General features: G+C 61.5%; 92 protein-coding genes, 1 tRNA gene and 3 pseudogenes (1 of these 96 only partly in view). 47 read left to right on the forward strand and 49 right to left on the reverse strand.

The genetic code is table 11. From position 1 onward, the window contains the following. The 7 genes from NKH80_RS10875 to NKH80_RS10905 all read right to left on the reverse strand — a co-directional run. A protein-coding gene (locus tag NKH80_RS10875; RefSeq protein ID WP_352508440.1) for an ABC transporter permease crosses the window boundary here: on the reverse strand, nucleotides 1–692 show its 5' portion. The gene continues 229 nt to the left of window position 1, outside the view; the window shows 692 of its 921 coding nt (coding positions 1–692); its start codon is at nucleotides 690–692; its stop codon lies off the left edge, out of view. Then, on the reverse strand, nucleotides 692–1,804 hold the full coding sequence (locus tag NKH80_RS10880) for an ABC transporter permease (protein WP_352478850.1): 1,113 nt from the start codon (nucleotides 1,802–1,804) through the stop codon (nucleotides 692–694). The genes NKH80_RS10875 and NKH80_RS10880 overlap by 1 nt, the downstream gene beginning before the upstream one ends. Next, entirely contained in the window at nucleotides 1,801–3,393 is a 1,593-nt protein-coding gene (locus tag NKH80_RS10885) for an ABC transporter ATP-binding protein (RefSeq protein WP_502896087.1), read from the reverse strand. The genes NKH80_RS10880 and NKH80_RS10885 overlap by 4 nt, the downstream gene beginning before the upstream one ends. Nucleotides 3,394–3,545: 152 nt before the next feature. Then, nucleotides 3,546–4,523, reverse strand: a complete 978-nt coding sequence (locus NKH80_RS10890; protein ID WP_352508438.1) for a quinone oxidoreductase family protein — start codon at nucleotides 4,521–4,523, stop codon at nucleotides 3,546–3,548. Between the two features lie 18 nt (nucleotides 4,524–4,541). Further along, on the reverse strand, nucleotides 4,542–5,318 hold the full coding sequence (pcsA, locus tag NKH80_RS10895) for a phosphatidylcholine synthase (RefSeq protein WP_502893794.1): 777 nt from the start codon (nucleotides 5,316–5,318) through the stop codon (nucleotides 4,542–4,544). Nucleotides 5,319–5,353: 35 nt separating this feature from the next. Then, nucleotides 5,354–5,968 (reverse strand): DUF1326 domain-containing protein, encoded by a 615-nt coding sequence (locus NKH80_RS10900; RefSeq protein WP_352703944.1) that lies wholly within the window; start codon nucleotides 5,966–5,968, stop codon nucleotides 5,354–5,356. Between the two features lie 13 nt (nucleotides 5,969–5,981). Beyond that, entirely contained in the window at nucleotides 5,982–6,920 is a 939-nt protein-coding gene (locus NKH80_RS10905) for a DUF2182 domain-containing protein (protein WP_352689320.1), read from the reverse strand. Between the two features lie 61 nt (nucleotides 6,921–6,981). On the opposite strand from NKH80_RS10905, the gene NKH80_RS10910 reads away from it, so the two are divergent. Both NKH80_RS10910 and hspQ read left to right on the forward strand, forming a co-directional pair. After that, nucleotides 6,982–8,190: a UbiH/UbiF family hydroxylase gene (locus NKH80_RS10910; RefSeq protein ID WP_352508435.1), complete on the forward strand. Its 1,209-nt coding sequence runs from the start codon at nucleotides 6,982–6,984 to the stop codon at nucleotides 8,188–8,190. A gap of 220 nt (nucleotides 8,191–8,410) precedes the next feature. Continuing rightward, nucleotides 8,411–8,734 carry a heat shock protein HspQ gene (hspQ, locus tag NKH80_RS10915; RefSeq protein ID WP_023675043.1) on the forward strand — a complete coding sequence of 108 codons (324 nt, stop codon included), beginning with the start codon at nucleotides 8,411–8,413 and terminating at the stop codon, nucleotides 8,732–8,734. Nucleotides 8,735–8,855: 121 nt separating this feature from the next. Here the strand turns inward: hspQ and NKH80_RS10920 are convergent, their stop codons facing one another. Further along, a complete protein-coding gene (locus NKH80_RS10920; protein ID WP_352478856.1) occupies nucleotides 8,856–9,485 on the reverse strand; it encodes an invasion associated locus B family protein in 630 nt (209 codons plus the stop codon). 231 nt (nucleotides 9,486–9,716) lie between these two features. On the opposite strand from NKH80_RS10920, the gene NKH80_RS10925 reads away from it, so the two are divergent. The 4 genes from NKH80_RS10925 (at nucleotide 9,717) to mgtE (ending at nucleotide 16,473) form a co-directional block, all read left to right on the forward strand. Beyond that, the gene (locus NKH80_RS10925) at nucleotides 9,717–11,537 is read left to right on the forward strand and encodes an extracellular solute-binding protein (protein ID WP_352508434.1); all 1,821 of its coding nucleotides are present in this window, start codon (nucleotides 9,717–9,719) and stop codon (nucleotides 11,535–11,537) included. 23 nt (nucleotides 11,538–11,560) lie between these two features. After that, nucleotides 11,561–12,238 (forward strand): DsbA family oxidoreductase, encoded by a 678-nt coding sequence (locus tag NKH80_RS10930; RefSeq protein WP_254817233.1) that lies wholly within the window; start codon nucleotides 11,561–11,563, stop codon nucleotides 12,236–12,238. Between the two features lie 709 nt (nucleotides 12,239–12,947). Next, nucleotides 12,948–14,837: an ABC transporter ATP-binding protein/permease gene (locus NKH80_RS10935; protein ID WP_352478859.1), complete on the forward strand. Its 1,890-nt coding sequence runs from the start codon at nucleotides 12,948–12,950 to the stop codon at nucleotides 14,835–14,837. A gap of 271 nt (nucleotides 14,838–15,108) precedes the next feature. Next, on the forward strand, nucleotides 15,109–16,473 hold the full coding sequence (gene mgtE, locus NKH80_RS10940; protein WP_352991502.1) for a magnesium transporter: 1,365 nt from the start codon (nucleotides 15,109–15,111) through the stop codon (nucleotides 16,471–16,473). Nucleotides 16,474–16,525: 52 nt separating this feature from the next. On the opposite strand, the gene gor is transcribed toward mgtE, so the two are convergent. The 3 genes from gor to rpiA all read right to left on the reverse strand — a co-directional run bounded on the left by gor (nucleotide 16,526) and on the right by rpiA (nucleotide 19,329). Continuing rightward, nucleotides 16,526–17,914: a glutathione-disulfide reductase gene (gene gor / locus NKH80_RS10945; protein WP_352991505.1), complete on the reverse strand. Its 1,389-nt coding sequence runs from the start codon at nucleotides 17,912–17,914 to the stop codon at nucleotides 16,526–16,528. Nucleotides 17,915–18,032: 118 nt separating this feature from the next. After that, complete coding sequence (locus NKH80_RS10950) at nucleotides 18,033–18,611, reverse strand: DUF2059 domain-containing protein (protein WP_352991508.1); 579 nt, start codon at nucleotides 18,609–18,611, stop codon at nucleotides 18,033–18,035. After that, a complete protein-coding gene (rpiA, locus tag NKH80_RS10955) occupies nucleotides 18,598–19,329 on the reverse strand; it encodes a ribose-5-phosphate isomerase RpiA (protein WP_352806752.1) in 732 nt (243 codons plus the stop codon). Before rpiA ends, NKH80_RS10950 begins: the two co-directional genes overlap by 14 nt. A 144-nt stretch (nucleotides 19,330–19,473) precedes the next feature. Between rpiA and NKH80_RS10960 the strand changes: the two genes are divergently transcribed. From NKH80_RS10960 to NKH80_RS10975, 4 genes are all read left to right on the forward strand, one after another. Next, entirely contained in the window at nucleotides 19,474–20,157 is a 684-nt protein-coding gene (locus NKH80_RS10960) for a phosphoglycolate phosphatase (protein WP_352689325.1), read from the forward strand. 102 nt (nucleotides 20,158–20,259) lie between these two features. Further along, nucleotides 20,260–20,334: transfer RNA gene (locus NKH80_RS10965), tRNA-Val, on the forward strand. A gap of 219 nt (nucleotides 20,335–20,553) precedes the next feature. After that, a complete protein-coding gene (locus NKH80_RS10970; RefSeq protein WP_352801578.1) occupies nucleotides 20,554–20,805 on the forward strand; it encodes a PepSY domain-containing protein in 252 nt (83 codons plus the stop codon). A 127-nt stretch (nucleotides 20,806–20,932) separates the two neighbouring features. Continuing rightward, nucleotides 20,933–21,409, forward strand: coding sequence for a hypothetical protein (locus NKH80_RS10975; protein WP_352991607.1), 477 nt, complete (start codon nucleotides 20,933–20,935; stop codon nucleotides 21,407–21,409). A gap of 11 nt (nucleotides 21,410–21,420) precedes the next feature. Here the strand turns inward: NKH80_RS10975 and NKH80_RS10980 are convergent, their stop codons facing one another. Then, nucleotides 21,421–23,313 carry a L,D-transpeptidase family protein gene (locus NKH80_RS10980; RefSeq protein ID WP_352991512.1) on the reverse strand — a complete coding sequence of 631 codons (1,893 nt, stop codon included), beginning with the start codon at nucleotides 23,311–23,313 and terminating at the stop codon, nucleotides 21,421–21,423. Between the two features lie 223 nt (nucleotides 23,314–23,536). Beyond that, nucleotides 23,537–24,283, reverse strand: a complete 747-nt coding sequence (locus NKH80_RS10985; protein ID WP_352991515.1) for a 3-oxoacyl-ACP reductase family protein — start codon at nucleotides 24,281–24,283, stop codon at nucleotides 23,537–23,539. Nucleotides 24,284–24,381: 98 nt separating this feature from the next. Here NKH80_RS10985 and NKH80_RS10990 point away from each other — a divergent pair, with 98 nt between their 5' ends. Further along, nucleotides 24,382–24,999, forward strand: a complete 618-nt coding sequence (locus NKH80_RS10990; RefSeq protein WP_352876758.1) for a TetR/AcrR family transcriptional regulator — start codon at nucleotides 24,382–24,384, stop codon at nucleotides 24,997–24,999. 35 nt (nucleotides 25,000–25,034) lie between these two features. Here NKH80_RS10990 and NKH80_RS10995 read toward each other — a convergent pair whose 3' ends face one another. Then, nucleotides 25,035–25,943, reverse strand: a complete 909-nt coding sequence (locus NKH80_RS10995; protein WP_352991518.1) for an alpha/beta hydrolase — start codon at nucleotides 25,941–25,943, stop codon at nucleotides 25,035–25,037. A gap of 47 nt (nucleotides 25,944–25,990) precedes the next feature. Between NKH80_RS10995 and NKH80_RS11000 the strand changes: the two genes are divergently transcribed. Continuing rightward, nucleotides 25,991–26,443, forward strand: coding sequence for a MarR family winged helix-turn-helix transcriptional regulator (locus NKH80_RS11000; RefSeq protein ID WP_352689332.1), 453 nt, complete (start codon nucleotides 25,991–25,993; stop codon nucleotides 26,441–26,443). Between the two features lie 27 nt (nucleotides 26,444–26,470). On the opposite strand, the gene NKH80_RS11005 is transcribed toward NKH80_RS11000, so the two are convergent. Then, entirely contained in the window at nucleotides 26,471–27,082 is a 612-nt protein-coding gene (locus NKH80_RS11005; protein ID WP_352689333.1) for a pyridoxamine 5'-phosphate oxidase family protein, read from the reverse strand. 161 nt (nucleotides 27,083–27,243) lie between these two features. Here NKH80_RS11005 and NKH80_RS11010 point away from each other — a divergent pair, with 161 nt between their 5' ends. Further along, the gene (locus NKH80_RS11010; RefSeq protein WP_352991521.1) at nucleotides 27,244–27,672 is read left to right on the forward strand and encodes a nuclear transport factor 2 family protein; all 429 of its coding nucleotides are present in this window, start codon (nucleotides 27,244–27,246) and stop codon (nucleotides 27,670–27,672) included. Between the two features lie 17 nt (nucleotides 27,673–27,689). On the opposite strand, the gene NKH80_RS11015 is transcribed toward NKH80_RS11010, so the two are convergent. Next, nucleotides 27,690–28,043: a gamma-butyrobetaine hydroxylase family protein gene (locus tag NKH80_RS11015; RefSeq protein ID WP_023717628.1), complete on the reverse strand. Its 354-nt coding sequence runs from the start codon at nucleotides 28,041–28,043 to the stop codon at nucleotides 27,690–27,692. Nucleotides 28,044–28,245: 202 nt separating this feature from the next. Here NKH80_RS11015 and moaA point away from each other — a divergent pair, with 202 nt between their 5' ends. Beyond that, complete coding sequence (gene moaA / locus NKH80_RS11020; protein WP_352991524.1) at nucleotides 28,246–29,241, forward strand: GTP 3',8-cyclase MoaA; 996 nt, start codon at nucleotides 28,246–28,248, stop codon at nucleotides 29,239–29,241. Between the two features lie 94 nt (nucleotides 29,242–29,335). Then, nucleotides 29,336–29,770, forward strand: a complete 435-nt coding sequence (locus NKH80_RS11025; RefSeq protein WP_352991527.1) for a hypothetical protein — start codon at nucleotides 29,336–29,338, stop codon at nucleotides 29,768–29,770. A gap of 52 nt (nucleotides 29,771–29,822) precedes the next feature. Here NKH80_RS11025 and NKH80_RS11030 read toward each other — a convergent pair whose 3' ends face one another. Beyond that, on the reverse strand, nucleotides 29,823–30,368 hold the full coding sequence (locus NKH80_RS11030) for a hypothetical protein (RefSeq protein ID WP_352991530.1): 546 nt from the start codon (nucleotides 30,366–30,368) through the stop codon (nucleotides 29,823–29,825). Nucleotides 30,369–30,384: 16 nt separating this feature from the next. Here NKH80_RS11030 and NKH80_RS11035 point away from each other — a divergent pair, with 16 nt between their 5' ends. The 12 genes and pseudogenes from NKH80_RS11035 to NKH80_RS11090 all read left to right on the forward strand — a co-directional run bounded on the left by NKH80_RS11035 (nucleotide 30,385) and on the right by NKH80_RS11090 (nucleotide 38,826). Continuing rightward, nucleotides 30,385–30,588 carry a hypothetical protein gene (locus NKH80_RS11035; RefSeq protein WP_352991533.1) on the forward strand — a complete coding sequence of 68 codons (204 nt, stop codon included), beginning with the start codon at nucleotides 30,385–30,387 and terminating at the stop codon, nucleotides 30,586–30,588. A 155-nt stretch (nucleotides 30,589–30,743) separates the two neighbouring features. Continuing rightward, complete coding sequence (locus NKH80_RS11040; RefSeq protein WP_352991536.1) at nucleotides 30,744–31,100, forward strand: hypothetical protein; 357 nt, start codon at nucleotides 30,744–30,746, stop codon at nucleotides 31,098–31,100. A gap of 123 nt (nucleotides 31,101–31,223) precedes the next feature. Next, nucleotides 31,224–32,144 (forward strand): DMT family transporter, encoded by a 921-nt coding sequence (locus NKH80_RS11045; protein WP_352991539.1) that lies wholly within the window; start codon nucleotides 31,224–31,226, stop codon nucleotides 32,142–32,144. A gap of 65 nt (nucleotides 32,145–32,209) precedes the next feature. Continuing rightward, on the forward strand, nucleotides 32,210–32,839 hold the full coding sequence (gene mobA, locus NKH80_RS11050) for a molybdenum cofactor guanylyltransferase MobA (RefSeq protein ID WP_352478875.1): 630 nt from the start codon (nucleotides 32,210–32,212) through the stop codon (nucleotides 32,837–32,839). Beyond that, on the forward strand, nucleotides 32,836–33,345 hold the full coding sequence (gene mobB / locus NKH80_RS11055; protein ID WP_352645712.1) for a molybdopterin-guanine dinucleotide biosynthesis protein B: 510 nt from the start codon (nucleotides 32,836–32,838) through the stop codon (nucleotides 33,343–33,345). The genes mobA and mobB overlap by 4 nt, the downstream gene beginning before the upstream one ends. A 212-nt stretch (nucleotides 33,346–33,557) precedes the next feature. Then, complete coding sequence (locus tag NKH80_RS11060) at nucleotides 33,558–34,340, forward strand: ABC transporter substrate-binding protein (protein WP_352898892.1); 783 nt, start codon at nucleotides 33,558–33,560, stop codon at nucleotides 34,338–34,340. A gap of 118 nt (nucleotides 34,341–34,458) precedes the next feature. Continuing rightward, complete coding sequence (locus tag NKH80_RS11065) at nucleotides 34,459–35,172, forward strand: ABC transporter permease (RefSeq protein WP_254817256.1); 714 nt, start codon at nucleotides 34,459–34,461, stop codon at nucleotides 35,170–35,172. Then, nucleotides 35,169–35,996, forward strand: a complete 828-nt coding sequence (locus NKH80_RS11070; protein ID WP_254817257.1) for an ABC transporter permease — start codon at nucleotides 35,169–35,171, stop codon at nucleotides 35,994–35,996. Before NKH80_RS11065 ends, NKH80_RS11070 begins: the two co-directional genes overlap by 4 nt. A 58-nt stretch (nucleotides 35,997–36,054) precedes the next feature. Beyond that, a pseudogene (locus NKH80_RS11075) lies at nucleotides 36,055–36,930 on the forward strand (NAD(P)-dependent oxidoreductase); the annotation flags it as partial. A 9-nt stretch (nucleotides 36,931–36,939) separates the two neighbouring features. Beyond that, the gene (locus NKH80_RS11080) at nucleotides 36,940–37,644 is read left to right on the forward strand and encodes a DNA alkylation repair protein (protein WP_352898895.1); all 705 of its coding nucleotides are present in this window, start codon (nucleotides 36,940–36,942) and stop codon (nucleotides 37,642–37,644) included. Beyond that, nucleotides 37,604–38,185 (forward strand): GNAT family N-acetyltransferase, encoded by a 582-nt coding sequence (locus NKH80_RS11085; RefSeq protein WP_352898898.1) that lies wholly within the window; start codon nucleotides 37,604–37,606, stop codon nucleotides 38,183–38,185. The genes NKH80_RS11080 and NKH80_RS11085 overlap by 41 nt, the downstream gene beginning before the upstream one ends. A gap of 68 nt (nucleotides 38,186–38,253) precedes the next feature. Continuing rightward, nucleotides 38,254–38,826 (forward strand): DUF3299 domain-containing protein, encoded by a 573-nt coding sequence (locus NKH80_RS11090; RefSeq protein WP_352645704.1) that lies wholly within the window; start codon nucleotides 38,254–38,256, stop codon nucleotides 38,824–38,826. 11 nt (nucleotides 38,827–38,837) lie between these two features. Here the strand turns inward: NKH80_RS11090 and NKH80_RS11095 are convergent, their stop codons facing one another. The 4 genes and pseudogenes from NKH80_RS11095 to NKH80_RS11110 form a co-directional block, all read right to left on the reverse strand. Beyond that, on the reverse strand, nucleotides 38,838–39,329 hold the full coding sequence (locus tag NKH80_RS11095) for an Lrp/AsnC family transcriptional regulator (protein WP_006333679.1): 492 nt from the start codon (nucleotides 39,327–39,329) through the stop codon (nucleotides 38,838–38,840). Between the two features lie 196 nt (nucleotides 39,330–39,525). After that, nucleotides 39,526–40,134: pseudogene (locus NKH80_RS11100) on the reverse strand (uracil-DNA glycosylase family protein); the annotation flags it as partial. Between the two features lie 22 nt (nucleotides 40,135–40,156). Further along, on the reverse strand, nucleotides 40,157–40,768 hold the full coding sequence (locus tag NKH80_RS11105; protein WP_352991546.1) for a glutathione S-transferase: 612 nt from the start codon (nucleotides 40,766–40,768) through the stop codon (nucleotides 40,157–40,159). A gap of 41 nt (nucleotides 40,769–40,809) precedes the next feature. After that, on the reverse strand, nucleotides 40,810–41,433 hold the full coding sequence (locus NKH80_RS11110; RefSeq protein WP_352801605.1) for a thermonuclease family protein: 624 nt from the start codon (nucleotides 41,431–41,433) through the stop codon (nucleotides 40,810–40,812). Nucleotides 41,434–41,508: 75 nt separating this feature from the next. Between NKH80_RS11110 and NKH80_RS11115 the strand changes: the two genes are divergently transcribed. After that, a complete protein-coding gene (locus NKH80_RS11115; RefSeq protein ID WP_352991549.1) occupies nucleotides 41,509–43,023 on the forward strand; it encodes a sensor histidine kinase in 1,515 nt (504 codons plus the stop codon). 4 nt (nucleotides 43,024–43,027) lie between these two features. Here NKH80_RS11115 and NKH80_RS11120 read toward each other — a convergent pair whose 3' ends face one another. Then, on the reverse strand, nucleotides 43,028–44,026 hold the full coding sequence (locus tag NKH80_RS11120) for a nicotinate-nucleotide--dimethylbenzimidazole phosphoribosyltransferase (protein WP_352991552.1): 999 nt from the start codon (nucleotides 44,024–44,026) through the stop codon (nucleotides 43,028–43,030). Nucleotides 44,027–44,200: 174 nt separating this feature from the next. On the opposite strand from NKH80_RS11120, the gene NKH80_RS11125 reads away from it, so the two are divergent. Both NKH80_RS11125 and NKH80_RS11130 read left to right on the forward strand, forming a co-directional pair. Next, nucleotides 44,201–44,434, forward strand: a complete 234-nt coding sequence (locus NKH80_RS11125) for a DUF1289 domain-containing protein (RefSeq protein ID WP_031193575.1) — start codon at nucleotides 44,201–44,203, stop codon at nucleotides 44,432–44,434. A gap of 13 nt (nucleotides 44,435–44,447) precedes the next feature. Beyond that, nucleotides 44,448–45,152 (forward strand): TIGR02281 family clan AA aspartic protease, encoded by a 705-nt coding sequence (locus NKH80_RS11130; RefSeq protein WP_352991555.1) that lies wholly within the window; start codon nucleotides 44,448–44,450, stop codon nucleotides 45,150–45,152. A 6-nt stretch (nucleotides 45,153–45,158) separates the two neighbouring features. On the opposite strand, the gene dusA is transcribed toward NKH80_RS11130, so the two are convergent. After that, the gene (gene dusA, locus NKH80_RS11135; protein WP_352991558.1) at nucleotides 45,159–46,145 is read right to left on the reverse strand and encodes a tRNA dihydrouridine(20/20a) synthase DusA; all 987 of its coding nucleotides are present in this window, start codon (nucleotides 46,143–46,145) and stop codon (nucleotides 45,159–45,161) included. A gap of 320 nt (nucleotides 46,146–46,465) precedes the next feature. Here dusA and NKH80_RS11145 point away from each other — a divergent pair. Beyond that, nucleotides 46,466–47,396 (forward strand): annotated as a pseudogene (locus NKH80_RS11145) (ABC transporter ATP-binding protein); the annotation flags it as partial. Between the two features lie 591 nt (nucleotides 47,397–47,987). On the opposite strand, the gene NKH80_RS11150 reads toward NKH80_RS11145, so the two are convergent. The 4 genes from NKH80_RS11150 to NKH80_RS11165 form a co-directional block, all read right to left on the reverse strand. Beyond that, nucleotides 47,988–49,025, reverse strand: coding sequence for a phosphatidylglycerol lysyltransferase domain-containing protein (locus tag NKH80_RS11150; protein ID WP_352705930.1), 1,038 nt, complete (start codon nucleotides 49,023–49,025; stop codon nucleotides 47,988–47,990). Nucleotides 49,026–49,255: 230 nt separating this feature from the next. Continuing rightward, nucleotides 49,256–49,978 carry a glycosyltransferase gene (locus NKH80_RS11155; protein ID WP_352705933.1) on the reverse strand — a complete coding sequence of 241 codons (723 nt, stop codon included), beginning with the start codon at nucleotides 49,976–49,978 and terminating at the stop codon, nucleotides 49,256–49,258. Between the two features lie 108 nt (nucleotides 49,979–50,086). Continuing rightward, nucleotides 50,087–50,860 (reverse strand): glycosyltransferase family 2 protein, encoded by a 774-nt coding sequence (locus NKH80_RS11160; protein ID WP_352688364.1) that lies wholly within the window; start codon nucleotides 50,858–50,860, stop codon nucleotides 50,087–50,089. Nucleotides 50,861–50,968: 108 nt separating this feature from the next. After that, nucleotides 50,969–52,132: a glycosyltransferase family 4 protein gene (locus NKH80_RS11165; protein ID WP_352688362.1), complete on the reverse strand. Its 1,164-nt coding sequence runs from the start codon at nucleotides 52,130–52,132 to the stop codon at nucleotides 50,969–50,971. Between the two features lie 225 nt (nucleotides 52,133–52,357). On the opposite strand from NKH80_RS11165, the gene NKH80_RS11170 reads away from it, so the two are divergent. Continuing rightward, on the forward strand, nucleotides 52,358–53,338 hold the full coding sequence (locus NKH80_RS11170; protein ID WP_352736503.1) for a glycosyltransferase family 2 protein: 981 nt from the start codon (nucleotides 52,358–52,360) through the stop codon (nucleotides 53,336–53,338). A 29-nt stretch (nucleotides 53,339–53,367) separates the two neighbouring features. Here the strand turns inward: NKH80_RS11170 and NKH80_RS11175 are convergent, their stop codons facing one another. The 11 genes from NKH80_RS11175 to NKH80_RS11220 all read right to left on the reverse strand — a co-directional run bounded on the left by NKH80_RS11175 (nucleotide 53,368) and on the right by NKH80_RS11220 (nucleotide 64,290). Then, nucleotides 53,368–54,063: a sulfotransferase family protein gene (locus NKH80_RS11175; RefSeq protein WP_352991565.1), complete on the reverse strand. Its 696-nt coding sequence runs from the start codon at nucleotides 54,061–54,063 to the stop codon at nucleotides 53,368–53,370. Between the two features lie 14 nt (nucleotides 54,064–54,077). Then, nucleotides 54,078–54,857 carry a sulfotransferase domain-containing protein gene (locus NKH80_RS11180; RefSeq protein ID WP_352991568.1) on the reverse strand — a complete coding sequence of 260 codons (780 nt, stop codon included), beginning with the start codon at nucleotides 54,855–54,857 and terminating at the stop codon, nucleotides 54,078–54,080. Nucleotides 54,858–55,158: 301 nt separating this feature from the next. Then, nucleotides 55,159–56,337, reverse strand: coding sequence for a glycosyltransferase family 9 protein (locus tag NKH80_RS11185; RefSeq protein WP_352991571.1), 1,179 nt, complete (start codon nucleotides 56,335–56,337; stop codon nucleotides 55,159–55,161). Then, nucleotides 56,327–57,511 carry a glycosyltransferase family 9 protein gene (locus NKH80_RS11190; RefSeq protein ID WP_352991573.1) on the reverse strand — a complete coding sequence of 395 codons (1,185 nt, stop codon included), beginning with the start codon at nucleotides 57,509–57,511 and terminating at the stop codon, nucleotides 56,327–56,329. The genes NKH80_RS11185 and NKH80_RS11190 overlap by 11 nt, the downstream gene beginning before the upstream one ends. A gap of 9 nt (nucleotides 57,512–57,520) precedes the next feature. Beyond that, nucleotides 57,521–58,702: a glycosyltransferase family 9 protein gene (locus tag NKH80_RS11195; protein ID WP_352991575.1), complete on the reverse strand. Its 1,182-nt coding sequence runs from the start codon at nucleotides 58,700–58,702 to the stop codon at nucleotides 57,521–57,523. A 6-nt stretch (nucleotides 58,703–58,708) separates the two neighbouring features. Continuing rightward, on the reverse strand, nucleotides 58,709–60,496 hold the full coding sequence (locus NKH80_RS11200) for an ABC transporter ATP-binding protein (RefSeq protein WP_352688353.1): 1,788 nt from the start codon (nucleotides 60,494–60,496) through the stop codon (nucleotides 58,709–58,711). 236 nt (nucleotides 60,497–60,732) lie between these two features. After that, nucleotides 60,733–61,275 (reverse strand): class I SAM-dependent methyltransferase, encoded by a 543-nt coding sequence (locus tag NKH80_RS11205; RefSeq protein WP_352991577.1) that lies wholly within the window; start codon nucleotides 61,273–61,275, stop codon nucleotides 60,733–60,735. A gap of 329 nt (nucleotides 61,276–61,604) precedes the next feature. Next, nucleotides 61,605–61,916, reverse strand: a complete 312-nt coding sequence (locus NKH80_RS30100) for a DUF6894 family protein (protein WP_502896086.1) — start codon at nucleotides 61,914–61,916, stop codon at nucleotides 61,605–61,607. 954 nt (nucleotides 61,917–62,870) lie between these two features. Further along, a complete protein-coding gene (locus NKH80_RS11210) occupies nucleotides 62,871–63,095 on the reverse strand; it encodes a hypothetical protein (protein WP_352507298.1) in 225 nt (74 codons plus the stop codon). A gap of 247 nt (nucleotides 63,096–63,342) precedes the next feature. After that, nucleotides 63,343–63,504: a hypothetical protein gene (locus NKH80_RS11215; RefSeq protein ID WP_352507299.1), complete on the reverse strand. Its 162-nt coding sequence runs from the start codon at nucleotides 63,502–63,504 to the stop codon at nucleotides 63,343–63,345. A 450-nt stretch (nucleotides 63,505–63,954) separates the two neighbouring features. Further along, the gene (locus NKH80_RS11220; RefSeq protein ID WP_352991579.1) at nucleotides 63,955–64,290 is read right to left on the reverse strand and encodes a hypothetical protein; all 336 of its coding nucleotides are present in this window, start codon (nucleotides 64,288–64,290) and stop codon (nucleotides 63,955–63,957) included. Between the two features lie 58 nt (nucleotides 64,291–64,348). Here NKH80_RS11220 and NKH80_RS11225 point away from each other — a divergent pair, with 58 nt between their 5' ends. After that, nucleotides 64,349–64,579 carry a hypothetical protein gene (locus NKH80_RS11225; RefSeq protein ID WP_352507301.1) on the forward strand — a complete coding sequence of 77 codons (231 nt, stop codon included), beginning with the start codon at nucleotides 64,349–64,351 and terminating at the stop codon, nucleotides 64,577–64,579. Here NKH80_RS11225 and NKH80_RS11230 read toward each other — a convergent pair. Then, nucleotides 64,561–64,863 carry a DUF982 domain-containing protein gene (locus tag NKH80_RS11230; RefSeq protein ID WP_352507302.1) on the reverse strand — a complete coding sequence of 101 codons (303 nt, stop codon included), beginning with the start codon at nucleotides 64,861–64,863 and terminating at the stop codon, nucleotides 64,561–64,563. The genes NKH80_RS11225 and NKH80_RS11230 overlap by 19 nt on opposite strands. 254 nt (nucleotides 64,864–65,117) lie before the next feature. Between NKH80_RS11230 and NKH80_RS11235 the strand changes: the two genes are divergently transcribed. The 5 genes from NKH80_RS11235 to NKH80_RS11255 all read left to right on the forward strand — a co-directional run bounded on the left by NKH80_RS11235 (nucleotide 65,118) and on the right by NKH80_RS11255 (nucleotide 72,771). Continuing rightward, nucleotides 65,118–66,179 carry a glycosyltransferase family 4 protein gene (locus NKH80_RS11235; protein WP_352507303.1) on the forward strand — a complete coding sequence of 354 codons (1,062 nt, stop codon included), beginning with the start codon at nucleotides 65,118–65,120 and terminating at the stop codon, nucleotides 66,177–66,179. Between the two features lie 48 nt (nucleotides 66,180–66,227). Continuing rightward, nucleotides 66,228–68,390, forward strand: a complete 2,163-nt coding sequence (locus NKH80_RS11240; protein ID WP_352478897.1) for an amylo-alpha-1,6-glucosidase — start codon at nucleotides 66,228–66,230, stop codon at nucleotides 68,388–68,390. A gap of 175 nt (nucleotides 68,391–68,565) precedes the next feature. After that, nucleotides 68,566–70,347, forward strand: a complete 1,782-nt coding sequence (locus tag NKH80_RS11245; protein WP_254817288.1) for an alpha,alpha-trehalose-phosphate synthase (UDP-forming) — start codon at nucleotides 68,566–68,568, stop codon at nucleotides 70,345–70,347. Beyond that, entirely contained in the window at nucleotides 70,344–71,186 is an 843-nt protein-coding gene (gene otsB / locus NKH80_RS11250; protein ID WP_352507304.1) for a trehalose-phosphatase, read from the forward strand. Before NKH80_RS11245 ends, otsB begins: the two co-directional genes overlap by 4 nt. Nucleotides 71,187–71,313: 127 nt before the next feature. Beyond that, complete coding sequence (locus NKH80_RS11255) at nucleotides 71,314–72,771, forward strand: NCS1 family nucleobase:cation symporter-1 (RefSeq protein WP_254817290.1); 1,458 nt, start codon at nucleotides 71,314–71,316, stop codon at nucleotides 72,769–72,771. 29 nt (nucleotides 72,772–72,800) lie between these two features. On the opposite strand, the gene NKH80_RS11260 is transcribed toward NKH80_RS11255, so the two are convergent. The 5 genes from NKH80_RS11260 to tpiA form a co-directional block, all read right to left on the reverse strand. Beyond that, nucleotides 72,801–73,340, reverse strand: a complete 540-nt coding sequence (locus tag NKH80_RS11260; protein WP_352507306.1) for a DUF1697 domain-containing protein — start codon at nucleotides 73,338–73,340, stop codon at nucleotides 72,801–72,803. Nucleotides 73,341–73,350: 10 nt separating this feature from the next. After that, entirely contained in the window at nucleotides 73,351–74,979 is a 1,629-nt protein-coding gene (gene pyrG, locus NKH80_RS11265; RefSeq protein ID WP_352478901.1) for a CTP synthase, read from the reverse strand. A 147-nt stretch (nucleotides 74,980–75,126) separates the two neighbouring features. Next, the gene (locus tag NKH80_RS11270) at nucleotides 75,127–76,242 is read right to left on the reverse strand and encodes a L,D-transpeptidase (RefSeq protein WP_352507307.1); all 1,116 of its coding nucleotides are present in this window, start codon (nucleotides 76,240–76,242) and stop codon (nucleotides 75,127–75,129) included. A gap of 199 nt (nucleotides 76,243–76,441) precedes the next feature. Next, the gene (gene secG / locus NKH80_RS11275) at nucleotides 76,442–76,894 is read right to left on the reverse strand and encodes a preprotein translocase subunit SecG (protein WP_254817294.1); all 453 of its coding nucleotides are present in this window, start codon (nucleotides 76,892–76,894) and stop codon (nucleotides 76,442–76,444) included. Nucleotides 76,895–77,056: 162 nt separating this feature from the next. Beyond that, the gene (tpiA, locus tag NKH80_RS11280; protein ID WP_352507308.1) at nucleotides 77,057–77,824 is read right to left on the reverse strand and encodes a triose-phosphate isomerase; all 768 of its coding nucleotides are present in this window, start codon (nucleotides 77,822–77,824) and stop codon (nucleotides 77,057–77,059) included. Nucleotides 77,825–77,965: 141 nt separating this feature from the next. Between tpiA and NKH80_RS11285 the strand changes: the two genes are divergently transcribed. From NKH80_RS11285 to NKH80_RS11305, 5 genes are read left to right on the forward strand one after another with little or no spacing between them, the layout of a single operon-like run. Next, nucleotides 77,966–79,858 (forward strand): peptidyl-prolyl cis-trans isomerase, encoded by a 1,893-nt coding sequence (locus tag NKH80_RS11285; protein WP_352991582.1) that lies wholly within the window; start codon nucleotides 77,966–77,968, stop codon nucleotides 79,856–79,858. Further along, nucleotides 79,855–80,865: an anthranilate phosphoribosyltransferase gene (gene trpD, locus NKH80_RS11290; protein ID WP_352507310.1), complete on the forward strand. Its 1,011-nt coding sequence runs from the start codon at nucleotides 79,855–79,857 to the stop codon at nucleotides 80,863–80,865. The genes NKH80_RS11285 and trpD overlap by 4 nt, the downstream gene beginning before the upstream one ends. Nucleotides 80,866–80,869: 4 nt before the next feature. Further along, a complete protein-coding gene (trpC, locus tag NKH80_RS11295) occupies nucleotides 80,870–81,682 on the forward strand; it encodes an indole-3-glycerol phosphate synthase TrpC (protein ID WP_352991584.1) in 813 nt (270 codons plus the stop codon). Nucleotide 81,683: 1 nt separating this feature from the next. Continuing rightward, the gene (moaC, locus tag NKH80_RS11300; RefSeq protein WP_352876699.1) at nucleotides 81,684–82,184 is read left to right on the forward strand and encodes a cyclic pyranopterin monophosphate synthase MoaC; all 501 of its coding nucleotides are present in this window, start codon (nucleotides 81,684–81,686) and stop codon (nucleotides 82,182–82,184) included. Next, on the forward strand, nucleotides 82,184–83,389 hold the full coding sequence (locus tag NKH80_RS11305; RefSeq protein ID WP_352991587.1) for a molybdopterin molybdotransferase MoeA: 1,206 nt from the start codon (nucleotides 82,184–82,186) through the stop codon (nucleotides 83,387–83,389). Before moaC ends, NKH80_RS11305 begins: the two co-directional genes overlap by 1 nt. Before the next feature lie 7 nt (nucleotides 83,390–83,396). Here NKH80_RS11305 and NKH80_RS11310 read toward each other — a convergent pair whose 3' ends face one another. Together NKH80_RS11310 and kynU are read right to left on the reverse strand one after the other, a co-directional pair. Beyond that, entirely contained in the window at nucleotides 83,397–84,227 is an 831-nt protein-coding gene (locus NKH80_RS11310) for a hormone-sensitive lipase (RefSeq protein ID WP_352991589.1), read from the reverse strand. A 96-nt stretch (nucleotides 84,228–84,323) separates the two neighbouring features. Further along, nucleotides 84,324–85,571: a kynureninase gene (gene kynU / locus NKH80_RS11315; protein ID WP_352991591.1), complete on the reverse strand. Its 1,248-nt coding sequence runs from the start codon at nucleotides 85,569–85,571 to the stop codon at nucleotides 84,324–84,326. Between the two features lie 456 nt (nucleotides 85,572–86,027). On the opposite strand from kynU, the gene lexA reads away from it, so the two are divergent. Beyond that, nucleotides 86,028–86,762, forward strand: coding sequence for a transcriptional repressor LexA (gene lexA / locus NKH80_RS11320; RefSeq protein WP_023674949.1), 735 nt, complete (start codon nucleotides 86,028–86,030; stop codon nucleotides 86,760–86,762). On the opposite strand, the gene NKH80_RS11325 is transcribed toward lexA, so the two are convergent. Then, complete coding sequence (locus NKH80_RS11325) at nucleotides 86,756–89,218, reverse strand: ComEC/Rec2 family competence protein (protein ID WP_352991593.1); 2,463 nt, start codon at nucleotides 89,216–89,218, stop codon at nucleotides 86,756–86,758. The genes lexA and NKH80_RS11325 overlap by 7 nt on opposite strands. Nucleotides 89,219–89,748: 530 nt before the next feature. Here NKH80_RS11325 and NKH80_RS11330 point away from each other — a divergent pair. Next, entirely contained in the window at nucleotides 89,749–90,552 is an 804-nt protein-coding gene (locus NKH80_RS11330; RefSeq protein ID WP_352688328.1) for a hypothetical protein, read from the forward strand. A gap of 66 nt (nucleotides 90,553–90,618) precedes the next feature. On the opposite strand, the gene NKH80_RS11335 is transcribed toward NKH80_RS11330, so the two are convergent. Beyond that, complete coding sequence (locus NKH80_RS11335; RefSeq protein WP_352688326.1) at nucleotides 90,619–91,380, reverse strand: MltR family transcriptional regulator; 762 nt, start codon at nucleotides 91,378–91,380, stop codon at nucleotides 90,619–90,621. Between the two features lie 411 nt (nucleotides 91,381–91,791). Here NKH80_RS11335 and gltX point away from each other — a divergent pair, with 411 nt between their 5' ends. Both gltX and gltA read left to right on the forward strand, forming a co-directional pair. After that, nucleotides 91,792–93,213 (forward strand): glutamate--tRNA ligase, encoded by a 1,422-nt coding sequence (gltX, locus tag NKH80_RS11340; protein WP_352991596.1) that lies wholly within the window; start codon nucleotides 91,792–91,794, stop codon nucleotides 93,211–93,213. A 179-nt stretch (nucleotides 93,214–93,392) separates the two neighbouring features. Next, nucleotides 93,393–94,721: a citrate synthase gene (gene gltA / locus NKH80_RS11345; RefSeq protein ID WP_254817305.1), complete on the forward strand. Its 1,329-nt coding sequence runs from the start codon at nucleotides 93,393–93,395 to the stop codon at nucleotides 94,719–94,721. A 115-nt stretch (nucleotides 94,722–94,836) separates the two neighbouring features. Here gltA and NKH80_RS11350 read toward each other — a convergent pair. Then, nucleotides 94,837–95,753, reverse strand: a 917-nt coding sequence (locus NKH80_RS11350; protein ID WP_352991598.1) for a lipid-A-disaccharide synthase, incomplete at its 5' end; no start/stop codon positions are given.

Raw genomic sequence — 95,753 nt, forward strand, 5'->3', positions numbered from 1 at the left:
AAGACGACCAGAGCCAGCGCGATCCAGCCGCGGCCGGCGGTCATGTTCTCCACCCATTGCGGCGTGTAGACCAGCGATAGGTGGCCGCCGGCTAGGCCGGCACAAGCGCCGCCGAAAATCACTGAGAGATAACGATAGCGGATGACATGGATACCAAGCGCATGGGCCGATGCGTGGCTGTCGCCGATCGAGCGCAGCGTGAGCCCGGTGCGGGTTCTGAACAGGAACCACATCACGGCAGCGGTCAGCGCGATCGAGATGTAGAAGATTGGATCCTGGCCGAACAGCAGCCTGCCGACGACCGGGATTGCGGTCAGGCCGGGAATGTCGAGGTTTGGCAGCCTCTCGCCAGGCTGGCCGACAAAATTCGTCCCCATCATGCCGGAAAGCCCGAGGCCGAGCAGTGTCAGCGACAGGCCGGTTGCCACCTGGTTGGTGGCCAGCGACAGCGTCATGACGGCGAACAGAAGCGAGAACACTGCCCCCATGGTGATTGCCGCCAACAGCCCTATCCAAGGCGAGCCGGTGAGATAGCCGGCGCCGAAACCGCCGACGGCACCCATGATCATCATTCCTTCGACGCCGAGATTGAGCACACCCGAACGTTCGACCACCAGTTCGCCGATCGCCGCGATCAGCAGCGGCGTCGCCGCCGTCGCGATCGTCAAGAGGATGTTGACGGTGACGTCCATCAGCGGGCTCCCTCCAGCTTCGGCGCTGCCTCGAGCTTCGGCGCGGAAAAGCCGATCAGGCGAATGCGGTAATGGATGAGCGTGTCGCAGCCGAGCACGAAGAACAAAAGCATGCCCTGGAACACGCGCGCCACCTTGTCGGAGATGCCGAGCGCGCTTTGCACTGCCTCGCCGCCCAGATAAGTCAGCGCCAGCACAAGGCCTGCGGCGACGATGCCGAGCGGATTGAGCCGGCCGAGGAATGCCACGATGATAGCGGTAAATCCGTAGCCGGGCGAAATCACCGGCTGCAATTGTCCGATGGCTCCCGAGACCTCCGAAATCCCGGCAAGTCCGGCCAGTGCGCCCGACAGCAGGAAGGCAAAGAAGACCATACGGTTAAGGCCAAACCCGGCGAAGCGCCCTGCCCTCGGGCTTGAGCCGAGCACGCGGACCTCGAAGCCTTTCAGCATACGGCTCATCAGGATCCAGATCAGTATCGCCGCGACCAACGCGAAGACAAATCCCCAGTTTGCCCGGCCGGATTCCGGGAGGAGTTCCGGCAGTATGGCCGAGTCGTTGAACTGGATGGTTTGCGGGAAACCGTGGCCCTGCGGATCGCGCCACGGCCCGCGTACGAGCCAATCCAGGAAGAGCTGGGCGACATAGACCAGCATCAGGCTGGTCAGGATCTCGTTGGTGTTGAAGCGCGTCTTCAGCAGTGCCGGGATTGCAGCATAGGCAGCCCCACCGACCATGCCGAAAAGAAGCATCAGCGGCAGCACCAATGGGCCTTCGAACTGCGGAAACAGCACAGGGAAGATCGAGCCGACAATGCCGCCCAGGATGAACTGACCTTCGGCGCCGATGTTCCAGATGTTGGCCTTGTAGCAGACCGACAGTCCGACCGCGATCAGGATCAGGGGGGCGGCCTTGATCGCCAGCTCATGCAACTGCCAGACCTGGCTGATCGGTTCGATGAAGTAGATGCGGAACGCAGTCAACGGGTTGACGCCGAGCAGCGCGAACATGATGGCACCGGCTATGATCGTCAAAACGAAAGCGATGAAAGGCGAGAGTGCCGAAAACAGCATCGAGCGCTGCGGGCGTTTTACAAGTTCGAGGCGCATCAAGCCGTCTCCAGCGTATGTTCGGCATGACCGGGTTCGGCGCCGCCCATCAGCAGCCCGATTTTCTCGAATGTCGCTTCAGCTATCGGCAGCGGCTTCGACAGTTCGCCATTGTGCATGACCGTGATCGCATCGGAAATCTCGAACAGCTCGTCGAGGTCCTGGCTGATCACCAGCACCGCCGAGCCGCTGCGCGCCAGTTCGATCAGCGCCTGGCGGATGTGGGCCGCCGCACCCGCATCGACCCCCCAGGTCGGCTGATTGACCACCAAGACGCTTGGCCGGCGGTCGAGTTCGCGGCCGACGATGAATTTCTGCAGATTGCCGCCCGAAAGGGCCGCAGCCTCTGGGTCCGGCGCGCTCTTGCGCACGTCCATTGCCTTTATGATGCGTTGAGCAGCGGTATAGATCGCATCGCTCTTGACCATTCCACCGGCGCCGACAAACATCTTGCCGTCGGTGGCGTGGCGCGACAGAAGCAGGTTTTCCGAAAGCTTCATGCGCGGTGCTGCGCCGTGGCCGAGCCGCTCTTCCGGAACGAAGGCAGCGCCCATCAGGCGCCTGCCGGTGATGGCGAGGCCGCCGGCATCCTTGCCGCGGATGCGGACCGAGCCGGTATCCTCCTGCAGCACCTCGCCGGAAACGGATTCGAAGAATTCACCCTGGCCGTTGCCGGCCACACCGGCAATGCCGATCACCTCGCCGGCCCGGACTTCAAGATTGATGTTCCTGAGCGGGATCGAGAACGGGGTCGCCGGCTTGCGGGTGAGTTCGCGGATTTGAAGCAGCACCGGCGCGGTCTCGATACCCTCGGCCGGCGCCCGCACCACGGCCTGGACCTCGTTGCCGACCATCATCCGCGCCAACGAAGACGCGGTTTCCTGGCGCGGATTGCAATGGCCGACCACCTTGCCGTGACGCAGCACGGTGGCGCGGTCGCAGATGCGTTTGACTTCTTCCAGCCGGTGCGAAATGTAGAGGATGGACTTTCCTTCCGAACGCAACCGTTCGAGCGTTTCGAACAGCTTATCGGCTTCCTGCGGCGTCAGCACCGAAGTCGGCTCGTCGAGGATGATGAGTTGCGGCGTCTGCAGCAGGCAGCGGATGATTTCGATCCGCTGACGCTCGCCGACCGACAGATCACCGACCAGCGATAGCGGGTCGAGAGGCAGGCCGTAACTGTAGGAGAGCGCCCTCGCCTTGGCCGCGATCGTGCTGATCGGCGAGCCGTCATCCAGCGACAGCGCGATGTTCTCCGCCGCCGTCAGCGCTTCGAACAGGGAAAAATGCTGGAAAACCATGCCGATGCCGAGCTTTTTTGCGGTGCCTGGGCTGGTGATCCTGACCGCCTGGCCATTCCAGAAAATCTCGCCAGAATTCGGTTCCAGCGATCCAAAAAGCATTTTCACCAGCGTCGACTTGCCGGCGCCGTTCTCGCCAAGCAACGCATGGATCTCGCCCTTGGCGATGTTGAGATCGACATGGTCGCAGGCTGTCAGCGTGCCGAATATCTTTGTGAGGCCGCGAACCTCAAGCAGGTTTGCGCCGTCCTGATCTGCACTCACGGTGCCTCCATCTGGTTTGCCAGACATGTTCTGTGTTCCCGCAAGCATCGTATGCGCGCCCTGCTCTCTACGGTAAGCGCCTCACGACTTGAAAGAGCTTCAAGAATTTCAGCGGAAACTCAAGCGGTAAAGAGCAGTTCGCAAGAACGGCGGCGTCGGCGGGCCGAAACTGCGGGCGCTCAAGGGATAAGTATCGTTGTCCCGGTGGTCCTGCGCCCTTCGAGATCGGAATGCGCCTTGCCGGCCTCGCTGAGCGCGTAACGCTGGTTGATCTTGATCTTGACGGCGCCGCTGAGCACCACGTCGAACAATGCGGCGGCGGAAGCCTCGAGGTCTTCGCGCCTGGCATTGTAGACGAACAGCGTCGGCCGCGTTGCGAACAGCGAGCCCTTCTGCGCCAGCAACGAGATGCTGAAGGGCGGGATCGGCCCAGACGATTGACCGAAGCTGACGAACGTGCCGAGCGGCCGCAGGCAATCGAGCGAGGCTGGAAACGTGTCGTTGCCGACCGAATCATAGACGACGTCGCATTTCTTGCCACTGGTGATAGCCGCGACGCCGGCAACGAAATCCTGTTCGCGATAGTTGATCACGTGGTCGAAGCCATGCGCCTTCGCGAGTTCGATCTTGTCGGTCGAGCTCGCGGTGCCGATCACCGTCGCGCCGAGATGCTTGGCCCATTGACCGAGGATCAGCCCGACACCGCCGGCCGCCGCATGAAACAGGATCGTGTCGCCGGCTTTCACCTTGAATGTACGGCGCAACAGATATTGGGCCGTCATGCCCTTTAGCATCATCGCCGCGGCCTGTTCGTCGCTGATGCCGTCCGGCACCTTCACCACTCGGTCGGCAGCGATCACGCGCTGCTCGGCATAGGCGCCGGTGGTCACGGCATAGGCGACGCGATCGCCGGGTTTGAGCCAGTCGACATCCGAGCCGACCTTCAAGACCACGCCGGCCGCCTCGCCGCCGGGGATCAGCGGAAATCCGCCCTGCGGCGGATAGAGGCCCGAGCGATAATAGACGTCGATGAAATTGAGACCGATCGCGCTGTGCTTGACCAGGATCTGTCCCGAGCCTGGCTGCCCGGGATCGGCGTCCTCATAGGTCAGGACCTCCGGACCGCCATGGGCATGGATGCGGATCGTTTTGGACATTTTCAGGCTCTCTTGGGATCAGGCTTTCTTGTCCGGCTTGGCGCCGAGATTTGGAAAGAACTGCATGATAGCGCCGATGCAGGCGAGGTAAAGCCCGGTGACCGTAATCCCGATCTTGATGAAATCGCTGACCTGCTCGCCCAGCACGCCGATCTGGTCGTAGAAGGAGGCAAGTGCCGCCTGCGCCAGCGCCAGCGCGCCGAAAGCGCACCAAAGCAGCGTCATGCCGAGATTGATTGGCCGCAGCCGCTTCACCCGCACCGGATGGATGAAATTGATCGGCACGAAGGTGAGAATGCCGGCCACCACGACCACGGCGAAGGAAACCCATTGTCCTGGTTCGATGACGAACAGCGTGAACACCACCATGTTCCAGACGACCGGAAAGCCTTTGAAGAAATTCTCCTTCGTCTTCATGCCGGTATCGGCATAGTAGATCGCGCTCGACACCACGATTATCGCCGCAGACAGGAACGACAGGCGCTCGCCCATGAAGCCGCGCTGATAGAGCGCGAAGGCCGGAATCAACACGTAGGTCACGTAGTCGATGATGTTGTCGAGCAGTTCGCCCGACCATGTCGGCAGGATTTCCTTGACGTCGAGCTTCCTGGCGATCGGCCCGTCGATGCCGTCGACGAAAAGCGCCAGGCCCAGCCACCAGAACATCGCCGTCCAGCGCTGCTCGCTTGCCGCCACCAGCGACAGAAACGCCAGGAATGAGCCCGACGCGGTCAAGAGATGGACCGAGAACGCCCGCGCCTGAGGCCATGTGACTTTCTTCTTCGGCCGCGGAATCCGGTCGGCGATTTTCCTGGCCGTCGTCTTCTTGCTCACGGGCCCCGCCAATCCAGCTTGCAGATTTCGGCCGAGCGGCCAGCAAAGTTCCAGTTGCGGCCAAAGGCCCGCATCTTGCTCTTGTCGGATTTGGCGACGATGATTTCCGGCGCAATCCAGTATTCCGAATTGCTGATGACCGTATCCTTGTCGCGATCCTTGCCGGTGATCGGCGTCACCGCACCATCGATAATCTTCGGTATCTGGAAGATACGTGTTTTCTCACGCGTCTCGTAGGTGATCGGCACCTGCTCGACGCCGAGGAACTGTCCGACCAGGATGGAGAGCAGCGATGTGGTTCCACCGGCCTTGCCGGTGAATATCTTCGTCAGTCCCTTCACAGCGTAAACCGAGGCGCGCTTGTCGATGAAAAGGCCGGCCGTCCAGTTGCCGCGGCTCATATAGCCGGGGATTTCCATGATCAGCCCAAGATTGAGACCGGACAGGTCGACCTCGCCGAAATGGCCGGCATCGATGCGGAACCCCGCCCAGGTTTGGCAATAGCCTTCCGTAGGCGGATGGTTGCCGAGCGACAGAACGCAAGGGCAAAAAACCGTGCAATTGCAGGAGAGGACGAGTTCTCCCTTCATTGCCCAGTTTTGGTCTGTCATCGAATTGTCCCCCTCATGTCGAGACTACTAGTAGCGCTGCTGCCCAGACAAGCAGTATCGCACCGGCCAGCCGCGTCGGCAGATTGCCTGCCGTCTGTTTTTCGACCAGGCTGAACAAGCCGATCAGCGCCATCCAGAACACGTTCATCACACCGACGGCAAACATTACCAGCATTAGAGCCCAGCAGCATCCAAGGCACCACAGGCCCTGCTTCATGCCGAGCCGCAAAATACGAATGGGCCTGGCGCTCCAGTTGGCGAACAGGACCGAGAACGGATTTCTGCACTTGTCCAGACAGACTCCCTTCAGCCAGCTGAACTGATAGAGACCAGCGATCGACAGCGCGGCTGCCCCGGCAATTCCAACCAGCGGATCGAGCATCTGCCCGGATGAGGCGAATGCATGGATTGCGAGCGTCAGGGCAGCGAACATTGCCGAGGCGACAAGCCAGACGCTCAAATATCCAGCGACCAGGATCAGCGGATGGACGGCCGGCTCCCTCTTGATCCGGGCGGTATCCGCGATCTCGCAATAGGTGCGGATCATCGGCGCCGCGGAGGGCAGCATGGTCGCGATGGCCATCAACAGCCACATCGCGGTGAGTGCCCCGCCTTGCGCGCCTAGGCTTGCGCGAAGCGGCGCCGGCGCAAGGCAGAGGGCGAAGAAACGCGCAAGGAAATCCGGCAACGGCAGTAGCTGCAGGTATTCCAGCACGGCGTCGCCGGGTACGTCGGCGCCCGGGAGCCGGCTCACCGCCCCCCGAACTGCCATTGCGCCGAGAAAGAGCCAGGCAAGGGCAACGCCCATGCCGGCAACAACGCTCACGGTCAGTCGAGGGCTGCGCGCAACGCTCGCCATCGCGCGGCCGGTACCGTCGAGGTGGCTGAAATCGTCTTGTTGGCCGGTCATGGCAACCGAATGGGCCGAATCGCCGCGTTGATCAAGCGGCATCACCTGACCTATATGGACCAGCAGGTCGGACAGGCCTCACCTCGCAATCCGGAAGCCGAATTTGAACCACCGGGAAACAGCACGGATACTGGTCGCCGGCAGCGGCCCTGCGGGGCTGATCGCGGCGCTTGGCTTTGCCGAGGCGGGCTTTCCCGTGACGCTCGTCGGACCCGACGCTGCCGGCCCCGACGGCCGGACGACAGCCTTGATGAACCCTGCCCTAAAGATGTTCGAACGGCTAGGGATCTTCGACGGAATCAGGCCGCACGCAGCGCCGCTCAAGGTGATGCGTATCGTTGACGCAACCAACCGGCTGATCCGCAGCCCGACAGTGACCTTTCGCGCCAGCGAGATCAACGAAGAGCAATTCGGGCTGAACTTGCCCAACAGCGTTCTCAACCGCACGCTAGCCGAGGCTGTCGCGCATTCGGGCATCGAATGGCGAAAGTCGATGGTGGAGGCATGGCGCCTCGATGCCGACCATGCACATGCCGTTCTCGCCGACGGTAGCGAGATCGAGGCATCGTTGGCAGTTGCCGCCGATGGCCGTCAATCGCCGGCCCGCGAGGCAGCCGGCATCCGGACCTCGGTCCGATCCTTTCCGCAGGCGGCGCTGGTGCTCAATTTCGGTCACCGCAGCGACCATGCATTCACCTCGACCGAATTCCACACCGAGACCGGTCCGTTCACACAGGTTCCCCTGCCCGGCAACCGGTCCAGCCTTGTCTGGGTGCTCGAACCCGAAATCGCCAAGGATCTTGCAGCACTCGACGAGGCGGAGCTTTCGACGCGGGTCGAACAGCGGATGCAATCGATGCTGGGCCGCGTGTCGGTTGAGCCCGGCCGGCAGGTCTACCCACTTTCAGCGGTGAGCCCGTGGCGGTTTGCGCATCGCCGCGTGGCACTTGTCGGTGAAGCCGCCCACGTGTTTCCCCCAATCGGCGCGCAAGGGCTTAATCTCGGCATCCGGGACATTGACGACCTGATTGGTACCGCAAGCAGAAACCGCTCGGACCCGGGCGCCGCCCAGGCGCTTGCAGCCTATGATTTCAAGCGGCGGCCGGACATTCTGGCGCGCAGCAGCGCGGTCAACCTACTGAACATGTCGTTGCTTTCCGACATGCTGCCGGCCCAGCTGATGCGCAGCGCTGGTCTTGGCGCGCTTGAGGGGTTTGCGCCGTTGCGGGCGTTTTTCATGCGCGAGGGTCTTCGACCCGGCAGCGGTTTTGCGGCGTTTTTTGGCGGATTGCGAAAAGCGGCCGCGCGATAGCGATCGTGGCGCCGCCCTTGATCCGCATCTTGTGATGCTCAAACCGGCATCAGTTGATCGGGATTGAATTGACGCGGCGTCTGCGCCAAATAATGACGATGTCGACCGTAAGGTCTGGGCCGATCTTTGCCTGACCGGTGCGTAAGAATCTAAAGTCCTGGAGCGTTTCCTTGCGTGTTCCAGGATGCGTGGCGTTCAAGAAGTTCAAGTGGTGAGTGCGATGAAGACAGCCAAATTCTCGATCGGACAGGTGGTTCGCCACCGGCTGTTTCCGTTCCGCGGCGTCATTTTCGACGTCGATCCGCAATTCGCCAATACCGACGAATGGTACGAGGCGATCCCCGCTGACGTGCGGCCGCGCAAGGACCAGCCCTTTTATCATCTGCTCGCCGAGAATTCGGAGACGGAATACATCGCCTATGTGTCCGAGCAGAATTTACTCGAGGACCGGTCGGGCGAACCGGTCCGGCATCCGCAGATTGGTGAAATGTTCGACAAGAAGCCCGACGGGCGCTACGAGCCGAAGCACCAATTGAGACATTGACTTAGTCGGGATCTGGCTGGGCTCGGACAGGCTTGAGACAAGTCTGGACCCGATAATCAGCCGATTCAATAAAAAAGCGGGGCATGAACCCCGCTTTTTGTTTTGTTCGAAAACCCGTCGATCAGTTGGCGGCCTTCGCCTTTTCCTGTTCTTCCTTGAGCTTCTTGGCAAAATCCTGATTGTTCTTGGCGACGAACTCCTGGAGCTTCTTCTGTCGGTCCTCGATGTCCGACTGCTGCAGCGGCGGGCCGTCGAAGGCGCCGCTGAAGCCGGTCAGCGCGATCTTGATCGGGTTCGGCTGGTTCTGGAAATTGACCGAGGTCAGCGTCAGGTTCGAACCTTTCTTGAAGGACGCGACGAGCTGATCGGTCAGCGGCACTTCCGCCACGCAGCGATCCGGGAAACAGATCACGTACTCGAGCTTCTGCGCCTTGCCGGCGTCGATCTGGAGGCCGATGCCGGGAGGAACCAAACGGCCGGTCGGAACCGTCACCTGGAACACCTTGCGGTTCACCTTGCCCTTCAATTCGATCAGGCTGACGCCGGTGATGAGCTGACCATTGCCGGCGGTGGTGATGTTCTGGACATTGCAAATGTCGACATCTTCCTGCTTGGTGCAGGCCTTGAACCAGCCTTGCGGAATCTGCTGTTGCTGCTGCGCGACAGCAGCGGGAATCCCGGCGCCCAGAATGCCGACCACGCCAGCGGCCATGACCGACAGGCGGTACGCGTTGCTGTTCAGGCTCGTCATGTCGTGCATTCCTCTCAAATGATCCCGGGACCGGCTTTTTTCATGCCGTGTGGTCCAGCTACCTGTTGCCGAAATGAGGCAACAGAATGACTTCGGACGGCGTGTTACACTGCAAGCGACGCCGAATCCAGCCCGGGCCACGCGAATCTTGGCCGAGGGACTGGGTTGAGGGATTGGCCGGTGCACGACCGGCTCATGTATGCTGCGCATCGAATCGGGAAGGAGACGGTCATGGGCCGCGTTGTCGTTTGGCTGATCGCCACAATCTTGTTTGTCGGCCTTTCCCTGCAGCCGGCCCTGTCGGAACCGAAGCACGCGCTTGCCATGCAGGGCGAGCCGGCGCTGCCGGCCGACTATGATCATTTCAACTACGTCAATCCCGACGCGCCGAAAGGCGGCAGCATTACCTATTGTGTCGTCGGCAGCTTCGACAATCTCAATCCGTTCATCCTGAGAAGTCTGCGCACCACCGCGCGCGGCATGATGGATCAAGCTTTTGGCAATCTTGTCTTCGAGCCGTTGATGCAGCGCAACTACGACGAGGCCTTCAGTCTCTACGGCCTGCTCGCCGATACCGCCGACATGGATCCCGAGCGCAAGAGCATCGAATTCCACCTCGATCCCAGGGCCAAATGGTCGGACGGCGAGCCGGTGACGCCGGAAGACGTGTTGTTCACCTATGATGTCTTCACCGAGAAGGGCCGGCCACCTTACAGCCAGCGAATGAAAGCGATCGCCAAGCTCGAAAAGACCGGCGACCGCAGTGTGCGCTTCACCTTCAACGAAAAGGCGGACCGCGAATTTCCCCTAATCATTGCGCTGACGCCGATCATCCCGAAACACGCGTTCAACAAGGACACTTTCGACAGGACGACGCTGAAGCCGGTGATCGGCAGCGGGCCTTACACGGTGGCGCAAGTCGTGCCCGGCCAGCGCATCGTGTTCAAGCGCAATCCGGACTATTGGGGCAAGGACGTGCCGTCCAAGCGCGGCTTCGACAATTACGACCAGATCACCATCGAGTATTTCCTCAACGCCAACGCCAAGCAGGAAGCGTTCAAGAAAGGCATCTGCGCCATCGACGACGACAGCGACCCGGTCAAACGCGAGCGCGATCTCGACTTTCCGGCCTTCCACAGGGGCGAGGTCATCGCCGAAACTTTCGATACCGGCATTCCGCCGGTGTTCAACGGTTTCCTGTTCAACACGCGGCTGCCGAAATTTTCCAATCCGATCGTGCGGCGCGCGCTCGGCATGCTCTACGACTTCGAATGGGCCAACAAGAATCTGTTCGGCGGCAAATACACGCGCACGATGAGTTTTTGGCAGAATTCCGAGCTGTCCGCGCTCGGCCACCCGGCCAGCGAAAAGGAAAAGGCCCTGCTGGCCCCCTACCCCGGCCGCGTGCCCGCAGATGTCATGGACGGCACCTACAGGCCGCCCGTTACCGATGGCTCCGGCCAGGACCGCAAGGTGCTGAAGGCGGCATTCGAGCTGCTGAAGAGCGCGGGCTATACGGTGCAGGACGGCGCGATGCTCGATCCCCAGGGAAAGCCGTTCGGTTTCGAGATCCTGACCGCCTCGCAGGACGAAGAGCGACTTGCCGCTATCTATCAGCGCACGCTTGAGAAGCTCGGCATCGATGTCAGCATTCGCAGCCTCGACGGCGATCAGATCCAGTCGCGCAAGCAGCGTTTCGATTTCGAGGTGCTGGTCGGCTCGACCGGTTTCAACAACTCGCTGTCGCCCGGTATCGAGCAAGCCGGGCGCTGGGGATCCGCTGCCGCCAAGGCCGAAGGCTCGTTCAACCTAGCGGGTGTCGCCGACCCAGCAGTGGACGCGGCGATCGAGGCGATGTTGAGAGCTCGCTCGAAGGAGGACTATGTCGCTGCTGTCCGGGTCCTCGACCGGCTGCTGATCTCAGGCAATTACATGGTGCCGACCCAGCACAACAACCAGCAATGGCTCGCTTATTGGAACTATCTGGAACATCCGCAAAAGACGCCCATATACGGTTATCAGTTGCCGACCTGGTGGCGCAAACCGAAGTGACCTCTTCAGAACAGGAGATCAAGATGAACGACGAGAACTCGATTACCGTCGATGTGGTCTCCGACGTCGTGTGCCCCTGGTGCTTTATCGGCCAGAAACGGCTCGACAAGGCGATTGCCGCCGTCGACATCGACGTTCACATACGTTGGCGGCCCTTCCAGCTCGACCCGACGATTCCGCCCGAAGGCAAGAACCGCCGCGACTACATGGTAGCGAAATTCGGCAGCGAGCAACGCATCCGCGAGATCCATGCCCGGATCGAGCCGTTGGGCGAGGCTGAGGGGATTTCCTTTGCCTTCGACGCCATCAAGGTCGCGCCCAATACGCTGGATGCGCACCGGCTCATTCGCTGGGCCGGGACGGCCGGCGAGGCCGTTCAGAACCGGCTGGTGCGCCGGCTGTTCCAGCTGAATTTCGAAGAAGGCGCCAATCTCGGCGATCATGCCGTGCTGATCGAAGCCGCCCGCGAGGCCGGCATGGATGCCTCCGTCGTCGAAACGCTTCTGTCGACGGACGCCGATGTAGAGGCGGTGCGCACCGAAATCGCCACTGCTTCGCGCATGGGCATATCGGGCGTGCCGTGCTTTCTGCTTGAAGGCAAATATGCGGTGATGGGCGCCCAGGACGCCGATACGCTTGCCGATGCGCTGCGCCAGGTGGCTGCGGCCAAGGCACGCGGCGAACTGGAGACGGCGAACTGAGCCGGACTATTTTCGACTATTTCACCGTCACCTTGGCCTTGCTGACGAAAAAGCCATGGCCATGCTTGCCGGTTCAGGTCAATCCCTTGGTGGAGGACTGGCAGGAAAACAGCCCCTTGCTCCAGCTGTTGCCGTAGGCCTTGCTCGCCCGGGTTCGTGATCTGTGTCGGAATCGATGTCGGTCCGCATCCTGGACGTAGGGGCAACGTCGTTGCTTGGCTGATTACGGGCTCTCCCGACAAGGCGGCTTCACCCACGAATCATACAGGTCGCGTTCTGGCCGCCAACGAGGTCGGACCTGGCCGTAAGGGCGCGCTGAAGATCGGTTCAGGCTGTGAAGATCGACCGCTGGACGGCGCTTCTACGTTCACAAAGCTGTGTGAGGGCCTTCCCCAAGGGAAGGTCCCTACTTTCTCCGGCGTAGGCAAGTAACGTATTGAAATTGCATTGATATCAAGCGCCTAGAATTCCGACGGCACAGCCCCGTGATCATCCACTCTGTTGCTCCACTGCAACGGCCGGCGAGTTAAGCCGCCCGCGGCTGGTGAAAAGCTAATGGAAAATGATCAATTGGTGTTACTGTCCGTAATAAAAGAAAAATCGTTTGGGCGGGATAGTGATTCGGGTCGATAGACCAACGCGACATTCAATATCGGAAAAATGGCTCCGCGGTGCCGCAAGGCAGTCGCCCCTTACGCCCGTATCGTCGATGCGCAGCTTCTGGGGCCTGATGCGGGCCTACTGGTTTTCGGACAAGTGGGTGGAAGCCTGGACCTTGACGCTGGTGATCGCCCTGCTCACCGCGCTCTCCAGCAAGTCAGGCGTGTGGTTTGCCGTAGCATCCGGAGAGCTGGTCAACTCGATCGCCTTTTTCCATGATGCCGCGAACACCACCCCGCTTCAGACACTGCTGGCCAATGCCGGGATACTTGTCCTCCTGGTCTTGCTCAAGGATGCGGGTTTTACCGGTATCCGCAGCCTGGTGTCCGCAACGTTGCATCGCAAGTGGCGCGGCTGGCTGGACAGCCAGTTCAACGAAGCCCTGCTTGATTCCAATCACACCCATTTCCACGCTCAGCATGGCTCGTCAGGTGCCGCCGCTCCCGACAATATCGACCAGCGCATCCAGGAATCGATCAAGGATATGACGGGCGGCGCCATCGGCCTCGCGATGGGGGTTTTGGCCGTTGCTACTTCATTGTATTTCGTCGGCCAGCAACTGCTTGCACACTCGGCGGAGGTCAAAGGGCTGGAGTTCCTCGGCAGCTATGGCAGCGCCGTCCTCGCCTTTCTGGCAGTCGCCACCTACGTGCCGTTGAACACCTGGATCGCCGTCAAGCTGGGCAGGCTGCTGGAACGGCTCAATGTCAGGATGCAGCAGGCCGAAGGCAGCTATCGCGGCGAGCTGATCACCTTTCTGCGCCGCAGTTTTCATGTCGCCGCATCGCAAGGGGAGAACGTGCAGAAGGCAGTGCACAGCCAGCGCTATGTCGACATCGACCGCACCTGGGCGCGGCTGAACATCGTCAACACAGGCTACAATTCGTTCGAGCTGATCTACAATTTCATCGGTGCCCGCATTGTCGCCTACGGGCCAGGCTTGGTTCCCTTCATCCATAACGGGTTCGATCTCAAGGGCTACATAACCGGCTCCGAGATGGTCAACTCGCTGATCAGTCAATGCTCGTGGTTCATCCATGTCATGCCTGCCATCGCCGCGCTGCGGGCCAACAGCCAGCGCGTCACCGAACTCGCAAACGCGATCGAAAACGTTCAGCACCCGCAGGAATTTTATCAGCAGACCGGCCGCTCCGATTTTCGCTACGACCGCCAAAACCCTGTTTTCGGCCTGACCATCCAGAAACTAGAGCTGGCGCATCAGGGCGAGGACGCAACGCCCTTCCTGAGTGCCGCGAACTTGCGCTTCCGGCGTGGCGAATGGACTTTCCTGAAGGGCGAATCCGGTTGCGGCAAGACCTCGCTGATCAAGGCGATCAACGGCCTTTGGCCCTATGGCCGCGGCACCATCGTCTTCCCGGAAGGGGTCAGGAGTTTCTACGCCGCCCAGGAGGTGAAGCTGCAGCAGGTTTCGCTGAAGCAATTGGTCTGCCTGCCGGGTTCCGAGCATGATTATCCCGACGTGCAGGTCGCATCCGCCCTGCACAAGGCCGGCCTCGGCGATTTCATCGAGCATTTGGCCGATGAGAGCCGTGAAGGAAAGATCTGGGATCAGGTTCTCTCGGGTGGGCAGAAACAGAAGCTGGTTGTCGCCCGTATCGTGCTGCAGCAGCCGGGATTGCTGTTCCTCGATGAAGCCACTGGCGCTCTCGATCCCGATGGACGGATCGCCTTCCACCAGGCGATCAAGGACAATTGCCCTGATGCAACTGTGATCTCGATCATGCATGAGGCGACGCCGCCGAGATCGCTCGCGGGCACCGAATTCTACCACAGCGTCGTTGCGATCGCCGACGGCGTCGCCACCAAGAAGCCGCTGGTTCCGAGCTTGCCGGTCGAGCTCACCACCATCCTCACGCAGCCGACGCGGCCGGCCGAGGACAAGTGGCTGCGCTTTCCCCGCCGGCTTAAGCAGAGATAGCTGCGGCACCGTTGCCAGCATCCAGCCAGCCTGCCACGTAGCCCGATCACAGTCTCGCGATCCAGTCGGTTTGCCGCCGTTTTAACCCGCTCTCGCGATTGACTTGGCAAGGCGCGCTCCTATGTTGCGCCGGCTTGCAGAATCTCAATCCGAACTCGCGAGCAGAAAGGTCACCGCGCCATGCCTGGCGACAGTCACAGTCGAACGCAACCGCCGTCCGCTTGACGTGATCTGACAGGCTCACGTCCTGCCGGACGGCAAGGAGTGAGCCATGAACGAGTTTTCCCCCGTTGCGGGCGGCGACGCCGTCGCCATCGCCCGCGTACTTGCCAACGAACACGTCGCCGACATGGTCGAGGCGCTGAACCAGGAGCCCCGCGAGACGGCATCGGAGCTGCTTTGCGAAGTGCCGTTCGAGCGGCTGGTCGAGATCTTCGACCAGCCGAAGCTCAACGGCGCATCCGAACTCGTCGAGGCACTACCCCGCATCAAGGCAGGCAGACTGCTTGCCGCCATGTCGGTCGACCGCGCCGCCCACATACTGCGCGATCTGAACGAACCGGCTCGTTCCGAGCTGCTCGGCGGCCTGGCGCCACCGCTGCGCGCGACGCTGCTTGCTATTCTCGGCTACCCCGAGGGCAGCGCCGCCTCGCTCATGACGACTGAATATGTCAGCGTGCCGCCGGACTGGAGCGTTGCCCGCACGCTGGATTACATTCGCAAGGTCGAGCGGACGCGCGAAACCGTCTACGCGATCTACATCGTCGATCCGCAAACGCAGGTCCTGTTGCGCTCGACCAGCCTGCGTCGACTGATCGCTGGCGAACCCGACGAGCTGATCATGGCAATAGCGCCGGATCGTGCGCCTATCACTGTTTCACCGCTGACCGATAGTGAAAAGGTTGCTCAGTTGATCTCCAAATATGATCTGCTCGCCGTCCCGGTCGTGGACAACGGCAAGCTCCTCGGCATCGTCACCATCGACGACATTATCGATACGATGATCTCGGAAACGACCGAGGACGTGCATCGTTTCGGCGGCATGGAGGCTCTCGACGAGCCCTATATGAAGATGGGTTTTCTGGCGATGATCCAGAAGCGCGCCGGGTGGCTGTGTGCGCTGTTTATCAGCGAGATGCTGACCGCCAACGCGATGCAGAGCTACGAGGGCGAGCTGGAAAAGGCGATCGTGCTGACCCTGTTCATTCCATTGATCATGAGCTCCGGCGGCAATTCCGGCTCGCAGGCGACCTCGCTCGTCATCCGAGCCCTGGCGCTGCGCGAGATCGGCCTTGGCGACTGGTGGCGGGTGGCCCTGCGCGAGCTGCCCACCGGCCTGGTGCTTGGCTCGATCCTTGGCGTAGTCGGCGTCTGCCGCATCGCGCTCTGGCAATATTTCGGCTTCTACGACTACGGCCCGCACTGGCCGTTGATCGCAATGACGATCGGCGCCACGCTGGTTGGCATCGTCGCCTTCGGCTCGCTGTCTGGATCAATGCTGCCGTTCGCCCTGAAGCGCGTCGGCTTCGACCCGGCCAGCGCATCAGCCCCGTTCGTCGCCACGCTGGTCGACGTCACCGGGCTGGTGATCTATTTTTCTGTGGCGCTTGTGATCCTGCGCGGAACGTTGCTGTAAGATCACGCACTTCCATCGCGGCAATCTCGTTGCCGCGATGGTCGTCGTCGCGTCAGACGCGCTCACCATCCCTCACCCGGTAAGTCGGTTTGTACATGGTGACGAGTTCTTCCGCCGCGGTCGGATGCACCGCCATGGTGCGATCGAAATCATCTTTGGTCAGCCCGGCCTTCAGCGGTATGCCGAGAAGCTGCGCCATTTCGCCGGCGTCCGGCCCGAGGATATGGGCGCCGAGGACTCTTTTCGAGGCGCCGTCGACGACCAGCTTCGTCAGCATCTTTTCATCGCGGCCGGAAAGCGTGTGCCGCATCGGTCGGAAGGTGGCGCGGTAGATTTCAAGATCCGAAAAGTGCTTTGCCGCCTCATCCTCCGACAGGCCGACTGTGCCGATCTCGGGCTGTGAAAAGACTGCGGTAGCGATCGTGTCATGGTCGGGCGCCATCGGATTGTCCTTGAAGGCGGTCTCGACGAAGCACATCGCCTCGTGGATCGCCACCGGCGTCAATTGCACGCGGTGGGTGACGTCACCGATCGCCCAGATGTTGTCGATGTTCGTGCGGGAGTATTCGTCGACCTGGATTGCCCCGGTTTTGGTCATCTCGATGCCGACGCCTTCCAGGCCCATGTTCTCGGTGTTGGGAATGCGGCCGATGGCGAGCATGACCTGATCGACCGTCAACACGGTGCCGCCGGTGACAAGCGCGTCGAGCCGGCCGTCAGGGCGCTTCCTGACCCACTCGGACACGGCGTGGCAGAGGATTTTTATCCCCTTCTTTTCCATCGTCTCGTGCAGCATGCGTCTGAGGTCCATGTCGAAACGGCTGAGGATCTCCTTGCCGCGATAGACCAGAGTCGTGTCGACGCCCAGCCCATGAAAGATATTGGCGAATTCGACGGCGATATAGCCGCCGCCCTCGATCATGATTGCCTTCGGCAGCTCCTTGAGGTCGAAGGCTTCGTTGGAAAAGATGCAGTGCTCATGGCCGGGCAATGCCGGATGCGGCGCCGGGCGCCCGCCGGTAGCGATCAGGATCTGGTCGGCGGTAACGGTGCGATCCTCACCGAGAAGATGCACCACATGCGGATCGACCAGGGTGGCGCGCGAATGAAAGACCTCACCGCCGGCGCCCTGCACGTTCTTCTTGTAGACGGCCTCCAGCCGGCTGATTTCGCGGTCCTTGTTGGCGACCAGCTTCTGCCAGTCGAAATGCGCCTCAGGCACCGTCCAGCCAAAACCGGCAGCGTCGGCGAAATGCTCGGGGAATTGCGAGGCGTAGACATAAAGCTTCTTCGGCACGCAGCCGCGGATCACGCAGGTGCCGCCGTAGCGAAATTCCTCGGCAATGCCGACACGCTTGCCGAGTAGAGCAGCGACGCGCGCCGCCCTCACCCCGCCGGAGCCGCCGCCGATGACGAAAAGATCGTAGTCGTAACCGGCCATGGCTGAACTCCTTGCCCCTCAAACATCGAGACAAGTAGGCTGCCGACTATCAAAAGAAAAGCCCGGACTTGCCGGGCTTTCTGGTCCAGTGGCGGTCAGGCCGCTCGGAAGTCCGCAATCAATTCGGTGTAGCGTCCGCGGGAGCTGCGCCATCGGCCGGAGCGGTACCGTCGGCGGGTGCAGCCGGCGCCTTGGCATTCGCCGCTGCACCCAGGGTCTCGCCGACCTGCTGGGCGAGATCGCGAGCCAGGCCGTTCTGCCAGATGTCGGCAGCCTTCACCAGTTCGCGCGTCACGATCGGGCCGTTGTCGAGCAGCTTCTTGCCGGAATCGGAATTGTAGAAGGCGGCGATTTCATTGAGTTCCTTTTCCGAGAACACCTTTGCGTAGGCAAGCGCTGCTTCCTTTTCCAGGTCGGCGCGGCGCGATGCCAAGGCCATCGCCTTCTCGTTGATCGTCTTGGCGATCAGTTCCTGCATGTCCGGGTTCTTCTGGATAAGCTGCTGCTCGAGCGCTGCGGCCGCTTGCGGCAGGATGTTGTCGAACGCATCCGTCGCATGGATCGCCGCGACCGCGGCACGCGCCGCCTTCAGATGCGCATCAGTGACGTCCTGCGAAAACGCCGGCGACGAAAACGCGAAAACGGCCGAGGCCGCCAGAATGGCAAAAAAGCAGCCAACCCGGTTATGCAACATCATGATCGGTAAAACTCCTTGGTTTTCGGGCGGCATGGACGGTTTGGATGCCGTCGCCGCCGGCTATGATGGCCGTTGTCGCCAGCCCGATGAAAAGACCATGCTCGACCACGCCGGGAATGGAGTGGAGAGCATTCGAAAGCGCTCTTGTATCCGGAATGCGGCCAAAAGATGCATCGAGGATAAAATGGCCGCCGTCTGTAACAAATGGCTGGGTCCCCGTCATCCTCAATGTAACAGGGCCGGAAAGGCCCAGGTTTGCAGCCGCCACGCCAACCGCAATTTCGGTGGCGCGCAGGCCAAACCGGTTGACTTCGATGGGCAGCGGAAAGCGGCCGATCATCTCGACCATCTTGGAGCTGTCGGCGATGACGATCATGCGGGCGGAGGCCGCCGCGACAATCTTCTCGCGCAGCAGCGCGCCACCGCCGCCCTTGACCAATGTCAGCGCCGGATCGATCTCGTCGGCGCCGTCGATGGTGAGGTCGAGCTCCGGTGTTTCCTCGAGGGTCGACAGCGGCACACCAAGCTGGGTGCAAAGGACGGCGGTGCGCTCCGAGGTCGGCACGCCGATGACAGTCAGGCCGGTGGCGACCTTGTCGGCGAGCAGCCGCACGAACTCATCCGCTGTCGTGCCGGTGCCGATGCCGAGCCGCATGCCATCCGTCACATGGGCCAGCGCTGTCCGCGCGGCCTCAACCTTCAATTGCCTCGCATCCATGCCGGGCCCCAAGATTTGTTTAGGCGCTCGTAGCATTTTTGCCGAGCTGGTCAAAGGACCTTGCCCGCGGTGGATAAGCCGGCTTGCCTGAACGGGCGGCAGCGGTTATCGCCTGCCGGCAATCGAATCGTCACAGGACAGGCCATGACCCGACCGACCATCGTGTTCGACCTCGACGGGACGCTGATCGACACGGCGCCGGACCTGCTCGACAGTCTCAACCACAGCCTTGCCGCCAGCCAGCTCGCGGCCGTCGACGAAGTCGGCTTCAAGCGTTTCGTCGGCCATGGCGGCCGCGTGATGATCGAGCGCGCCCATGCAGCGCAACACAGGTCGCTGGCCGTGGAGGAGCACGATCGCCTGCTAAAGCTGTTTCTGGACCATTACACCGTTAACATTCCCGGCAAATCGCGCCCCTACCCGGGCGTTCCCGAGGCGATCGCACGGTTCGAGGCAGCCGGTTACCTGCTGGCCATCTGCACCAATAAATATGAGGCCAATTCGGTGGCGCTGATCGAGGCGCTCGGTATGACCAGGCATTTCGCGGCGATCTGCGGCCAGGACAGTTTTCCGTTCCGCAAGCCCGACCCGCGCCATCTCACGCAGACCATCGCGCGTGCCGGCGGCGATCCGCACCGTGCACTGATGGTCGGTGATTCGCAGACCGACATCGACACGGCAAAGGCCGCCGGCATTCCGGTAGTGGCAGTCGATTTCGGCTACACCGATCGTCATGTGCGGGAGTTCGAACCATCGGCGGTGATCTCGCATTTCGATTCGTTAACGCTCGATCTGGTACAAGGGCTGATGGCCGCGGCAGAAGGCTGAAGCCGGTCATAGTCCAGACGGCCAGATGACGGCCGACAAGTGGTTGACTTCGCAGGCCGGCCTCCCTTATATCGCGGCGCGCTTGGCCTTCGGGCAACGAGCGGGCGATTAGCTCAGCGGGAGAGCACACCCTTCACACGGGTGGGGTCGCAGGTTCAATCCCTGCATCGCCCACCATCTTTTCGGCACTTAGCCATCACCGACGGGGAAGGCTGCCGTGATCGAGAACCAGCGCATGATCGCATTGGTTTTCCGTGCGCTTTTTCCGCAAGCTATAAGACTGACAGGCACACTTACGCTTGGCACAATTGCCGGTCTGGACGATCCGCAAGCCCGAGTCCGGGAACAAACCCGTATGTAGATGAGTTTCTGCTCATCGAAATGTGAGGGAAAGCCATGTCCAGACTTGTTTTGGCGGCCGCCGTGCTGCTTGTCGGCGGATCGGCCTTTGCCGCGGACGAAAATCCGGTGCCGCCGCAGAATGCCAAGAAGCTGTCGGAAATCATCGCCAAGGTCGAGCAGCGCGACGACTTCCGCTACATCAAGGAAATCGATTGGGACAGCGGCGCCTACACCGTCATTTATTTCACGAACGACAAGGCGAAAGTTGAAATCACCTATGATCCGGTGACAGCCGCGCCGAAATGAGGCTGGCCGCCAACGGTCCAGATTCTAAAAAATGGCGCTCCTCGAAGGCCCGCGGCCTTCGGCACACCCTTGCGTAGATATGACTTTGATGGCTGACTGGGTGCTATCATTGCGCGCGGGGGTGGGCATGGCGACGGTAAAGCATGTATTGAAACGCTTTCTGATGATGCTCGCGGGTTATTTCATAGCGGTATTGGTTGGGCTGATCGCGGTGGCGGCGATCTATGGCGGGCTGAGTTCGCTGCCAAACGCGCCGAATTATTTCGACGTCATGGGTGTCACCCCCGTTGCGGTGCTGCTGTTGCCGCCGCTCGGGATGTTCATCTATTTTCTGACGATCGTGATGACCGGCCTGCAGACGCTGATCTTCGCACTGATTGCCGAGTTTTTCTCGCTGCGCAGTTTTTGGCTGCACATGGTCTTCGGCGCGGCGGCCGCGGTTGGCGGCTTCGCCTTGATCCGGCCCAGTGTACCGGACGACACGAACCCGGAGCGCTGGGCCGATATCGGCATCATTGCCGCGGCAGGCGTTGTCGCGGGCTTGGTCTACTGGCTCATCGCCGGACGCGATGCGGGTTTCCGGCGTCCACTGTTTCAGCGCTAGAACCGCATTCGTCAGCTTGCCGGCGAACGCACCGCTTCCGTGCTGTCGAGCGCCTGCTGCAGCCTTGTATCGCGGCCGTAGACGTCGTTGAAGTATTCGACCTTGCCGGACAGGTCCGGCCATGCGGTGAAATAGGCGACATAGACCGGGATCTTGCGTGTCACGTCCTCGGTCGAATGTCCGTGTTTCAGTCTGTCCTCGATGTAGTCGACCGAGGTGCCGAGCACGGCAGCCGCCATGCCGCGCGGATCCTGCAAGCGAACGCAGCCATGGCTGAGCGCGCGCATGTCGCGCTGGAAAAATGACTTCTGCGGTGTGTCGTGCATGTAGATGGCGTGCTTGTTGGGAAACAGTATCTTCAGCTCGCCCAGCGCATTGGCCTCGCTCGGCAACTGGCGCACGCCGTAGGGTATCTTTGCGCCATAGGCACCCCAATTGACCGAGGATGAGGGAATGCGCTTGCCGCGGGCATTGACCACCTCATAGCCGGCGCGGTCGAGATAGCCAGGATCCCGCCGCAGCCGCGGCAACATCTCGTTGACCAGGATCGACTGCGGCACGCCCCAATAGGGATGAAAGTCGACCTGCTCGATCTGATCATAGAAGAAAGCAGTCTGGTTGGTGGGCCTGCCGACCACGGCGCGGGTCTTCAGCTTCTCCTCGCCGTCGTCGATATAGCTCGCGGTGAAAGCCGGCTGGTTGATGAAGACGCGCGGGCTGCCGAGGTCGGAAGGCAGCCAGCGCAATTCTTCGAGCGCAACCCGAACCTTCTGAATTTTGTCGGCCTTGGACGTTCCGGCCAACGATGCGACGGTACGCGGGCCGATGACGCCGTCGCCTTTCATGCCGGCCCGTTTCTGCACCGCCTTGATCACCGGCACCAGCTCCGGATCGTAGACCTCGCTGGTGGCGAGCCTCGCCAGCACCTCGCCATAGGCACCGCCCATCTCGTCATCGAGATTGCGCGCGATCCTTGTCAAAAGCTTCGGCAGCTCGGGGCTGGTCTGCCCCGGTTTCAACAGAAGATTGGGATCGACGACGATCTCGTCCTCGGCGCTGGCCTGTAGCGATTCCAGTTCGACGCGCAGCGCCTGATACTCGGAATTCTGTGGATGCCGTGATTCGAGATAAGTGCGCACTTGCTGGGTATGGGCCAGCGTCTTCAGTACCCCTTCCATGTCGAGCGGCTTCGGCGGAAAATCGTAGTAGCCGGTGATGCGGTTGGGATCGACGCGGCCGCTTTGTGCGTCACGGGCGTAGCGCAGGACACGCGCCGACATCGCCATCTCGAAGCGAAGCAGCTCTTTCAGGCGCTCATCGGCATTGCCCGCCGATGCGCCTGCTGCCGGAACTTCGACGGTGTAGTCGGCGGGCGTCAGGCCGTAGCTCGCGGCCTCGCCCAGCACCCGCACCGCATCCTCGGCACGGCTGTTGGGACTGGTTCCCGTCACCCAGATGAAATCCGGATTGGCTGAGTAGTACGCGATCAGCGCCTTGGCGATGTCCTTCTCGGCGTAGAGATCATAGCCGTCGAGCCCGGCAATGGCTTCGCGGAATGCAGCCCCGGTGGCCGTCGGCTCGAATGCAGCATCCTGAGGCGTTGCCGGTTCAGGCGCTGCCGACAGTGGCGAAAAATCGACGCGCACCAGCGGATCGCTCTTGTAGGTGTAATAGGACGGGCTGCTGATTTGCGCACCACCACCCCCACCGGAAGCGGCTGGCGCCTTGGGCTTGTATTTTGAGGGTGGCGGCGGAAAGTTACCTTTCGGCGGTGCGTGTTTGACGCCGCCGCCGAAAAGCATGTCGAAGAACCCTTGCGCTTCAACCTGCGGCGTCCCGAAGGCCAGCATTGCCGCGGCCACCGCGAACGGCAGCACGGTTGCTTTGTTTCCAAGGAGTTTCATGGATCACCCGCTCCGGTTGAACCGGATCCCGTTCCGCACCGCTTTCACGGTCTCGCCCACCCCATGGCGGATGTAAGGCGTGACTACACTGATTCATACTGATTTCGTTAAGCTTCCATAAATTTCGGAGCGTCTGTTGCAGAACGGTTTCACAACATCGTGACGGGTCAAGCGAATCCGCCGCCGTGCTCGGCCAGAACGGCGACCGTCCAGTGACCAAGTCTCACGCGTTTGCGCCGCCGTCGATGGTCAATGCCGCGCCTGTCACGAAGCGTCCTTCGGGACCGGCAAGCCAGGCGACCATGCCGGCGATCTCGTCGGCCGTTCCGAAGCGGGGCATCGCCATCTTCTGGCGCTGATGCTCGGCGTGCGGGCCGGCTGCCGGATTCATGTCGGTATCGGTCGACCCCGGATGGACGACATTGGCGGTGATGCCGCGCGGACCGAGATCGCGGGCAAAGGCCTTGGTCAGGCCAACCAAGGCAGCCTTGCTGGCCGAATAAGCGCTCAGGCCAGCGTCGGTGGCACGCTCGGCCAGATTGCTGCCAATCGAGATGATCCGGCCACCCTCGCCCATATGCGCTGCTGCCGCCTTGACGGCGACGAACGGGGCTCTGAGGTTGACCGCCATCGTCTCATCGAAGTCGGCAAGCGACAGAGCATCGATCGGCGCAGCGCGCCAGATGCCGGCGCTGTTGACGAGGATGTCGAGCCGTCCGAAGGCTTTTGCTGCCTCATCGACTGCCGCCTCGATCGCCGCAGCATCGCGATTGTCGGCCTTGATGACAATGCCCCGGCCGCCGGCCGCCTCGATTTCTCTGACCACCGCGAGTGCCCTTTCCTCGCCATTCACATAGGTGATCGCCACGCCTGCGCCGTCGGCCGCGAGCCTTCTTGCGATCGCCGCACCAATGCCGCGGCTGCCGCCGGTGACGAGGGCGGCCTTGCCGTTCAAGCTTCTGGATGACATCTGCTTCTCCATTTTGTAGTGATTGATACATAAATGTCTGCCAGCCTTGCTGGACCACGTCAACTGAATTATGTATCGATCAATACAGAAAGGATGCCATGCCGGAACGAGGCCGCCCCCGCACCTTCGATCGAGCCGCCGCCTTGCGGCGCGCAATGGAAGTGTTTTGGCTCAAGGGTTATGAGGGCGCGTCGATAAGCGATCTGACCGCTGCAATGGGCATCAACTCACCCAGCCTCTATGCCGCCTTCGGCAGCAAGGAAGCGCTGTTTCTCGAGGCAACCGAGCTTTACACGCGGGTCGAGGGAACCGAGATCTGGTCCGCGCTGGAAAAGGCGCCGACCGCGCGCCAGGCCGTCGAGCGGTTCCTGCGGCAGACTGCCAGGGCCTATTCACAGACCGGTCGTCCGCAAGGCTGCCTTATCGCGCTCGGCGCATTGCACCAGGACTCAAGCCGCGGCGCTATCTGTGATGATCTGCGCCGTCGCCGCGCCGAAAACCGCGAAGCCTTGCTGAGACGCTTCGAGCGTGGCGTAGCCGAAGGAGAGTTGCCGGCCGATTTCGACTGCGGTACGGCCGCGACCTTCTACGCCACCGTGCAGCACGGCATGTCGATCCAGGCGCGCGACGGCGCGTCGCGCTCGGCCCTTCTGGCGACGGTGGCCGGGGCAATGGCGGCTTGGATAGCGATGGCCGGCACCGGGGTGGCGGCGTGACGATCGAACCCGGCAGACAAGACCAGACATTCAGATCACTGCAGAGACGGCTCCAGCCTGCCGGCAACGAAGCCAACGGCACGCTCCACCACACCCCTGTCGGCGAGAATGCGGCGGTGGCCGAGCCCGTCGGCCCAGTACAGCCGCACATGGTCTCCGGCGCGCGCGTAGAGCCTTGCATGATCGGCGGACACTTCGCGGTCGTCCAGCGCGTGGATCACCAGCGTCGGCAGCAGCGTGCTTGCCAGCTGGCGATCACCGGTAAACTCGTGCAACGGCCGGCCGGCGATACGCTCGACCCGGTCGGCCATGGCGACCTGCGAGCGCGAGCCGACATTCAGCATGCGACTGAAATCAGCAAAGATTGCCGGCAGTGAGCTCGGCGCAGCGATAAGCACCAGTCGCCCGGCCGCCAATCGCGGGATGTTCCTGATTGAACCGGCAACTGCATTGGCGGCAACGGCACCACCAAAGGAATGGCCGACGATCGCGGCAAACGGCCCGAACCATTCGCCGGCAACCCGTGCCGCGTCGACCGCACTGACCAGGGTAAGCCGGCGGCCCTGCGACTGGCCGTGGCCCGGCAGGTCGAGCGAGACGACCTTATAGCCAGCATCGCGATAGGCTTCGATCAGCGTGCGCATGTATTCGGTGCGCGAACGCCAACCATGGATGACGAGCACGGTGCCGGCAGTGGCCCTGCCCGGCTCGGGCCGGAATTCATGCACCATGACGCAGCCGGTTCTGGTCTTTAGCCGGTGATGTCGTGCCTGGGTCATGAAATCGGCGGCGCGATCGATTGCGCGGCGCTCGCCTTCACTCAAGCTCTTCTCATGCGGCGTGCGGCAGAACAGCTCGAATGCAGCGCGCCCGGTGAGTCGCGGTGCCACATGCTCAGCCACTCCGAACGTGCCGCGGATGACCTTCAGTCCAAATGATGCCATAGTGGCGATCCATTCATTGGTTCAAGCATGAACATAATAGTTCAAACATGAACATTAAGCAAGACCTGCCCTGGGACAACCCGCGCTTTCGCAACTGGGTGGCAGTGGCGCGCGCATGCCACGTGCTGGAACGCACCCTGGCGGTGAAGCTGGCGCCGCTCGACCTGAAGCCGGCGCAGCTCGACGTGCTGATGAACCTCTACCGTCATCCCGGCATGTCGCAGCACGACCTCGCTCGCCGGCTGCTGGTCGGTCGCTCCAACATCACCATGCTTTTGCCGCAGCTGGAGACTCGTGGCCTGCTGCGCCGCGAGGGCGACGAGAAGGACAAGCGCGTGCTGCGGCTGACGTTGACCGAGACCGGCGAGGCACTGCTGATGCAGGCGCTGAAGGTCCATATGGCGCTGATCGAGAAGGCGATGAGCCAGTCGACGCCGGAGCAATGCGACATGATCGGCGAACAGATGCGTAGGGTTGCCGAGGTTTTGAAGACCGCCTGACAGCCCAGCGCTCCACCAACAAGTGCTTCACCACATCGATTTTTTCGCGCGCTCCGGCCATTCCTTGTCGTAGACCTCGCCGTCGATGTTCTTGCGGCTGGTGATTTCCAGGATTTGGCCGGGAGTCGGCAGCGATCTCGGGTCGACATGCCTTGCCGGATTCCACAACTCCGACCGGTGGATGGCGCGGGCGCACTGGAAATAGACCGCATCGACCTCGATGACCGTCACCGAGCGCGCCGGCTTGCCTTCGACTGCGAACGAGTCGCAGAGCGCGGCATCGGTGGTGATGTGGGCGCGGCCATTGACGCGCAGCGTCGTGCCGGAACCCGGCACCAGGAACAGGAGCGCGACGCGCGGATCGCGAAGGATGTTCCTTAGCGAATCGGCACGGTTGTTGCCGCGCCGGTCTGGCATCATCACCGTTTTCGGATCGTGGATGCGGACGAAGCCGGCGAGATCGCCGCGCGGCGAGCAGTCCAGCCCTTCAGGCCCGCAGGTTGCGAGCACGGCGAACGGCGAAGCCTCGATGATAGCTGCGTATTCGGGAATCAGCTGATCGAGTTCTTTGACCACCGACGCCTCGCCAGGCAGGCCATAGAGCGTTTCGAGCTGTTCGACGCTGGTGATCATGGACATGTTTTCGTCTCCAAAGCTTTGCCGGCGCTACTCCAGATGCATGACGTTTTCACGACATCGTGCCCGCTTGCCGGTCATCAGGAAACGGGTGTCGAGGCAACGCGAAGAAGGGCAAACCGCTTTCACCTACACAATCGCACCGACGGATACGGAGACCGAAAATGGATAAACCGCTCGACCGGCGACGCACCGCCATGGAACTTATTGAAAACATGTTCAATGTTAAAATGCGTTTCCTGCAATCAGGATCGGAAAGCCTCGATGTGCTTGCCAGCGCATTCCATGCCGAGATTGTGGTGCATGAGCCGCAGTCCCTGCCCTATGCCGGTGACTGGAATGGCCTCGACGGCGTTGGCGCTCTTTTCCGCAAGATGCGGGAAATCTGGAGCGACGTGGCGGTGGAGGATCTTCAAAGCGCCCAGAACGATAACGTGGTGTTCATGATCTGCATGCTTTCGCTGACGTCGCGAGCCACTGGTGCAACAATCATACAGCCGTTTGCCGAAGTCTTGCGCTTCAAGGATGACCGACTGATCGAAGGCACGCCGTTTTACTATGACACCGGCGAGATCCTGGCGATCCTGCGCTGAGCATACCGCGAAACCATTCAGCGGTCGCGGCTCAGCCCCTTCTCTTCCAGCTCGGCGAGATAGGCGGCCCAGCGTGCGTCCTTCTCATGACCCAGCGTATGCAGGTAGTTCCAGGTGAAGATACCGGTGTCGTGGAAATCGTCGAAGGTGATGCGCACGGCATAGTTGCCGACCGGCTCGATCTTCAGGATCGCCACATTGCGCTTGCCGGGAACGGTGACGCGCTGTTCGGGCGAATGGCCCTGCACCTCGGCGGATGGCGAGGCGACGCGCAGCAACTCGGCCGGCAACTCGAACGGCTGATGGCCCGGAAAGGTCACGGAAAGCAGCTTGCGATCTTTCGAGACCCTGAGTTCCTTCGGCGCTGTCATCATGGTGGTGGATCCTGCGGAGAACTGCCCTTCCCTACGCCGCTTCGTATCGAGGGAAAAGGCCGCATCGAAAGTTCCGACATGATCTGTCGGCGTCGGAATGTTACCGAAGATCGCGAGCTTCTATCTTGAATGGCAAGTTCGCTCGTATCACATAGCCATATATAACGAAGCCGTTCACGGCCACGGGAAGCGCATAAGCATGGATATGATCGATCCTTTCGGTCGCACGATCACCTACCTGCGCGTGTCGGTCACCGACCGCTGCGATTTCCGCTGCACCTATTGCATGGCCGAGGACATGACGTTCCTGCCCAAGAAGGACCTGCTGTCGCTGGAAGAACTCGACCGGCTCTGCACGGTCTTTATCGAAAAGGGCGTGCGCAAGCTCCGCCTCACCGGCGGTGAGCCGCTGGTGCGCAAGAACATCATGCACCTGGTGCGCCAGCTTTCGCGGCATCTCGAGAGCGGTGCGCTGGAAGAGCTGACGCTGACCACCAACGGATCGCAGCTTTCCCGCTTTGCCGCCGAGCTCGCCGACTGCGGCGTCAAGCGGATCAACGTCTCGCTCGATACTCTCAATGCCGACAAATTCCACCAGATCACCCGCTGGGGCAATCTGGACAAGGTCATGGACGGCATCGACGCCGCGCAGGCCGCCGGGCTGAAGGTAAAGCTCAATGCCGTGGCGTTGAAGGACTTCAATGATGGCGAATTGCCGGACATGCTGCGCTGGGCGCATGGCCGCGGCATGGATCTGACGGTCATCGAAACCATGCCGATGGGCGAGATCGATGCCGACCGCACCGACCAATATTTGCCGCTGTCGCTGCTGCGCGCGGCACTCGAGCGCCAGTTCACCCTAAGCGACATTCCCTACAAGACCGGTGGCCCGGCCCGCTATGTCCAAGTCGCCGAGACTGGCGGACGGCTGGGCTTCATCACGCCGATGACGCATAATTTCTGCGAAAGCTGCAACCGGGTCCGGCTGACCTGCACCGGCACTCTTTACATGTGCCTCGGCCAGGAAGATGCCGCCGACCTGCGAGCGCCGCTGCGTGCGTCGGAAGGCAACGAGCTGGTCGCCGATGCCATCGACGAAGCAATCGGCCGCAAGCCGAAAGGCCATGACTTCATCATCGATCGCCGCACCAACCGTCCGTCGGTGTCGCGGCATATGAGCGTCACCGGCGGCTGATTTTTCGCCGATTTCGTGCAAGAATAATCGCCTTGGTATCGGCGCGAGGCAAGGCGTGCAGCGGTTTTTTGCAGTCCTGACGTTTTTCGGAGTGATGGCGGGGACCACGGCAGTCGCCGCGCCATTTACCTATACGAACGAGCGCTTCGGTACCGTCTGCACCTTTCCCGATGAAATCTTCACTCTTCGCCAGCCTGAGCCGGATAATGGCGATGGACAACAATGGCTCACTGCCGATGGCGCCAGCCTGATCTGCTCGGGCATTCTCAACATCGATGATGACACCCCGAGGGCCTTCGTCTCCGCCGAGAGGGCCAGCAAGGAACCTGGCTACAGGATCACCTACAGCAAGACTGGCAAGGACTGGGCGGTGCTGTCGGGCATCAAAGGCGGGAACATCTTCTACGAACGCCGCCTGTTCGGAAAGGACGGTGTCATCCGCACGATCTGGATCGACTATCCGCCAGCCCTGAAATCGAAATACGACCCGCTCGTCGATGCGATCGCCGGCAGCCTCAGGGGACCGTGAGCATCCTGCGACGTCAGAACTTATTCGCAGCCTATTGTTTTTTGCTGATGAATTAAGGCTGACGCGTGTAGTCGTACTGCACGGCGAGCCATTTCCTGCCGCTGCCATTGGCCTGGAGGAAGTGTTGCTCGGCCACTTCGTGATTGTCGCCGTCCCTGGAAATGATGAAATCGGAGGCCGTGAATCGCCCTTCGACCTCGGGCCCGAAGCCGACGAAACCAAGCGGCTCGAAAAGCAGTGAAATCTTGCCGTCCTCCTCGCCACCAAAACTCCAGGCGGGCATGATCCCTGCCGGGAAACGGGTGTCCATGGAGACATACTTCCAGCGGCCCTCCACCCGGTCATAGCTCAAATAGGCTATCCGCTGGAAGTCCGGGATTTTCGACCCGGGCGCCGGGCGCATCACCTCCTGCATGAAGGGGCCGATCATCGTACGTTCGGCCACCAGCCCGGTCATCACGATCGGCTGCGCACCGGGGGTTGGCCAGATCGTGTTGACGACGTTCCATTTCCCGATGCGGCGAGCGAGCTCATTCGCTTCGTGACCCGGCGTGGACATCCGTTCGACTGCCGACGCCGAAGCGCCGTTCTCGGCCAACGCAGGCGCTATCGCCATGAAGATGACCGCCAGTGCAGAAGAGAACCGGAAAGCCGACGAAACGTGCCGCCTGCTGCCTGTGCCAAGCCTGGCCGCATTGCCTCGTGCATTCGTCATGGACCACCTCCCCGGACAAGACCAGAAGCCTACAATGACCAATTTGGCGACTCTTGCCGAGCAAATTGCTCTCGTCGAGAATTTTCCTCGAGCGGCAGTGTGATCGATTTGCTATCCGAACCGAATCTTTAAAAGGGCACCTTTCGGGGTCACACCCAGAAAAGGTCTTGTCCGCAAACGGTCACCGGATTTACCGCAAGCCCATTCGGGCCTAGCCTCTGCTCTGGAGCGGTTCTTCGCCCAGTGGGGGAATACGATATGCGCAAACTCATTCTTTCTCTTGCATTGCTCAGCCTCGCGGCCCTGCCCGCGGCGGCCCAGTTGATCGGCGGCACCTATGCCGTGGCCGGCACCAATTTCGATGGATCGTCCTATGGTGGCAACGCGACGATCACGCTGACCAGCGAGACGACCTGCACGATCCATTGGGAGACGGGCGGCTCGTCCTCGGACGGCATCTGCATGCGCAACGACGATGCCTTCTCCGCCGGTTATGTCATGGGCAAGGCGGTCGGTCTTGTCGTCTACAAGGTGCAGGACGACGGCTCGCTGCGTGGCCTGTGGACGATTGCCGGCAAGGAAGGCAACGGCACCGAGGTACTGACGCCCAAATAAGCCCTGCCGCTCTTGCGCGACAGATGTTACGGGCCATAGAAAGGCTGTGGCCCAGCCCTTTGACGTTGCTGTTTTGCGGGTGCCTGCTAGACGCTTGCTGCAGGACTCACCCGGTAATCTGCCTTGCCTCTTTCGCCAAACCTGCGCGGCGCGTTGTTCATGATGGTGGCCATGGCTGGTTTCACCCTCAACGACGCTATCACCAAATTCTCGTCGGAATCGATGAACATGGCGCAGGTCATGCTGATCCGCGGCGCCTTCGCTTCGCTTTTCGTTGGCCTGCTTGCGTGGCAACGCGGCGCGCTTGCTCAGCCAGGTTCGATGCTGCAGCCGACCGTTGCGCTGCGCGTTGCCAGCGAGGCCGGCGCCACGGTGTCGTTCCTGGTTGCTCTGGCGCATCTTCCGATCGCCAATGTCTCCGCCGTGCTGCAGGCGCTGCCGCTGGCGGTGACGATGGGCGCAGCGCTTGTGTTCAACGAGGGCGTCGGTTGGCGGCGCTGGCTGGCTATTGCCGTCGGTTTTGCCGGCGTGCTGATCATCGTGCGGCCGGGCTTCGAAGGGTTCAGCGTCTTTTCTCTGCTGGCGCTGGCCAGCGTGGCATGCTGTGCGGTGCGCGATCTCGTCACCAAGCGGATACCGCAGGCAATTCCGACATTGCTGGTGTCGAGCGCCACCGCCCTTGCCATGACGTTTCTGGGCGCGGCATTGCTTTCACCGATGGGCGGTTGGACACCGATGACAGGACAAAGCACGGCGTTTCTGGCGCTGGCGGCAGTGCTCGTGCTCATCGGCTACCACTTCATCATCACGGCGATGCGGGTGGGCGATATCTCCTTCATCGCGCCGTTCCGTTACACCGCCCTGCTCTGGTCGATCCTGCTTGGCTTCACGATCTTCGGCGATGTCCCGGATCTGCCGATGATCGTCGGTGCCACGATCATCATCGCCTCAGGCCTCTATGCACTCTACCGCGAACGGATCGTCGGCCGGCGAAAAACAGCCGCCGAAAGCACTGGACCGGACATGGCGCCGGACGGCATATAGGATGACTGTCGACGACTGTCCGATTTGAAAACTGGATTTTGGTCATTGGGTCTAGGCAGCAAACGATGGGCCGACATATCGCAGGGATCATTCTGGCCGGCGGCCGATCGAGCCGGATGGGTGGCGGCGACAAGACCCTGCTTGCGCTTGGCGACGGCACCTTGCTCGACCGTGTCGTTTCGCGCCTTGGCCCGCAGGTCGGCCCGCTTGCGCTAAACGCCAATGGCGATCCGACACGATTTGCCGCGACGGGGCTTCCGGTGCTTGCCGACACCGTCAAAGGTTATGCCGGGCCGCTTGCCGGGATACTGACCGGCCTTGAATGGGCTTCCGACACGGCCTGCCAGGCGCTGGTCACGGCTGCCGGCGATACGCCTTTCCTGCCCAAGGACATGGTCGAGCGGCTGCTCGCGGCAGCCTATGCGCGCCCGGGCTCTATCGCGGTCTCCTGTTCCGGCGGAAAACGGCATCCGACCTTTGCACTCTGGCCGCTAGGGTTAGATCAGGCCTTGCGACAATTTCTCGTCGAGGAAGACAACCGGCGCGTTGCGGCGTTCATCGACCGGCACGGTTTTGTCGAGGTGGAATTTCCCATCCTGAAATCCGGCGGAGCCGAGATCGATCCGTTCTTCAACATCAACACTCCCGACGACCTTGCCCAGGCCGCGCATCTGTTGCAGAGCATCGAGCCATGAAAAGACGTATCTTTGGCATCACCGGCTGGAAGAACTCCGGCAAGACGACATTGACCGAAAAGCTGGTGGCCGAGCTCGTCCGGCGCGGCTGGAAAGTGTCGACGGTAAAACACGCCCATCATGATTTCGACATCGACAAACCCGGAGCGGACAGCTTTCGCCACCGGCAGGCGGGAGCGATGGAGGTCGCGGTCGTGTCGGGCAGGCGCTGGGCGCTGATGCACGAATTGCGCGGCGAGGACGAGCCGACGCTGGACGCGATCCTGTCACGGCTGGCACCCTCCGATATCGTGCTGGTCGAGGGTTACAAGCGCGAGGCGCACAAGAAAATCGAGACGCGACGGCTCGAGGCCAAGGACCGGACACCGCTCTCTGCAGCCGATCCACACATTGTCGCCATCGCCTCCGACTTCCACATTGTCGGCGAAGACCTGCCGGCCTTCGATCTCGACGACACGAATTCGATAGCTGACTTCATCGAGCGCGCCACCGGCCTGACGCGCTGAGATCGCGGCCGCAGGGGGTTCCGGCCACTTTCTCTCCATTTAGGCGTTTGACCCAGCGTCACCGTTTTCTGAACATGACCTTCCCTCAAGCGACGGTTTTTGCAGTTGCTTTTTCTTGGGAAACAATGGGAGTATCGCGCCAGCGGGCGGTCAAAAGCACCGCCCACAGAGCCGTTCGGGAACGACGGCCGGGACCAACAGAGAGGACCATTATGCGTATTGCACTGCGTATCGCGCTCGCCGCTTCGGCTGCGCTGCTGACGCTTGGCGTTGCCCAGGCCCAGGAAAAAACCTTGAGGATCGGTACCGAGGGAGCGTATCCGCCATTCAACAACCTCACCGCCGACGGCCAACTCGTGGGCTTTGATATCGACATCGCCAAGGCGCTGTGCGACGAGATGAAGGTGAAGTGCACCTTCGTCGCGCAGGACTGGGACGGCATCATTCCAGCCCTTCAGGCAGGCAAGTTCGACGCCATCGTCGCGTCGATGTCGATCACGCCGGAACGCGCCGAGAAGGTCGACTTCACCCACAAATATTACAATACGCCGCCGGCGATCGCCGCGCCCAAGGACACCGACATCAAGGGTGTCACCAAGGAAGATTTGGCCGGCAAGACGATCGGCGTGCAGGCGTCCACCACGCATTTCAACTATTCGACCAAGACTTATACCGAAAGCACCGTCAAGCCGTACCCGACCGCACAGGAATACCAGCTCGATCTGGCCAATGGTCGGCTCGATGCCGCCAATGACGACGTCGTCGTGCTGCAGCAATGGCTGGATTCGCCGGACGGCGCCTGCTGCAAGCTGGTCGGCACAATCAAGCCGGTTATCGAAATCCACGGTCCGGGCGCCGGCATTGCCGTGCGCAAGGGCGAGACCGACCTCGTCAACCAGTTCAATGCGGCGATCGACGCCATCCGCGCAAACGGAAAGTACAAGGAAATCAACGACAAATACTTCAAATATGATGTTTATGGCGGCGAGTCCTGATCGACCGACATAGGAGGACGTGAACGGCGGGAGATTCCCGCCGTTCTTATAAGGTTGCCGCGCACCAGGGGTGATGCGGTACGGGTCTCAAAGAGCCTAAAGGAGAACAGGCAGGCGGATGCAGAGCGCACTGACGCTTCTCAGTTGGGGACCCGAAGGCTGGCTCGACGATATCGCTGCGGGTGTATTTGTTACGGTATGTCTTGCGCTGGCCACTCTGCCCTTCGGGCTGACGCTCGGCTTTTTCGTGGCGCTGGCCAAACAGTCGGAAGAGCCGTCGCTGAGACTGGCCGGGAACATCTACACCACGATTTTTCGCGGAATACCCGAGCTGCTCACGCTGTTTCTGATCTTCTTCGGCATCCCATTGATCCTGCAGTACTTTGTCCGGCTGGTGAGCCCCGGAACGTCCGCCGACGTCAACAGCTTCGTCGCCGGTATGATCGCGCTGTGCTTCATTTTTTCCTCTTATTCCAGCGAGGTGTTTTTATCCGCGTTCCGCGCCATTCCAAAAGGGCAATATGAGGGAGGCTATTCGGTTGGCCTGTCCAGCGGCCAGACTATGCGGCTGATCGTGCTGCCGCAGTTGATCCGCATCGCGTTGCCCGGACTTGCCAATCTCTGGCTTATCCTGCTCAAGGACACCGCCCTCGTCTCGGCCGTCGGCCTCAACGAGATCCTCCGCCAGAGCGGGGTTGCCGCTCGCGTCACCAAGCACGCGTTCCTGTTTTACGGTTTTGCCGGCCTGATCTATCTCCTGCTGGCGATCGTCTCCTCCTTCGGCATCAACGCGATCGAACGAGCGGTCGGCGGCAGCGAGGTCAAGAGATGAGCCTTGCCACCGACGCGCTGAAGGTCGACCGGCCGCCGCCGCCCGCACGCGGCTGGTCGCGCCAACGCATCCTCGGCCATGTCCTGGTCGGCCTGTGGATCGCTCTCGGCATTGGCATGGTCGTCTACCTAGTCGCTGCGTGGAACCCGGAGTTCTTCCAGAAATATGCACCCGGTTACATATCCGGCCTCGGCATCACCCTGTTGCTGGTTGCCATCTCGATTGTGCTTGGCGCGATCCTGTCGGTACCGATCGCCTATGCACGCATGTCGAAGAACCCGATCCTTTCGGGGTTCGCCTATGCCTATGTCTATTTCTTTCGCGGCACGCCGCTGTTGGCGCAGACCTTCCTGGTCTACTACGGGGTCGGCTCCTTCCGGCCGGAGCTCGAGATGGTCGGACTATGGGGCTTCTTCCGCGAAGCGTTCAACTGCGCGATCTTCGCCTTTTCGCTGAATACGGCCGCGTACCAGGCCGAGATCTTGCGTGGCGCGATCGAGAGCGTGCCGCGGGGCCAATGGGAAGGTGCCGCCTCGCTCGGCCTGCATAAACTACAGACGATGTGGAAAATCATCCTGCCACAGGCGCTGATTGTGGCGCTGCGCCCCTATGGCAACGAGATCATCCTGATGATCAAGGGCTCGGCGATCGTCGCCATCATCACGGTCTACGATTTGATGGGCATCACCCGGCTCACCTATGCGCGCACCTTCGACTTTCAGTCGTATATCTGGGCGGCGATCATCTATCTGGTCATCGTTGAAACACTGCGCCACGGCGTCGAGTGGATCGAACGGCGCATCACCATCCATCTGCACCGCTGACTCCCATCGCCTTGCCTGATCCGGTAAGAAGACCGCAAAGCAGGCTTCTAAGGGATTCGAAAACATGGCTTCGGTGGCATTTCTCGGTCTTGGCGTCATGGGCTATCCGATGGCCGGGCATCTCAAGAACAAGGGTGGTCACGACGTCACCGTCTACAACCGCACCAGGGCGAAGGCCGAGCAGTGGGTTGCCCAGTATGGCGGCAGCCTCGCCGCGACGCCAGCCGAGGCGGCCGAGGGCAAGGATTTCGTCTTTTCCTGCGTCGGCAATGACGACGACCTGCGCTCGGTGACGACCGGCGCCCGAGGCGCCTTCAATTCCATGAAGAAAGGCGCCATCTTCGTCGACAACACCACGGCATCGGCCGAGGTCGCGCGCGAACTGGCGCAGCAGGCGCAAGCGCTCGGGTTTTCGTTCCTCGACGCCCCGGTCTCCGGCGGTCAGGCAGGCGCCGAGAACGGCATGCTGACCGTGATGATCGGCGGCGAGCCCGACGCCTTCGACAGGGCGAAGCCTGTCATAGATGCTTATGCCCGCATGGTCGGATTGATGGGACCGGCCGGGGCTGGCCAGCTCACCAAGATGATCAACCAAATCTGCATCGCCGGCCTCGTTCAGGGCTTGGCCGAGGGCATTCATTTCGGCAAGAAGGCTGGGCTCGACATCGAAAAGGTCATAGAGGTGATTTCCAAGGGTGCGGCCGGTTCCTGGCAGATGGAGAACCGGCACAAGACGATGAATGCCGGCAAATATGATTTCGGCTTCGCCGTCGACTGGATGCGCAAGGATCTTGGCATCTGCCTCGCCGAGGCCGACCGCAACGGCGCCAAACTGCCGGTGACGGCACTCGTCGACCAGTTCTACAAGGACGTGCAGGCGATGGGCGGCAAGCGCTGGGACACGTCCTCGCTGCTGGCGCGGTTGGAGAAATAGGATTTCGCCGTGGCCGAGCTTTCGCGTCAATCCAGCGCCGATGAAATTGTCGCTCATCTGCGCTCGATCGCCTCGGAGGAAAATCGACTTGGCATGCTGCGCTACGGCATCAAGATCGAACGTGCGCTCGGTATCTCGCATGGCCTCCAGCGGCAGATTGCCAAGAAAATCAAGCGCAACCACGAGCGTGCCTTTGAGCTTTGGCAGACAGGCATCATGGAAGCGCAGTTCATCGCTTCCGTGACAGCCGATCCGGAGCGGTTCTCCGCCGCGGATGCAAGACGATGGGCGGCGACTTTCGACTCCTGGGATATCGTCGACGGGGTGTCCGATCTCTTTGTCGATACGGATTGCTGGAAGGAATTGATCGCCGAATTCGCGGTCGACGAACGGGAATTTGTTCGACGCACGGCTTTTGCGATGATGGCCTGGTCGGTGATCCACCGGAAGAAGGAACCCGAGACGACCTTCCTCGAATTCCTGCCGATCATCGAAGCGCATGCGACCGACGGCCGCAATTTTGTGAAGAAGGCCGTGAACTGGGCGCTTCGTTCGATCGGCAAGCGATCGGTGAATTTGCACGGCCCTGCCCTTGCCGTGGCGCTAAAACTGGCGGCCTCGACAGACAGGACTGCTCGCTGGATCGGCAAGGATGCCGTGAAGGAACTCTCCGATGCCAAGACGCTCGAACGGCTCGCCGCCAGAAAAGCTTGACCTGAGCGAAGTGCGCTTCACGGAGGTGACGCAATCGACGCGCGCCGATTTCGAAAACCTGTTCGAGCAACCCGGCGGGCCGAAATACTGCTGGTGTATGGCTTGGCGCAATCTCGACCGCCGCGAGCATGTCGAGAACGACGAGAAGAAACGCGCGATGATGGCGCTGATCGACGCCGGCACGCCGGTCGGCATTGTCGCCCAGTTCGATGGCCGGACCGTCGGCTGGTGCTCGGTCGCGCCGCGCGAGAGCTACCGCAAGTTGTCACGACAGCAGGACGACCGCGAGGCCGGGATCTGGTCGATCGTCTGCTTCTTTGTGCCGAGAGCGTTGCGCGGTGGCGGGCTGGCAAGCGCATTGCTTGATGCAGCCATCGATCACGCCTTTGCCAAAGGTGCCACGACGATCGAGGCTTTTCCGGTCGACCAGGCATCGCCGAGCTACAGCTTCATGGGTTTTCGTGACATGTTCGTCGCCCGCGGCTTTCGCGAGATCGGCATGACCGGCTCGCGCCGGCATGTCATGCGGCTTGAACGTTGACCTTGGCGACAGCGGCAGCTTTACTTGCTGGCATAGGCCGCAGATCAAGGCCCAGCAGTGGAGCAGGAATGAAAAACCGTCTCAAGTCAGGCGCGACGCTTGCAGCCGCAGTGTTCGTCTCTGTTGTCGCAGGCAACGCTTGCGCCGGGACGATGCATATTTTCTGGAAGGATCTGCGCCCGGCGAGCCAGGCAGCCGCCGAAAGCGTCGGGCTGCCGATGATCGCGGCCAAAATGCCGGATCATGGCGAAACGCTGTCACTCAACTTGCAGGACAAGACCGTACAACTCGCGGGCTATGCACTGCCGGTCGATCGCGACGGTGATCTCGTCTACCAATTCCTGCTGGTGCCCTGGACGGGGGCCTGCAGCCATATGCCGACGCCGCCGCCCAACCAGATCGTCCTCGTTACGCCTGCCCAACCCTACCGGATGTCTGAGGCCTACCAGCCGGTTTCGGTGACCGGCGCCTTGCAGCCGGGCATGGAGAAGAGTCAGCTTTTTATCCTTGACGGCGTAAGTGTCATCCAGTCGGGCTACGCTGTGCGCAAGGCCGAGGTGGTCGACGTCGGCACCGTGCCGGACACGATCACGCTGCCGGTCAACTCGCCCTGGACTTTCCTCAACAAAAAGAAAAACTAAGCAAAAGAATCTCAGGCGGCGTTGGCGCCGGACTCCTTGTCGAGCACCATGTAATCCAGCGGCATCTCGGTCGTGTATTTGATCTGCTCCATGGCGAAGGAAGACGACACGTCGCGGATCTCGATCTTGGCGATCAGCCGCTTGTAGAAGGCGTCGTAGGCGGCGATGTCGGGCACCACGACGCGCAAGAGATAGTCGACGTCGCCGCTCATGCGGTAAAATTCGACCACTTCGGGAAACTCCTGGATGACCTCCGAAAAGCGCCGCAGCCATTCATGGCTGTGCGAATTGGTGCGGATCGAGACGAACACCGTCACCCGCACATTGACCTTTTCATGATCGAGGATGGCAACGCGCCGCTTGATGACGCCCTCTTCCTCGAGCTTCTGGATGCGCCGCCAGCACGGCGTCGTCGACAGGCCGACCTTCTTGGCGACGTCGGCGACTGCAAGCGTCGCATCCTCCTGAAGGAGGCGGAGAATTTTTCTATCGAGGCGGTCCATTGGGTGCTCCCCTGATGCAAATCGTCAAAATGCGCGGCTTTGGCACAACGACATGCATGAAAACAAGAATTTAACGCGCGTCCCGTCATGCGACACGCTTCGAGGAATAGATTACCATATTCCCTCTTGCTCAAGCCTATTACAAGAAAGAAATTCTGTTGAATAGCGCAAAAGCGAGTGATTTCTTGCTGAACGCTTAGCCGAGGCGATAGCGGATTTCCGATCTCAGAAAGGGCAGAAAATCCATTTCAAACCATGGATTGCGCTTCAGCCAGCCGGTGTTGCGCCAGGACGGGTGCGGCAGCGGCACGATCTTCGGGTCAGTCGACGCTGCCCAGATGGCGCGCCAGTCCATGACTGTTTCTGTCAGCGAGGGACGGCGCGCCGCGCCCATATGCCAGCTTTGGGCGTAGGTGCCGATCGTCAGTACCAGATCGACTTGCGGCATCAGTGCCATCAGCAATGCGCGCCAGGCCGGCGCACATTCGCGGCGCGGCGGCAGGTCGGCGCCCTTGGCGTCCTGACCGGGAAAGCAAAAACCCATCGGCACGATGGCAAACTTGTCCGTATCATAGAATTCCTCGCTGCCGACGCCCAGCCAGCTTCGCAGCCGGTCGCCGGAGGCGTCGGTGAACGGCATCCCTGTGATGTGGACCTTGGTACCCGGCGCCTGGCTGGCGATCAGGATGCGGGCGCTCGACGATGGCCGGAGCACCGGACGCGGCTGGTGCGGCAACGGCCTGCCGGCTGGCTTATCGACGCAGATGCGGCAGGCACGCACCCTCACCGCCAGGGCTTCCAACTGTTCGCTCATTTGGGACTCGTTATCAGGCGGCGGCACTCGGCCGGCTGGAGATTTCCCGATGCCAGCGCAGCACGTTGGTGCACTCTTCGGGTACCTTGATGCGAGCCGGCTTCATGAAATCGATGGCGACCAGCCCGGTGATGTCAGCGATCGAATAGGCATCGCCGGCGACGAATTCCCTGCCGGCGAGCTCAGTGTCCAGAAATCTCAGGAATTCGACCGCCTTCGGCTTGTTGGCCTCGCCCCATTCGGGGATCTGCGGGATCTCCCATTCCCTCATTGCGGGGTGGATGTGCCGGAAGGCCGCGGCGACGCAGCCGAACAAATTGAACTCCAGACGTCTTTGCCACATCTCGACGATTGCCTTGCCGAGCGCCCCATGCCCGAACAAAGCCGGCTCGGGGTGCAGTTCCTCGAAGTAACGACAGATTGCGACGGATTCGGTGATGATGGTGCCGTCATCGAGCTCGAGCACCGGCAGACGCTTCAGCGGATTGCGCGAGCTGACCGGCTGCTCTTTGTGCTCCAGCGCGCCCATGTCGACGGGCATCAGCGGAACCGGAAGTCCCTTTTCGGCCAGAAAAATCCGAACCCGACGTGGATTGGGCGCGCGCCCGCCGTCGAACAGCTTCATCTCCATCCTCCTCGTCCGTCCCGACGAACTATAGGCACAACTCACCAGAAGCGAAAAATTTCACGCAGTGCATCGCCGATCGACGCCAAGGCGCCGTGCTTTCTTTCGACCAGCTCATGGCCGTGGCTCTCGCGCCAGTTCTTCGGCTCGTCGAAAGTTCCGCCCCAGATGCCGGCTTTGCCCGCGCGCGCAGCAGCTTCCTCGGTCTCGAAATCGCCAAAGGCGACCGCCCAGCCGGCCTCGACCTGTGCGCGGTTGAGATCCTTGCCGCCGGCCTTGCAGTCGCCGAGCAGCCTGCCGTAGCGGTCGCGCTGCCAGCCGCTGCAGGAGACCGCTTTGCCGGCTATCAACCGCACCAGGGATTGCCGCGCGAGCTTGCCGCAAGGATAGTCGGCACCGTCCTTGCGGCAGATTTGCGAATATTCCGGCGCATCGATGCCACGCATGCGGATGCGCTCGCTGCCGAGCGTCATGCTATCGCCGTCATTGACGGTGGCCGCACCCTCCGTCTTGCGCGTCTCCACCCGGTCGAGGCGCGCCGCCAGGAGGATCAGCAGGCCCAGCACGATGAGTGTCAGCCCATAGTCCATCAGTCGGCGCCACAGGCTTCGCGGACGTGGCGCATAGTATCGCTGGCGCGGCCATCGCGACCACGAACGGCTCATATGGCAAACCGTTGGTTAATCATTCGAACGTAGCTTAACGATTTGAAATTGCTGCCCGCGTAAATTGAAGACTTCATGCCCCTGCAACGCTCGACCACGGCGGACAAGTTTATTGTGGACCGCAGGAAACGCCATCGCAACAGCGATGTCGCGCGCGCGGTGCGCAAGACGCGCGACCGTCTTTCGCAGCAAGCCGGAAATCCCGACTTCGACCGCGAGCTGTTGAAGCTCCACGCGCTTTCGATGACCGGCGGCGTGATCGTTATCCCGCTGCTCGTTCTGGCAACGGCCGCGGCAGGCTTGTTCGCGGGCCTCGGCAAGGAGATCGGCGTCTGGGCGCTGTTCACATTCATCTGCTATACCATCGTTGCGTTCATGGCGAGACGCGTCACGCAAGCGTCCGAGCTCAACCCGCTGGAGACGCACAGGGATTTCCTGATCGGCCATTTTCTTTGCGGGCTTGGCTGGGCCTGGTTCGCATGGCTTGGCTGCGAAGCTTGCCAAATCGACCAGTTCCAGGTCGCCAAGGCGGTGGTGCTGCTGCTCGCCATGTCGGCAACCGCGATCCTGGCATCGTCCCTTCGCGGTGCGCTGTTGGCGACCTTCGCCCTCCCGGTCGCCATCTATGCCTATGCCAGTGCAAAATTATGGATGCCGGTCGAAATGATCATGGCCGGGTTGCTGATCTCGTCGCTGCCGTTCTTCGCCTATGTGGCGCGCCAGCTCAACCGTTCCTCGCTGATGCTGTTTTCGTTCCGCTCCGAAAAGGATGCGCTGATCGCCGAACTGGAGACGGCGAAATCGATGTCGGACGAGGCACGGCGGCGGGCGGAAGACGCCAATCTGGCGAAATCGCGTTTCCTGGCCTCGATGAGCCACGAATTGCGCACGCCGCTCAACGCCATTCTCGGCTTTTCCGAAGTGATGGCCAACGAGGTGCTCGGCCCAATGAGCAACCCGACATACCGCGACTATGCCCGTGACGTGCACGACTCCGGACAGCATCTGCTCGACCTGATCAACGAAATCCTCGACCTGTCGCGTATCGAAGCGGGCCGTTATCAGCTCAATGAGGAGCCGATGATCCTGCTTTCCGTCGTCGAGGATTGCTGCCACATGATGGAGTTGAAGGCGCGCAACAAGGACATCCGCATCGTCCAGGATTTCGAAAACGCCTTGCCGCGCCTGTTTGCCGACGAACGGGCGGTGCGGCAGATTGTGCTCAACCTCTTGTCCAACGCCATCAAGTTCACCGCGACCGGCGGCGAAATCCGCGTGCGCGTCGGCTGGACGGCGGGCGGCGGGCAATATCTCTCCGTCAAGGACAATGGGCCGGGCATACCGGAAGACGAGATTCCGATCGTGCTCTCGGCCTTCGGCCAGGGCTCGATCGCCATCAAGAGCGCCGAACAGGGTACAGGGCTTGGCCTGCCGATCGTGCAAGGCCTGCTGGCCATGCATGGCGGTGAATTCCAGCTCCATTCCAGGCTGCGCGAAGGGACCGAGGCGATCGCCATCTTCCCGCTGAGCCGGGTGATGGAGGAACTGCCGGCGCTGCCGACCAAGGCGGTTGCTTCGCGCCGCCGCTGAATGCTTAACCGCCGACCGCGGCTGCCATGCCGGAGCTGGTCAGCGCGGCCGCCTTGACCAGGCCGGCGGCAAGCGCCGCCCCTACCCCCTCGCCTTGACTGACGCCCAGATCGAGTAGCGGGCGAAGGCCGAGGCGCTCGGCGGCCTTGGCATGGCCAGGCTCCGGCGACAGGCTTGCGAGGAGACAGTGATCGAGCGCGGCGGGGTTGGCGGTATGTAGGACGCCAGCGGCCGCAGTCACCGCAAACCCGTCGAGCAGCACCGGGATCTTCTGCATCCGCGCCGCCAGAATGGCGCCGCAGATCGCTGCGAATTCCCGTCCACCGACCCGGCGCAGCGCTTCCAGCGGGTCCTTGAGGCTCGCGCCGTGAAACGCGACCGCGGCATCGACCACCTCCGCCTTGCGCCTTTGCATCGCTGCGTCGGCCCCTGATCCGGGGCCGACCCAGTCGGCGCCGGTGCCGCCGAACAGTGCGGTGCAAAGGGCCGCGGCGACAGTCGAATTGCCAACGCCGAGGTCGCCAAGGCAAAGCAGGTCGGTGCCGCCGGCAATCGCTTCCATGCCGAAGGCCATGGTGGCGGCGCAACCGCGCTCGTCCAGTGCCGCATCCTCGGTGATGTCGGCTGTCGGAATGTGCAGAGCCAGATCGAACACCTTCAAGCCGAGATCGTTGGCGATGCAGATCTGGTTGATCGCTGCACCGCCGGCGGCGCAGAGCTCGACTGCATTTGCCGTAGCGGCGGCGGGGCGCGGCGAAATGCCGTGGCGGGTGACGCCATGATTGCCGGCAAAGATCGCCACCAATGGTCGAGTCACCACCGGCGGCGCGCGACCGCTCCAGCCGGCGAGCCAGGCGGCGATGTCCTCGATGCGGCCAAGCGAGCCTTCGGGCTTGTCTGCCTTGGCAAACAACTGGCGAACGCGGGTGTTGGCAGCCATATCTGCCGGCGGCAGGCTCACCAGGAGGTCGCGATAATCGTCGAAAGGCAGTGCGCTGGTCATGTCGATGGCAATCGTCCTTGTGAATTGGTGAGCGGCATAGCCGCCTTGGCGGGCCGGCACAACCTCGGCACAACTTCGAGGTATTGACGCGAAAGCACCCGTTGGCGGCGCATCCCGGAGGGCTTGCATTGACTTTGTCGTTGCACCATGTGGAGGCTAGCCAAGGAAATCCTTATGACGGCCATTGAATCCCCGTGCATCCTGGTCTGCTCGATCGACATGAAAACCGGCTTCTGTTTCGGTTGCGGCCGCACGCGCGAGGAAATCGCAGCCTGGATCGACATGACCCCGCAAACCCGCCGCAGCGTCATGGCCGAGCTGCCGGCAAGGCTGGAAACGGTCGAGCGACGCCCCCGCCGGGAAACCCGTCGCAGCCGCATGGCACGCGAACGCGACGCCCTCTCGTGAACCGGCCGCAGAGATGAACCGACTGCTGTGGATTCTGATCGTCGCGATCGGGGCAGGTGTACTCCTGCTCATGCTCAACGATTCCGCCGGCAGTACATTCGGCATTGAGAATTACGATTTCAGCCAGTTGATCTGGCTTGGCGCCTTAGCGGCACTCGTCGGCGCCGGCCTGCTCAGATCGGGCAGGCCGTTGGGCAACATGGCCCGCAGCCTCGGCGCCTGGGGCGCCATCGTGCTGGCGCTGATCGCCGGCTATCAGTACCGCTATGAGTTGCAGGATTTCGCCAGCCGCGTCACCGCCGGCCTTGTTCCCGGCAGTCCGCTGGCGCTGGGCGTGGAAGAAGGCCATGCCACCGTCACCCTGGACAAGGCCGGCAGCGGCCATTTCGAAGCGCGCGTCACGATCAACGGCACGCCGATCCTGACGGTTGTCGATACCGGCGCGACCAGCACAGTGCTGACCGCCGAGGACGCTCTGGCGGCCGGGTTCAATTCGGCGGCTCTCCACTTCACCATCCCGATCTCGACCGCCAACGGCATGACGCGCGCAGCGTCGGTGCGAAGCGACGAACTGTCGATCGGCGGCATCGTGCGCAAGGACATGCCCATCATGATCGCCGCACCCGGCACCCTCGGTCAGAGCCTGCTCGGCATGAATTTCATTAGCTCGCTGTCGGGTTTCGACGTGCGCGGCGACCGCATGATCTTGCGGGATTGAGTTCGCTCAGGCCGCCTCTGCGGTCCTGCCGAAATCGACCTCGGCGAAGGCTGACTTCAGCACCTCCGGTCCGGCACCCGGCCGTGTCGCCTCGGTGGAGAGGATCTGCCGGTAGCGGCGTGCACCGGGCAGGCCGTGAAACAGCCCGACCATGTGCCGGGTGACATGCCCGAGCCGTCCACCCTGTTCGATATGGCGTGCCGCATAGTTCGCCATGGCGTCGATCAGCGCGGCAAAGTCGAACGACTCAGCCGTGCTGCCGTAAAACGCGGCATCGATGCCGGTCAGTATCCCTGGCGTGTGATAGGCGGCGCGGCCGAGCATGGCGCCATCGACATGGTCGAGATGCGTCAGCGCCTCTGCGAGAGATTGAATGCCGCCGTTGATGCCGATGAATTTGTTTTGTTTTCTGGCTTTCAGCCGATAGACGCGGTCATAGTCGAGCGGTGGGATGTCACGATTTTCCTTTGGGCTCAGTCCTTCCAGCCAGGCCTTGCGGGCGTGCACCCACAGCGCGTCGGCGCCGGCCGCGAAAACACCGTCGGCCAACGCATCGAGCGCCGGTTCCGGATCCTGCTCATCGACGCCGATGCGGCACTTGACGGTAACCGGTATTTTCACCGCCGCCTTCATCGCCGCGACGCAATCTGCGACGAGCACAGGCGCCTTCATCAGGCAGGCTCCGAAGGTGCCCGACTGGACGCGGTCGGACGGGCAGCCGACATTGAGGTTGATTTCATCATAGCCGAAGGCTTCGCCGATGCGCGCCGCCTCGGCCAGCTTTCCCGGATCGGCGCCGCCGAGTTGCAGCGCCACCGGATGTTCGCTGTCGTTGAAGCCAAGCAGGCGCTCGCGTGCGCCGTGGATGACCGCATCGGCCACCACCATCTCGGTGTAGAGCAGCGCCTCGCGCGTCAGCTGGCGATGGAAGAACCGGCAGTGCCGGTCCGTCCAGTCCATCATGGGCGCCACGGCAACTTTGTGGCGTAACATATTCATTTTTCTAGTTTCTCTGTCTCAATCCGTCCGACACTCCGTTCGAATGACAGAGCAATTTGGCAAGAGATACAACACCTAACTAACCCGATATACGATTTTGCCGCCGCAACTGAAAGCAAATTGGCATGTCACAATGTCACTGTACGCACCAGTTAGATGCCTGCCGTAGAACGATGCACCGCCGGCGGCATACCAGTCAGCCAAGGCGAAGCGTGTTGCGGGCGATCTGCCACGCGGATTCGACATGCCGCCGCGCCGCCGCCGCCTCGTCCGGCTTGCGCGACCGGATTGCATCCATGATTTCGGTCATTTCGGTGATCGCCGGCTTTCAGGACCCGACTTCCGGCGATGTCTTGCTGGAAGGAAAATCACTGCTTGCAGTGCCTTCGCACAAGCGCAACATCGGCATGGTCTTCCAACGCTACACGCTGTTTCCGCATCTGACGGTGGCCGAAACCGTCGCTTTTCCGCTGCGGGTTCGCCGCCGGCCGGACACCGAGGTGAAGAAAAAGGTCGCCGACATGCTGGCCCTGGTGCGGCTCGAAAGCTTTGCCGGGCGCTTACCCGGTGCGCTGTCGGGCGGCCAGCAGCAACGCGTCGCGCTGGCCCGGGCGCTGGCCTACGATCGTCCGATCCTTTTGATGGACGAGCCATTGTCGGCGCTCGACAAGAAGCTGCGCGAGGAAATCCAGGGCGAAATCCGCCGCATCCATCGCCAGACCGGCGTCACTATTCTCTACGTCACCCACGATCAGGAAGAGGCGCTGCATCTGTCGGACCGAATCGCCCTGTTCAAGGGTGGCCGCATCGAGCAGACCGGCACCGGCGAGGATCTCTATCTCAGGCCGGCGACCGATTCCGTTGCCGGCTTCACCGGCAATTCCAATTTCCTTGCTGCCGAACATCTCGGCACCACCAACGGCACGACAACGATCCGCATGACAGACTGTTGGGTCATATCCGGAGTCAGGGCCAACGGCACGTTCGGCAAAGGCCAGAAGACCAGGCCTGATGATCCGGCCCGAAGCCTTTAGCATGGAGCGGAGCCCGGCGAGCGCGGAACTGAATGTCGAGATCGTCGACATCGCATTTTACGGCTAGCGCCGGCGGATCGTCGCGCGCATCGCCGCTGGGCAGGAGGTTGACATCAGGCCGACCTCCGCCGCCATGCAATCGCAGGATGTGTCGCCCTGCACCCGGCAGGTCTTTTTCGATCCGGCTGCTGCATTCCTGTTTCCGGCCTGACTAAGCCGCGGTGGATCGCCGCCCTTCAACGCTTCGCAGCGATGGAGGCGTGCTTAGGATAAGTTGTGGTTCGGTCCATCATCAGCTTCGGTCGGCAAGCGCGTAACGTGTTCGACACTACCGGCTGCTGATTGGATGGCGGGGGTAGCTCCTGTATCCATTGACAGTCGTCATGCTCGGTTGGAAGATGAAGAAGGTCAGCGGCGATAGCCATACGGGAAGGCAATGGTCCAACCGCCAGATACCGGACACCATCCTGGCAGCATCGTCGCGGTCATCGTCATTTGTTTGATCATCGTTGCTTTGTTCTTCATAGGCTTCAGATACTCAAGGCCGGGCCAGGGTACTCTCGTTATTCCTGGCGGTACGCAGCAGCAACCGTGAATCCGCCCCTTGGCGCGCGCTGATGCGGAGCCGTTCTCGGGCTGCCAAAAGTAGCCGGCGGGACTGGGGGACACAGCAGAATGGTCCGGCGCGTCGCAGCCGGTCTTTTTGCTCCCGCCGCGGCATTCCTTTCCCACCTAAACAACCAAGGCTGGCCGGCGTGGTGTCGACCATGCTGGGAGATGACGAGCCCTCATCCACCAGGCACTAGACGGCCCTGATCAGCCGGAGCAAAGAAAGCGCTTCGAAAAAGGTCCCTTTGCGAAAGGCGAGATAGGTCGGTTCTTCGACACCATGGAACCGGCGCTTGAAGGCCGCCTGCCCCTGCAGGTTGAAGCGGGTGCGATTGACCCACGGCGATTCATAGGCACGCTGGAAGGCGCGCCGCCAGAAATCGCTTTCGGCAAACCCGCTAGGTCCGATTTCGACAAGCGGCGACAGGCCGAGGGTGACCACGGAAACACCTTCGTCGCGAAAGCGGTCGACCGCGAATTTGGTCAGGCCGATCTCGGCATGCGCCGAGGCATCGATGTGCTTGCGCTTGAACGAGGTGGTGTAGCCGATGACCTTGCCGTCGCTGAACAGCGGATCGAAATCCAGCAAGGCCACCAGTTCTCCATCCGGACCGTGCAGGACGAAACGGCGCATATCGACGCCAAGGTGATCGGCAAAAGGCCTGTTGAGAAACCTCATCTCCCAGCGCTTGACGATGCGGTCGGCCCGCCAATTCTGGGAGAGCCTGGCAATCTCGTCGAGGAAGACGGTCCCGTTGTCCTCCGCGAAGGAAAACCCCTTCCTCAAGAGCCAGCGTTCGGAATAACGCACTGTCTCATTGCGCTTTCCGGAAAAGTCGTGGCCGGGCAGGACAAGCCTGGTGTCGACGCCGAGGCGGTTGACCTGATAGCCAAGTCCGGCAAGCACGCGCGCCGTCTGTTCGCCGATCTGCACGAACCACGGGCTGCCGGCAACCTCGATGAAACGTTCGATATAGTCGCGCCGATCGGCCGGGGCAGCCATTGGATCGCCGAGCGCGAAGTGATGTCGCGTTTTGGTTCCGTAAGCGATGTAGCCCTGGGCATCGCCGAAGTAGTGAAGCCCCTTCTGCACGGCGGTCGAATAGGCAAGGGAAAAATCACCATGGCGACGGACCAGCGCCAGGCGCTCGACATGGTTCAGCCGCAGCCGCGGTATTTTAGGCCCGCGGTTTTCCAGGAAACGATCTAGGCGTCTTCGCAGTGACGACATGGTCGACTTTCGCGTGCCGGCTAGGCCGATGAAAGAGCTGACGGACCCCAAACCGATCATATTGCCGCGAGCTGATCCTTATCTCAGCGCGTCATGCTTCCCCAGCCGGAACCGCCAGATTCCTAGGCGCAATCTGCCCCGGTCCCGCCCCGAGGCGGCGGCACCACGCGTTGTTGCCGACGCCGATGCCACTTCGGAAGCGCCCAGGTCACCTGCCAAACACAATGCTCTTATCGAACTGCGCTCTGAGAAGATTCTGCCTGATCGGAAGCCAGGAACTCGTCGCGTTCTGCTATCCACAAGTCGGCATAGTCGACATTCTGCCACTCGGCAAACCACGGGCCGCCGCTCGTATAGTGGACCGCCTTAGGTGTGCCGACAGCAGGCTTTTCGTTCCAGCCTTCGAGCCAATTCCACTCTACTGGCAATAAACCCAAATCTTTGTCGGCAACCCACTGCATTCGGTGAAGATAGGCGCCACTTTCCTGATTCACGACCTCTGGCGTGAGCGATTTGACCGAAGGATGCGCGCAATTGAACAGCATCAGCGACGACCAGTTTTTCCGAGGATAGGATGTCTGGACCACGCCATCCATCTTGGTTGTGGCCTTCGGCGTATAGTCATGCTGGACGCAATAGACCGCCTTGTCCGAGTCCGTATATTTCAGCAGGCCTGCGACGTCACCAAGCCACAGGAAATCGCAATCACAAAACAGGGCCCAACCCGTGTAGTCGGCGAGAAAAGGCGTGAGGAAGCGCGTGTAGGTGAACTCCGTCGAGGCGAGTGGATCTTTTTCCCGCCAATACAGCCTACGGGCACGCATCTCGTCTTGTTTGATCGGAATGACGGAGACAGGCGCCGACGCATGTTTGAGCAGCGAGTGTCGCGCGACGTCGTACGCGATCGGCTCACGGCTGTCCCATCCGATAAATACCCTAAACGCATCAGTCATATTCACTACCCTGGCTTTCGATTTTAACGGTCGTACACTAACTAGTTGGCGATGGCTCGGCAACAATTGCGGTCAACCGAGCCGGTTTCTCACAGATTTGTCCTGGCCTCAGCCTTGCTTTTCTGGGTGGACCTGGCCTCGCATTCCCAATGCGACACGCGCCCATTTCTGATAGGTGTAGCTGGCCGAATACGCGGCCACCATCGCACCAATGGAACCGTCCAGAAATCCCAGCCGGAAAATATAGCTGCGCACATAGGCCCAGACGGAACGCAAAACTGCCTTGCCTATCGAGCTTTTTTTGCCCTCGGCAAGCAGCTGCGCGGCGGATGCTTCTGCGTACCGGCCGATCTTGTCGTGGGCATCTGCCAGGTCGGTGATCGAGTCGTGCTCGATCGGCTGGGACAATCGCCCGACCTTTCCGTTCAGCACTACTTTCTCGTGCACGGTGTCGTCGCTGAAGCGCCCGGAGCGGCGACGGAAGAGCCTGAGCACCAGATCGGGCGACCAGCCACTATGGCGGACAATGTGCCCGCAAAAGCGCGATCTTCTCGGTATTTCGAAGCCGTCATAGGCTTTTGGGTCGGCGATTGCGGCCCTGATTTCCGTGCCGAGCGGCGCCTCCACCCACTCATCGGCATCCAGCGAGAGGATCCAATCCCCCGTTGCCGCGGCCAGCGCACGGTTTTTTTGCGCGCCGAAACCGGGCCAATCAAGGGTCATCAAAACCTTGGCCCCCAAGTCACCGGCAATCTCCCTGGTGCTGTCGCTGCTGTCATTGTCAAGAACGATGATTTCGTCTGCAAAATCCACCGAGCGAAGGCAGCGCGCGATGGACGCCTCCTCGTTGCGGGTGATGATAATGACCGAGAGCGCCGGCACGGTCAGAAGGTTCCGGCATCAAAGCTGCCACTGTCATTCGAATGCATCTGCAGCATCGGCTCCCGGCCCGTTAGCACATTGAGGGTACTAATTCAACAAAGTCGAAAATCATTTCAGATCAAGGCTTTCATACAGCGCCATCATTCGCTTGATCATGACATTGAAATCATAGTGTTCGGCCGCCGCTCTCACCCGGGTTCCGGTTTCAGGTCGTGACGCCAACTGCAGCGCGTGGGCGAGCGCTGCTGCGAGGTCACTTTCGCTGGCCGCATCGCAAACGAGCGTCGGCTCGAACCGCTCGACAAGCTCGCGCGCTCCACAGCCGGTGCTTACCACGACGGGCAAGCCGCTCGCCATCGCTTCGATGACCACTGTGCCGAAAGGATCATAGATGGAAGGCAGCACGGCAATATCGGCCGCGCCGTACCACGGCAGCATGTCTTTCTGTGGCCCCAGCATCTTGAGCCGTGCGCCGAGACCGAGCCTGTTACCGGCCTGCCTGAAGGCGTTGGCGCGCGAATCATGGCCGATGACCCACAATTCCGGCTCGCCATAGAGCCTGGCGACAGCCTTCATCAGTGCAAGCAGTCCTTTTCGCGCAAAGCCCGAGCCGACAAACAGGACGACCGGCCTGTTTTCGTCGACGTCGAGCCGCGCGCGGACCCCGGCCCGATGCTGTTGGCGCAGTTGCGGATTGAAGCGGTCGAGGTCCACCCCGTTGGGAATATGGTGCACATTTTCGGCCGGATAATCATAGTGACGGACAATGTCCTCGGCGACCATCTTCGAAATCGCTATGACAGCTTTGAGCCGTGGGCTGGCATAGGTTGCGCGCTCGAGGCGCAGCGTCTGGCGGTGAAAGGGGCTCAGCGCCATTGCCGCCCTGCCGAGCCGCGTCTCGAAACGCCGCCGTTCGGCAAGATAGGCGGCATGAACGCCCTCCCCGGCCCGGAAAACATCGCAGCACGGGAGGCGATCGTTGCTCTGCACCAGCGCCGGTGGCATCTCGGCGATCTTGCGGCAGGCGGCTTGAGCAAAGGACGCCGCCCGCAGCGAACGCGGAAAGCGGCGGCCGGCGCAATGGATGAATTCTATGCCTTCATAGCGCGGCCAGTCGCCGGAGAGCACGGCCACCGGCCGCTGACGCGCGGCAAATGCAGCCATGATGTTTTCCAGCATGATCTCGCCGCCGCCAAAGGGCGCATAACGCTGGCGCACGAACAGGATCGGCCTGTCGAATTGATTTTCGATGCCACGAATGCCGGCGTGCATGGGGTCTGGGCTCCGGCCTTGTTGCCATCTAACGATGTCTATAGAGGCCAGCGCGCATCGGCAACAGTTGGAAAGCTCAGTCGCGGAACTCAGAACAGGCCTGTGTCCATTGTCCGCGACTGCTTGCGATTTGCCTGACGGTGCTGCATGTAGAAATTAACAGCAAACAGCGGATCAGCGCCAGCTCCAGCCGGGTAGTGACCGCTATGAGGGGGAATCGACGGCTTGAGCAAAGCAACTTGGCCCGCCATTGTCCGCCGGACGATTACCGACACCGCCATATATCGGCTGAGACACACCTTCGGAAGGCGGGCAGAAGTGTCATCGCTGCGGCCGATAACGCCCCTCAAAGTGAATGACCTGCCTTTGATCCTCGTCATCCGCAACGAGGCGGACAGGCTACGCCCGTTCCTGAAGCACTATCGCGAGCTCGGCGTCACCAGATTCGCCGTCCTTGATGATCGCTCGACCGACGGAACAGCTGAGCTTCTGGCCGAGCAGCCAGATGTCGATCTATTCAGCTCGCCGCTCACCTATTCTCAGTCGGACCTGGGAAACCTTTGGCGGCAGCGTCTTGTGCAGATTTATGGTCAGCCTCGCTGGTATCTGACCGTCGATGCGGACGAATATCTTGTTTATGACGGCATGGATCAGAATCCGCTCGGCGCGATGGCCGCCTGGCTCAAGCGGCGCGGAATGACACGCCTGCTGGCGCCGATGATCGACATGTATCCGAGCGGAAACATCTGGGACGTACCCTTCGATCCCATCGTGCCCCCATGGCAGGTTGCGGACCATTTCGACGGCAGCGGCTATGAGGTGACGAGGAGCCCCCGGCATCTCAAGATCACAGGCGGCCCGAGGACCCGGCTTTTCGCCAGGCAGCACAAGTTGACCAAGTTTCCTCTGATATATGTTGATCGCCAGACGATTTTTACGTCGATTCACGCACCGCTGCCCTACTGGCGAAACTATATAAAGGGATTGGCCGGCCTGCTTCATTTCAAGTTCTTCGCCGATTTCAACGACAAGGCGCAGGTCGCGGTGGCGGAAGGTCAGTATTGGAACGGCGCTTCCAAATATCGCCAGTATCATGAGGTCTCGAGCGGTAAAGCCGCTCTCAGCGCGATGAGCGAACAGTCAATGCTGTACGAAGGCGCTCACAGCCTGTTCCAAACGGGTTTGATCGACAAAATTGATTGGTAGACGGCACTCCAGCAGATGCCGAACCAACATTATGCATAACCGAACGCTTTCATCAGCTGGGCACCTCGTCCTTGTACCAGGTCCTGTAACTCGGCGTTTCCAAGTTCGGAGCGCCATCTCCCGCTCCCGTCATAGATTGGCTGATTGACCTGTTGGTTCCGGAGCACCTCGTGTGGCGTCTCGACGCTGGCGTCGGTCGGCTTGAACCATTGCTGCGGGTTCTTGTGGTAGTCGAGGAGATCCGGGCTGAAGGTCACATCAAGAAAGCCGCATATCTGCTCGACGACTTTGGCCGGATTCTCGACCAGATCCTCATAGCGATAGATCAGCACATCCGGCTTTCCCCGTTCCGCGAGAACCAGCGCATTATCGTTGATCCAGCGGTCGAGAGCCTCCTGTGGGTCGTCAAGTCGTTTGGTCAGCGACGCCACGACGTCGCGCCCGTCTCGCACCGGCATGATGAAACGCGCGCCGGGCACGAGCCGGCGAATGCGGGCCACACGGCGGATATGCCGCGGCGTCTTTTCAAGCAGCGCGTTCTTTCCAGCCTCGCGCGCCGCCCGCTTCAGTTTCCAGAAGCGGAACATGGCCAGTGGCGTCCACTTGAAGAAAATGTTGGTTTCCTGGAGCGGCAGGTAGACGTCAGGATGCGATGCAAGGATCGTCGCAATCAACGTCGTCCCGCTATGGCCGCAGCCGCAAATGAATCCGGTCCGCATCACCATGTCGGCAATGCCCCCTAGCCCACGGCGACCCGGGCGCGGTTATCGACGCGAGCGTAGCACAAGCCGTTCGTGCTAAAGACCTTGTCCAGCTTCTCCCAATATTCGAACTTGGCTAACTGCTCGTCACAATAGGCCACGTCGTTCTCGGAAAGATATTCGCCGTAACCGCCTATCTTACCCTTGCGCACCTTGAAGCTTTCGGGATCATTCGCATCGCGCGGCTGTAATATCTTGCCGTATCGATCGGACAGATCACCGGTCGATTCACTCACTTTCATCTTGTCGAAGGTTCGGTTGTTCGCCACGTCGACAAGCGTCTGATCGTCAGCCTGCTGGTTCAGGAATCCAAGGATCGCGCGAAGGACACCAGCCGTATCCCGATGCATATCTTCATATTGAAGATACCGGATTTCGCGCATCCGGGGCATGGCCGCGAACCAATGCAGATTGAATCTGATGATCTTTTCAATCCCATGATTGTCGCTTCTGATAAAATCACTGAACGATCCGGCTGGAAGCATGTGGCGCTTCTGAACCTGAAAGTACCCTGAGACCACCGTATCTCTTGGATCGCGAACAAGCATTATTGTTCTTCTCTTCTTGTATCGAGATTTATTCTCCTTGAGGCTCGATTTTGGTCGAAGTAACTTGTGGTCGGTTCCGTCGTGAATGTATTGAACTTCAACTCCGAGATCGTCCAGCATGACACGCAGCCACGTGCGCCCTGATTTTGGAAAGGATACGATAAGAGGAAGAGGCGGCGCTTTGGCCTGGAAAAATTTTAGAAAGGACATGGGAGAGACCTCCTTTAGATTATCAGAGCTGGCGCCCGAACCGCTGCAGGCCAGACCAACCCCATTACTGGGCGCCTAAGCCTACGGCTGATTCGAACACAAGGCAGAAATGCCGGCAAGAATTGCGATCCTCTGCGGGGCGAATTGGCCTTTACTATATCCCGGTTCGGAATGCCTTATGTTTTTTGGCCTGTTGCGACGAGTGTTCGACACGGGCGCTCCATTCCGCGATCCGTCGGCCGAACGCTTAATGCGGATCGCGTCGATGCGTATTCAGTGACGCGCTTTCGGACGACATGCATTAGCCACTCACTTTTGTGATCCATGGCGCCAGGATGGCCTCGGCCTCGCTCATCACCACGGACCAGGGGCGTTCCCGTTTCGAGACCAGCACGGCCGATGGATAGTAGGGCGTGCGGTCGCCCTCGACCGGCCAGGAGCGCTTGAAGCCGTCGCCCAGAATGAAAACCGAGGGGATGCCGAGCGCGCCCGCCAGATGCGCTCCGGTATTGCTGATGGTCACCACGGCGTCCATCGCGGCAACCTGCGCGGCGAAAAGGTCCATGTCGACGAGCTGATCGACCGATCTGTCATGAAGAATGCGCTCCGGCTCACCGTCGGTCAGGATCTTCAGATCGGTCTCGATCTGGCCGTACTGCAGCGAGACGAACCGGAGGTCCGGGCGGCCGATCAGGTTTCGCCAGGCGGCAAGCGGCGGCAGGTCTTTGCCGGGATTGGAGCTGCCCCATGCGATACCGACCAACGGCCGCCCTTCCTTCTGGTAGCGGGCGCGAAGTTCAGCGACCCGGGCCGGATCCGGCTTAAGGGGCACGAAGTGCTCGCGGATCGTTGCCTCGTCGGTCTCGAAAACGGCAGTCAGATGCTGGACGCCGGCGAAGGCCTGCGCTTCGGCATAGACGGCCTTGCCGCCAGCGCCGACCGGCCGCACATCGGCAGTCGGAAAAGTGCGCTGAAAGAGCGGTATCAGGCGGCGCTCGACGAGGACGATCGAATGGGCGGCGCGCGCCAGGGCACAGCCGACGGAGCTCGCATGATGGATCGCTGTGGCCAGACCCTGCTTTTCGGTTTCCATCAGATCGATCAGCAGTGTCTGGCCAGAAATATCCTGGCCCAGCCACTCGCCATCGACGCGGCCGTTGACGATGTGGCGTCGTGCAATCCTGAGTTCGGCGGCTGCGCCATAGGCGCCCATCCGCATCAGCGCCTTGCTGAGCTCGTCGAGCAGGTGGACCTCGCCCCTCGATTTTGCAATGGATCCAAGAGCCAGGGCTTTCGGCAGTGCCGCCGGCCAATCGCGGGACTCGACGCTCCGCCGATAATCCGCCATCTGATCGGCAATGTCGCCGTCACGCCAGCGAAGGAAGAGCTGCCGCCGGTGACGTCGGAACCAGACCTTGTATTTGTAGCCTGCAAGCGCGACAGCGCGGCGCAACCGGCCGAGAAGTAGGCTACCTTCCATCGCCAGCTCCGCCGATGATTTGCATGACCCGTCCGCCTGCCTCCTGCACTGCCGACGCCCAGGCTCGGCCGCCTTTTCGGACCAGTCGAACGCTCGGATATGCGGCGACGGTCTCGCCGAAGGCAGGCCAGGACAGTCGAAACCCGTCGTCGAGCATGACAACCGTCGGCACGCCGAGCGCTCCGGCCAGGTTGGCACCGGTATTGCTGATCGTCACCACCGCGTCGAGCGCCGCGATTTGGGCGGCAAAGCGGTCCATGTCCGTCAATTGGTCGACGGAAGCGTCATGGATGATGCGCCCCGGCGCGTGGCGCTCGAACTCGGAGAGGGCCGGCCCGACATCGCCATATTGCAAGCTGACGAGGCGCCCCGGCAGGCTGGCGAACAGCGTCCGCCAGTCGTCCAGGGCCGGCAGATCCTTGCTCTTGTTGAGGCTTCCCCAGGCAAATCCGATCAGGGGACCTGGGCCGCCATCGAGATAGGTGCCGCGCAGCTCGGCAACCAGTCGGCGGTCCGGCTCCAGCGGAACGAAGGGCGCGCGTGCCGCCGGGTCGTCCGGCCAGAAATGCTTTGCGAGTGTCTCGAAACCGGCAACGACATCGGCGTCCACTGCCGCCATGTCCTCTTCCCCTTCAATCCTGACATCGAGCGCAGGATATGTTCTGCGATAAAGCGGTGCCAGTCGCGGCTCGACGAAGACGATGCATCGACCGGCAGCCGCGACGACTGGACCAAGCAGCGACGCGAACTGGAAAAAGATCGCCAGGTCGCCTTCGCGACGATCGACTAGAAGCGTGCGACCCGCAAGATCACTGCCATCCCAATCGGGTCTGCCGCGCTGCTTGCTCGCCGCCATCAACTGCCAGATGCGATTTCCTCCGTCGAGACGCCTCAGTCCGCGCCCCGCTTTCTTGATCAGGCCGAGATCGCCAAGCTGCTCACCAAGCGCGCCAAGCGCCAGTGCATGGTCGCGAGCAGTTTGCCAGTCACCACGCTGCACGCTTTCCTCCATCAGCCTCATATGCCTTTCGGCACTTTCGTCGGCGTGGCGCGAGGGACGTCTAAGAAGTTCCTTTGCCCGCTCGAGAACCTTCTGCAGCCGCTTGCCGGCGGCGCCTTGCGGGCGCAGATCGGCGGTTTTTGCTTTCTGAAGGATGGTTCGTCTGTTCTGCACGGCGATGTTCTATCGTCCTCGGGGAGCGTCGGAAAGCGTCGTCAGGATCGATGAGAGCTGCCGGCCGGCCTCGTCGAGCACCAGCGACCAAGGGCGCCCCTCCTTGCGAATGACAATGCCCTTCGGATACCAGGGTGTCCGGTCGCCGGTCACCGGCCATGCCGTCTGAAAATTATCGTCGATGAGGAAAACAGTCGGCACGCCAAGGGCTCCGGCAAGATGGGCCGCCGTATTGCTGATCGTCACGACAGCATCGAGTGCGGCGACCTGTGCCGCGAAACCGTCCATGTCGACCATCTGGTCGACGCCGTCGTCAAAGATCAGACGCGCTTCATTGCCGTTGCGAAGGCGCCGCAACGCCGGCTTGATCTGTCCGTACTGGAGCGAAACGAAGGTCGCTTGTGTCTGGGCGATGAACCGTGCCCATTCAGGAAAATCAGGCACGTCCTTGGTGTGGGATTTGCTGCCCCAGGAGAGGCCGACCAGCGGCAGATCCGTCATCGCCCGATAGCGCTTGCGGAATGTCTCGACGTGTTCAGGATCTGCCCGCAGCGGCACGAAGTCGGCAGCAAGCTTTTCGGCATCGCGTCCGAACACCCAGGCGAGATCTTCGAAAGTCGCACGTTTGTTGGCGACCACATTCCGCTGCGCCGGGACCACGGTCGCCTTCGGGAACGTTCGCTGCAGAATTGGTACCAGGCGCGGCTCGACCCGGATTGTTGCGCTTTGCGCATAGGCAGCGGCAGCGCCGGCCAGTCGCGCGTGGCGGATAACCCGGCCAAGGCTGCGCGGGTCATCCTCCACAAGGTCGATCAGCAGTGTATCCGATCCGAGATTCTCGCCGGTCCACTCGTTCGCGCTTTTCCCTTTCCGCAGCCGGCGAGCGGAAAGCCGAAGCTCAGCTGCCCGCGCAAAGTTGCCAAGCCGTTCGAATGCCTGGCCCGCCTTCTGCATCAGCTCCGGGTCGCGATTATGATCGGCCGCGACAGCTATCTCATTGGTACCGGCTTCAAGGCCTTTCCAGTCCCTGCGAACGATCAGGGCCTCAACCCTGGCTTGCAGCTCAAGAATGGACCGCGGCTGCTTGGGGCCGGAAAACAACCTGCGCACCGCCTTTTTGTACCGGCGCACCTGAAGGCCCAGTCCACCAATCACATACCGAACATAGGAACCGTGATAAAAGCTGGTCATCGGCCTTCAGCGCAATACGCTCTGCCGCAGCTTTTTGCCGCTTTCGACCATCGGATCGGGCGTCTCCAGGTGGAATATCGAACGATATATCTCGCTGTGCTTGGCAAGCTGGTCATGCGTTCCAGCATCGACAAGCTGTCCGGCGTCAAATACGAGAATACGATCGGCCGCCTTGATTGTAGACAGCCTGTGCGCAATGCAGATCACTGTGCGCTGAAATGTGTTGTCGAAGGCTGCCTCCATGACTGCCCGTTCGTTTTCACCGTCAAGCGCCGATGTCGCTTCATCATAGACGATTACCGCAGCATTCTTGAGCAGGGCGCGTGCGATGGCGACGCGTTGTTTCTGCCCGCCCGACAGATTGGTGCCGCTCGGCCCGACAAGCGTGTCGAGCCCGTTTTCGAGCGCCGAAGCAAAGCTGGTGACCCGGGCGAGGTTCGCAGCGGACTCGATTTCCTGATCCGTGGCGTTCGGGCGGCCGTCGCGAATGTTGTCGCGGATCGAGCCTTCGAACAGGAAGACGTCCTGTGACACCAGTGCGATATTATCGCGAACGTCGGCCAGGCTGATCTTCGAAATGTCCTTTCCGTCGATCAGGATCCTGCCCTTGTCCGGCTCCATCAGGCGCAGGATCAGATTGACGATGGTGGTCTTGCCGGCGCCGGAGCGGCCGACGATCGCCAGCTTCTCACGAGGTCGCACGTCGAAGGAAACACCCTCGAGCGCCGGGCTGTTGCCGTCATAGGAAAAGGCCACATCTTCAAAGCGGATACCACCATCGACGTCGGCCAGGCGCTCGCCCGCGATTGCAAGTCGCCGCTGCTCGGGCGTGTCGATCAAATCATACATCTGTTCGACGGCGACCATTTGCTTCTGGATGTCGACATTGACCCGGGCCAACCGCTTGGCAGGCTCATAGGCAAGCAGGAACGCGGTAATGAAGGCCATGAATTCGCCGGGCGTCTTGCCGTTGCCGAGGGTCTGCCAGCTGGCGTACATAACGAAAAGCCCGATGATCACGCCGCCGCCGGTCTCCATCAATGGGCTCATCAATGCTGACGTCCGGTTGATCTGGATGCCACGTCTTTCCATCTTGCGGACGGCCTTTGCAAAGCTGGCAACCGCCTTGTCCTCGAGCTGGAAGGACTTGATGGTGCGGATGCCTTCGACGGCTTCCGTGCCGATCGACTGGACCTGTGCGGCCAATTCCGTCTCGCCCCTCGCCAGCGCCTTGAGCTTCCTGGTTATCGCGCCGACTGACAGGAACAGCATCGGCAGAACCGCCACGGATATTAGCGACATTACCGGGTCCTGCTTGACCATGACGCTGGCCAAGGCAATCAGGGTCAGCAGATCAGAGACGGCGCTGCTCGTGAGGGTGAGAATAACGGTCGCCCCGGCGCGCGCGTTGAACATGATCTTGGAGATAAATTTTGCCGGATGCTGGTTCGCGAAACGGCTGATGTCGAAATACACCATTCGGGAAAATTGACGGTTTTGAAGGTCTGAAACGATAGCCCGGCGAATCTTCCCCGTGGTGATGGTCTGGCAGTAGGCAGCTATGCCCTTGACCAGGAAAATGCCGATAATGACGACGCTGATACCCGATACAGCGGCAGCGTCTCGCTCGACATAGATGGTGTTGATCATGACTTTCATGATCCAGGCCGCTGCCCCGGTCGCCGCAGCAGCAGCGATCGAGCACAGCAAACCTGTCACATACAGCATCTTGTGCGGCGGCAGATTTTCGCCAATCAGACGCTTGATCAGCGGATATGCTGGGGCCGTTGACACTCGTTTCTTTGCAATCATCTCGTCGCCGCCCGTTGCGATCCCGTCCGGTCTTTGTGTTGTCTTGAAGCGCGAAACGGTTTCGATCACCTGTCTGTGGCTTCGTTCCCGACCGCAGTCAATGCCGAACCGGACCCTTGCACGTCATCGGCTTACGACCGTCGGTTCCTCGCATACGAGCATAGCGGACCCAGCCACGCGGCTCTTGCGCCATTCGCTGTCGGCCGCGCTATGCCCGGTCAGTGTTTCGCGAGGACCATGAGATGGCTTCCAAGAGGCGAGGTGTGATTGCTTTTGATTGAAAAGCCCACATCCGAAAGCACCGCGATCATCTCTCTATCCTTGCCAGGAGGAACGCGGGCAACGATCGTTTGAGCACGCCTGGCGATATCGCACAGCACGCGTCGCGCCTTGTCCGCGCCGAGGCTCCACTGCATGTGATGGTAGACCGCCAGCAGCATGACGATGTCATACTGCGGTTGGAGAACATTTTGCAGCTTCCGGCTGCCAAGATCGAGACAATCGAACCGGCTTTGAACCGGACAACCCAGGAAGATCATCCTGGCCGTCTTGATATGCGGCTTGAGAATGTCGATCCCATGGATCGAACTCGGTCCTAGCTTGGATATCTCATAGGCGACAACACCCATGTTGCAGCCAACATCGAGAATGGACTTCCCGGCGTAGTCGACCTCTGCTGAGAATAGGCCGTCCAGTCGGTCGTCCCACGTTCCCTTGAATCTCTTTTGCTTATTTGACCACCACAAATCATTGTTCTCCAAAAGCGGCGCCGGACTGGTTTCCTTGACGGAGGACGACTGTGCGCTGGGCCTTGGCCCCGGACCAGTTGCTGGCGCGCAAACGACACTGTCCAGAATGTCCTGTAAACGTAACCGCGGGAGAAAGGAACTCCTGATCACAGCATCCTGCGAAGACGTTTCGGGAAGCTGACGAACATCAGCCCAACAGATCGACACATCGGTTGGAAACCGCAATGTCGCTTGGCGCCCCCTACCCGGGCCTGCCCTCGAGTTCCTGAAACGTACGCCCTTTCGGCAAGGCAAGCCATGTTTGTTCTTGCTTTGTGCCGGCAGCTATGCTACTAATTTGCCTATGGTGCTGATTTGCACCAACGACCGTCTTGCCGCGAGATGCGGTTTTTCAGCCAGGCTCGATCAAAGCTCGCCCGCATTGCCGGGCTTTTTGGCCAACAAGGTCGAGCGCCGGCCTTTTCGGCAGCTTCCGAGAAGGGAAATCGGAAAAGCAGCTTCCGGTTCTCGTCGCAGATTTCGAAGGAAAGGTCTGTCAGGACTGGGCTGCCGCTGAGCAGACCCTCGGCCAGGATTTCCTTGGCCGAAGCCATGGCGTTGTCCTGGGCGGCAGACAGGCCATCCAGGTCCTGCCCCTCGAAATCTTCCGTCAAGCGGCCGTCATTGTTGGTAGTGTCTCAGTTTGAAATTTGAGACCGGTCAGCCTATCAGAATGCATGAAGTCATATTTCTTGGTTGGGACAATAGGGAAGGCCCAAACTGAAGCGGAGTTGGACCGACAACTCCCCGGCCAACGGCACCCTTGGGTGCTACCCAGACTCGGTGGAGGCGATGCTATCGCCTACGTCAGTTTGGAAGCCAACGGGGATGTCCAAGTCGATGTTACCGGTCGGCACCACCCGAAGGATCAAGTCGTATTGCGCCTGCTGCGATTGCTCCGAAATGAAGTCGGCGGCACTATCGAAGATGACGGCTAGATGCCGCGTTTTTGTACGGCCCACGCTTGCCCGGCTTCGGCCCCTCCAAGAAGAACAACGGCGAAGGCAAAGAAAAGATGCTCACTTGGACCACGCTGAGCTCATTAAATGAAAACGATCTCCTCTACCGTGGCGCGGTGTTTCGCTTCCGTGCAGTAACACCAATCGAAGAGATCCGAGAATATATGCTGTTTGAAACCTTCGAAGCATCCGGTCTAGGGCTTGTCCGGTGCAGCGGCTATGGCGCGGGCCACGTCTCGTCTATTTGCCGAAGGAAGCGAGGGCAAAGGGCGCAATGGCAATATCGCCAATTTGGCTTGCCTCGCATTGGCGCAAATGGATCGGTCATTCTACCCCAAGCGAAGTTTGGGTATCCAAGGCGGCGCGGGAGCCGCCGGAGCGGCTGCCAGCCAGTGATGCCTTCGAGATGAAGCCGGGCAATCTTCCGCCCGATAAAAAATGAATTCAAACTGAGACACTACCTCATTGTTTCAGAAATGAAAAAATATCTCGGCATGCCTGCTCCGGCTGGTTGGTTTATGTCGTCGCGAGCGGTCTCAGGAACAGCGTTGGATTCGTACAGGACAGCACTGTACGATTTTGACATCGGGATTCATGGCATTCAGGCCTTCATGCGTCAGGTCGATCGAACAGCACCCCCAGCCCATGCTCGAACGCACATGCCGCAATCATTTCGTCCAGGGCTTTTCCGGAGACCGGGCAATTCGGCATGACAGCCGTGATCGCCATCTCAGCCGCTGCGGTGGAAACCTCATCGTGGCGCCTCTTCCTGGTCTCGATATATTGCTCGATCAGAATTTTCAGGCGCCGCGCTGCAATCTCGTCAACGACCATCGTTCTCCCTCGATTCGGCACAATGTCCGTCTTCCGGGTGAAAGGTCCGCTGCCATTGGGTAGCAGCGGACCACTCGGCTGGGTGACCCAATAGCCCGAGGCGGGGGTCTCGGACCGTCACACAATAGCTTCGAGAGGCCACTCGTTCCAGAACGCTGCCGTTGGTAATATTCGTACACTGAACATTGCCGCAGGCAGTCCGCGACTGTGCGATTTTTCGGCTAAGCTGCCGTCGCCGGATACCGGATCAGCTCCGGCTTTGATAGCTGTAGATGCCTGCGCCGATAGCGACCGCTCCTACGGTGATCAGAATCGATGGCACCCCCATCAACGTCGCGACGATCCCCCAGACGATGGCGACGGCGATTGCGCCGGCAGTCCCCAGGACCAATCTAAGCCGTTTCGACATTATCCATTCCCCCAAAAGTGCATCTCTGGCCTTTTCCGGTCGAAATACCGCAATGCGGCACCATTGTCTGCCCTTCGTCCAACTTTCTATGCCGCCCCTGAGCCCGACCGCTGAGGCGTAAGCGATCCGTTTGCCGCCCTGTTGCAAACACCCACTCGACAGCGAGGAAGCTTTGGGCGCGAGCCCGAGAAGCGGGGCGTCAGAAGCGAGGTATCTATGCAAAATTTTCGGAATTTACTCCGGTTCTCGATCAGGCCATGGCGGCCACGACAACCGCAATAGTCATCACGGGCCTTACGCCCGAGACAACCGAAGCGACTTTGATTTGCCATAGGTTGGTCTGCCAGATGGCGAGTAATGAACCCAGTGCCTTCGGCACCAAAAATCAGCGTAAATGCAGCTGCGAAAATGTAAGCGAGGGCGCTAACAACCATCCCTCCCCGCACAATGTCAACAAGGGGCCCTTCGGCGGCTCAAACAGTAGCAGCGGATCGCGTGGTGCCAGCAGTTCGAGCGGCAGCAGCGGATCCGCGGCAGCAGTGGCTCGAGCGGCAGCAGCGGATCAAGCGGCAGCGGTGCTTCGAGCGGCGGCAATGACGGCACAAGCACTAGCGGCGCAAGTGGATCGAGCAGCAGTAGCGGGTCCAGCGGCGGCAACGATGGGACAAGCAGCAGCGGCGCAAGCGGCTCCAGCGGTTCGAGCGACGGCAGCAGCGGATCGAACGGCGGCGGATCGACCAGCGGAACAGGCGGTACCAGCGGCGGTGGCCACTCTACTTGACCCATGCCGGCGACCTGGCGGCCGCCAACGGCAATCAATCCTCATAACAACGGGAGTAGTAGCTTGACGCTCCAACCGAAATCGGCGACCGCGCCCCTCACCGGCCCCGCAGGATTGCTTGGTCTTGCGCTGGCTGTCGCGATGCTCGTCGACAGAAGCTGGCCTGTGCATTTGCAGGCCATGAACGCGTCTGTTCGCAAAAGCGCGTCGGTCGCCGATCGGGCGCTCCGGCTGAATGCCACCCGTGATCTGACGGTCTGCGGCAGTTGGCGCGCCTATCGCCTCAGCGCGTGATCGCGATGCCGCTCCTCGCCGCTCATCGGCAACGGCCGATCGCCCTCGAGCAGGCGGGTGATCCGTGCGAAGCCGGTAAAAGCCTTTCGCGCTTCCTCGGCCGACATCCGGCCGGCCATGGCAGCAGCGCAGCAATTCACGGCGCACTGGTAAACCGGCCCGCGCCGCCCGGCCGGCCATTTTCGCAAGAATGCCATTGCTTCGGCAACGCTGTCGATCTCCTCCACGGGCTGTCCCTGTCCGCGCAAAATCCGCACAGGTGAAAAGAATTGCAAACGGTCCATCGTTCCTCCCCGTCGACCGGTTGCGTGCGATCGAACCCCACTAAACTCGCGAACCGGGCTTTGGTTCCCGGCAAAGAGGGCTTGGCTTGGAAAATGTTGGCCGGACCAGACGAGCAGCGGTGGAAACGCCCGGCAGCCCCTATCGGATGACATCTTGCCCCAATTGGATGACATCTTGCTATGGTACGGGAACGTTAGCGCGGCTGATGCATTTCGATGCCACGAACAGTCTTGTTTGAGGGAAATGCCAAAACATGAGAATAGCCCATGTGGCGCCGCTCCATGAATCCGTGCCACCCCGGTTCTATGGAGGGACGGAGCGCATCGTCTCCTATCTGACCGAGGGATTGGTCGAGCTTGGCCATGACGTGACCCTGTTCGCCAGCGGCGATACCAAGACATCGGCAAAATTGGTGGCGTGTCGCGAGCGCGCGCTCCGTCTCGATCCGCGCCCGCACAAATCCGAAACCGCGGCGCATCTCGCGATGCTCGCCGAGGTGAGGAACCGGGCGCAACAGTTCGACATCATCCATTTCCATCTCAGCCACTTCCTGCATTTTCCTTTCTTCGAACACATACCTGACCGCACGGTGACGACACCGCATGGCAGGCTCGACTATGTCGACCTGGCCCCGGCCTACGAACGTTTTCCGCGCTTTCCGATGATCTCGATTTCGCGCAGCCAGAGAACCGGGCTACCCACGGCCAATTGGCTGGCGACCATCCATCACGGGCTGCCGATCAATATCTACGAGCCGACTTTCGAGACGGATGCGGACGAGCCGTATCTGGCCTTTCTGGGCCGGCTGTCGCGCGACAAGCGGCCGGACCGTGCCATTGAGATCGCCTTGCGCTCCGGGCTGAAACTGAAGGTTGCGGCAAAGATCGGCGACGACGACCGCGCTTTTTTTCACGACACGGTCGAGCCGCTGATCGACGGCGACCGTGTCGACTACATCGGCGAGATCGAAGAGGACAGAAAAGCGGAATTCCTCGGCAAGGCGGCCGGCCTGCTGTTTCCGATCGATTGGCCGGAGCCGTTCGGTCTTGCCGCGATAGAGGCTATGGCCTGCGGCACGCCGGTGATCGCCTGGAAATGCGGTGCCCTGCCGGAGATCATCGACCACGGCGTGACCGGTTTCCTTGTCGATTCAGTCGATGCTGCTGTCGCCTCGATACCGGAATTGCTGCGCCTCGACAGGCGACAGGTGAGAGCCGTATTCGAAAACCGTTTTTCTGCCACGAGAATGGCCCACGACTATGTGACTGCCTATGCGCGCCTGATCGGCACTCCCGGTGAAGCGAGAGCGTCCTGATCGGCGTCATTGTGGACGTTGGAAACGAAACGACAGAGCTTGTGACGTATGAATCAACTCGACGAGCGTAAGCTTGATCCCGCTGTAGCCCTTGCCTCGCTCGACGAGGTTGCGCCCCGGGAGCCGCACCGACTGTTCGCCCTCAAGCAAGGCGACTGCTTCGCGGTGGCCGACGCTTATGGCGACATCCGCGGCGCCGGCGACGGCTTTTTCCGAGACGACACGCGTGTGCTTTCGGAATTCCGGCTGACGATCGGTGGCCGGCAAATGTCGCTGCTGGGCGCATCGCTCAGCCAGGACAATGTGCTTTTCACCTCGAACCTGACCAATCTGCCGATCCAGAGTGTCGGTGGCCGCGACATTCCGCAGGGCGCGATCCACATAGAACGCGTCAGGCTGCTTTGGCAGGACCGGCTGTTCGAGCGCATCACCCTTTCGAACTACAGCCAGGAATCGTCGGCCATTCGGGTTTCCTTGCATTTCGCAGCAGATTTCCGCGACATGTTCGAGGTGCGCGGTTCGACCCGGCTCAAGCGCGGAATAGCCCACGCCGCCGAGACCAGTCCGACATCCGTGGTGCTTCGATATGACGGGCTGGACCAGCTCGTACGCCTGTCGGCGATCTCGTTCTCGCAGGCGCCGGACAATTTGACCGCCAGCCGTGCGGATTTCCTGGTTGCGGTGACGAAGCGCAGTAGCGAGGTCCTCTATATCGAGGTCGGCCCGGAGGTGGCGGAGACACCCGACCGCGACCGTTTTCGGGCTGCCGCCGCCCGCGCTCGCTTCGGCATGCGCGCCAAACGCCGCCACGGCGCGACGGTGCACAGCTCCGGCCGCGTCTTCAACGACTGGATCGAACGCGCGCGCGCAGACGTGGCGTTGCTGACCACCGAGCTTGCAACCGGACCTTACCCCTATGCCGGCATACCCTGGTTCTCGACGGCGTTTGGCCGTGACGGGGTGATTTCCGCACTGCAGATGCTGTGGTTGAATCCTGGGCTGGCGCGCGGCGTACTTGCCTTTCTCGCCCAGCATCAGGCAACCGAAACGTCGCCGTTCAGCGATTCGCAGCCGGGCAAGATCATGCACGAGACCCGCAAGGGCGAGATGGCGGCGCTGCGGGAGCTCCCGTTCGGCCGCTATTACGGCGGTGTCGATACCACGCCGCTCTACATTCATCTCGCTTGCGCCTATGCGGATCGTACCGGCGACATGGCGTTCGTCGACAGCCTGTGGCCATCGCTCTGTGCAGCGGCCGAATGGACGGAAGAGACAAGCCGCGCGACCGGCTTCGTTACCTACCAGCGCGGCGCCGAGACCGGCCTCGCCAACCAGGGCTGGAAGGACAGTTTCGATTCCGTCTTCCATGCCGATGGCCGCATGCCCAAGGGGCCGATCGCCCTGGTCGAGGTGCAAGGCTACGTCTTTGCTGCGTTCCGTGGGCTGGCGGCGCTCGCCCGCCGCCGCGGCGAGGACGACAAGGCCGATCATTGGGAGGAACGCGCCGAAACCATGCGCGCCGCGGTGGAACGCCATTTCTGGATGGACGATCTCAATTTCTATGCACTGGCGATCGATGGTGCAGGCGAGCTCTGCAAGGTACGGACGTCGAATGCCGGCCATCTTCTCTATGTCGGGCTGCCCGAGCCGGAACGGGCGCAGATGGTCGCCGATCAGCTGCTCTCCGCGTCGTTCCACTCTGGTTGGGGAGTGAGGACGCTGGCCGACGATGCGATATTCTTCAATCCGATGTCCTACCACAATGGCTCGATCTGGCCGCACGACACCGCCATGTGCGGTGCCGGCCTGGCACGTTACGGCGTGCGCGACAGCGTGGTCCGGCTGATGAGCGGCACGTTCGAATCGGCTGTCCATTTCAACATGCGGCTGCCGGAACTGTTCTGCGGCTTTACCCGGTCGCCGGGCGAAGCGCCGATCGCCTATCCCGTCGCGTGCCTGCCGCAGGCCTGGTCGGCGGGATCGGCCTTCATGCTGATGCAGGCCTGCCTTGGCCTCGAAATCGACGGCTGGAAGAGCGAAATCCGGGTCACCCGCCCAAGGCTGCCGATCGGCATCGACACGCTGACATTGCGGCATCTGGGTGTCGGCTCGACGGTGGTCGACCTCACATTCCAGCGTGTCGGCGACCGGGTCGTCGCCTTTCTCGCCGATCGGTATGAGGGGATGGTGCCGCTCATCGTGCGCACTTGATGCCGCCGCGCTGCGACGCATCGAAATGATGCCCGGCATTGCAATCGTCCGGAACCGATAGCCTCTTTGTGCGTTGCAAAATGGGCAGCGGGGGATGCTGTCGTCGTCACACGGCAGCGAACCAGAAAAACAAACAGAAACGGCTATCGGCCGGCCGGAGGCGAGATCACATTCGATGTCAGATTATACTGTAAACCTGCTCTGGGTTTTGCTGATTGCAAGTTTTGGCTTTTCCGCTTTTGCCATTCTCCTATCGATATCCCGCCAGCGCCGCGGCCGCGCAACGGCGGCCGCATACACGCCGAGCGAGGATGTCGCGTCGGAAGCGGCACGCAAGGTGCTGCGCGAGTTCGAAAAGAACGGCCAATCGGCCGATGCGGCACTCGTCACGTGGTCGCCCGACACCTTGCGCAAGATCCTGGCCGATGACCTGCCGGACGCACAGGTCATCGTCGTGTCCAACCGCGAACCCTACATCCACAACATCAAGGATGACGGCGTGCAACTTTTAGTGCCGGCCAGCGGGCTGGTTTCGGCACTCGAGCCCATCACCCGCGCCTGTGCCGGCACCTGGATCGCCTATGGCGGCGGCACGGCAGACCGCCTCACAGTCGACAAGGACGACCGGGTGCAGGTGCCGCCAGGCAATCCGTCCTACACGCTGCGCAGGGTCTGGCTGACGGAGGAGGAATATCAAGGCTATTATCTGGGTTTCGCCAATGAGGGGCTATGGCCGCTTTGCCATATCGCCTTCACCCGCCCCGTGTTTCGCGCCTCGGACTGGGACGCCTACGAGGCCGTCAACCGCAAATTCGCCGATACGGTGGTTGCCGAAGCCCGCAACGAACGGCCGATCGTGCTAGTGCAGGACTACCATTTTGCGCTGCTGCCGCGCATGATTCGCCAGCGCCTGCCGGACGCGATAGTCATCACCTTCTGGCATATCCCCTGGCCCAATTCGGAAGTGTTCAGCATCTGTCCGTGGCGTGAGCGGATCCTGGAGGGACTGCTCGGCAGTTCGATCATCGGCTTTCATACCCAATTCCATGCCAACAACTTCACCGAAAGTGTCGACCGCTTTCTGGAGAGCCGGATCGAACGGGCAGACGCGGCAATCTCCTATGGTGGGCAGACCACATTGGTCCACGCCTATCCCATTTCCATAGAATGGCCGGCCCAATTGCTGGCAAAACTGCCGTCTGTCGAGGAGTGCCGCGCCCGTGTCCGCGACAGATTCGGCCTGTCAGCGGATACCAAACTGTGCATCGGAGTCGAGCGCCTCGACTACACGAAAGGCATTCTCGATCGCTTCCATGCCTTGGACGAATTGTTCACGAAATATCCCGAATGGATAGGCAAGGTGGTTTTCCTGCAGATCGCGGCGCCGAGCCGGGGGACATTGCCCGCCTACCAGCAACTCCACGACGAATGCCGCCGCTATGCCGACGAGCTCAACCGGCGCTATGGCAGCGAGACATACAGTCCTATCCTGATGGTCGCCGAACATCATCGGCAGGAGCAGGTCTACGAGGTCTATCGCGCCGCCGACATCTGCATGGTCACCAGCCTGCATGACGGCATGAACCTTGTCGCCAAGGAATTCGTCGCAGCGCGCGACGACGAACAGGGCGTGCTTTTGCTCAGCACCTTCGCCGGTGCGTCGCGCGAACTGCTGGAAGCACTGATCGTTAACCCCTACGATGCGGCCATGATGAGCGAGGCGCTGTTGCAGGCGCTGACGATGACGCCGGAAGAGCAGCGCGAACGTTTGCGGCCGATGCGTGAGATGGTCCGCGACAACAACGTCTACCGCTGGGCCGGCAGCATGCTGCTGGACGCCGCGCGCCTGCGCAAACGCGGCGATCTCGACAGGGTGACCGGAACCGGCGAGCGCCCGCCATCGAACACCAACAACGTCATCTCGATGTTCGAGCGGGCACGGAAGGCAGCATCGTGAAAAGCTTTGAACAACCGCCGGCGTTGAACCTGTCGGAAGGGCAATGGGCGCTCTTCCTCGACATCGACGGAACCTTGCTGGAACACGCTGCCCATCCCGACGCGGTGTTCGTCGGCGAGGAATTGCGCAATCTGCTTGGACGCATCGAGCGGCGGCTGGATGGTGCGGTCGCTTTCATCACCGGCCGATCGATCCCCGCCGTGGACAAGCTGTTCCATCCGCTGAAGCTGCGGATCGCCGGACTATATGGGCTGGAGCACCGGCTGACGCCGACGGGTCCCATCGATGCCGCCGACGCGCCGGCCGACATCGCCGCCCTTGCCGACGAGATCGAGGCCGAACTGGGCAGCGGCAAGGTCTATGTCGAGCGCAAGGGGCCGGTCCTTGCCGTTCATACAAGAGCAGCACCGCAACTGCTTGCGCCCGCAATCCAGCTCGTCGAACAGGCATTGGCCCGGCTTCCGAAGGGTTATCGGGTGCTTCCGGGAAACGCCGGCGTCGAGCTCATGCCCCTGGAAGCCGTCAAAGGTGCAGCCATCCGGCGTTTTATGGACATTCCGCCCTTTGTCGGCCGGCGGCCGATATTCCTCGGAGACGATACATCGGACGAACACGGTTTCGAGGCGATCAATGAAATTGGCGGCATCTCCATCCGTGTGAAGCCGAACGGGCCGACGGCCGCAAACTATGCCCTCGACGACGTGACCGGCGCAATAGCCTGGCTCAAGGCCAGTTTCGAGACATCGGCGGTCTCCGGTGCTCTACCGGCCGACAAGCAGGCAGAGACCGAATCAAGGGCGAAGATCAACATCGCAGCCACGGCATCGTCCGGCCGATAAGCGCGGTTCTCATTGAATGTCTTTAAGGCCAAAGCCGGCAAATCGTCTGCTTGCCGGTTCCCCTGCGTCAGGCTTAACCTGCTCCCATGCGTGGAGGCGCGTGCCATAACGAGGGGAGGACATAGCAATGACCATACAAGGCGCATCACCGGACCTGTACAATGACGATCTCGCCCCGGCGAAGGTTCGAAACTGGGGACCGTTCTCGATCTTCAACGTCTGGACGTCGGATGTCCACAGCCTGTGGGGCTACTATCTGGCGGCCAGCCTGTTCCTGTTTTGCGGCGGCTTCGTCAACTTCATCATCGCCATCGGTATCGGTTCGCTGATCATCTATGCATTGATGAACATGGTCGGCTATGCCGGCGTGAAGACCGGGGTGCCCTACCCTGTCCTGGCGCGTGCCTCCTTCGGCATCTGGGGCGCCAACATACCGGCGCTGGTGCGCGCCATAGTCGCCTGCTTTTGGTACGGCGCGCAGACGGCGGCTGCCTCAGGCGCGATCGTAGCTCTGCTGATCCGCTCGCAGTGGTTCGCCGACTTCAACCAGAGCACACATTTCCTCGGCCACTCCGGGCTCGAGGTGATCTGCTTCGCCGTCATCTGGGCGCTGCAGCTCCTGATCATCCAGAAGGGCATGGAAACGGTGCGCCGCTTCCAGGATTGGGCCGGACCGGCGGTGTGGGTGATGATGCTGATCCTGGCCATCTATCTTTGCATCAAGGCAGGCACCTTCGCCTTCACCAGCGACATCCCGATGGATGTGCTGCTGGAAAAGACGAAGGACGCGGGCGTGCCGGGCACGCCGGGCTCCTGGACCTCGCTGTTTGCGGTGGCGGCTATCTGGGTGACCTATTTCTCCGCCCTCTATCTCAACTTCTGCGATTTCGCCCGCTATGCGCCGGACAAGGCATCGCTGCGCAAGGGCAACATCTGGGGCCTGCCGGTCAATCTCATCCTGTTCTCGCTTGTCGCCGGCGTCACCACGATCGCCGCCTTCGACGTTTATGGCGAAGTGCTGCTGCATCCCGACCAGATCTCGGCGAAGTTCGACAGCTGGTTCCTGGCGGCGCTCGCAGCGCTGACTTTTGCGGTGGCGACGCTCGGCATCAATGTGGTGGCGAACTTCGTGTCGCCGGCCTTTGACTTCTCCAACGTTTTTCCACGCCAGATCGACTTCAAGAAGGGCGGTTACATCGCGGCGTTGATAGCGCTTGTGCTTTATCCTTTCGCGCCCTGGGAAGGCAGTGCTGCCTCGTTCGTCAACATCATCGGCGCGACGATGGGGCCGATCTTCGGCGTGATGATGGTCGACTATTACCTGATCCGGAAGGGCGAGGTCGACGTCGAGGCGCTCTACAGGGAGAATGGCGAATTCCGCTTCCAGGGCGGCTGGCATGTCAATGCCTTCATCGCCGCCGGTATCGGCGCGGTCTTCTCCTCGATCCTGCCCAACTTCACCAGCCTGCTGCCGTCATGGTGGGGCGTCTATGGCTGGTTCTTCGGCGTGGCAATTGCCGGCGTCATCTATTACGTGCTGCGCACGATGGCACTCGGTGCCGGAGCCAGGATAGCCAAAGCTTGAGCGATTCGGGGCGGCGCAAGCCGCCCCGTTCATTCTGCGACCATCTCGGCCAGGCGGCGTACGGTGTTCCAGTTGCGCGAGGTGCCGATGCCCAGGCGTTTGTGACTGACCGCTGCAAGCAGCCGCGAACTCGGCGTCTCGCGCGAAAAGACGATCCAGATGTCGCCGCCGACAATCCGCAGCTTCTCGCCCTTGCCGGCATAGGCCTCAAGCGCCGCGGCGGCCTCGTCGCGAACGGGCGCCCGCATCACGCGCACCGCCACCTGGTCCGCGGCCTCAGCCGATTCGGCTGGGAACGGATTGCCGGCCGCCAGCCCCAGCCAGCAGTCGGCGCGGCGCACGATGATGTCCACGTGGCGGCCGAAAGTCTTTACGAACGCCGCCTCCAGCCGCTGCTCCAACGCCGCAAGTTCTGTTTCTTGCGCCTCGAAAACAAGATTGCCGGTCGCCACCAGCGTGCGCGGGTTATTCAGGCCCAGGCCTTCGGCCATCGCCTTCAGATCGGACATGACGACCCGCCGCCCCTCGCCCAGAACAATGCTATAGAGCAGCGCGACGTAAGTTTGCATGGGCGGCTGTTTAGACCAGACGCGACTGCTCTACCGCCGCTTCGATGAAGCTGGCAAACAGCGGGTGTGGATCGAGCGGCCGGCTTTTCAGCTCGGGATGGTACTGCACGCCGATGAACCAGGGGTGGTCTGGATATTCGACCGTTTCCGGCAGCACGCCGTCCGGCGACATGCCGGCAAACACCAGGCCGCAATTCTCGAGCCGCTCCTTGTAGTCGACATTGACCTCGTAGCGGTGACGATGGCGTTCGGAAATCTGGGTATCGCCATAGATCGCAGCGATCTTCGATCCCTTGGCGAGGTCGGCCTGGTAGGCACCAAGCCGCATGGTACCGCCAAGGTCGCCGGTTTCCCTGCGCTTTTCCAGCATGTTGCCCTTCAGCCATTCGGTCATCAAGCCGACGACCGGCTCCTCGGTCGGGCCGAACTCGGTCGATGATGCGTGCTCGACGCCGGCCAGCGAGCGCGCCGCCTCGATGCAGGCCATCTGCATGCCGAAGCAGATGCCGAAATACGGCACCTTGCGCTCGCGCGCGAACTTCGCCGCCAGGATCTTGCCCTCCGAGCCGCGCTCGCCAAAACCGCCGGGGACGAGAATGCCATGGACCTTCTCCAGCCATGGCGCCGGGTCTTCCTTCTCGAATATCTCGCTTTCGATCCAGTCGAGCTTGACCTTCACCCGGTTGGCGAGGCCACCATGCGACAGCGCCTCGATCAGCGATTTGTAGGCGTCTTTGAGGCCGGTATATTTGCCGACGACGGCAATGGTCACTTCGCCTTCCGGATTGTGGATGCGGTTGGACACCGCTTGCCACCGTTCCATGCGCGGCTTCGGCGCCGGATCGATGCCGAAGGCGGCCAGCACTTCCGAATCCAGCCCTTCATTGTGATAGGCCATCGGCACGTCGTAGATGTGCGGGACGTCGAGCGCCTGGATGACGGCGCTTTCGCGGACATTGCAGAACAACGACAGCTTTCTGCGCTCTTCCTTGGGGATCGGCCGGTCGGCGCGGACCAGCAGTATGTCGGGTGCAATACCGATGCCGCGCAACTCCTTGACTGAATGCTGCGTCGGCTTGGTCTTCAGTTCGCCCGCGGTCGGAATGTAAGGCATTAAGGTCAGGTGGACGTAGACGGCGTTGTTGCGCGGCAGGTCGTTGCCGAGTTGGCGGATCGCCTCCAGGAACGGCATCGCTTCGATGTCGCCGACGGTGCCGCCGATCTCGCACAGCACGAAATCGTAATCGTCATTGCCGTTGAGGACGAAGTTCTTGATCTCGTCGGTGACGTGCGGAATGACCTGCACGGTGGCGCCGAGATAGTCGCCACGCCGCTCGCGCTCGATGATGTTCTTATAGATGCGGCCGGTGGTGATGTTGTCTTGCTGGTTGGCCGAGCGGCCGGTGAAGCGCTCATAATGGCCAAGATCGAGATCGGTCTCGGCCCCGTCATCGGTCACAAAGACTTCGCCGTGCTGATAGGGCGACATCGTGCCGGGATCGACATTGAGATAGGGATCGAGCTTTTTGATGCGTGCGCGATAGCCCCGCGCCTGCAAGAGAGCCCCAAGGGCCGCCGCAGCAATGCCTTTTCCAAGTGAGGAAACCACGCCGCCTGTGATGAATACATATCGCGCCATGGGAGTCATCGCTTAACGCGGCCGAATTGATTCCGCCAGAGAAAAAACCGCCGCGAAGGCTTTTTCCCAAGAAGGCGCTCTGGTCGTTGGCGTATCAAAACAAAAGGGCCGGCGAGGCCGGCCCTTTTGGCACGATCTGTCAAAGCGTCAGATGATGACGACTTTGGTGCCTACTTTCACCCGGCGGTAAAGGTCCATGACGTGCTCGTTGATCATGCGGAAGCAGCCATTGGAGGCGCTGGTTCCGATCGACTGCGGCGCGATGGTGCCGTGAATGCGCAGGTGGGTATCCTTCTTGCCGTCGTAAAGATAGATGGCGCGCGCACCGAGCGGATTGTCGCCGCCGCCGGGCATACCGTCCTTGTATTGGCCATAGTGCTTGGGTTCGCGCTTTTGCATATCCAGCGTCGGAATCCAGCGCGGCCATTCCTGCTTGTCGCCGACGGCAACCGTACCCTTGAACTGCAGGCCTTCCCGGCCGACCGCGATGGCATAACGGCGGGCGGTTGACGATGATTCGACGAGGTAGAGACGGCGAGCGCTGGTATCGATGACGATGGTGCCCGGGTTGTAGCCAGTGAATTCGACCTCCTGCGGCACGAATTCCGGCTTGACCTTGAACTGCCGCTTGGCCTGCTTCCTTTCGAGTGCGGCGTCGAGCGCGCGTGTTTCCGGAAGCAGCGACATTGACGACGAAGTTGTGCCGCCGAACAGTCCCGCGAACAGCCCGACGCTCTGCGGCTTCTGCCCCACCGGTTCGCTGCGCAACTCGCCATTGTTGCCGGTCAGGGCAACGTTCATGGCCTCGGCCGGGATCGGCTCGGCCGACTGGATCGGCGCAATCGGTTCGATGATGTTGAGGGTCTTCTTCTTCTTGGCTGGCGTAGCGTCAGCCACCTTCGCCGCCGCGAGCGGCTGGCTCTTCTTGGCAAGGAATGCCTGCCGTTCCGCATCGGCTTTGGCTTTCGCCGCCTCCCGCATCGCCAGCTTCCTGGCTTCGAGTGCTTTGGCGCGAGCGGCTTCCTTGTCGGCTGCGATCTTGGCTTCGATCTTGCGGATCTGCGCAAGGTCGTCCGGCGTCGGATCTTTCTTCTTCTTGAGAAGCTTCAATTGCGCCGCATCGCTTTTGGCAGCGACGTTGACGACGTCGGTTGTTGCTGCGGCTTTATGGGCCGAGTTTGCCGTCGGCATGGCCGCGTAAGCGGGCGCACCTAGGCTGAGCACGGCACAAAGGCCGGCAAAAATGAAGCTGCGAAGCTGCATGGGGAAGATCCGATCGTTCAATGCTTGTTGCCCACGGCATCGCCCGGCGCCCCCCAAGGACGCCGAGAATGCCGCGTGCAACCTATAATCGATTAGCCGGAAGCGCCTCAAGCGCGCGGTGCGGTCGAATCTTCGTGATCGTGCGGCATTTGCCGCGACTGTGTTCAAACGACAACAGATCGCGGCATAAGATGCCCGATTACTGGTTGGGGACCTGCGGCGTGGCCGGCGCGGTGGCGCCGTTTGTCGCTGGCGGCGTCGCCGGAGCGGTTGCCGGCGGCGTCGTTGCCGCGCCATTGCCGGACGGCGGGGTCGGCGCCGTGGTGCCCGAAGGCGGCGTCGGCGTCGTGGTTCCGGGCAATTGGTTGAGTACGCCCTTGCCTGCCCCGTCCGAGGTCGCCGGCACGCGATCGAGAATGTCGATCGGCTTTTCGCCATAGCGCGCTACGATCGACAGTGTCAGCGAAGTGACGAAGAAAGCTGCGGCCAGGATCGCCGTCGCCCGCGTCAGCGCATTGGCGGCGCCACGCGCGGTCATGAAGCCCGATCCGCCGCCGATGCCGAGGCCGCCGCCTTCGGAGCGCTGCAGCAGCACCACGCCGACAAGCGCGAGCACGACCATGAGGTGGACGACGATCAGTACGGTTTCCATAATTTATCCTGGCAAGGCCTGGTGCGGCCGCTGATTTGGAGGCGGCTCAATACAATGCTTTGACGGCATTTCCAAGCCCGTGGCCGGAATATGGGAAGCAATGCGTCCTTTGCAACGATTTCGGCGCCGGCCGTCCGCTCAAATGCAGCAAGCAGCCTTGTATCAAGCGATGTTTCGATAGGCTTCCGCGATGCCGAGGAAGTCCGCCGCCTTTAGGCTGGCGCCGCCGACCAGCGCGCCATCGACATTCCTGACGCCTAGCAACTCGACGGCGTTGGACGGCTTGACCGAGCCGCCGTAGAGAATGCGCATCTTGGCCGCCGTATTGCCGAGCTTCCGGGCCAGTTCTTCGCGGATATGCGCATGTGCCTCGGCGACGTCGGCGGCGGTCGGGGTCAAGCCGGTGCCGATCGCCCATACCGGCTCATAGGCAATGACGGTGTTGGAAGCCGTGGCGTTTGGCGGGACCGAGCCAGCGACCTGGCGCGACAGCACGTCGAGCGTGGCTCCTGCTTCGCGTTCGGCTCTTGTCTCACCAATGCAGATGATGGCCACCAGCCCGGCACGCCATGCGGCGGAGGCCTTGGCCTGCACTAAGGCATCGTCCTCCTTGCGATCGGCGCGGCATTCGGAATGGCCGACAATGACATGGCTGGCTCCTGCATCCTTCAGCATCTCGGCCGAAATGCAGCCGGTATAGGCGCCGCTTTCCTCGGTGTGGCAATCCTCTCCGCCGGCCCGCACCGGTGTGCGCGACAGAATCTCGGCGGCGTGCGCAAGTAAGGTCGCCGGCACGCAGAGCACCGCTTCGGTCTCGGCGTCGAGCCCGCTCATGAAGCCGTTGCCGATCATCCTGAGCTCGTTGAGCGAGGCGCTGGTACCGTTCATTTTCCAGTTGCCGGCGACGAGCGGGCGGATTCCAGGCGTCATGGGATTGTTTCTCCGGGCAATTTCCAGCTGGCCCTCACTATCAAAATCAGGCCACAAAGCAATCGACAGTGAGCAGGAAGGGCGCTATTGCGCTTGTTTCAGACTCGGCGCATGCGAAATGCGCAAAAATCGGAAGTACTCATGCTTGGTATGTTGAGAAGTGCGGCAGGGACCTGGGTCGCGAAACTGCTGCTGTCATTGTTGGTGTTGAGCTTCGCCGTCTGGGGTATCTCGGGACGGCTGATGGGCGGTCTTGCCGGCCATGACGCCGTGATCACGGCCGGAGTCACCAAGGTCTCTATCAACGAATACCGCCTCGCCTATGATCGCCAGCTCAGCGTCATGTCGCAGCAATTCGGCCAGCGCATCAGCCGTGAGCAGGCGACGGCGCTCGGCATCGACAACCAGGTGCTGGCGCAACTCGTATCGGGTGCCGTCCTCGACGAGCAGGCCCGCAAGCTCGGCCTCGGCCTGTCCAAGGACCGGCTCGCCGAACTGACGCGTGAAGACCCGGCGTTCAAAGGGCCTGCCGGAACCTTCGACAGGAGAACGTTCGAGTACCTGCTTCGGCAGATCGGCATGCGGCCGGAAGACTATTTGAAGAACCGCGCCCAGGTCGCGGTCCGCCAGCAGATCGTCGAGGCGGTTTCGGACGGCCTCAAGGCCCCTGATACATTCTTCAAGGCGGTCGCGCTCTATCGCGGCGAAGATCGCACCATCGACTACCTGACCTTGCCGAAATCGCTTGTCGAGCCGATAGAAGCGCCGTCCGACAGCGTGCTTTCGGCCTATTTCGAGGACAACAAGAAAACCTACGCCGCGCCCGAATACCGCAAGTTCTCCTATGTCAGGCTCGAGCCGGAAGACATCATGGATTTGAGCGCGGTGACCGACCAACAGGTCAGCGACGACTACAACAAGAACAAGGCGCGCTACACCACGCCGGAGATGCGCACCATCGAGCAGCTTGTATTCAAGACGCCTGATGCCGCAAAGGCGGCGCTCGATTCGCTCAGGACCGGCGCGACTTTCGACAAGATCGTCGCCGCCGAGGGCAAGACCCCGGCCGACACGCTGCTCGGCACGCTGGCCAAGGACAAGATCGCCGACAAGGCGGTCGCCGACGCCGTCTTCAGGCTCAACGTCAATGAGGTCAGCCCGGTCGTACAAGGCGCATTTGGTCCCGTTCTGCTGCGCGTCACCGAGATCAAGCCGGAAGTGGTGAAGCCGCTGGCCGAAGTATCCGAGCAGATACGCAAGGACCTGGCACTGGGCGAGGCAAGCCGCATCTTGCTGGACGTGCACGACAATTACGAGGATACGCGCGCCTCGGGCAGTTCGCTCGCCGAGGCAGCCGCCAAATTGAAGCTGAAGGTCGTCACCATCGACGCCATCGACCGCACCGGCCAACGGCCGGATGGAAGCATCGTCAAAGACCTGCCGGAATCGCCGGCGCTCATCAAGGCGGTGTTCGAATCCGAACCCGGAACCGACAATGAAGGTCTCACCACCGCCGATAACGGCTTCGTCTTCTACGACGTGAGCGCGATCACGCCGGCCCGTGACCGCACATTGGACGAAGTCCGCCAGAAGGTCGTGGCCGACTGGACCGCGGCGGAGACCACCAAACGGCTCACCGCAAAAGCGCAAGAGCTCGAGAAGCGTCTCAAGGCCGGCGCGACGCTCGAGGTGATCGCCGGTGAGCTCAAGCTCGAAAAACAGACCAAGCGCGGCGTCAAGCGCGATGCTGACGACGTCGATTTCGGCAAGGAAGGGGCCGCCGCGATGTTCGGCGTCGGCGAAGGCGGCACCGGGCTGATCCCCTCGCCCACGGGCGACGGACAGATCTTGTTCAAGGTTGCCGAGGTATTCGAGCCCGCCGGGGCCGACGCCAGCTCAGTACCCCAGGACGCACAGAAATCCTTCACATCCGGCATGTCCGACGACCTGCTCGACCAGTTGGTAGCGCAGTTGCAGACGCAATATGACGTCCGCATCGATCAGACGGCCGTAACCCAAGCCCTGGCCAGATGAGCGCACTGAAGATCCACATCGCCAAGGTCGCCGCCGGCAGCGCTCTTTCTTTCGAGGAGGCGCGCGAGGCCTTCGACATTATCATGTCGGGCGATGCTACTCCGGGCCAGATAGGCGGCTTCCTGATGGCATTGCGCGTGCGCGGCGAGACCGTCAGCGAGATCGCCGGCGCCGTCGCCACCATGCGCGCCAAGATGCTGCGCGTCGAAGCCCCCGAGGGCGCCATCGACATTGTCGGCACCGGCGGCGACAATTCGCACAGCGTCAACATTTCGACCGCATCCGCCTTCGTCATCGCCGGCAGCGGCGTGCCCGTCGCCAAGCACGGCAATCGCGGACTGTCCTCGCTGACCGGCGCCGCCGATGTGCTGATCGCATTGGGCGTCAAAATCGACATCCCTCCGGAGACGATCGGCCGCTGCATTCACGAGGCCGGCGTTGGCTTCATGTTCGCGCCGGCGCATCACCCGGCGATGAAGCATGTCGGCCCGACCCGGGTCGAGCTCGGCACCCGGACCATCTTCAACCTGCTGGGCCCGCTTTCCAATCCGGCCAGTGTCAGACGGCAAATGGTCGGCGTGTTCCTGCCCGAATGGATCATGCCGGTGGCAGAAACGTTGAAGGAGCTTGGCGCCGACCACGCCTGGGTCGTCCATGGCGACGGCTATGACGAGATCACCACCACCGGCGAAACGCAGGTCGCCGAATTGGCCGGCGGCGAGATACGCAGCTTTGTGCTGACCCCGGAAGCAGTCGGGCTGACGCGTCACACCAAGGACGAGTTGCGCGGCGGCGACGCCGCCCACAACGCCCAGGCACTGCGCGACATGCTGGGCGGCGCCGCTGGCGCCTTTCGCGATACGGTGCTGATGAATGCCGGCGCCGGGCTGGTGGTGGCCGGCAAGGCGACGACGCTTGCCGACGGCATGGTAACGGCGGCGCAGGCCATCGACAGCGGCCGCGCGCTGAAAGTGCTCGACAGGCTGGTCGAGATTTCGAACGGTTAAAACCATGTCCGACATCCTGCGCAAGATCGAGGCTTACAAGCGCGACGAGATCGCGGCGGCCAAGGCACGCGTGCCATTGGCCGAGATCAAGGCACGGGCGACGGATGCCGACGCGCCGCGCGGCTTTCTTTCCGCCCTTGAGACTAGGCGCAAATCCGGCGGGTTCGCGCTGATTGCCGAAATCAAGAAGGCTAGCCCATCCAAAGGCCTGATCCGCGCCGATTTCGATCCGCCGGCGCTGGCCAGGGCCTATGCGAAAGGCGGTGCCGCCTGCCTTTCGGTGCTGACCGACACACCCTCTTTCCAAGGCGCGCCCGAATTCCTCACCGCTGCGCGCGCTGCCGTCGAGTTGCCTACCTTACGCAAGGATTTCCTGTTCGACCCCTATCAGGTCTACGAGGCCAGGGCATGGGGCGCCGATGCCATCCTGATCATTATGGCCAGCGTCGACGACGCGTTGGCAAGAGAACTCGAAGCGACAGCTTTCGGGCTCGGCATGGACGCGCTGGTCGAAGTGCATGACGAGGCGGAAATGGAACGTGCGCTGCGGCTGTCGTCGCGGCTGATCGGCATCAACAACCGCAATCTCCGGACCTTCGAAACCAGCCTCGAGACCTCGGAACGGCTGGTAGCGATGGTACCGGGCGGCCGCCTTCTAGTCAGTGAGAGCGGGATCTTTTCGCATGACGATTGCCGCCGGCTGGAGCGGAGCGGCATCGCTACTTTCCTGGTCGGCGAGAGCCTGATGCGTCAACAGGACGTGGCCGCGGCAACGCGCCTGCTGTTGACGGGCAAGGCGCCGGCAGAGGCGATCTGAGATGGCGGCCGCCCTCACCCATCTTGGCGCGCAGGGCGAAGCCAACATGGTCGATGTCGGCGACAAGGCTGAGACGGTGCGCACGGCAGTCGCGGAAGGTTTTGTCGCGATGCGGCCCGAGACGCTGGACATGATCCTCGCCGGCGACGCCAAGAAGGGCGACGTGCTGGGCACCGCGCGCATTGCCGGCATCATGGCGGCCAAGAAGACGCATGAACTGATCCCGCTCTGCCATCCGCTGCTGCTGACCAGGATATCTGTCGACATCGAGCCGGACGCAGCTTTGCCCGGCCTGAAGGTCACAGCATTGACCCGCGTCACCGGCAAAACCGGCGTTGAGATGGAGGCCCTGAGCGCCGTCTCGGTCGCTTGCCTGACCATCTACGACATGGCTAAGGCGGTCGACCGCGCAATGGTCATCTCCGGCATCAGGCTGGTTGAAAAGACCGGCGGCAAATCCGGCGACTACAAGATCACCGGGGCCACCGAGGCAGGCCGCTAATGGCGCTGGTCCCAGTTGCCGAGGCGCTCGAGCGCCTGCTGGACGGAGCAGTTGCGCTGCCGGGCGAACGTGTCGCGCTGCTGGATGCCGCCGACCGCGTGCTGGCGGAGCCGGTTGTGGCGCTCCGCACCCAGCCGCCGTTCAACGCCTCCGCCATGGACGGCTATGCCGTGCGGGCGGCCGACATCGCGTCCCTACCGGCAAGCCTTTCGGTGATCGGCATGGCGCCGGCCGGACGCGGCTTTGCCGGAACGGTGCAGCAGCGGCAGGCCGTGCGCATCTTTACCGGCGCGCCGCTTCCCGCAGGCACCGACACTATCGTTATCCAGGAGAACGTCCGCGACCTCGGCGGCGGCAAGGTCGAAGTGACAGAGCCGACGGTGCAGGGACGCAACATCCGCCGCCTTGGGCTCGATTTCGCCAAGGGCGATGTCCTGCTGCCCAAAGGCCGCCTGCTCGATTCGGCCGCCTTGTCGCTGGCGGCATCGGCCAACCACCCCGAGGTCGGCGTGGTCAAACGGCCGCTGGTCGCCATCATCGCCACCGGCGACGAATTGCTGCCGCCGGGCAGCGAGCTTGGCCCTGACCAGATCATCTCCTCCAACGCCTATGGTGTCGCTGCCGCCGCACAGTCGGTCGGTGCGCTGGCGCTCGACCTCGGTATCGCGCCGGACCGCAGGGAGGCGATCGCGGCATTGGTTGAAAAGGCCGTGAAGGCTGGCGCGAACGTCATCGTCACGCTGGGCGGTGCCTCGGTCGGCGACCACGACTTCGTCCATGACGTGCTGACCGGGCAAGGCATGACGCTCGATTTCTGGAAGATCGCCATGCGACCGGGCAAGCCGCTGATGTTCGGGCGGCTGGGCGACATTCGCTGCATCGGCCTGCCCGGCAATCCCGTGGCGAGTCTGGTGTGTGCTCAGCTCTTCCTGAAGCCGCTGCTGGCCCGGCTCGGCGGCCGCGCCTTTCAGCAGGATATCCGTCGGGCAGGGCTCGGTGCTGCCATGCCGGCCAACGATCTCAGGCAAGATTATGTGCGGGCTGTTGTCACAGACGATGCCGGTGCGCTCGTGGCGACGCCGTTCGGCATCCAGGACTCCTCGATGCTGAAAATGCTGGCCGATGCCAACGGGCTGATCGTCCGCGCGCCGTTCGCGCCTGCTGCGGCGGCGGGCTCCCCCTGCGACGTGCTGATGCTACGCTGAACCTGCCTCACTCCGAGATCAAGGTCCGGGTCAGCGGATGGTCTGGATCGGCCAAACCGTCGATGATGTTGAAATGATGCCGGTCAGGCTCGACCACGGAGCTGGTCGCGGCACCCAGGCCGATCCAGATGTTGGCCAGCAACGCGCTCTGGCGCAGGAATTCGGCTCGCTCGCCGCCGCCGGCCCAACAGGTCAGGCGGGCCTTGTCCATCGGGCGCAGCAGCACCGGACTTTCGGCCTGCGCCTCGGCCTTATCGATCGCCAGCGTCTCGTTCATGCCGGTGCGCATGATCGGGCGCAAATCATGCACCCCCGAGATCGACACCACGTGACGAACGCGCCGGACCACTTCGGGCGCCAGCGGCGTCGTCCTGGTAACCATCCGGCTAACAAGATGGCCGCCGGCCGAGTGCCCGGTCAGCATCAGCGGCCCTGCGACCATCGCCGCCGCCTTGCCTATCGCCGCGCCGACTTCTTTGACGATGCTGCCAATGCGTATCTGCGGACAGAGCGTGTAGGACGGCATGGCAACTGCATAGCCGCGATCAACAGCCCCCGCGGCAAGATGTGACCAGAAACTCTTGTCGAATGCCATCCAGTAGCCGCCATGGACGAACACCACGACCCCCTTCGGCTTGGTGGCCGGCAGGAAAAGATCGAGCCGGTTGCGTGGGTTGTCGCCATAGGCCAGGTCGAGCCGCGCCCTGCCCTCGGTCGAAAGCGCGTCGCGGAAAACCTGCGCGGGCTCGACCCAGGCCGCCGGCCAGCGATCGCTGCCGGCTATGTTGGCGCCGTTGGCATAGGCGTTGTCCCAATCGGCAATGTGACGTTCGAACACCCTGCGCCCTCCCTGGCAATATGGCCTTGCAACCTGGCCGCGAGCATCGCGCGGCGCGTCGTCGCCAGCCTCACGATTCCAGCTCTCGCATCAATCTCAAGTGACAGCCGCCTTGATGGCGAAGCGCGCATCCTTCCACGCACCGGTGCGCAGGATCTCCTCAAGCACTTCGACGGCCTGCCAAACATCGGCATAGCCGACATAGAGCGGGGTGAAGCCGAAGCGCATGGTCGATGGCGCGCGAAAATCGCCGATCACGCCACGTTCGATCAGCGCGCGCATGATCTGATAGCCATGCTCATGCATGAATGAAATCTGGCTGCCGCGTTTTTCTCCATCGCGCGTGCTTTCGAGCGTGAGGTCGTAAGTGCCGCACTTTGCCTCGACAAGCTCGATGAACAGATCGGCCAGTGCGATGCTCTTCTTGCGCACCGCAGTCATGTCGACATCGTCCCAGATGTCGAGCGCGCCCTTCAGCGTGCGCATCGAAAGGATCGGCTGGGTGCCGCACAGAAACCGGCGGATGCCGGTGCCGGCCGCATAGCCTGGCTCGAAGGCGAAGGGCCGTGCATGGCCCCACCAGCCGGTGAGCGGCTGCTGGATGTCGGCAAGATGCCGCTCAGCCGCATAGATGAAGGCAGGCGCGCCCGGTCCGCCATTCAGATATTTGTAGGTGCAGCCAACGGCAAAATCGGCGTTGGCTTTGTCGAGCTCGACTGGCATCGCGCCGGCGGTGTGGCAGAGATCCCAGACGATCATCGCCCCGGCTTCCTGGGCCCTGCGCGTCAGCGCCGGCATGTCGCGCAGTTCGCCCGATTTGTAGTTGACGTGGTTGACCAGCACCACGGCGGTGCGATCGTCGATCAGCTCCTCGATGGTCGGCGCGTCGACCGCCGAGAGGCGCAGCAGCGCATCTTTTCGCGTCGAAACCACACCCTCAGCCATGTAGAGTTCTGTCGGAAAACTATCGCCCTCGGCGACGATGACCTGCCGCTCCGGTCGCATGGCCATGGCGGCGTGCAGCAGCTTGTAGATGTTGACCGACGTCGTATCGCAGACCACCGTCTGGCCGACCGCGGCACCGATCAGGCGCCCGAGCTGGTCGCCAAGTTCAAGCGGCATGTTGAACCAGCCGGCCGTGTTCCATGCGCGGATGAGATCATGCGACCATTCTTCGGTCGCGGCCTTGTACAATTCATCGAAAGCGGGCCGTGAAGCAGCTCCTAGCGAATTGCCGTCGAGATAGATCACTCCTTGCGGCAAGACAAAGCGGTCGCGCATCGCGCCCAGCGGATCCGCGGCATCCATCGCCTTTACGGCCACGAGATCGGGAATTCCCGTCATGATTTGCCTGCTCCCCCAAAAAATCCAACGCAACGCCGGACACGCATCAACTGTTCTTCTGTTCTTCCATTACCTGGTTGCGCGTAGCAAGGCTCCACCGGCGAGAAGCAGCCTGACCAGGCGGTGGAAACCTGGAGTTAGCCCGAGGTTGGCGTTTTGAGTTCGTTTCGTTCACGGCGCATTGACCAAACCGCACAGTCGATAGGGGTTCACTTCCGTGCCCTTTGCCGACCGACGGCCGATGCCAGTGCCGCCTTCTAGGAGGCGAGAACGGCGCAAACGAAAGCAGAATCAAGGCGATGAGGCTCGCGGCGGCGAAAATACGGTACGCCGGTAGGGGACGTCGTTTGTTTCCCGAGCCTTAACGCATTCATTAAACTTTAAACAGTTGCGGAACACAACTGGAACAGATAGTGTCTGTTCTGGGTTTGTTTTCTGATTCTGTTGGGGGTCGCTATGCTGACACGCAAACAACACGAACTGCTTATGTTCATCCACGAAAGGTTGAAGGAAAGCGGTATCCCACCTTCCTTCGACGAGATGAAGGAAGCGCTCGACCTGGCTTCCAAATCCGGAATCCACCGACTGATTACGGCGCTGGAGGAGCGCGGCTTCATTCGCCGTTTGCCCAACCGGGCCCGTGCACTGGAGGTGCTACGCCTGCCTGACTCGATCGCCCCCGGCCTCAATGCGGCACGCAAGTTCTCGCCGAGTGTCATCCAGGGCAGTCTTGGGCAAGGTGCCCCTCGGCAGGGAAAGCCGACATCGTCGCGCGTCCCTGCAGCCGGCAATGACGACGATGTCGTCGCCGCCGTTTCGATCCCGGTAATGGGCCGCATCGCCGCTGGTGTGCCGATCGATGCTATCCAGCACCAGACGCATTCGATTTCGGTGCCGCCGGATATGATCATGGGCGGCGAGCATTATGCGCTCGAGGTCAAAGGCGATTCGATGATCGAGGCTGGCATTTTCGACGGCGACACGGTGATCATCCGCAACGCCGATACGGCGAGCCCCGGTGAGATCGTGGTGGCCCTGGTCGACGAGGAGGAAGCGACGCTGAAGCGGTTCCGCCGCAAGGGCGCCTCGATCGCCCTGGAGGCCGCCAATCCGGCCTACGAGACGCGCATCTTTGGACCAGACAGGGTCAAGGTGCAGGGCAAGCTCGTTGGGCTGATCCGCCGCTACTGAGTTGCGCCCTTGGTGCCGGCTTTTGGATTGTCGGCCCGGTATGGCGGCAGGCCGCGCGCCGCGCGTGAAAATTTCCGCTGCACGTGCCAGGGCCGGTATGATTTTTCGACGGCGAAGCGGATTTCGGCGCGTGTTGCCGCTTGTGGATCGAAATAGACGGCCGCACTTCCCGCGCGCGCCAGTTGCCGTTTGGTGACGACGAGGACCAGCCGGTCGTAGTAGCAGGGATTATGGGCGGTGGCGTCGTCGATGACGATCAAGCTGGCGAAGGCGCAGGCTGGCCGTGCGGTATCGCGGTCCTTGGCTTGCGCAATGATCGCGCCGGATGGATGCCTGGCGAGGCAGAGACCGTCCGTGCAAATGAACGGCATGCCCGGCGGTAGGTCGGCCGGATCGGCAATGTCGAATTGCGGATCGTTCTTTCCAGGTGTTTCCGGCGCGACGATAGCCTCTGATGTGAGCGCGCGTTTCCAGTTGTCGATGGTGAACTCATTCGGGCGTGCCCGGTTGACCGCGAGCTCACCGCTGCCGATCGGCAGCGCGACCAGCCGTGCGTCCTCCGAGATCAATACGTCGGGTACGCGCGTCTGGGTTGTCGTTAGCAAGCCGGCGAGCGCAAAAGGAATTGCCGCGAGCCGCAACCAGGTCGTCGCCATGCTGGCAACGACGAGGGCGATCGTCACCAAAAGGACGGATCTCAGCGAAATCAGCCCCACCGCATCGATTGGCGAGCGCTCGGAGATCCACCCGGACAGGGCGATCATCGCCGTCAGCCCTTTGCCCATCACGTATAGGAAAGGCCCATCCGCGCCGAACGGCATCGCCAGCGCGCTGAGCACGGCGAAGGGCATGACGACCAGTGAGACGATGGGCATGATGGCCAGATTGGCGAACAGGCTGAGCGGCGCCACGCGCTGGAAATGCCATAGGGCGAAAAGCGCCGTGGCGCTCCCTGCAATGATCGAGGTCATCGCCAGGCCGCCCATGCCCAGCAGGACCTTTCGCGTGGCGAGGCGTAGCGGCGACCGCCGCGGCGGCGGCGTGGTGGCCCTGCCGGCGCGGTAGTCGGACCAGCCGGCATAGGCGCCGACAAGGGCCGCCGTCGCGGCGAAGGACATCTGGAAGCTCGGACCGACCACCTCGTGTGGCGACACCAGAATGACCGCGATGGCCGAGATCGCCAGGTTGCGCATGGTGAGCGCGGCCCGGTCGAACAGCACGGCGATAAGCATCACCGCCAGCATGATGAAGCTGCGTTCGGCCGCTACCACAATGCCGGAAAAGACGAGGTAGGCCGCAATCGAAAAAAGCGCGGCGGCCGCGGCATATTTCTTGACCGGCCGTCGCGATGAGAAATCGGGAAACAGCGCAAAGGCGCCGCGTAGCAGCGCCATGATGGTGCCGGCGACCAACGCCATATGCAGCCCCGAGATAGAGATGATGTGATAAATGCCTGTACGCCGCATCGCTTCGTTGATCTCCTCGGGAATGCCTGCGCGCACGCCGACGATCAGCGCAGCAGCAATCTCGCCCTCGGCGCCGCCGATGCGGCTGCGGATATGGTCGGCGATGGATTCGCGCGCGTCTTCGATCGCGGAAGAAAGCCGCGCGGCAAGCGGCATGCTGCTCGACGACACGACTTTCGGATTGCCGAGAAAAAAGCCGCTGCCGCCGATACCGGCGAAATAGCTGTCGAAGGAGAAATCATAGCTGTCGGGCCGCACCGGGCCGGTCGGCGGCAGCAGCCGCACATAGCCGGTGATCTCGGAACCGGCGGCCAGCTCATCCGGTATCTTCATCGCCGAAACGCGGACCCGTTCCGGCATGTAGCGCAGCGTCGGCCTGGCGGTTGAGATCACATCGATTGTCAGCCGGATGCGGCCGCTAGCCATGGGTTCGTACGATACGACGCGACCCGTCAGCCGCGTCGAGATTTCAGAACCGAGCACATGCGTCCCGACACGCCAGGTCTCGAACTTGGCGGCAAGCACGCCAAGCACGCAGAACAACGCCACCATGAAGCACAGGCGGGCTCTGGGCCAAGAGCGCGAGACGACGGCACAAAGGGCCGCGAGGAGCACGAGTGCGATCGGCTGTGGAAAGGCCGGCTCCACCGCCATCGCGAAATACACGACCACCCCGCATGCGAGGAACACCGGCACCAGCAGGAAGGCGATGCCACGGTCGAGTTCCAGGCCGGCCGCCGAGGTTACGCTGTTGCGGATACGGGACGGTGACGAGAGGCGGAAACGCCTGGGCAGGCGTACGATGGGCTCGCCCGCGGGCACGAGAACCGTTGCTGGGTCGCTGGCCGGCAGCGACGGAGCATCGAAGCGCGGAGCGGGTAGCAATGCCGGTGCCGGCAGGACAGGCGGGGGAGCGGCAAACAGCAAGCGTTCGCTGACGCCGCTGCCAACGTCCTCGCCCTCGCCCGCACCACGGCCTCGCACAGCCATCGGGTCTGCCCCTTGCGCCCTCGACCTCCTATGCTACATGAACGCGCAACGCGCGAAAGTCCGCGCAACAACATTCGCTTCCTACGCCCGCCTGGGTCGCTTCCTTTATCTTCACCGCGCCTCGCGTTCGGCAGGGTAGCCCGCCGGGCTCTCGGCCCGACTTCATCGGCCGGTTTCAACCTGACGACAGCCCTCTTAGCTGACCTCCATGACCGGCTCGCTGGCGTCTTAGTCGAGCAGCTTGGCTGGTCCGCCTTCATCGACTGCTACGACCGGCCGAAACCCTGTTCTAGCTTGACCCGCCCTATTTCGGCAGCGACGGCGACTACGCCAAGGAGCTTTTCGGCGGTGACCAGTTCGAGGCAATCGCGACCAGACTGTCTGTCAATCAACGACGTGCCGGAGATCCGCGCGGCCTTCCGGGCCAACAGCATCGAAGAGGTTCAACTGCTCTACAGCCTGGCTGGCGGCAAGGGGACAGCCGCGCGAGATTTGATTATAAGCGGCAGTCGATATTAGAGAGGGAGCGGATGACCGAAAAGGAAGAGACCGAGAAATCGGCACGATCTGGGTGGGTGGTATTCGGGTTTGCGGCAACCGCAGTTTATTTCACGGCATTGGGCTCGATCCTAGGCAATAGCGGGCCGGATAGCCTTTTGCCAATCAACAAGGCCAGCCTCGCGCTAAACACATTCGGCGATTTTGTCGCAGGGATCTGCGCTCCACTTGCCTTTCTTTGGTTGTTCGTGGCCACCATGGTCCAGTCACAAGAGCTTGCTCTGCAACGGCAGGAACTGCGGCTGACGAGGAGGGAGTTCGAACTCAATCGAGACATTTTAAAACAACAGGCAGAAGAGGCCCGCGCCCAAGCCGCATTCATAGGCAAACAGACACAACTCCTGGAAGGCGCCGAGGTAGATCGGTTGATCGATACGCACCAAGCCGCCTTTATTCGCCGGTATCGCAAAGTGGGTGGACGTACGATAATGGTTGGCGAAGCTGACGACGAGGACAGGCAGATGATCCAAATAGGGGTTCAATCTTCAGATCCCCTGAATTTCGTCGGGGCGGCCACAGATGTCCGGGTGATCGCCTCACAACTTCGCCGCGCCAAAAATAAATCTCCTGACAAAGTAGCTTATTTTTCTAAGCCACACTTTCAGCCACTCGGAGATGCGCTCAATGAAATTGCGGAGATGATGGACCGCTCATCGCCAACCATGAAAGCCAAGCTCAAGGAAGCCAACTTCGCTACCGCTGTGGCCGCTGCGGATTACCTTCTCGCCCAGTGCGTGGATTACCCCAAGAACTTAAAGTTAAATGATCGCCTCTAAACACTCTGGCAGCTATTCAGCGCACGCTAACTGAATCGCAGTTGGTTTGCCGGCTAGATGGTGCCTTTAGTCCTCGGGCGGGATATTCCACGTTTTTAATTCGGCTTGCAGGCTGCTAATCTCGTGCTTTCGTTCCGGTGGGGCCTGGAGACGCACAATCTCAAGTTTCCCTTGCCATCCATGCCGAATAGCCAACAGGAACCGTCGTCGATCCCCAGTTGCGGACTGCAATTCTTCCGCGAGGTTCGTCAAACGCATTCGGCATTTGTTCAATTGCATATCGAGGTCGCCAACCACCCCAGAAATTAGGTGCTGTCCGATAAGACAAGCACGGCGTCCGTGTTTTTTCATTTGGTTGGTCGTCGAGCGTAATTCCATCAAGAGCACTCCCAAGGACGTCTGCACTTTCTCTTGAGGCGTCTCTGGAAATTCTTCATGCAGGCTATTGAAGTGCAGCGCGGAGATGTGCCCGGCGATCTTCTGGTCAGAGAACGAAACTGGCTCCCAGCTGTGTGCAAATTCGTTCCTAATCCGCCGAAGCCTCTCCAGATCGTCGTACTGGGGCTTTGTCACCAATCCCAGAGAGTAGGCCATTTTGATTCGTGCTGACAGCGTTCCAAGAGGGGCGTTGAACCCTTCAAGGAGTGTCGATGCTGGCGCGCCCTCAATTAGAAATGCCGCTATAAGATCGCCGAGCGCTTCTTCTGCGAAAGCTGCGAGCGCGAGAACCAATCCACGCTCGTCAAGCGTGCCCATGATTTGATTAAGGCGATTGAGGTCCCCAAAGACCTCATCTTCTTTCGCTTTCTCTTCAGCTTTGTCGTTCATCTGGCCTTTGAAATCCTGGTTTTCCGCCTTTCGCTGACACGCGCCGCCTCGCGCATAGTCGGCGCGAGGCTGCTATCGTGCGGTGAAGCTGGCGGCGGTCTGACGGTACGCCAAAACGGAGCTCAAACACCGAAAATTCCCGCCTTTGACGATAATGAGCTAACTCCGATCTGCTGCCAAGTGAAGTTGCCCGGAGGTGCCAAACGATTGCGCGCTACACGGCAGGACGGGAACCGATGCGGCAAACAGCAAGCGTTCGCTGACGCCGCTGCCAGCGTCCTCGCCCTCGCCCGCACCACGGCCTCGCACAGCCATCGGGTCTGCCCCTTGCGCCCTCGACCTCCTATGCTACATGAACGCGCAACGCGCGAAAGTCCGCAAACCCACTTCCTTCGCCCGCCTGAGAGTTCCATGCCCGATAAGGTCGTCACCCGTTTTGCCCCCTCGCCCACCGGCTATCTGCACATTGGCGGCGCGCGCACGGCGCTGTTCAACTGGCTGTACGCCAAGCATACGGGCGGCACGATGCTGCTGCGTATAGAGGATACCGACCGTGAGCGGTCGACGGATGCGGCGACGGCAGCCATTCTCGACGGACTTTCCTGGCTCGGACTCACCTGGGACGGCGCGCCTGTCTCGCAGTTCGAGCGCGCGCCGCGCCATCGCGAGGTGGCCGAGGAGCTGGTGCGCGTGGGCAAGGCCTATTACTGCTACGCGACGCCGGCGGAGCTGGAGGCGATGCGCGAGGCAGCGCGAGCCAAGGGGCTTCCGCCCCGCTATGATGGACGCTGGCGCGACCGCGACCCGTCGGAGGCGCCGCCCGGCGCCAAGGGGGCGATCCGCATCAAGGCGTCGACAGACGGCGAGACGGTGGTGCATGACCGCGTCCAGGGCGACGTGCGCTTTCCCAACAAGGATCTCGACGATTTCATTATTCTGCGCTCGGATGGCAATCCCACCTACATGCATGCCGTCGTCGTCGACGATCACGACATGGGCATCACCCACATCATCCGCGGCGACGATCATTTGACCAACGCGGCACGCCAGACCGTAATCTATCAGGCCATGGGCTGGGAGGTGCCGTCGATGTCGCATATCCCGCTGATCCACGGTGCCGACGGCGCCAAGCTGTCGAAGCGGCACGGTGCGCTTGGCGTCGAAGCCTATCGCGCTATGGGCTACCTGCCGGAGGCGCTGCTCAACTATCTGGCGAGGCTTGGCTGGAGCCACGGCGACGATGAGATCATGTCGATCGCCGACATGATTGCATGGTTCGACATTGGCGACGTCAACAAGGGCGCCGCCCGTTTCGACTTCGCCAAGCTCGAGGCGCTTAACGGCGTGCATATGCGCCGGATGAACGACGCGGCGCTGCTCGACATCTTCATCGCCACTCTGCCCTATCTTGAAGGCGGCCCGGCAATCGCCGCGCGCCTCGACGACAGACGCAGGGCGCAACTGCTTGCCGCTTTGCCGGGCCTGAAGGAGCGCGCCAAGACGCTGGTCGAACTTGTTGAAGGGGCTGCATTCCTTTTCGTCGAGCGGCCGCTGCCGGTCGACGAGAAGGCGGCGGCGCTGCTCAGCGGTGAGGCGCGCGCGATCCTGCGGGGCGCTCATGCGGCACTAGCCACGGTTTCGGAGTGGTCTGCCGCCTCAGCCGAAGCCGCGATCCGCGACTATGCGCAGGCCGCCAGCCATAAACTCGGCGCCGTGGCCCAACCTTTGCGCGCCGCGCTCACCGGCAAAAGTACCTCGCCAGGTGTCTTTGATGTGCTTGCCGTGCTTGGCCGCGAGGAAAGCCTGGCGCGGATCGCTGATCAAATCGATTAGCAAACTGGCCCAAGAAGATTGGCATTGAAAGGTGTGTTTCGCAGTGCAACATTGGGTCTTGGCCTAATCTGCCGCGCAGATTCAATTGCGGGCGCAAATGTGCGTATTCCGATGCTTTTGACGTGTTGGGTTCAGATATTTTGCCTTTGCCGGCCTGAGGAAACAAAAAGGAGTTTGCTATGACCGAACCTGCGACAAAAATGGAATTTGGCGGCAAAACCCAGGCATCGACGGCCAAGCTGGAACTCGGCGGCAAAACCCATGAATTCAAGATACGAAGTGGTTCGGTAGGACCTGACGTCATCGACATCGGTTCGCTCTACAACACCGCCGGCGTCTTTACCTACGATCCCGGTTTTACGTCGACGGCGAGCTGCGAATCGGAAATCACCTTCATCGATGGCGATGCCGGCATTCTTTTGCACCGCGGCTACCCGATCGACCAATTGGCCGAGCACGGCGACTTCCTCGAAGTCTGCTATCTCTTGCTCTATGGTGAACTCCCGACCAAGGCGCAGAAGGACGATTTCGACTACCGGGTGACGCGCCACACCATGGTGCATGAGCAGATGTCGCGCTTTTTCACCGGCTTCCGCCGTGATGCGCATCCGATGGCGGTGATGTGCGGCGTGGTCGGCGCGCTGTCGGCCTTCTATCACGATTCCACCGATATCTCGGACCCCTATCAACGCATGGTCGCGTCAATGCGGCTGATCGCCAAGATGCCGACGATCGCGGCGATGGCCTATAAATACCACATCGGCCAGCCATTCATTTACCCGAAGAACGAGCTGAATTTCGCAGCCAATTTCCTGCATATGTGCTTCGCCGTGCCTTGCGAGGAATACAAGATCAATCCGGTGCTGGCCCGCGCGATGGAGCGCATCTTCATCCTGCACGCCGATCACGAACAGAACGCCTCGACTTCGACCGTCCGCCTGGCCGGCTCGTCGGGCGCCAATCCTTTTGCCTGTATCGCTGCCGGCATCGCCTGCCTGTGGGGTCCCGCACATGGCGGCGCCAACGAGGCAGCCCTGAACATGCTGGGCGAGATCGGTCATGTCGATCACATCCCGGAATTCATTGCGCGCGCCAAGGATAAGAACGATCCGTTCCGATTGATGGGATTTGGCCACCGCGTTTACAAGAACTACGATCCGCGCGCCAAGATCATGCAGAAAACCGCGCACGAAGTCCTGGGCGAGCTCGGCATCAAGGACGATCCGCTGCTCGACATCGCCATGGAGCTGGAGAAGATCGCACTGACCGATTCCTATTTCATCGAGAAGAAGCTCTACCCCAACGTCGATTTTTATTCCGGCATCACCCTTAAGGCGCTGGGCTTCCCCACCACCATGTTCACCGTACTGTTCGCGGTCGCCCGCACCGTCGGCTGGATCGCGCAGTGGAAGGAGATGATCGAGGATCCGCACCAGAAGATCGGTCGCCCACGCCAGCTCTATACTGGCGCGCCGGAACGGGATTACGTGCCGATCGCGAAGCGGTGAAGGTAGCGAGTAGCGAGTAGCGAGCAGCGAGTAGCGAGTAGCGAGTAGCGAGTAGCGAGTAGCGAGTAGTAGCTGAAGCAGCTTGGCCGTTACCGCCAGCACCATTTCCTACTCACTATTCACTATTCACCCACTTCCTCACCATCCCCGTCACCACCCCCGCAGCAATCTCGCCTGACGGCTTGGCGGTTGCCATACGCCCGGCAATGTCGGCAAAACCGTGCTTCTGCCAGGTGCGGTAGGCGGTATCGGAGAACAGCGCTTCCAGTTGCCGCGCCAGATAATGCGGCCGCACATATTGATTGTAGTGTTCCGGCACAATCGGCCGGTCGGCAATGAGATTGGGCAAGGCTGCGCTCCATACTTTGATCAGCGGCTGCGCCATGCGCATGACCGGATCGAGCCGGTAGCAGGAGATCATCGGCACACCTGCCAGTGCAAGTTCCAGCGACACCGTCCCCGACGCGATCAGCGCCGCATCCGCCTTGCCGAAGGCCTGCCATTTGCGTTCGGCATCAAGGATGATCTCCGGCTTCTCGTCCCAGCTCGCAACCGAGGTCCTGACCAGATCGGCGACGTGCGGGACCGTGGGCAACAGCAGGCGCAAGCGGTGCCCGCGCGCCCGCAGGATCGACACCGTCTCGCCGAACGGCCCGACCAGGCGTCGCACCTCGCCGCGACGCGAACCGGGCAATACGAGCAACGTTTTGACGTGATCGGCGGACAGATCACGCGGCTGCGCCTGCGCCCTGGCGGCACTGACTATGCCGGGATCGTGTGCAAGGCGATGCCCGACATAGGTGCCAGGCGGCCCGCCCAGGCGAGCGAGTTCCTTCACCTCGAACGGCAGGATGCAAAGAATGTGATCGACATACGGTTTCATCGCCGCCGCCCTGCCCGGCCGCCAAGCCCACACGCTCGGGCAGACATAGTGGACGATCGGGATAGTCGGATCGGCGGCACGCACCTTTTTGGCGACGCGCAGCGAGAAATCCGGACTGTCGATGGTGATAAGGCAATCGGGCTTTTCAC

The organism is Mesorhizobium sp. M0904 (assembly GCF_040319475.1).
Taxonomy (GTDB): Bacteria; Pseudomonadota; Alphaproteobacteria; order Rhizobiales; family Rhizobiaceae; genus Mesorhizobium.

Coding starts and splice junctions, on each gene's coding strand:
- NKH80_RS10885 (WP_502896087.1), bottom strand. CDS start 3,393: ATGTCTGGCAAACCAGATGGAGGCACCGTGAGTGCAGATCAGGACGGC.
- NKH80_RS10890 (WP_352508438.1), bottom strand. CDS start 4,523: ATGTCCAAAACGATCCGCATCCATGCCCATGGCGGTCCGGAGGTCCTG.
- NKH80_RS10900 (WP_352703944.1), bottom strand. CDS start 5,968: ATGACAGACCAAAACTGGGCAATGAAGGGAGAACTCGTCCTCTCCTGC.
- NKH80_RS10905 (WP_352689320.1), bottom strand. CDS start 6,920: ATGCCGCTTGATCAACGCGGCGATTCGGCCCATTCGGTTGCCATGACC.
- hspQ (WP_023675043.1), top strand. CDS start 8,411: ATGAAGACAGCCAAATTCTCGATCGGACAGGTGGTTCGCCACCGGCTG.
- NKH80_RS10920 (WP_352478856.1), bottom strand. CDS start 9,485: ATGACGAGCCTGAACAGCAACGCGTACCGCCTGTCGGTCATGGCCGCT.
- NKH80_RS10925 (WP_352508434.1), top strand. CDS start 9,717: ATGGGCCGCGTTGTCGTTTGGCTGATCGCCACAATCTTGTTTGTCGGC.
- NKH80_RS10930 (WP_254817233.1), top strand. CDS start 11,561: ATGAACGACGAGAACTCGATTACCGTCGATGTGGTCTCCGACGTCGTG.
- NKH80_RS10935 (WP_352478859.1), top strand. CDS start 12,948: ATGCGCAGCTTCTGGGGCCTGATGCGGGCCTACTGGTTTTCGGACAAG.
- mgtE (WP_352991502.1), top strand. CDS start 15,109: ATGAACGAGTTTTCCCCCGTTGCGGGCGGCGACGCCGTCGCCATCGCC.
- gor (WP_352991505.1), bottom strand. CDS start 17,914: ATGGCCGGTTACGACTACGATCTTTTCGTCATCGGCGGCGGCTCCGGC.
- NKH80_RS10950 (WP_352991508.1), bottom strand. CDS start 18,611: ATGATGTTGCATAACCGGGTTGGCTGCTTTTTTGCCATTCTGGCGGCC.
- rpiA (WP_352806752.1), bottom strand. CDS start 19,329: ATGGATGCGAGGCAATTGAAGGTTGAGGCCGCGCGGACAGCGCTGGCC.
- NKH80_RS10960 (WP_352689325.1), top strand. CDS start 19,474: ATGACCCGACCGACCATCGTGTTCGACCTCGACGGGACGCTGATCGAC.
- NKH80_RS10970 (WP_352801578.1), top strand. CDS start 20,554: ATGTCCAGACTTGTTTTGGCGGCCGCCGTGCTGCTTGTCGGCGGATCG.
- NKH80_RS10975 (WP_352991607.1), top strand. CDS start 20,933: ATGGCGACGGTAAAGCATGTATTGAAACGCTTTCTGATGATGCTCGCG.
- NKH80_RS10980 (WP_352991512.1), bottom strand. CDS start 23,313: ATGAAACTCCTTGGAAACAAAGCAACCGTGCTGCCGTTCGCGGTGGCC.
- NKH80_RS10985 (WP_352991515.1), bottom strand. CDS start 24,283: ATGTCATCCAGAAGCTTGAACGGCAAGGCCGCCCTCGTCACCGGCGGC.
- NKH80_RS10990 (WP_352876758.1), top strand. CDS start 24,382: ATGCCGGAACGAGGCCGCCCCCGCACCTTCGATCGAGCCGCCGCCTTG.
- NKH80_RS10995 (WP_352991518.1), bottom strand. CDS start 25,943: ATGGCATCATTTGGACTGAAGGTCATCCGCGGCACGTTCGGAGTGGCT.
- NKH80_RS11000 (WP_352689332.1), top strand. CDS start 25,991: ATGAACATTAAGCAAGACCTGCCCTGGGACAACCCGCGCTTTCGCAAC.
- NKH80_RS11005 (WP_352689333.1), bottom strand. CDS start 27,082: ATGTCCATGATCACCAGCGTCGAACAGCTCGAAACGCTCTATGGCCTG.
- NKH80_RS11010 (WP_352991521.1), top strand. CDS start 27,244: ATGGATAAACCGCTCGACCGGCGACGCACCGCCATGGAACTTATTGAA.
- NKH80_RS11015 (WP_023717628.1), bottom strand. CDS start 28,043: ATGACAGCGCCGAAGGAACTCAGGGTCTCGAAAGATCGCAAGCTGCTT.
- moaA (WP_352991524.1), top strand. CDS start 28,246: ATGGATATGATCGATCCTTTCGGTCGCACGATCACCTACCTGCGCGTG.
- NKH80_RS11025 (WP_352991527.1), top strand. CDS start 29,336: ATGGCGGGGACCACGGCAGTCGCCGCGCCATTTACCTATACGAACGAG.
- NKH80_RS11035 (WP_352991533.1), top strand. CDS start 30,385: ATGAAGATGACCGCCAGTGCAGAAGAGAACCGGAAAGCCGACGAAACG.
- NKH80_RS11040 (WP_352991536.1), top strand. CDS start 30,744: ATGCGCAAACTCATTCTTTCTCTTGCATTGCTCAGCCTCGCGGCCCTG.
- mobA (WP_352478875.1), top strand. CDS start 32,210: ATGGGCCGACATATCGCAGGGATCATTCTGGCCGGCGGCCGATCGAGC.
- mobB (WP_352645712.1), top strand. CDS start 32,836: ATGAAAAGACGTATCTTTGGCATCACCGGCTGGAAGAACTCCGGCAAG.
- NKH80_RS11060 (WP_352898892.1), top strand. CDS start 33,558: ATGCGTATTGCACTGCGTATCGCGCTCGCCGCTTCGGCTGCGCTGCTG.
- NKH80_RS11065 (WP_254817256.1), top strand. CDS start 34,459: ATGCAGAGCGCACTGACGCTTCTCAGTTGGGGACCCGAAGGCTGGCTC.
- NKH80_RS11070 (WP_254817257.1), top strand. CDS start 35,169: ATGAGCCTTGCCACCGACGCGCTGAAGGTCGACCGGCCGCCGCCGCCC.
- NKH80_RS11085 (WP_352898898.1), top strand. CDS start 37,604: ATGCCAAGACGCTCGAACGGCTCGCCGCCAGAAAAGCTTGACCTGAGC.
- NKH80_RS11090 (WP_352645704.1), top strand. CDS start 38,254: ATGAAAAACCGTCTCAAGTCAGGCGCGACGCTTGCAGCCGCAGTGTTC.
- NKH80_RS11095 (WP_006333679.1), bottom strand. CDS start 39,329: ATGGACCGCCTCGATAGAAAAATTCTCCGCCTCCTTCAGGAGGATGCG.
- NKH80_RS11105 (WP_352991546.1), bottom strand. CDS start 40,768: ATGAAGCTGTTCGACGGCGGGCGCGCGCCCAATCCACGTCGGGTTCGG.
- NKH80_RS11110 (WP_352801605.1), bottom strand. CDS start 41,433: ATGAGCCGTTCGTGGTCGCGATGGCCGCGCCAGCGATACTATGCGCCA.
- NKH80_RS11115 (WP_352991549.1), top strand. CDS start 41,509: ATGCCCCTGCAACGCTCGACCACGGCGGACAAGTTTATTGTGGACCGC.
- NKH80_RS11120 (WP_352991552.1), bottom strand. CDS start 44,026: ATGACCAGCGCACTGCCTTTCGACGATTATCGCGACCTCCTGGTGAGC.
- NKH80_RS11125 (WP_031193575.1), top strand. CDS start 44,201: ATGACGGCCATTGAATCCCCGTGCATCCTGGTCTGCTCGATCGACATG.
- NKH80_RS11130 (WP_352991555.1), top strand. CDS start 44,448: ATGAACCGACTGCTGTGGATTCTGATCGTCGCGATCGGGGCAGGTGTA.
- dusA (WP_352991558.1), bottom strand. CDS start 46,145: ATGTTACGCCACAAAGTTGCCGTGGCGCCCATGATGGACTGGACGGAC.
- NKH80_RS11150 (WP_352705930.1), bottom strand. CDS start 49,025: ATGTCGTCACTGCGAAGACGCCTAGATCGTTTCCTGGAAAACCGCGGG.
- NKH80_RS11155 (WP_352705933.1), bottom strand. CDS start 49,978: ATGACTGATGCGTTTAGGGTATTTATCGGATGGGACAGCCGTGAGCCG.
- NKH80_RS11165 (WP_352688362.1), bottom strand. CDS start 52,132: ATGCACGCCGGCATTCGTGGCATCGAAAATCAATTCGACAGGCCGATC.
- NKH80_RS11175 (WP_352991565.1), bottom strand. CDS start 54,063: ATGGTGATGCGGACCGGATTCATTTGCGGCTGCGGCCATAGCGGGACG.
- NKH80_RS11180 (WP_352991568.1), bottom strand. CDS start 54,857: ATGTCCTTTCTAAAATTTTTCCAGGCCAAAGCGCCGCCTCTTCCTCTT.
- NKH80_RS11185 (WP_352991571.1), bottom strand. CDS start 56,337: ATGGAAGGTAGCCTACTTCTCGGCCGGTTGCGCCGCGCTGTCGCGCTT.
- NKH80_RS11195 (WP_352991575.1), bottom strand. CDS start 58,702: ATGACCAGCTTTTATCACGGTTCCTATGTTCGGTATGTGATTGGTGGA.
- NKH80_RS11210 (WP_352507298.1), bottom strand. CDS start 63,095: ATGGTCGTTGACGAGATTGCAGCGCGGCGCCTGAAAATTCTGATCGAG.
- NKH80_RS11215 (WP_352507299.1), bottom strand. CDS start 63,504: ATGTCGAAACGGCTTAGATTGGTCCTGGGGACTGCCGGCGCAATCGCC.
- NKH80_RS11220 (WP_352991579.1), bottom strand. CDS start 64,290: ATGGGTCAAGTAGAGTGGCCACCGCCGCTGGTACCGCCTGTTCCGCTG.
- NKH80_RS11230 (WP_352507302.1), bottom strand. CDS start 64,863: ATGGACCGTTTGCAATTCTTTTCACCTGTGCGGATTTTGCGCGGACAG.
- NKH80_RS11235 (WP_352507303.1), top strand. CDS start 65,118: ATGAGAATAGCCCATGTGGCGCCGCTCCATGAATCCGTGCCACCCCGG.
- NKH80_RS11240 (WP_352478897.1), top strand. CDS start 66,228: ATGAATCAACTCGACGAGCGTAAGCTTGATCCCGCTGTAGCCCTTGCC.
- NKH80_RS11245 (WP_254817288.1), top strand. CDS start 68,566: ATGTCAGATTATACTGTAAACCTGCTCTGGGTTTTGCTGATTGCAAGT.
- NKH80_RS11255 (WP_254817290.1), top strand. CDS start 71,314: ATGACCATACAAGGCGCATCACCGGACCTGTACAATGACGATCTCGCC.
- NKH80_RS11260 (WP_352507306.1), bottom strand. CDS start 73,340: ATGCAAACTTACGTCGCGCTGCTCTATAGCATTGTTCTGGGCGAGGGG.
- pyrG (WP_352478901.1), bottom strand. CDS start 74,979: ATGGCGCGATATGTATTCATCACAGGCGGCGTGGTTTCCTCACTTGGA.
- NKH80_RS11270 (WP_352507307.1), bottom strand. CDS start 76,242: ATGCAGCTTCGCAGCTTCATTTTTGCCGGCCTTTGTGCCGTGCTCAGC.
- secG (WP_254817294.1), bottom strand. CDS start 76,894: ATGGAAACCGTACTGATCGTCGTCCACCTCATGGTCGTGCTCGCGCTT.
- tpiA (WP_352507308.1), bottom strand. CDS start 77,824: ATGACGCCTGGAATCCGCCCGCTCGTCGCCGGCAACTGGAAAATGAAC.
- NKH80_RS11285 (WP_352991582.1), top strand. CDS start 77,966: ATGCTTGGTATGTTGAGAAGTGCGGCAGGGACCTGGGTCGCGAAACTG.
- trpD (WP_352507310.1), top strand. CDS start 79,855: ATGAGCGCACTGAAGATCCACATCGCCAAGGTCGCCGCCGGCAGCGCT.
- trpC (WP_352991584.1), top strand. CDS start 80,870: ATGTCCGACATCCTGCGCAAGATCGAGGCTTACAAGCGCGACGAGATC.
- moaC (WP_352876699.1), top strand. CDS start 81,684: ATGGCGGCCGCCCTCACCCATCTTGGCGCGCAGGGCGAAGCCAACATG.
- NKH80_RS11305 (WP_352991587.1), top strand. CDS start 82,184: ATGGCGCTGGTCCCAGTTGCCGAGGCGCTCGAGCGCCTGCTGGACGGA.
- kynU (WP_352991591.1), bottom strand. CDS start 85,571: ATGACGGGAATTCCCGATCTCGTGGCCGTAAAGGCGATGGATGCCGCG.
- lexA (WP_023674949.1), top strand. CDS start 86,028: ATGCTGACACGCAAACAACACGAACTGCTTATGTTCATCCACGAAAGG.
- NKH80_RS11325 (WP_352991593.1), bottom strand. CDS start 89,218: ATGGCTGTGCGAGGCCGTGGTGCGGGCGAGGGCGAGGACGTTGGCAGC.
- NKH80_RS11330 (WP_352688328.1), top strand. CDS start 89,749: ATGACCGAAAAGGAAGAGACCGAGAAATCGGCACGATCTGGGTGGGTG.
- NKH80_RS11335 (WP_352688326.1), bottom strand. CDS start 91,380: ATGAACGACAAAGCTGAAGAGAAAGCGAAAGAAGATGAGGTCTTTGGG.
- gltX (WP_352991596.1), top strand. CDS start 91,792: ATGCCCGATAAGGTCGTCACCCGTTTTGCCCCCTCGCCCACCGGCTAT.
- gltA (WP_254817305.1), top strand. CDS start 93,393: ATGACCGAACCTGCGACAAAAATGGAATTTGGCGGCAAAACCCAGGCA.